The organism is Ketobacter sp. GenoA1 (genome assembly GCF_003671475.1).
In the GTDB taxonomy this organism is placed as follows: Bacteria; Pseudomonadota; Gammaproteobacteria; order Pseudomonadales; family Ketobacteraceae; genus Ketobacter.
This window is the reverse complement of the sequence record NZ_RCHM01000043.1, coordinates 57672-154134: the sequence shown is the minus strand read 5'-3', so window position 1 is coordinate 154134 and position 96463 is coordinate 57672. Positions and strand designations below refer to the sequence as shown.

Annotated in this window: 97 protein-coding genes and 1 tRNA gene (1 of these 98 running past the window's edge); 73 read left to right on the top strand and 25 right to left on the bottom strand. The window is 53.5% G+C overall.

Features of this window, described 5'->3' with window-relative positions:
* The 44 genes from tuf (D9N13_RS19305) to D9N13_RS19090 all read left to right on the top strand — a co-directional run.
* Positions 1 to 1190 (top strand): elongation factor Tu (gene tuf / locus D9N13_RS19305; RefSeq protein WP_290593383.1); only part of this gene is annotated, 1190 nt, incomplete at its 5' end.
* A gap of 68 nt (positions 1191 to 1258) precedes the next feature.
* Positions 1259 to 1334: transfer RNA gene (locus D9N13_RS19300), tRNA-Trp, on the top strand.
* Between the two features lie 62 nt (positions 1335 to 1396).
* Positions 1397 to 1768 carry a preprotein translocase subunit SecE gene (gene secE / locus D9N13_RS19295; RefSeq protein WP_290593381.1) on the top strand — a complete coding sequence of 124 codons (372 nt, stop codon included), beginning with the start codon at positions 1397 to 1399 and terminating at the stop codon, positions 1766 to 1768.
* A 16-nt stretch (positions 1769 to 1784) separates the two neighbouring features.
* Positions 1785 to 2318, top strand: a complete 534-nt coding sequence (gene nusG, locus D9N13_RS19290; protein WP_290593379.1) for a transcription termination/antitermination protein NusG — start codon at positions 1785 to 1787, stop codon at positions 2316 to 2318.
* A gap of 87 nt (positions 2319 to 2405) precedes the next feature.
* Positions 2406 to 2843, top strand: coding sequence for a 50S ribosomal protein L11 (rplK, locus tag D9N13_RS19285; protein WP_290593378.1), 438 nt, complete (start codon positions 2406 to 2408; stop codon positions 2841 to 2843).
* 1 nt (position 2844) lies between these two features.
* Positions 2845 to 3540, top strand: coding sequence for a 50S ribosomal protein L1 (gene rplA, locus D9N13_RS19280; RefSeq protein WP_290593391.1), 696 nt, complete (start codon positions 2845 to 2847; stop codon positions 3538 to 3540).
* A gap of 215 nt (positions 3541 to 3755) precedes the next feature.
* Positions 3756 to 4280 carry a 50S ribosomal protein L10 gene (gene rplJ / locus D9N13_RS19275; RefSeq protein ID WP_290593376.1) on the top strand — a complete coding sequence of 175 codons (525 nt, stop codon included), beginning with the start codon at positions 3756 to 3758 and terminating at the stop codon, positions 4278 to 4280.
* Between the two features lie 44 nt (positions 4281 to 4324).
* The gene (rplL, locus tag D9N13_RS19270) at positions 4325 to 4702 is read left to right on the top strand and encodes a 50S ribosomal protein L7/L12 (RefSeq protein WP_290593374.1); all 378 of its coding nucleotides are present in this window, start codon (positions 4325 to 4327) and stop codon (positions 4700 to 4702) included.
* 270 nt (positions 4703 to 4972) lie between these two features.
* On the top strand, positions 4973 to 9049 hold the full coding sequence (gene rpoB, locus D9N13_RS19265; protein WP_290593373.1) for a DNA-directed RNA polymerase subunit beta: 4077 nt from the start codon (positions 4973 to 4975) through the stop codon (positions 9047 to 9049).
* Between the two features lie 61 nt (positions 9050 to 9110).
* Positions 9111 to 13319 carry a DNA-directed RNA polymerase subunit beta' gene (gene rpoC, locus D9N13_RS19260; protein ID WP_290593371.1) on the top strand — a complete coding sequence of 1403 codons (4209 nt, stop codon included), beginning with the start codon at positions 9111 to 9113 and terminating at the stop codon, positions 13317 to 13319.
* A 170-nt stretch (positions 13320 to 13489) separates the two neighbouring features.
* The gene (rpsL, locus tag D9N13_RS19255; RefSeq protein WP_290576047.1) at positions 13490 to 13864 is read left to right on the top strand and encodes a 30S ribosomal protein S12; all 375 of its coding nucleotides are present in this window, start codon (positions 13490 to 13492) and stop codon (positions 13862 to 13864) included.
* 105 nt (positions 13865 to 13969) lie between these two features.
* Positions 13970 to 14440, top strand: coding sequence for a 30S ribosomal protein S7 (rpsG, locus tag D9N13_RS19250; protein WP_290593369.1), 471 nt, complete (start codon positions 13970 to 13972; stop codon positions 14438 to 14440).
* Between the two features lie 44 nt (positions 14441 to 14484).
* Positions 14485 to 16578 carry an elongation factor G gene (fusA, locus tag D9N13_RS19245; protein WP_290593367.1) on the top strand — a complete coding sequence of 698 codons (2094 nt, stop codon included), beginning with the start codon at positions 14485 to 14487 and terminating at the stop codon, positions 16576 to 16578.
* A gap of 36 nt (positions 16579 to 16614) precedes the next feature.
* Positions 16615 to 17805 (top strand): elongation factor Tu, encoded by a 1191-nt coding sequence (gene tuf / locus D9N13_RS19240; RefSeq protein WP_290593365.1) that lies wholly within the window; start codon positions 16615 to 16617, stop codon positions 17803 to 17805.
* A gap of 183 nt (positions 17806 to 17988) precedes the next feature.
* Positions 17989 to 18300, top strand: coding sequence for a 30S ribosomal protein S10 (rpsJ, locus tag D9N13_RS19235; protein WP_290593363.1), 312 nt, complete (start codon positions 17989 to 17991; stop codon positions 18298 to 18300).
* 38 nt (positions 18301 to 18338) lie between these two features.
* Positions 18339 to 18977 (top strand): 50S ribosomal protein L3, encoded by a 639-nt coding sequence (gene rplC, locus D9N13_RS19230; protein ID WP_290593361.1) that lies wholly within the window; start codon positions 18339 to 18341, stop codon positions 18975 to 18977.
* 18 nt (positions 18978 to 18995) lie between these two features.
* Positions 18996 to 19598 (top strand): 50S ribosomal protein L4, encoded by a 603-nt coding sequence (gene rplD, locus D9N13_RS19225; protein WP_290593359.1) that lies wholly within the window; start codon positions 18996 to 18998, stop codon positions 19596 to 19598.
* The gene (gene rplW, locus D9N13_RS19220; RefSeq protein ID WP_290593357.1) at positions 19595 to 19891 is read left to right on the top strand and encodes a 50S ribosomal protein L23; all 297 of its coding nucleotides are present in this window, start codon (positions 19595 to 19597) and stop codon (positions 19889 to 19891) included. Before rplD ends, rplW begins: the two co-directional genes overlap by 4 nt.
* 16 nt (positions 19892 to 19907) lie before the next feature.
* Complete coding sequence (gene rplB / locus D9N13_RS19215; protein ID WP_290593355.1) at positions 19908 to 20738, top strand: 50S ribosomal protein L2; 831 nt, start codon at positions 19908 to 19910, stop codon at positions 20736 to 20738.
* A 22-nt stretch (positions 20739 to 20760) separates the two neighbouring features.
* Positions 20761 to 21036, top strand: coding sequence for a 30S ribosomal protein S19 (gene rpsS, locus D9N13_RS19210; protein ID WP_290593353.1), 276 nt, complete (start codon positions 20761 to 20763; stop codon positions 21034 to 21036).
* An 11-nt stretch (positions 21037 to 21047) separates the two neighbouring features.
* Positions 21048 to 21380: a 50S ribosomal protein L22 gene (gene rplV / locus D9N13_RS19205; RefSeq protein WP_290593351.1), complete on the top strand. Its 333-nt coding sequence runs from the start codon at positions 21048 to 21050 to the stop codon at positions 21378 to 21380.
* 12 nt (positions 21381 to 21392) lie between these two features.
* A complete protein-coding gene (gene rpsC, locus D9N13_RS19200; protein ID WP_290593349.1) occupies positions 21393 to 22082 on the top strand; it encodes a 30S ribosomal protein S3 in 690 nt (229 codons plus the stop codon).
* An 11-nt stretch (positions 22083 to 22093) separates the two neighbouring features.
* A complete protein-coding gene (rplP, locus tag D9N13_RS19195) occupies positions 22094 to 22507 on the top strand; it encodes a 50S ribosomal protein L16 (protein WP_290593347.1) in 414 nt (137 codons plus the stop codon).
* Positions 22507 to 22704, top strand: coding sequence for a 50S ribosomal protein L29 (rpmC, locus tag D9N13_RS19190; protein ID WP_290593345.1), 198 nt, complete (start codon positions 22507 to 22509; stop codon positions 22702 to 22704). Before rplP ends, rpmC begins: the two co-directional genes overlap by 1 nt.
* Positions 22705 to 22706: 2 nt before the next feature.
* Positions 22707 to 22976, top strand: a complete 270-nt coding sequence (gene rpsQ / locus D9N13_RS19185; RefSeq protein WP_290593343.1) for a 30S ribosomal protein S17 — start codon at positions 22707 to 22709, stop codon at positions 22974 to 22976.
* 42 nt (positions 22977 to 23018) lie between these two features.
* Positions 23019 to 23387: a 50S ribosomal protein L14 gene (gene rplN, locus D9N13_RS19180; RefSeq protein WP_290593341.1), complete on the top strand. Its 369-nt coding sequence runs from the start codon at positions 23019 to 23021 to the stop codon at positions 23385 to 23387.
* Between the two features lie 18 nt (positions 23388 to 23405).
* Complete coding sequence (rplX, locus tag D9N13_RS19175; RefSeq protein ID WP_290593340.1) at positions 23406 to 23726, top strand: 50S ribosomal protein L24; 321 nt, start codon at positions 23406 to 23408, stop codon at positions 23724 to 23726.
* 24 nt (positions 23727 to 23750) lie between these two features.
* Positions 23751 to 24290 (top strand): 50S ribosomal protein L5, encoded by a 540-nt coding sequence (gene rplE / locus D9N13_RS19170; protein WP_290593338.1) that lies wholly within the window; start codon positions 23751 to 23753, stop codon positions 24288 to 24290.
* Positions 24291 to 24300: 10 nt separating this feature from the next.
* On the top strand, positions 24301 to 24606 hold the full coding sequence (gene rpsN / locus D9N13_RS19165; protein WP_290593336.1) for a 30S ribosomal protein S14: 306 nt from the start codon (positions 24301 to 24303) through the stop codon (positions 24604 to 24606).
* Between the two features lie 24 nt (positions 24607 to 24630).
* Positions 24631 to 25023, top strand: a complete 393-nt coding sequence (rpsH, locus tag D9N13_RS19160; protein ID WP_290593334.1) for a 30S ribosomal protein S8 — start codon at positions 24631 to 24633, stop codon at positions 25021 to 25023.
* 13 nt (positions 25024 to 25036) lie between these two features.
* A complete protein-coding gene (gene rplF, locus D9N13_RS19155) occupies positions 25037 to 25570 on the top strand; it encodes a 50S ribosomal protein L6 (RefSeq protein WP_290593332.1) in 534 nt (177 codons plus the stop codon).
* Positions 25571 to 25590: 20 nt separating this feature from the next.
* The gene (rplR, locus tag D9N13_RS19150; RefSeq protein ID WP_290593330.1) at positions 25591 to 25938 is read left to right on the top strand and encodes a 50S ribosomal protein L18; all 348 of its coding nucleotides are present in this window, start codon (positions 25591 to 25593) and stop codon (positions 25936 to 25938) included.
* Between the two features lie 11 nt (positions 25939 to 25949).
* Complete coding sequence (gene rpsE, locus D9N13_RS19145) at positions 25950 to 26450, top strand: 30S ribosomal protein S5 (protein WP_290593328.1); 501 nt, start codon at positions 25950 to 25952, stop codon at positions 26448 to 26450.
* A gap of 5 nt (positions 26451 to 26455) precedes the next feature.
* On the top strand, positions 26456 to 26641 hold the full coding sequence (rpmD, locus tag D9N13_RS19140) for a 50S ribosomal protein L30 (protein WP_290593326.1): 186 nt from the start codon (positions 26456 to 26458) through the stop codon (positions 26639 to 26641).
* Between the two features lies 1 nt (position 26642).
* A complete protein-coding gene (gene rplO, locus D9N13_RS19135) occupies positions 26643 to 27077 on the top strand; it encodes a 50S ribosomal protein L15 (RefSeq protein ID WP_290593324.1) in 435 nt (144 codons plus the stop codon).
* Position 27078: 1 nt separating this feature from the next.
* Positions 27079 to 28419: a preprotein translocase subunit SecY gene (gene secY, locus D9N13_RS19130; protein ID WP_290593322.1), complete on the top strand. Its 1341-nt coding sequence runs from the start codon at positions 27079 to 27081 to the stop codon at positions 28417 to 28419.
* A gap of 29 nt (positions 28420 to 28448) precedes the next feature.
* Positions 28449 to 28565 carry a 50S ribosomal protein L36 gene (gene rpmJ / locus D9N13_RS19125; protein WP_101893381.1) on the top strand — a complete coding sequence of 39 codons (117 nt, stop codon included), beginning with the start codon at positions 28449 to 28451 and terminating at the stop codon, positions 28563 to 28565.
* A 122-nt stretch (positions 28566 to 28687) separates the two neighbouring features.
* Positions 28688 to 29044, top strand: a complete 357-nt coding sequence (gene rpsM / locus D9N13_RS19120) for a 30S ribosomal protein S13 (protein ID WP_290593319.1) — start codon at positions 28688 to 28690, stop codon at positions 29042 to 29044.
* A 25-nt stretch (positions 29045 to 29069) separates the two neighbouring features.
* Positions 29070 to 29465, top strand: coding sequence for a 30S ribosomal protein S11 (gene rpsK, locus D9N13_RS19115; protein ID WP_290593317.1), 396 nt, complete (start codon positions 29070 to 29072; stop codon positions 29463 to 29465).
* Positions 29466 to 29479: 14 nt separating this feature from the next.
* Positions 29480 to 30100 (top strand): 30S ribosomal protein S4, encoded by a 621-nt coding sequence (gene rpsD, locus D9N13_RS19110; protein WP_290593315.1) that lies wholly within the window; start codon positions 29480 to 29482, stop codon positions 30098 to 30100.
* Positions 30101 to 30132: 32 nt separating this feature from the next.
* On the top strand, positions 30133 to 31137 hold the full coding sequence (locus D9N13_RS19105) for a DNA-directed RNA polymerase subunit alpha (RefSeq protein WP_290593313.1): 1005 nt from the start codon (positions 30133 to 30135) through the stop codon (positions 31135 to 31137).
* Between the two features lie 49 nt (positions 31138 to 31186).
* Entirely contained in the window at positions 31187 to 31579 is a 393-nt protein-coding gene (gene rplQ, locus D9N13_RS19100) for a 50S ribosomal protein L17 (protein WP_290593311.1), read from the top strand.
* 226 nt (positions 31580 to 31805) lie between these two features.
* A complete protein-coding gene (locus tag D9N13_RS19095; protein WP_290593309.1) occupies positions 31806 to 33503 on the top strand; it encodes an AAA family ATPase in 1698 nt (565 codons plus the stop codon).
* Entirely contained in the window at positions 33500 to 34129 is a 630-nt protein-coding gene (locus D9N13_RS19090; protein ID WP_290593307.1) for a glutathione S-transferase family protein, read from the top strand. Before D9N13_RS19095 ends, D9N13_RS19090 begins: the two co-directional genes overlap by 4 nt.
* Positions 34130 to 34201: 72 nt before the next feature.
* Here D9N13_RS19090 and D9N13_RS19085 read toward each other — a convergent pair whose 3' ends face one another.
* Positions 34202 to 35623: a DUF4397 domain-containing protein gene (locus D9N13_RS19085; RefSeq protein WP_290593305.1), complete on the bottom strand. Its 1422-nt coding sequence runs from the start codon at positions 35621 to 35623 to the stop codon at positions 34202 to 34204.
* 109 nt (positions 35624 to 35732) lie between these two features.
* The gene (gene uvrA / locus D9N13_RS19080; protein WP_290593303.1) at positions 35733 to 38561 is read right to left on the bottom strand and encodes an excinuclease ABC subunit UvrA; all 2829 of its coding nucleotides are present in this window, start codon (positions 38559 to 38561) and stop codon (positions 35733 to 35735) included.
* A gap of 199 nt (positions 38562 to 38760) precedes the next feature.
* Here uvrA and D9N13_RS19075 point away from each other — a divergent pair, with 199 nt between their 5' ends.
* The 5 genes from D9N13_RS19075 (at position 38761) to gspD (ending at position 44744) form a co-directional block, all read left to right on the top strand.
* A complete protein-coding gene (locus tag D9N13_RS19075) occupies positions 38761 to 40140 on the top strand; it encodes an MFS transporter (protein ID WP_290593301.1) in 1380 nt (459 codons plus the stop codon).
* 58 nt (positions 40141 to 40198) lie between these two features.
* Entirely contained in the window at positions 40199 to 40690 is a 492-nt protein-coding gene (ssb, locus tag D9N13_RS19070; RefSeq protein ID WP_290593299.1) for a single-stranded DNA-binding protein, read from the top strand.
* Between the two features lie 122 nt (positions 40691 to 40812).
* On the top strand, positions 40813 to 41562 hold the full coding sequence (gene gspN, locus D9N13_RS19065; protein WP_290593296.1) for a type II secretion system protein N: 750 nt from the start codon (positions 40813 to 40815) through the stop codon (positions 41560 to 41562).
* Positions 41563 to 41712: 150 nt separating this feature from the next.
* Positions 41713 to 42663, top strand: a complete 951-nt coding sequence (locus D9N13_RS19060; RefSeq protein ID WP_290593389.1) for a type II secretion system protein N — start codon at positions 41713 to 41715, stop codon at positions 42661 to 42663.
* An 83-nt stretch (positions 42664 to 42746) separates the two neighbouring features.
* The gene (gene gspD / locus D9N13_RS19055) at positions 42747 to 44744 is read left to right on the top strand and encodes a type II secretion system secretin GspD (protein WP_290593294.1); all 1998 of its coding nucleotides are present in this window, start codon (positions 42747 to 42749) and stop codon (positions 44742 to 44744) included.
* 48 nt (positions 44745 to 44792) lie between these two features.
* Here gspD and D9N13_RS19050 read toward each other — a convergent pair whose 3' ends face one another.
* Entirely contained in the window at positions 44793 to 45233 is a 441-nt protein-coding gene (locus tag D9N13_RS19050; RefSeq protein ID WP_290593292.1) for a YkgJ family cysteine cluster protein, read from the bottom strand.
* 194 nt (positions 45234 to 45427) lie between these two features.
* Here D9N13_RS19050 and D9N13_RS19045 point away from each other — a divergent pair, with 194 nt between their 5' ends.
* Positions 45428 to 46423 carry a ketopantoate reductase family protein gene (locus D9N13_RS19045; RefSeq protein ID WP_290593290.1) on the top strand — a complete coding sequence of 332 codons (996 nt, stop codon included), beginning with the start codon at positions 45428 to 45430 and terminating at the stop codon, positions 46421 to 46423.
* Between the two features lie 52 nt (positions 46424 to 46475).
* On the opposite strand, the gene D9N13_RS19040 is transcribed toward D9N13_RS19045, so the two are convergent.
* Both D9N13_RS19040 and D9N13_RS19035 read right to left on the bottom strand, forming a co-directional pair.
* Entirely contained in the window at positions 46476 to 47480 is a 1005-nt protein-coding gene (locus D9N13_RS19040; protein ID WP_290593288.1) for a serine/threonine protein kinase, read from the bottom strand.
* 36 nt (positions 47481 to 47516) lie between these two features.
* Positions 47517 to 48227 carry a ComF family protein gene (locus tag D9N13_RS19035; protein ID WP_290593286.1) on the bottom strand — a complete coding sequence of 237 codons (711 nt, stop codon included), beginning with the start codon at positions 48225 to 48227 and terminating at the stop codon, positions 47517 to 47519.
* Between the two features lie 179 nt (positions 48228 to 48406).
* On the opposite strand from D9N13_RS19035, the gene bioB reads away from it, so the two are divergent.
* The 8 genes from bioB to D9N13_RS18995 all read left to right on the top strand — a co-directional run bounded on the left by bioB (position 48407) and on the right by D9N13_RS18995 (position 56651).
* The gene (gene bioB, locus D9N13_RS19030; RefSeq protein ID WP_290593285.1) at positions 48407 to 49519 is read left to right on the top strand and encodes a biotin synthase BioB; all 1113 of its coding nucleotides are present in this window, start codon (positions 48407 to 48409) and stop codon (positions 49517 to 49519) included.
* A 22-nt stretch (positions 49520 to 49541) separates the two neighbouring features.
* Positions 49542 to 50720 (top strand): 8-amino-7-oxononanoate synthase, encoded by a 1179-nt coding sequence (bioF, locus tag D9N13_RS19025; RefSeq protein ID WP_290593283.1) that lies wholly within the window; start codon positions 49542 to 49544, stop codon positions 50718 to 50720.
* A gap of 1 nt (position 50721) precedes the next feature.
* Positions 50722 to 51525 (top strand): pimeloyl-ACP methyl ester esterase BioH, encoded by an 804-nt coding sequence (bioH, locus tag D9N13_RS19020; protein ID WP_290593281.1) that lies wholly within the window; start codon positions 50722 to 50724, stop codon positions 51523 to 51525.
* Positions 51522 to 52319: a malonyl-ACP O-methyltransferase BioC gene (gene bioC / locus D9N13_RS19015; protein ID WP_290593279.1), complete on the top strand. Its 798-nt coding sequence runs from the start codon at positions 51522 to 51524 to the stop codon at positions 52317 to 52319. The genes bioH and bioC overlap by 4 nt, the downstream gene beginning before the upstream one ends.
* A 46-nt stretch (positions 52320 to 52365) precedes the next feature.
* Positions 52366 to 53049, top strand: a complete 684-nt coding sequence (gene bioD / locus D9N13_RS19010; RefSeq protein WP_290593277.1) for a dethiobiotin synthase — start codon at positions 52366 to 52368, stop codon at positions 53047 to 53049.
* Positions 53050 to 53234: 185 nt separating this feature from the next.
* Positions 53235 to 53468: a hypothetical protein gene (locus D9N13_RS19005; protein ID WP_290593275.1), complete on the top strand. Its 234-nt coding sequence runs from the start codon at positions 53235 to 53237 to the stop codon at positions 53466 to 53468.
* Between the two features lie 11 nt (positions 53469 to 53479).
* Positions 53480 to 54442: a putative metalloprotease CJM1_0395 family protein gene (locus D9N13_RS19000; RefSeq protein WP_290593274.1), complete on the top strand. Its 963-nt coding sequence runs from the start codon at positions 53480 to 53482 to the stop codon at positions 54440 to 54442.
* 406 nt (positions 54443 to 54848) lie between these two features.
* Positions 54849 to 56651 (top strand): acyl-CoA dehydrogenase C-terminal domain-containing protein, encoded by a 1803-nt coding sequence (locus D9N13_RS18995; RefSeq protein ID WP_290593272.1) that lies wholly within the window; start codon positions 54849 to 54851, stop codon positions 56649 to 56651.
* 103 nt (positions 56652 to 56754) lie between these two features.
* On the opposite strand, the gene D9N13_RS18990 is transcribed toward D9N13_RS18995, so the two are convergent.
* Complete coding sequence (locus tag D9N13_RS18990) at positions 56755 to 58185, bottom strand: hypothetical protein (RefSeq protein WP_290593270.1); 1431 nt, start codon at positions 58183 to 58185, stop codon at positions 56755 to 56757.
* Between the two features lie 571 nt (positions 58186 to 58756).
* Here D9N13_RS18990 and D9N13_RS18985 point away from each other — a divergent pair.
* The 4 genes from D9N13_RS18985 (at position 58757) to D9N13_RS18970 (ending at position 61578) form a co-directional block, all read left to right on the top strand.
* Positions 58757 to 59686, top strand: a complete 930-nt coding sequence (locus tag D9N13_RS18985) for an acyltransferase (protein WP_290593268.1) — start codon at positions 58757 to 58759, stop codon at positions 59684 to 59686.
* Between the two features lie 3 nt (positions 59687 to 59689).
* Positions 59690 to 60142: a MarR family winged helix-turn-helix transcriptional regulator gene (locus D9N13_RS18980; protein WP_290593266.1), complete on the top strand. Its 453-nt coding sequence runs from the start codon at positions 59690 to 59692 to the stop codon at positions 60140 to 60142.
* A gap of 125 nt (positions 60143 to 60267) precedes the next feature.
* Complete coding sequence (locus tag D9N13_RS18975; protein WP_290593264.1) at positions 60268 to 60597, top strand: ArsR/SmtB family transcription factor; 330 nt, start codon at positions 60268 to 60270, stop codon at positions 60595 to 60597.
* 114 nt (positions 60598 to 60711) lie between these two features.
* Entirely contained in the window at positions 60712 to 61578 is an 867-nt protein-coding gene (locus tag D9N13_RS18970) for a methyltransferase domain-containing protein (protein ID WP_290593262.1), read from the top strand.
* Between the two features lie 26 nt (positions 61579 to 61604).
* Here D9N13_RS18970 and rhlB read toward each other — a convergent pair whose 3' ends face one another.
* From rhlB to D9N13_RS18955, 3 genes are all read right to left on the bottom strand, one after another.
* Positions 61605 to 62897: an ATP-dependent RNA helicase RhlB gene (gene rhlB / locus D9N13_RS18965; RefSeq protein ID WP_290593260.1), complete on the bottom strand. Its 1293-nt coding sequence runs from the start codon at positions 62895 to 62897 to the stop codon at positions 61605 to 61607.
* 114 nt (positions 62898 to 63011) lie between these two features.
* Positions 63012 to 63614, bottom strand: a complete 603-nt coding sequence (locus D9N13_RS18960) for a DUF938 domain-containing protein (protein ID WP_290593258.1) — start codon at positions 63612 to 63614, stop codon at positions 63012 to 63014.
* A 72-nt stretch (positions 63615 to 63686) separates the two neighbouring features.
* On the bottom strand, positions 63687 to 64004 hold the full coding sequence (locus D9N13_RS18955; protein WP_290593256.1) for a hypothetical protein: 318 nt from the start codon (positions 64002 to 64004) through the stop codon (positions 63687 to 63689).
* A gap of 188 nt (positions 64005 to 64192) precedes the next feature.
* On the opposite strand from D9N13_RS18955, the gene D9N13_RS18950 reads away from it, so the two are divergent.
* Entirely contained in the window at positions 64193 to 65329 is a 1137-nt protein-coding gene (locus D9N13_RS18950) for a GNAT family N-acetyltransferase (RefSeq protein WP_290593254.1), read from the top strand.
* 114 nt (positions 65330 to 65443) lie between these two features.
* Entirely contained in the window at positions 65444 to 66811 is a 1368-nt protein-coding gene (locus D9N13_RS18945) for a DEAD/DEAH box helicase (RefSeq protein ID WP_290593387.1), read from the top strand.
* A gap of 31 nt (positions 66812 to 66842) precedes the next feature.
* Here D9N13_RS18945 and dbpA read toward each other — a convergent pair whose 3' ends face one another.
* The 5 genes from dbpA to D9N13_RS18920 form a co-directional block, all read right to left on the bottom strand.
* Entirely contained in the window at positions 66843 to 68228 is a 1386-nt protein-coding gene (gene dbpA / locus D9N13_RS18940; RefSeq protein WP_290593253.1) for an ATP-dependent RNA helicase DbpA, read from the bottom strand.
* Positions 68229 to 68324: 96 nt separating this feature from the next.
* Complete coding sequence (locus D9N13_RS18935) at positions 68325 to 70232, bottom strand: M48 family metallopeptidase (RefSeq protein WP_290593251.1); 1908 nt, start codon at positions 70230 to 70232, stop codon at positions 68325 to 68327.
* Between the two features lie 5 nt (positions 70233 to 70237).
* Entirely contained in the window at positions 70238 to 70828 is a 591-nt protein-coding gene (locus tag D9N13_RS18930) for a LemA family protein (protein ID WP_290593249.1), read from the bottom strand.
* A gap of 106 nt (positions 70829 to 70934) precedes the next feature.
* The gene (locus D9N13_RS18925; RefSeq protein WP_290593247.1) at positions 70935 to 71576 is read right to left on the bottom strand and encodes a transglycosylase SLT domain-containing protein; all 642 of its coding nucleotides are present in this window, start codon (positions 71574 to 71576) and stop codon (positions 70935 to 70937) included.
* A gap of 89 nt (positions 71577 to 71665) precedes the next feature.
* Positions 71666 to 72415 (bottom strand): BPSS1780 family membrane protein, encoded by a 750-nt coding sequence (locus D9N13_RS18920; protein ID WP_290593245.1) that lies wholly within the window; start codon positions 72413 to 72415, stop codon positions 71666 to 71668.
* Positions 72416 to 72796: 381 nt separating this feature from the next.
* Here D9N13_RS18920 and folE2 point away from each other — a divergent pair, with 381 nt between their 5' ends.
* Positions 72797 to 73729 (top strand): GTP cyclohydrolase FolE2, encoded by a 933-nt coding sequence (folE2, locus tag D9N13_RS18915; RefSeq protein ID WP_317622536.1) that lies wholly within the window; start codon positions 72797 to 72799, stop codon positions 73727 to 73729.
* 71 nt (positions 73730 to 73800) lie between these two features.
* Here folE2 and D9N13_RS18910 read toward each other — a convergent pair whose 3' ends face one another.
* The 4 genes from D9N13_RS18910 to D9N13_RS18895 form a co-directional block, all read right to left on the bottom strand.
* The gene (locus tag D9N13_RS18910; RefSeq protein ID WP_290593241.1) at positions 73801 to 75534 is read right to left on the bottom strand and encodes a carboxylesterase/lipase family protein; all 1734 of its coding nucleotides are present in this window, start codon (positions 75532 to 75534) and stop codon (positions 73801 to 73803) included.
* Between the two features lie 94 nt (positions 75535 to 75628).
* A complete protein-coding gene (locus D9N13_RS18905) occupies positions 75629 to 77098 on the bottom strand; it encodes a diguanylate cyclase (protein ID WP_290593239.1) in 1470 nt (489 codons plus the stop codon).
* A complete protein-coding gene (locus D9N13_RS18900; protein ID WP_290593237.1) occupies positions 77095 to 77490 on the bottom strand; it encodes a response regulator in 396 nt (131 codons plus the stop codon). Before D9N13_RS18900 ends, D9N13_RS18905 begins: the two co-directional genes overlap by 4 nt.
* Before the next feature lie 120 nt (positions 77491 to 77610).
* Positions 77611 to 79533 (bottom strand): ATP-binding protein, encoded by a 1923-nt coding sequence (locus D9N13_RS18895; RefSeq protein WP_290593234.1) that lies wholly within the window; start codon positions 79531 to 79533, stop codon positions 77611 to 77613.
* Positions 79534 to 80008: 475 nt separating this feature from the next.
* Between D9N13_RS18895 and D9N13_RS18890 the strand changes: the two genes are divergently transcribed.
* Both D9N13_RS18890 and D9N13_RS18885 read left to right on the top strand, forming a co-directional pair.
* Positions 80009 to 81136 carry a DUF917 domain-containing protein gene (locus tag D9N13_RS18890; protein ID WP_290593232.1) on the top strand — a complete coding sequence of 376 codons (1128 nt, stop codon included), beginning with the start codon at positions 80009 to 80011 and terminating at the stop codon, positions 81134 to 81136.
* Positions 81137 to 81152: 16 nt separating this feature from the next.
* Complete coding sequence (locus D9N13_RS18885; RefSeq protein ID WP_290593230.1) at positions 81153 to 83132, top strand: TonB-dependent receptor plug domain-containing protein; 1980 nt, start codon at positions 81153 to 81155, stop codon at positions 83130 to 83132.
* 10 nt (positions 83133 to 83142) lie between these two features.
* Here the strand turns inward: D9N13_RS18885 and D9N13_RS18880 are convergent, their stop codons facing one another.
* From D9N13_RS18880 to D9N13_RS18855, 6 genes are all read right to left on the bottom strand, one after another.
* A complete protein-coding gene (locus D9N13_RS18880; protein WP_290593228.1) occupies positions 83143 to 84096 on the bottom strand; it encodes an ABC transporter substrate-binding protein in 954 nt (317 codons plus the stop codon).
* Positions 84093 to 84929: a PhnD/SsuA/transferrin family substrate-binding protein gene (locus D9N13_RS18875; protein WP_290593227.1), complete on the bottom strand. Its 837-nt coding sequence runs from the start codon at positions 84927 to 84929 to the stop codon at positions 84093 to 84095. Before D9N13_RS18875 ends, D9N13_RS18880 begins: the two co-directional genes overlap by 4 nt.
* 141 nt (positions 84930 to 85070) lie before the next feature.
* The gene (cysS, locus tag D9N13_RS18870) at positions 85071 to 86468 is read right to left on the bottom strand and encodes a cysteine--tRNA ligase (RefSeq protein WP_290593226.1); all 1398 of its coding nucleotides are present in this window, start codon (positions 86466 to 86468) and stop codon (positions 85071 to 85073) included.
* 3 nt (positions 86469 to 86471) lie between these two features.
* Positions 86472 to 88388: a threonine--tRNA ligase gene (gene thrS / locus D9N13_RS18865; protein WP_290593225.1), complete on the bottom strand. Its 1917-nt coding sequence runs from the start codon at positions 88386 to 88388 to the stop codon at positions 86472 to 86474.
* Between the two features lie 231 nt (positions 88389 to 88619).
* A complete protein-coding gene (locus tag D9N13_RS18860; protein ID WP_290593224.1) occupies positions 88620 to 89105 on the bottom strand; it encodes a globin family protein in 486 nt (161 codons plus the stop codon).
* Between the two features lie 213 nt (positions 89106 to 89318).
* On the bottom strand, positions 89319 to 90170 hold the full coding sequence (locus D9N13_RS18855; RefSeq protein ID WP_290593223.1) for a 6-pyruvoyl trahydropterin synthase family protein: 852 nt from the start codon (positions 90168 to 90170) through the stop codon (positions 89319 to 89321).
* A gap of 91 nt (positions 90171 to 90261) precedes the next feature.
* Here D9N13_RS18855 and D9N13_RS18850 point away from each other — a divergent pair, with 91 nt between their 5' ends.
* The 3 genes from D9N13_RS18850 to def all read left to right on the top strand — a co-directional run bounded on the left by D9N13_RS18850 (position 90262) and on the right by def (position 93463).
* Positions 90262 to 91596 carry a dihydroorotase gene (locus D9N13_RS18850; RefSeq protein WP_290593222.1) on the top strand — a complete coding sequence of 445 codons (1335 nt, stop codon included), beginning with the start codon at positions 90262 to 90264 and terminating at the stop codon, positions 91594 to 91596.
* A gap of 91 nt (positions 91597 to 91687) precedes the next feature.
* On the top strand, positions 91688 to 92917 hold the full coding sequence (locus D9N13_RS18845) for an NAD(P)/FAD-dependent oxidoreductase (RefSeq protein ID WP_290593220.1): 1230 nt from the start codon (positions 91688 to 91690) through the stop codon (positions 92915 to 92917).
* A gap of 3 nt (positions 92918 to 92920) precedes the next feature.
* Positions 92921 to 93463: a peptide deformylase gene (def, locus tag D9N13_RS18840; RefSeq protein WP_290593218.1), complete on the top strand. Its 543-nt coding sequence runs from the start codon at positions 92921 to 92923 to the stop codon at positions 93461 to 93463.
* Here def and D9N13_RS18835 read toward each other — a convergent pair.
* Positions 93441 to 93905, bottom strand: a complete 465-nt coding sequence (locus D9N13_RS18835; RefSeq protein WP_290593216.1) for an EVE domain-containing protein — start codon at positions 93903 to 93905, stop codon at positions 93441 to 93443. The genes def and D9N13_RS18835 overlap by 23 nt on opposite strands.
* Before the next feature lie 219 nt (positions 93906 to 94124).
* Here D9N13_RS18835 and D9N13_RS18830 point away from each other — a divergent pair, with 219 nt between their 5' ends.
* The 3 genes from D9N13_RS18830 to D9N13_RS18820 all read left to right on the top strand — a co-directional run.
* Positions 94125 to 94640: a hypothetical protein gene (locus D9N13_RS18830; RefSeq protein WP_290593214.1), complete on the top strand. Its 516-nt coding sequence runs from the start codon at positions 94125 to 94127 to the stop codon at positions 94638 to 94640.
* Positions 94641 to 94707: 67 nt separating this feature from the next.
* Complete coding sequence (locus D9N13_RS18825) at positions 94708 to 96183, top strand: helix-turn-helix transcriptional regulator (protein WP_290593213.1); 1476 nt, start codon at positions 94708 to 94710, stop codon at positions 96181 to 96183.
* Positions 96184 to 96370: 187 nt separating this feature from the next.
* Positions 96371 to 96463 carry the beginning of an electron transfer flavoprotein-ubiquinone oxidoreductase gene (locus D9N13_RS18820; protein WP_290593211.1) on the top strand. It continues 1557 nt past the right edge of the window, so the window shows 93 of its 1650 coding nt (coding positions 1-93); its start codon is at positions 96371 to 96373; its stop codon lies beyond the right edge, outside the window.

Sequence of the window (96463 nt, the reverse complement as noted above, 5' to 3'; positions counted from 1 at the left end):
TGTCAAAGGAAAAATTTGAACGAAGCAAACCGCACGTAAACGTAGGCACCATTGGTCACGTTGACCACGGTAAAACCACCTTGACGGCTGCGTTGACCCGCGTGTGTTCCGAGATCTGGGGTGGGGCAGCGGTGGCATTTGACGGCATCGACAAGGCGCCTGAAGAGAAAGCCCGTGGTATCACCATCTCCACCTCTCACGTAGAGTACGAGTCACCGACCCGCCACTACGCTCACGTAGACTGCCCGGGGCACGCTGACTATGTTAAGAACATGATCACCGGTGCGGCGCAGATGGACGGCGCGATTCTGGTGTGTTCAGCGGCTGATGGCCCGATGCCTCAGACCCGTGAGCACATCCTGCTGTCACGTCAGGTAGGCGTGCCCTACATCGTTGTGTTCCTGAACAAAGCGGACATGGTGGATGACGAAGAGCTTCTGGAGCTGGTTGAAATGGAAGTTCGTGAGCTGCTGGACCAGTATGAATTCCCGGGTGACGACACGCCGATCATCAAGGGTTCTGCGCTGAAGGCATTGGAAGGCGATACCTCTGATATCGGTATGCCGGCGGTGCAGAAGCTGGTGGAAACCCTGGACGAGTACATTCCAGAGCCCGTGCGCGCCATTGACCAGTCCTTCCTGATGCCCATCGAAGACGTATTCTCCATCTCTGGCCGTGGTACGGTAGTAACCGGTCGAGTAGAGCGTGGCATCATCAAGGTGGGTGAAGAAATCGAAATCGTTGGAATCAAAGACACCACCAAGACCACCTGTACTGGTGTGGAAATGTTCCGCAAGCTGCTGGACGAAGGCCGAGCAGGGGAGAACGTTGGTGTGCTGTTGCGTGGTACCAAGCGTGATGAAGTAGAGCGAGGCCAGGTGCTGTGTAAGCCGGGTGCCATCACTCCGCATACCCGTTTTGAAGCCGAAGTATACGTGCTGAGCAAGGATGAAGGTGGTCGTCACACGCCATTCTTCAAGGGCTATCGCCCACAGTTCTACTTTCGTACCACAGACATCACCGGTGCGGTAGAGCTGCCTGAAGGCGTGGAAATGGTTATGCCTGGCGACAACATCAAGATGGACGTGACCCTGATTGCGCCGATTGCGATGGAAGAAGGTCTGCGATTTGCGATCCGCGAAGGCGGTCGTACCGTGGGCGCAGGTGTTGTAGCCAAAATTATTGAATAAGCGCTAGTCAAACAGACTTGGGCCGAGTATCATGCTCGGCCCGGTTGTCTTTGTAAGAAAACAGAATTAGGCCAGTAGTTCAATTGGTAGAGCACCGGTCTCCAAAACCGGGTGTTGGGGGTTCGAGTCCCTCCTGGCCTGCCAAAATTTGAGCAATAACGTCTGCCCGGCTAATACGTTTAGGGTGGCGGTGCGGTTTAGCCCTTATGACTACTAGCACAGAACAATCCAAATCATCTCCAGTTGATGTATTCAAGTGGCTGGTTGTGATTGCCATCATCGCCGCTGCGGTGGTGGGGAACGCCTATTTTGATGATCAGCCGCTGCTTTATCGTGTGGTTGGTGTTGTTGTGGCGGGTATTTTGGCCGCCCTGTTGGCCTCCTTTACCGATAAGGGGCGGGCTTTTATCGCTTTGCTGCAGGATGCTCGCGCGGAAGTGCGTCGCGTTGTGTGGCCTACCAAGCAGGAGACGGCCCAGACCACGGGTGTTGTGGTATTGGTTGTGGCGATCATGGCCTTGTTGCTGTGGTTGCTGGATCTGGCTCTGGGCAAAATCATCTCCAGTATAATTGGATAAGAGCAAGAGGTTGCAGATGGCGAAGCGTTGGTACGTGGTTCATGCCTACTCAGGCTTTGAAAAGCATGTAAAGCGATCTCTGGGTGAGCGCGTCAAGCTGGCTGGAATGGAAGATCAGTTTGGTGAGATACTGGTCCCCACCGAAGAAGTGGTGGAAATGCGGGGTGGCCAGAAGCGTAAAAGTGAGCGTAAGTTCTTTCCAGGTTACGTGTTGGTGCAAATGGAAATGAATGACGCCACCTGGCATTTGGTTAAAGACTGCCCAAAGGTGATGGGCTTTATTGGTGGTACAGCTGATAAGCCGGCTCCAATCAGTGATCGCGAAGCGGAGGCTATTCTGCAGCGTGTAGAAGATGGGGTTGAAAAGCCGAAGCCCAAAACGCTGTTTGAGCCAGGTGAAGTGGTCCGGGTTGTGGACGGGCCTTTCGCAGACTTTAATGGTGTGGTAGAAGAAGTGAATTACGAAAAGAGTCGCCTGCATGTGGCGGTTCTTATATTTGGCCGTTCCACTCCGGTAGAGCTTGAGTTTGGTCAGGTAGAAAAAGGTTGATTTTCGACCCCTGCCGGGTTGCCCTGGGCGGGGATTTTTACTTTATACGGGGAGCCTAGCGGCGTTTGAACCCGAGGAGTAGGTGAAATGGCAAAGAAGATACAAGCTTATATTAAGCTTCAGGTTAAAGCCGGACAGGCAAATCCCAGTCCGCCGGTTGGCCCCGCACTGGGTCAGCACGGTGTTAATATCATGGAGTTCTGTAAAGCGTTCAACGCCCAGACTCAGCCACCTGCTTTTGAAGCGGGTATGCCCATTCCGGTTGTGATCACAGTATACAGCGACCGTTCTTTCACGTTTATTACCAAAACCCCTCCAGCTTCAATTTTGCTGAAGAAAAAAGCTGGCATCCAGAAGGGCAGTGGTGAACCGAACAAGAACAAGGTCGGCAAAGTGACTCGAGCCCAGCTTGAAGAGATCGCTACCATCAAAATGCCCGATCTGACAGCCGCCGATATGGATGCTGCAGTACGCACTATTGCCGGATCTGCCCGTGCAATGGGTCTTGAAGTGGAGGGTATGTAAGATGGCTAAATTGACCAAGCGACAAAAAGCAATTCGCGAAAAAGTGGATGCCAACAAGCAGTACGATGTGTTGGAAGCGGTGTCCCTGCTGGCGGATCTGTCTACGGTAAAGTTCAAAGAAAGCATCGATGTGGCGGTAAACCTGGGTGTTGATCCACGTAAATCCGATCAGGTGGTGCGTGGTGCCAGCGTTTTGCCGAATGGCACAGGTAAGACCGTGCGGGTAGCTGTGTTCACCCAAGGGGCGAATGCAGAAGCAGCCAAAGCAGCGGGCGCAGACTTGGTTGGAATGGATGACCTGGCTGAAGAAGTGCAGAAAGGCAATCTCGACTTTGATGTGGTTATTGCCTCGCCTGATGCCATGCGCGTTGTTGGCAAGCTGGGGCAGATTCTTGGCCCTCGTGGCTTAATGCCTAACCCCAAGACCGGAACCGTTACTCCAGATGTGGCGACCGCCGTGACCAATGCCAAGGCAGGTCAGGTGCGTTACCGTACAGATAAAGCCGGTATCATTCATTGCTCAGTTGGTCAGGTTGGTTTTGAGCCTGGTGCAATCAAGCAGAACCTTGAAGCATTGATGGTTGATTTGAAGAAAGCCAAACCAGCCAGCTCCAAGGGAACCTACATCAAGCGCATCACTTTATCCTCAACTATGGGGCCGGGTGTGGCGATTGATCAGGCTAGCCTGGAAATCTAAGGCAGCCGTACGGACTTTGAGCCCCCTTGTCTCAAGGGCAGGGGGCGCGTCAAAGACCGCAGGTGTGATCAGCTAATGAGTTTTTGATTGGTTGGTCACTTAAATACGCCTGCGCAGACGCGGTGGTTCAAGATTCAGTTGCTCTGAGTCGGGCACCGCGACCCCGGAAATGAAAGTGGAAGGGGAAACGTAACTTAGCGAAAGAGAGGTGTTCAGTGGCACTTAAGCTAGAAGACAAAAAGGCAATTGTTGCCGAAGTCAACGAAGCCGCTTCTGGTGCTCTGTCCGCTGTAATTGCTGACTATCGTGGTTTGACTGTTTCGCAAATGACTGAATTGCGTAAACAGGCTCGTGAGCAAGGCGTGTATCTGAAAGTAGTAAGAAACACGCTGGCGCGCATCGCGGTTGAAGGTACTGAGTTTGAGTGCCTGAAAGAAACCCTGGTTGGCCCGACTATCCTGGCATTGTCGATCGAAGATCCTGGTGCAGCTGCACGCATGATCAAAGATTACGCCAAGGAAAACGACAAGTTGGAAGTGAAAGCCCTCGCGGTCGGTGGCGTCATGTATGGCGCTAACGAAATCGATCGACTGGCCAAGCTCCCGACTCGCGATCAAGCCCTCGGCATGCTCGCGGGTGTACTGCAGGCTCCTGTTACCAAGTTTGCCCGTACACTCAACGACGTTCCCGGCAAGATTGCCCGTGTGGTCGCAGCGGTCAAAGACCAAAAAGCAGCTTAATTTTGATATTGAAATTCAATCTATACACATTGGAGTATTGAACCATGGCTCTGTCCAACGAAGAAATTTTGAACGCTATTGCTGAAATGAGCGTTATGGATCTGGTTGAACTGGTTTCAGCCATCGAAGAAAAATTTGGTGTTTCTGCTGCAGCGCCTGTTGCAGTAGCAGCGGTTGCTGGTGGTGACGCCGGTGCCGCAGTTGAAGAGAAAACTGAATTTGACGTTGTTCTCGAATCTTTCGGCGATAACAAAGTTGGTGTTATCAAAGCGGTTCGTGGCATCACCGGTCTGGGTCTGAAAGAAGCCAAAGAAATGGTTGAAGGCGCACCCAAGGCAGTGAAAGAAGGCGTTGCCAAAGACGAAGCTGAAAAGATCAAGAAAGAACTGGAAGAAGCTGGCGCTAAAGTCGAACTTAAGTAACAGCTTGGCAAATCGCGTAATATTTGCGCAATTTGCTGTCGGGCTGGTGGCTATATGCCACCGGCCTTTTGACGTTTTTATGCAAGCGAGCAAAAAAGTATTTCTGGCAGTGCTGTTGTACTTTCTAAAGCATTGCCGAAATTGAAAAACTGTCCAGTGTTGTAAGAGGCAGGTTTTCAGCTGTAACCCCGGTCGGGATAAAACGCGAAGTTATTACTTCGAAAGAGCGAAATTATTTAATTTTGCAGAGTGACAAGCTGAGGAACTCAGATGGCATATTCTTTCACCGAAAAGAAAAGAATCCGTAAGGACTTCGGTAAACTCACTGACGCGATGGAAGTGCCGTATTTATTGGCCATCCAATTGGATTCTTATCGAAAATTCCTTCAACTCGATAACAAGTCAGATGAGCGTATCGACGAAGGCCTGCAAGCGGCCTTCAAATCCGTATTTCCCATTGCAAGTTATTCAGGGAATGCGGCGCTTGAATACGTGGATTATGCATTGGGCACACCCGTGTTCGATGTTCAAGAGTGTCAAATGCGTGGCGCCACTTATTCTGCTCCACTGCGCGTAAAGATCCGTCTGATCATTTACGACAAGGAATCGTCTAACAAGGCCATCAAAGACATCAAGGAACAAGAAGTATACATGGGTGAGATTCCGTTGATGACGGAAAACGGCACCTTTGTTATCAATGGGACTGAGCGGGTAATCGTATCCCAGTTGCATCGCTCCCCTGGTGTATTCTTTGACCATGATCGTGGTAAAACCCACTCCTCAGGGAAACTGCTCTATTCCGCGCGTATTATTCCCTACCGTGGATCCTGGTTGGATTTCGAATTCGATCCCAAGGATCTGGTCTTTGTTCGTATAGACCGTCGCCGCAAGTTGCCGGCCACTATTTTGTTGCGGGCCCTTGGGTACGAAAATGAAGAAATGTTGGACATGTTCTTCGACACAAACACCGTTATTCTTGACGGCGGTGAGTTCAAGCTGCGCCTGATTCCGGAGCGTCTGCGTGGTGAAACCGCCATGTTCGACATCAAAGCCGGCGATGAAGTTGTCGTGGAAGAGGGGCGTCGTGTGACTGCCCGTCACATCCGCCAACTGGAAAAAGCCAATATTGAATGGATGGCGGTACCGAAGGAATACCTGGAAGGCCGTGTTATTGCCAAGAATGTGGTGGATAAATCCACCGGTGAGCTGATCTGTGATTGTAATGCTGAAATTACAGTGGCGTTGCTCGATTCGTTGGCTGAGGCGGGTGTCACCGAGTTTGAAACACTTTATATAAACGAATTGGATCGTGGCCCCTTCATTTCGGATACCCTGCGCAGCGATTCCACCACCAATCAGCTGGAAGCTTTGGTTGAAATTTATCGAATGATGCGCCCTGGCGAGCCACCCACCAAGGATGCTGCGGAAAGCCTGTTCAAGAATCTGTTCTTCACTGCGGAGCGCTACGATCTGTCGGCAGTAGGCCGTATGAAGTTCAATCGCCGGCTGGGACGTGAAGATATACTCGGCGAAGGTACTTTGTCCCGTGAAGACATTGTGGATGTGCTGAAATGCCTGGTGGAGATTCGCAACGGAAACGGTGTGGTGGACGACATTGATCACCTGGGTAACCGCCGTGTGCGGTGTGTTGGTGAGATGGCCGAAAATCAGTTCCGTGTTGGTCTGGTACGGGTGGAGCGTGCGGTTAAGGAACGTCTGTCCCTGGCCGAAAGCGAAGGCTTGATGCCGCAGGATCTTATTAATGCGAAACCGGTTGCGGCCGCCATCAAAGAGTTCTTTGGTTCCAGCCAGTTGTCACAGTTTATGGACCAGAATAACCCACTGTCCGAGATCACGCACAAGCGACGTGTTTCGGCTTTGGGCCCTGGTGGTCTGACCCGCGAGCGTGCCGGTTTTGAGGTGCGTGACGTACATCCAACTCACTATGGTCGGGTCTGCCCCATTGAGACTCCTGAAGGCCCTAACATCGGCTTGATAAACTCATTGGCAACGTTCTCCAGAGCCAACGATTACGGCTTTTTGGAAAGCCCTTACCGTAAAGTGGTGGATGGCAAGATTACCGATGACGTGATCTACCTGTCTGCTATCGAAGAGGGCGAGTACGTCATCGCCCAGGCCAACGCGGAAGTGGATGATGACGGTAATCTGGTGGAAGATCTGGTGCCGGTTCGTCACCGCAATGAATTTACGGTAACCACCGCAGACAATGTTAATCTGATGGATGTTTCGCCCCGTCAGGTGGTCTCTGTGGCAGCCTCCCTGATTCCGTTCCTGGAGCATGATGACGCCAATCGGGCTCTGATGGGTTCGAACATGCAACGTCAGGCGGTACCTACATTACGTGCTGAAAAGCCGCTGGTTGGAACCGGTATGGAAGGCATCGTTGCCCGTGACTCCGGTGTATGTCAGGTTGCCCGCCGCGGTGGTGTTGTCGATCGTGTTGATGCTGCTCGAATTGTGGTGCGCTCCCATGATGACGAGGTTGCCGAAGAAGGTGACGCCGGTGTTGATATCTATAATCTGACCAAGTATACCCGCTCCAATCAAAATACCTGTATCAATCAGCGGCCGCTGGTGAAAGTGGGTGATGTGATTGCGCGCGGAGATATTCTGGCGGATGGCCCCTCGGTTGACATGGGTGAGCTGGCGTTGGGTCAGAACATGCGCGTCGCCTTCATGCCCTGGAATGGATACAACTTTGAGGACTCGATTCTCATCTCTGAGCGGGTGGTGCAGGAAGATCGTTTCACCACCATCCATATCCAGGAGCTGACCTGTGTTGCCCGTGACACCAAGTTGGGGCCGGAAGAAATTACTTCCGATATCCCGAACGTGGGTGAAGCTGCGCTGGCCAAGTTGGATGAGTCCGGGATTGTGCACATAGGTGCCGAAGTGGGGCCTGGGGATATCCTGGTGGGTAAGGTTACGCCTAAGGGCGAAACCCAGCTCACCCCGGAAGAGAAGCTGCTGCGTGCCATCTTTGGTGAGAAAGCATCTGATGTTAAAGATACGTCCCTGCGGGTGCCATCCAGCACCAAGGGAACCGTCATTGATGTTCAGGTGTTCACCCGTGACGGTGTGGAGAAGGACCAGCGTGCCGTTGATATTGAGAACGCCGAGATCGACAAGTTCCGCAAGGACCTGAATGACGAGTTTCGTATTATTCAAGGCGCGACTCTGGGGCGTTTGCGCAAGTTGCTGGAAGGTGAAAAAGCGGTGGCAGCCGGTGCCGGCTTGAAGAAAGGCGACACCATAACAGGTGAAGTGCTTGATTCTCTGGAGCCTGCGCAGTGGTTTGACCTGCGACCCACTTCTGATCAGTTGGCTGAACAGCTTGAAAACAGTAAAAACTATCTGGATGAGGTGCGTTCTGAGCAGGAGCAGAAGCTGGCTGAGAAGAAACGTAAGATTTCCAGTGGTGATGACCTGGCTCATGGCGTGCTGAAGATCGTTAAGGTGCATCTAGCGGTTAAACGACGCATCCAGCCCGGTGATAAAATGGCAGGCCGACATGGTAACAAGGGGGTTATCTCCGTAATCATGCCGGTGGAAGACATGCCTTATGATGCCAATGGAGAGCCGGTGGATGTGGTGCTTAACCCTCTGGGCGTACCTTCCCGTATGAATGTCGGTCAGATTCTGGAAGCACACCTTGGTATGGCGGCGCATGGCCTAGGCAAGCGCATTGAAGCCATGTTGAGGGCGAAAGAGGAAGTCAGCAAATTGCGCGAGTTCCTGGGTAAGGTGTACAACGAAATCGGTGAGAAGGCTGAAGAGCTGGATAGCTTTTCGGACGAAGATATCATCGAGCTGTGTGGAAACCTGACCCGTGGTGTGCCGATGGCCACCCGCGTATTTGATGGTGCCAAAGAACCCGAGATCAAAGAGATGCTGAAGTTGGGTGGTATCCCTGACAGTGGTCAGATGATTCTGCACGATGGCCGTACCGGTCAGCAGTTTGATGGTGCTGTAACGGTGGGTTACATGTACATGCTGAAATTGAACCACCTGGTGGATGACAAGATGCATGCCCGTTCAACCGGCTCTTACAGTCTCGTTACTCAACAGCCGCTGGGTGGTAAAGCCCAGTTCGGTGGTCAGCGTTTCGGTGAGATGGAGGTATGGGCTCTGGAAGCTTATGGTGCCGCCTACACCCTGCAGGAAATGCTGACGGTGAAATCGGACGATGTAAACGGACGAACTCGTATCTACAAGAATATTGTGGATGGCGATCACCGAATGGATCCCGGCATGCCGGAGTCCTTCAATGTATTGGTGAAAGAGATTCGTTCGCTCGGTATCGACATCGAGCTCGAAAACGAGTAACACGACTAAGACGTGGCGGGTCTGATGGCCCGCCTTACTGGCTCCGAGTGGAGGAAATTCAGTGAAAGACTTACTGAACCTGCTAAAAGCACAGGGACAAGACGCAGAATTCGATCGAATCAGAATCGCATTGGCGTCACCCGAAATGATCCGCGCCTGGTCTTTTGGCGAAGTTAAAAAGCCTGAGACCATTAATTACCGTACCTTCAAGCCAGAGCGTGATGGCCTGTTCTGCGCCCGCATCTTTGGTCCCATTAAGGATTACGAATGTTTGTGCGGCAAGTATAAGCGCCTTAAGCATCGTGGCGTGATATGTGAGAAGTGTGGCGTTGAAGTCACCCTTTCAAAAGTGCGTCGAGATCGCATGGGGCACATTGAGTTGGCCAGTCCGGTAGCTCATATCTGGTTCTTGAAATCATTGCCCTCCCGTATCGGCTTGCTGCTTGATATGACGTTGCGTGATATTGAACGCGTCCTGTATTTCGAGTCATTTGTGGTGACCGATCCCGGCACGACGACGCTTGAGCGTGGCCAGATGCTGACCGATGAGCAATATTACGAAGCTTTGGAAGAGTTCGGTGACGAATTCGATGCCAGTATGGGGGCTGAAGCGGTTCAGAAGCTGTTGCTGGATATGGATCTGGAGCAGGAAATACGCGAACTGCGTGAAGAGCTTCCAAACGTCAACTCCGAAACCAAGATCAAGAAGATCACCAAGCGACTCAAGTTAATGGAAGCCTTTAACGAGTCCGGTAATGACCCCACCTGGATGATTCTCAGTGTTTTGCCGGTGTTGCCGCCCGATTTGCGCCCGCTGGTGCCCTTGGATGGTGGGCGATTCGCGACTTCCGATTTGAATGATCTGTATCGCCGGGTTATCAACAGAAACAACCGTCTTAAGCGCCTGCTGGATCTGAATGCACCGGACATCATTGTGCGCAACGAAAAACGTATGCTGCAGGAAGCTGTCGATGCCCTGTTGGATAACGGGCGTCGTGGCCGAGCCATCACCGGCTCCAACAAGCGGCCGCTGAAATCCCTGGCCGACATGATCAAGGGTAAGCAGGGTCGTTTCCGTCAGAATCTCTTGGGTAAGCGGGTCGACTACTCCGGCCGCTCGGTAATCGTGGTGGGGCCTACCCTTAAGCTGCATGAATGCGGTTTGCCGAAGAAAATGGCTTTGGAGCTGTTCAAGCCCTTTATCTTTGCCAAGCTGGAAGCCCGTGGTCTGGCGACCACCATTAAGGCAGCCAAGAAAATGGTCGAGCGGGAAACCGCCGAAGTGTGGGATATTCTGGCGGAAGTCATCCGTGAGCATCCGGTCATGTTGAACCGTGCTCCCACTCTTCACCGTTTGGGTATCCAGGCGTTTGAGCCACAGCTGATTGAAGGTAAGGCGATTCAACTGCATCCGTTGGTGTGTGTTGCTTACAACGCTGACTTTGACGGAGACCAAATGGCGGTGCACGTTCCGCTGACCCTGGAAGCACAGCTCGAAGCGCGCGCGCTGATGATGTCTACCAACAATATACTGTCACCTGCCAACGGTGAGCCTATTATTGTTCCTACCCAGGATGTGGTGCTGGGTTTGTACTACATCAGCCGTGAGCGCATCAATGCCCAGGGCGAAGGTATGGTGTTTACCGATACCAAAGAAGTTTCGCGGGCACTGGTGAACAAAGCAGTGACTGTTCATACCCGCATCAAGGTTCGGGTCACTGAAGTCGTCAAGCAGGAAAATGGTGATTTGATTGAGCGGACCTTCATCGCTGAGACCACCGCTGGTCGTTGTATGTTGTGGGACGTTTTGCCGAAGGGATTGCCCTTCGAGCTGATCAATCAGCCCATGACCAAAAAGACAGTGTCCAAGTTGATCAATGCCTGTTACCGCCGACTGGGGATCAAGTCCACAGTTATTTTTGCGGACAAGCTAATGTATCTCGGCTTCCATCAGGCTACCTTGTCAGGATCCTCCATCGGCATCAACGATATGGAGATTCCTGAAGAGAAGGCCCGGATTATTTCCGAAGCGGAAGATGAAGTGCGTGAGATCGAGGATCAGTTTGCTTCCGGTCTGGTGACTCAGGGCGAACGCTACAACAAGGTTATCGATATCTGGTCTCGTACCAACGACATGGTGGCGAAAGCCATGATGGAGCGTTTGTCCGTTGATAAAGTGGTGGACAAGGAAGGCAATGAGGTCGAGCAGAAGTCCTTCAACTCGATTTTCATCATGGCGGATTCTGGCGCGCGGGGTTCTCAGGCTCAGATTCGACAGCTGGCCGGTATGCGGGGCTTGATGGCGAAGCCCGATGGCTCGATCATCGAAACGCCCATTACAGCCAACTTCCGTGAAGGTCTGAACGTACTGCAGTACTTTATCTCTACACACGGTGCTCGAAAAGGTTTGGCCGATACGGCATTGAAAACGGCGAACTCCGGTTATCTGACACGGCGACTGGTTGACGTGGCGCAGGATCTGGTTGTGACCGAAGACGATTGCGGTACTGACCAGGGTATTACCATGACACCGCTGATTGAAGGTGGTGACGTTGTTGAGCCCCTGGGTGAGCGAGTACTGGGTCGGGTGGTTGCCCAGGATCTGTATAAGCCCGGCACAGAAGAGTTGCTGGCACCTGCCGGCACCCTGTTGGACGAACAGTGGGTTGAATTGCTGGAAACGGAGGCAGTGGACGAGGTTATCTGCCGGTCTCCCATCTCCTGCGATACCCGCTACGGTGTATGCCGGGCCTGCTACGGCCGGGATCTTGCCCGTGGCCATCTGGTTAACATCGGTGAAGCCGTGGGTGTTATTGCCGCCCAGTCCATCGGTGAGCCGGGTACACAGCTCACCATGCGTACCTTCCACATTGGTGGTGCGGCATCTCGAAGCTCGGCGGTAAGCAACGTTCAGGTGAAAAATCAGGGTACCGTTCGATTGCACAACATCAAATACGTTGAGCAGTCCAATGGCAACCTGGTGACGGTATCTCGCTCCGCTGAACTGGCCATTGCGGATGCCAAGGGTCGTGAGCGGGAACGCTACAAGATTCCCTACGGCTCCGTGGTGACCGTGAAGGATGCCGAGGCGGTGGAAGCCGGCCAGGTCGTGGCACAGTGGGATCCACATACGCACCCGGTTATCACCGAATTGGGTGGCCGTGTGAGCTTTGGCGACTTCGAGGAAGGCCTGTCGGTCAAGCAAACAACGGATGAGCTGACGGGTTTGACCAACTACGAAATCATGGATCCTAAAGATCGGCCTGCCTCCGGTAAAGACAAGCGCCCGGTAGTACGATTGGTGGGTGAGGATAACGAACTGGTCACCATGCCGGGTAGCGATATTCCGGTGCAGTACTACTTGCCTGCAGGTTCAATTGTGCAGTTGGAGAATGGAGCCAAGGTGGATGTGGGTGACGTTATTGCCCGTATCCCGCAAGAAAGCTCGAAAACACGGGATATCACCGGTGGTCTGCCGCGGGTTGCGGACTTGTTTGAAGCGCGTAAACCAAAAGAATCCTCTATTCTTGCTGAGAAAACCGGTGTGGTTTCCTTCGGCAAGGAAACCAAAGGCAAGGTTCGGTTGGTGATTACGCCCGATGACGGTGGCGATGTCTATGAAGAGCTGATTCCAAAATGGCGTCAGTTGAATATCTTTGAGGGTGAGCGTGTTGAGCAGGGTGAAGTAATCTCTGACGGCCCATCCAACCCCCATGATATTTTGCGCCTGAAGGGCGTGAATGCCGTTGCCAGTTACATCGTCAACGAAGTTCAGGACGTGTACCGTCTGCAAGGGGTTGGCATCAACGACAAGCACATTGAGGTTATCGTGCGCCAGATGCTGCGTAAGGTCATCATCTCCGACTCTGCGGATTCTTCCTTTATCAAGGGTGAGCAGGCAGAATTGGCCCGTGTTCTGGATGAAAATGAAACGCTGGTGAAAGAAGAGAAATTCGGTGCCAAATACGACCGTGAGTTGCTGGGTATTACCAAGGCATCCCTGTCCACCGAATCCTTCATTTCAGCGGCATCGTTCCAGGAAACCACGCGAGTGCTGACGGAAGCTGCAGTGACGGGCAAGATCGACGATCTGCGCGGTTTGAAAGAAAACGTGGTGGTGGGTCGTTTGATTCCGGCAGGTACAGGTTTTGCCTATCATGCCGAGCGACGTCGTCAGCGTGAGCAAGACAATACGCTTCAAGTGCCTGAATTTACAGCAGATGATGCTGAGCAGGCGCTGAGCGAAGCGTTGAACTCCCCTGAGGAATAAGGGCCTTGTGGCCGGTATCAGGACGCTAAGTCCTGGTGCCGGTCACTTGACTTGTTGGCAAACCGCTCTTAGAATCTCGCATCCCTGAAAAAGGGTTGACGGGATTTTTTGCATTTAAGACTGAGGCTCGCTCCGGCCGGCCTCAAAAAAATCATTGGAGAAACAGCTACATGGCAACCATTAACCAATTGGTGCGTAAGCCACGTCAGCGTAAGGTAGCAAAAAGCGACGTTCCCGCGTTGCAAGCCTGCCCACAACGTCGTGGTGTATGTACCCGTGTCTACACAACCACCCCCAAGAAGCCCAACTCGGCTCTGCGTAAGGTGGCTCGTGTACGTTTGACCAACGGTTACGAAGTGACATCTTACATCGGTGGTGAAGGCCACAACCTGCAAGAACACAGCGTAATCCTGATTCGCGGCGGCCGAGTAAAGGATCTGCCGGGTGTGCGTTATCACACAGTACGAGGCACACTGGATACAGCAGGTGTTGCAGATCGTAAACAGGGTCGTTCCAAGTACGGAGCCAAGCGACCTAAAGCTTAATAGCAGCCGAGTATTCATTCGGCTGCCACTTAACCTGTCTACCATTAAAGGCAGGAGTAAGGCCAAGCCAATGTCTTGGAATAACCTGAAATAGGAAAGTACATCATGCCAAGAAGACGAGTCGTCGCGAAACGCGAAATTCTTCCTGATCCCAAGTTTCAAAGCCAGGTTCTGGCTAAGTTCATCAACCATGTGATGGAAAGCGGCAAGAAATCTGTAGCGGAGCGTATTGTATACGGTGCTCTGGCTAAGGTTGCCGAAAAAACCAATGACAATCCCGTCGAAGCGTTTGAGAAAGCACTCGAAGCTTTGCGTCCCATGGTTGAGGTGAAATCCCGCCGCGTCGGTGGAGCCACCTATCAGGTGCCTGTTGAGGTGCGACCTAATCGTCGTACTGCCCTGGCTATGCGCTGGATGGTGGATGCCGCCCGCAAGCGTGGTGAGAAATCCATGCCTTTGCGTTTGGCAGGCGAGATTCTCGATGCCATCGAAGGCAAGGGGTCTGCGATCAAGAAGCGTGAAGATGTGCATCGTATGGCAGAAGCCAACAAAGCGTTTTCACATTATCGCTTCTAAGTTGTTCAACTGTTTAGTTAACCGGATAACCTAAGGACAAAGCTGTGGCGCGTCAAACCCCCATATCAAGGTATCGGAACATTGGTATCTGTGCGCACGTAGATGCTGGAAAAACTACCACCACTGAGCGTGTGCTGTTTTATACCGGAATCTCCCACAAGATTGGGGAAGTGCACGATGGTGCGGCCACCATGGACTGGATGGAGCAGGAGCAGGAGCGGGGAATCACCATCACCTCGGCTGCAACTACCTGTTTCTGGCAGGGTATGGATCAGCAGTTCGACAGGTATCGAATCAATATTATCGATACCCCGGGGCACGTTGATTTCACCATTGAGGTAGAGCGCTCGTTGCGGGTGTTGGATGGTGCTGTGGTGGTGTTCTGTGGTTCATCCGGTGTGCAGCCTCAGTCTGAGACTGTTTGGCGTCAGGCGGATCGTTATGAAGTGCCTCGCATTGTGTTTGTCAACAAGATGGACCGTGCGGGCGCTAATTTCCTGAGAGTGGTTGATCAGATCAAGAGCCGGTTGAATGCCCGGCCAGTTCCGATTCATATGAATATCGGGGCTGAGGAGGATTTCAAGGGCGTGGTTGATCTGCTCCGCATGAAAGCTATCTACTGGAATGAAGCAGATCAGGGAATGACCTATGAGCTGGCTGATATTCCAGCCGATCTGGTGGATACCTGCAACAAGCTGCGCGAGCAAATGGTGGAAACCGCCGCTGAAGCGTCAGAAGAGTTGATGGAGAAGTACCTGGAAGAGGGTGAGCTGAGTCTGGACGACATTAAGGCCGGTTTGCGCGCGCAGGTTCTGAATAACGAGATCGTGCTGGCGCTGTGCGGCTCTGCCTTTAAAAATAAAGGCGTTCAAGCCATGCTCGATGCGGTGATTGAGTTTCTTCCTGCGCCTGACGAAGTGCCCAATATCAAGGGGGTTACCGAGAGCGGTGAAGAGCAGGATCGACCATCTTCTGATGAAGCCCCGTTCTCGGCGTTGGCATTCAAGATTGCCACCGATCCGTTTGTGGGTAACCTGACCTTTTTCCGCGTCTATTCCGGAGTGTTGAACTCCGGCGATTCGGTCATGAACTCAGTGAAAGGCAAGAAAGAGCGGGTCGGTCGCATTCTCCAGATGCACGCCAACAGCCGGGAAGAGATCAAGGAAGTTAGAGCGGGTGACATTGCCGCTGCCGTGGGTCTCAAGGACATCACCACCGGTGATACCTTGTGTGATCTGAAGAGCGTAATCATCCTGGAGCGCATGGAATTCCCTGATCCTGTGATCTCTGTTGCGGTGGAACCAAGATCCAAGGCGGATCAGGAAAAGATGAGTCTGGCGCTCGGTCGCTTGGCTCAGGAAGATCCCTCGTTCCGTGTCAAAACCGATGAGGAAAGCGGGCAAACGATCATTTCCGGCATGGGTGAGCTGCATCTCGATATCATTGTTGATCGCATGCGCCGTGAATTTAAGGTGGAAGCCAATATCGGAAAGCCGCAGGTGGCCTATCGTGAGACCATTCGCAAAGCGGTCGATGTGGAAGGCAAGTACGTCAAGCAATCAGGTGGTCGCGGTCAGTATGGCCATGTGAAATTGAAAATTGAGCCTATTCCCGATATGGAAGAAGACTTTATCTTCGAGGAAACCATTCATGGCGGCACCGTACCGAAGGAATACTTCGCTGCGGTAGAGAAAGGCTGTAAGCAGCAGCTGGAGTCCGGTATCCTCGCAGGTTATCCAATGCTGGGCGTAAAAGTGAATCTGTATGACGGTTCCTACCATGAGGTAGACTCCAACGAAAACGCATTCAGGATGGCGGGCTCGATGGGAGTACGGAAAGGTTGCTTGGAAGCCAGTCCCGTATTGTTAGAGCCCATCATGAAGGTTGAAGTGGTTACGCCTGAGGATTACATGGGTGACGTGATGGGCGATTTGAATCGTCGTCGCGGCATACTGCAGGGTATGGATGATGCCAATGGTGTGCGTCTGGTTAATGCTGAGGTTCCCTTGGCTGAGATGTTCGGTTACGCAACGGATTTGCGTGGAATGTCCCAGGGGCGAGCGACGTTTACCATGGAGTTTCTGAAATACGCTGAAGCCCCAAACAACATTGCTGAAGCCATTATCAAGAAAGGTTAATTGTTTTAGAGATCAAATAGTTAGAGGTATATAAAAGTGTCAAAGGAAAAATTTGAACGAAGCAAACCGCACGTAAACGTAGGCACCATTGGTCACGTTGACCACGGTAAAACCACCTTGACGGCTGCGTTGACCCGCGTGTGTTCCGAGATCTGGGGTGGGGCAGCGGTGGCATTTGACGGCATCGACAAGGCGCCTGAAGAGAAAGCCCGTGGTATCACCATCTCCACCTCTCACGTAGAGTACGAGTCACCGACCCGCCACTACGCTCACGTAGACTGCCCGGGGCACGCTGACTATGTTAAGAACATGATCACCGGTGCGGCGCAGATGGACGGCGCGATTCTGGTGTGTTCAGCGGCTGATGGCCCGATGCCTCAGACCCGTGAGCACATCCTGCTGTCACGTCAGGTAGGCGTGCCCTACATCGTTGTGTTCCTGAACAAAGCGGACATGGTGGATGACGAAGAGCTTCTGGAGCTGGTTGAAATGGAAGTTCGTGAGCTGCTGGACCAGTATGAATTCCCGGGTGACGACACGCCGATCATCAAGGGTTCTGCGCTGAAGGCATTGGAAGGCGATACCTCTGATATCGGTATGCCGGCGGTGCAGAAGCTGGTGGAAACCCTGGACGAGTACATTCCAGAGCCCGTGCGCGCCATTGACCAGTCCTTCCTGATGCCCATCGAAGACGTATTCTCCATCTCTGGCCGTGGTACGGTAGTAACCGGTCGAGTAGAGCGTGGCATCATCAAGGTGGGTGAAGAAATCGAAATCGTTGGAATCAAAGACACCACCAAGACCACCTGTACTGGTGTGGAAATGTTCCGCAAGCTGCTGGACGAAGGCCGAGCAGGGGAGAACGTTGGTGTGCTGTTGCGTGGTACCAAGCGTGATGAAGTAGAGCGAGGCCAGGTGCTGTGTAAGCCGGGTGCCATCACTCCGCATACCCGTTTTGAAGCCGAAGTATACGTGCTGAGCAAGGATGAAGGTGGTCGTCACACGCCATTCTTCAAGGGCTATCGCCCACAGTTCTACTTTCGTACCACAGACATCACCGGTGCGGTAGAGCTGCCTGAAGGCGTGGAAATGGTTATGCCTGGCGACAACATCAAGATGGACGTGACCCTGATTGCGCCGATTGCGATGGAAGAAGGTCTGCGATTTGCGATCCGCGAAGGCGGTCGTACCGTGGGCGCAGGTGTTGTAGCCAAAATTATTGAATAAAGCTGTTGTAATTCGGCGCTAAGCCGGGTTATATTATCGCGCCCCGCTACGGTGGGGCGCGAGATTCACAGCCTAGGCAACGTTCTAGGCACGAAGCCAAAAAATCCGTTTCCTCAGGCAAGATGTTGAGGGGGCAGGGATTTTTTGCTGTTTATTTGTTGAGATTTCTGGAGTTCCCAGGCGATGCAAAACCAGAAGATTCGTATTCGCTTAAAGGCGTTTGATCATAAGCTGATTGATCAGTCGGCGCTTGAGATCGTTGAGACGGCGAAACGTACGGGCGCGCAAGTGCGCGGCCCTATCCCTCTGCCAACTCGCAAAGAGCGCTTTACCGTGCTCATTTCACCGCATGTAAATAAGGATGCGCGTGATCAGTATGAGATTCGTACTCATAAGCGAATGGTCGATATTGTAGAGCCCACTGATAAAACCGTGGACGCCCTGATGAAGCTGGATTTGGCTGCAGGCGTTGATGTTCAAATCTCACTGGGTTGATCGTGCTCGTAAGCAGCATGGCATAAGAGGTTAATGATATGGCAATCGGTCTAGTCGGACGTAAATGTGGCATGACCCGTATCTTCACAGAAGACGGTGTGTCCGTTCCAGTTACCGTTATTGAGGTAGAGCCTAACCGGATTACTCAGGTGAAGGCAGTTGAAACAGATGGTTACTCTGCAGTTCAGGTTACCACTGGCTCACGCAAGGCTTCCCGAGTGGGCAAGCCGGCCGCAGGTCACTTTGCTAAAGCTGAGGCTGAGGCGGGTCGCGGTTTATGGGAATTCCGCCTGACGGAAGAGGAAGTTGCTGGCTACAAGGTGGGTGATGCCATCGAGGTGAACGTGTTTGAAGCGGGCGCTATGGTCGATGTGACGGGTACTTCCAAGGGTAAAGGTTTTGCGGGAACCATCAAGCGTTGGAACTTTAAAGGTCAGGACGCTACACACGGTAACTCGTTGTCGCACCGTGTCCCGGGTTCTATCGGACAGAACCAAACTCCCGGTCGTGTTTTTAAAGGTAAAAAGATGGCTGGTCACATGGGTAATCGCAAGACAACCGTTCAATCCCTCGAGATTGTTCGTGTTGATGCCGAAAGAAATCTTCTTTTGGTTAAGGGCGCGGTTCCGGGTGCTGCTGGCAACGATGTTGTCGTCAAGCCAGCTGTTAAAGGTTAAGCCAAAGAGGATTAGCGGATGAATCTGAATATTGCCTCTGGCGGAACTGTGACTGTGTCTGAAGTGGCTTTTGCCAAAGAGTTTAACGAGCCGTTGGTTCACCAGGTGGTGACCGCTTATATGGCTGGTGCTCGTCAGGGCTCCAAAGCACAGAAAAATCGTTCCGAAGTGAGTGGTGGCGGCAAGAAGCCTTGGCGCCAAAAGGGTACTGGTCGAGCGCGAGCCGGTACTATCCGAAGCCCTATCTGGCGTAGTGGTGGTGTTACTTTTGCAGCGACACCACGTGATTACAGCCAAAAGGTTAATCGCAAGATGTACCGCGGCGCGATGCGTTGCATTCTTTCTGAGTTGGTTCGTCAGGATCGTTTGGTGGTGGTTGAAGGTTTCGATCTGGAATCTCCCAAGACCAAATTAATGGCGGCGCGACTGAAAGAACTGAATGCAGAAGGAGCGTTGGTGGTGGCTGGTGAAGTTAGCGAGAACGTCTACCTAGCTTCCCGCAATTTGCCCAAGGTTGCTGTGTGTGATGTGCAGGCCGTTGATCCGGTCAGCTTGATTGCTCACGAGAAAGTGGTGGTGACGGTTGACGCGCTGAAGAAACTTGAGGAGCTGCTGGCATGAACCAGGAACGAGTCTTTAAAGTATTGATGGCGCCCCATATTTCTGAAAAAGCCACGGTAGTGTCTGATCAGAATAATCAATTCGTGTTCAAAGTTGCCAAAGATGCCAGTAAGGCAGAAATCAAAGCAGCGGTAGAGCAGCTTTGGGAAGTTAAGGTTAAGTCTGTTCAGACACTGAACGTGAAGGGCAAAACCAAGCGCTTCGGTCGCGGCATGGGAAAACGTGCCGATTGGAAAAAAGCCTACGTGTCACTGCAGGAAGGCTTTGATATTGATTTTCTTGGCGCAGAGTGAGTGAGGAGAAGAGCTAATGGCATTGGTTAAAGCTAAACCTACGTCTCCCGGTCGCCGCTTTGTAGTTAAAGTTGTTAATCCGGATTTGCACAAGGGTGCACCTTACGCCCCGCTTTTGGATAAGAACTCCAAAAAAGGCGGTCGTAACAACACCGGACGCATCACCACTCGTCATAAGGGTGGTGGTCACAAGCAGCACTATCGAGTTGTTGACTTTAAGCGCAATAAAGACGGCGTACCGGGTGTAGTGGAGCGATTGGAGTATGATCCAAATCGTTCGGCGAATATCGCACTGGTGAAGTATGCGGATGGGGAGCGTCGCTATATTATCGCTGCCAAAGGTGTTGAGGCCGGAACAGCTGTGGTTTCCGGGCAGGACGCACCTATCAAAGTCGGTAATGCGTTACCACTGCGTAATATCCCGGTCGGTAGTGTGGTGCATTGCATCGAGCTGAAGCCTGGTAAAGGTGCGCAAATTGTGCGTAGTGCAGGTGGCTCAGCACAGTTGCTGGCGCGGGACGGTGCGTATGCCACCCTGCGCTTGCGCTCCGGTGAAATGCGTAAAGTATTGTCTGATTGCCGAGCCACCATTGGTGAGGTTGGTAACTCAGAGCACAGCTTGGCCTCTCTGGGTAAAGCCGGTGCAAAAAGATGGCGTGGTGTTAGACCTACCGTTCGCGGTGTGGCTATGAACCCTGTTGACCACCCTCATGGTGGTGGTGAAGGTAGAACTTCAGGTGGTCGTCATCCAGTTACACCCTGGGGTGTCTCTACTAAGGGTCACAAGACACGTAAGAACAAGCGCACGAACAAATTGATTGTTCGTCGTCGCGGTGCGAAATCGTAATACGGATTAAGAGGTATATACTGTGCCACGTTCATTGAAGAAAGGTCCGTTCATCGACGAACATCTTTTGAAGAAAGTTGAAGAAGCCGTTGAGAATAAAAGCCGTAAGCCAATCAAAACCTGGTCGCGTCGCTCAATGATTCTTCCTGAGATGGTGGGCTTAACTATTGCAGTCCACAACGGTCGCCAACATGTTCCAGTACTCGTTAGTGAGCATATGGTGGGTCACAAGTTAGGCGAGTTTGCAGCTACCCGAACGTATCGTGGTCACGCTGCAGACAAGAAAGCTAAACGCTAAGAGGTGCGGTGATGGAAACAGCAGCTAAATTGCGCGGCGCTATGGTGTCTGCACAAAAAGCACGGTTGGTTGCCGACCAGGTACGTGGGCAAAAGGTGGATCAAGCTTTGAACGCCTTGGGTTTCAGTACCAAGAAAGCAGCGCATCTTGTGAAAAAGGTTTTGGAATCCGCTATCGCAAACGCCGAGCACAACGATGGTGCTGACGTGGACGAGCTTCGGGTTTCCGAAATTTATGTTGACGAAGGTATGACCATGAAGCGCATTAAGCCTCGCGCTAAAGGGCGTGCAGATCGCATTTTGAAGCGAACCTGCCATATCACGGTCAAAGTATCTGACAACTAGGAGACAGGCCAGATGGGTCAGAAAGTACATCCGACCGGGATACGTTTAGGCATCGTTAAGAAGCACACTTCTACTTGGTATGCTGCGCCTAAACAGTACTCAGGTTATTTGCTAACAGATCTTAAAGTGCGTGAATATTTGTTCAACAAGCTGAAGTCCGCTTCGGTTAGTCGAATTGAGATTGAGCGACCAGCTGAGAATGCACGCATCACTATCAAGACAGCTCGTCCTGGTATTGTGATCGGAAAGAAAGGTGAGGACGTGGAGAAACTGCGTCGCGAGCTTTCTCAGATGATGGGCGTGCCTGTCCACGTGAACATCGAAGAAGTTCGTAAGCCAGAGTTGGATGCGCGCCTGGTGGCAGAAAGCATTGCATCGCAGTTGGAGCGCCGGGTAATGTTCCGTCGAGCCATGAAGCGCGCAGTGCAGAACGCCATTCGCCTGGGTGCCAAGGGCATTAAAGTTCAGGTTTCAGGCCGTCTGGGTGGTGCCGAAATTGCTCGTACAGAGTGGTACCGGGAAGGTCGAGTTCCTCTGCATACTTTGCGTGCGGATATTGATTACTCTACTGCGCGAGCCGAAACCACATACGGAACTATCGGTGTAAAGGTTTGGATCTTCAAAGGTGAGATTCTGGATGGCGATCTGGAGCAGCCCGAAGAGCAGAAAGCCAGCGCACCGAAACGTACACGTGCTAGCTAAGGGTAAGAAAGATGTTACAGCCTAAACGCACAAAATTTAGAAAGCAGCACAAAGGCCGCAACCGTGGTCTGGCTCAAGCTGGTAATAAGGTTTCGTTTGGAACCATCGGCTTGAAGGCAGTTAGCCGCGGTCGCCTGACTGCTCGCCAAATTGAAGCAGCCCGTCGAGCGATGACACGTCATGTTAAACGTGGCGGAAAGATCTGGATTCGGGTGTTTCCTGACAAACCAATCACTGAGAAGCCGTTGGAAGTACGTCAGGGTAAAGGTAAGGGTAACGTTGAGTATTGGGTAGCCGAAATCCGCCCAGGAAAGATGCTGTATGAGATGGAAGGGGTGAACGAGGATATTGCTCGTGAGGCCTTTATCCTGGCGGCAGCTAAGTTGCCCATCAAAACCACAGTTGTTACGCGGACGGTGATGTGATGAGTGCCAGTGATTTAAGACAGAAATCAGAATCAGAGCTCAATGAGCATTTGCTGGGTCTTCTGCGTGAGCAATTCGAGAACCGCATGAAATTGGCCACAGGCCAGCTGGGTCAAACCCACGTCATGAAAAAAACTCGTCGCGATATTGCTCGTACAAAGACGATATTGGCAGAGAAACAAAAGCAGGGTAACTGAGAATGACAGAGCAAGCTACTGCGAAAACAAAGCGCACTCATACTGGTAAAGTAGTGAGTAATAAAGGTGATAAGTCTGTCACCGTCATGGTTGAGCGCAAAGTGAAGCACCCTGTTTATGGCAAGTTCGTGCGTCGCTCCACCAAGTTTCATGCGCATGATGAAGCAAACGAGTGTAACGCTGGCGATATTGTGACCATTGAAGAGTGTCGCCCCTTGTCCAAAACCAAGTGCTGGCGCTTGGTGAGCATTGACGAAAGAGCGAAAATCTAAGCCCCGCTTAGTGCTCTTGATTATTTACTTTGGAGACTGGCAATGATTCAGACCCAAACCGTATTGCAGGTTGCAGATAACAGCGGTGCTCGCCGGGTACAGTGTATTAAGGTACTGGGCGGTTCACATCGCCGCTACGCGCGCATTGGCGACATCATTAAGGTGTCTGTGAAAGAAGCAATTCCGCGCGGCAAAGTGAAGAAAGGTGATGTGATGAACGCCGTAGTCGTTCGTACATGCCAGGGTGTTCGTCGTCAAGATGGATCCTTGATCCGCTTCGATGAGAATGCAGCAGTGTTGTTGAACAACAACCGACAGCCTATCGGTACTCGTATCTTTGGCCCTGTGACACGCGAACTCCGCGGAGATCAGTTCATGAAGATTATCTCCTTGGCTCCCGAAGTGCTGTAAGGCTAAGAGGTATTAGACATGCTGAAGATTAAAAGAAACGATGAAGTTGTAATAATCGCCGGCCGTGATAAAGGCAAGCGTGGTAAAGTATTGAAAGTACTGGAAGGCAAGTTGTTGATTAGCGGTGTTAACATCGTTAAGAAACATCAGAAGCCTAACCCGCAAAAGGGTGCTCCAGGCGGCATTGTTGAAAAGGAAGCTCCTATCCAGGCTTCCAACGTGGCAATCTTTAACCCGCAAACTCAAAAAGCGGACCGCGTAGGTTTCAAATTCCTGGAAGATGGCAAAAAGGTTCGTTGTTTCAAGTCTACGAGCGAAGTCATTGAGGACAAGGCATAAGCCTAAAGGTATCGGGTTATAGCAATGAGCAGATTGAAAGAAGTCTACAACAACGAAATAGTGTCTAAGTTGCAGCAGCAATTCGGATACAAGAGCGTTATGGAAGTGCCCAAAATCACCAAGATCACCCTCAACATGGGTGTTGGTGAGGCATCTCAGGATCGAAAAGCGATTGATGGCGCAGTAGCCGATTTGGCTTTGATTTCAGGTCAAAAGCCTTTAGTTACCAAGGCGCGCAAATCTGTAGCGGGCTTTAAAATTCGTGAAGGTTGGCCAATTGGTGCCAAGGTGACACTGCGTGGCGAGCGCATGTATGAATTTCTGGATCGTCTGGTTTCCATGGCTATACCACGTATCCGTGATTTTCGTGGACTGAATCCGAAGTCGTTTGATGGCCAGGGCAATTACAGCATGGGCGTCAAAGAACAGATTGTGTTCCCGGAGATCGATTACGACAAGATCGATAAAATCCGCGGAATGGATATCACTATTACTACTACCGCCAAGAACGATGATGAAGGCCGTGCTTTGTTGGAAGCCTTCCAGTTCCCGCTCAAGAAATAGGTGATCGAAAATGGCAAAAGTATCTATGATAGAGCGCGAGAAGAAGCGCCAGGCAGCGGTAGCGAAGTACGCTAAGAAACGCGCTGAACTGAAGGCAATTATCAACAACCCGGATAGCTCTGAGGAAGAGCGCTGGGAAGCGCAGTTGAAATTGCAGAAGCAACCGCGTAACGCGTCCAAGTCACGTTTGCGTAATCGTTGTGGTCTAACCGGGCGCCCTCATGGTTTTTACCGCAAGTTCGGCCTGTCACGTAACAAGTTGCGTGAGGCTGCCATGCGTGGTGACGTGCCAGGCTTGGTCAAGTCCAGCTGGTAATAACGGTTTACGGAGAAATTAGACATGAGTATGCAAGATCCATTAGCGGATATGTTGACCCGGATTCGCAACGGCCAGATGGCTAAGAAAGCGGACGTGGTTATGCCTTCTTCAAAGACCAAAATTGCCGTTGCCAAGGTGCTGTTGGACGAAGGTTATATTTCTGGTTATTCGGTGGATGGTGAGAAGATCCCTGAACTCAAAGTAGAGCTCAAGTACTTTGAAGGCAAGCCTGTAATTGAGGAGCTCAAAAGAGTGAGTCGACCAGGTCTGCGAATTTACAAGTCTAACGATAGCCTGCCCAAAGTAATGGCAGGCCTCGGTGTGGCCATCGTATCCACAGATCGAGGCGTTATGACTGATCGAGCTGCCCGCGCTGCTGGCGTTGGCGGTGAAGTATTGTGTTACGTATCTTAATAGGTGGTCGGCAATGTCTCGAGTAGCTAAGAGCCCTATTGATATCCCATCAGGTGTGGATATCAAACTTAATGGGCAGGAGCTGTTGGTAAAAGGCTCCAAGGGTGAATTGAAGCTTGACCTGAACCCGCTGGTTGCCTTTGAAGTTGATGGTGGCCAGGCTTTGGTTAAGCCCGTACAGGAAGATCAAAAGTCCTGGGCAATGGCAGGCACATTCCGCTCTCTCGTTAACAATATGGTTGTTGGTGTGAGCGCAGGCTTTGAGCGGAAACTGGAATTGATCGGTGTAGGTTACCGGGCCCAAGCCAAAGGCAACACACTAAGTTTGACGCTTGGCTTCTCTCATCCGGTTGATTATGAGTTGCCGGCGGGTGTAACAGCTGAAACTCCGAGCCAGACTGAAGTGGTTCTGAAGAGCGCTGACAAACAGCTGTTGGGTCAGGTAGCAGCAAATGTACGTGGTTTCCGACCACCTGAGCCCTACAAAGGCAAAGGTGTAAGATACTCCGACGAGCATGTGCTTCGTAAAGAAGCCAAGAAGAAATAATCGGTGAGATGACAGTAGCCATGAACGATAAAAAATTTGCGCGTTTGCGCCGGGCGAAACGCACCAGAATGAAGATACGTGAGCTGGGTGAAACCCGGTTGACCGTCAATCGTACCAGCCAGCATATCTATGCTCAGATCATCAGCAATGATGGCAGCAGCGTGATTGCCTGTGCTTCTACCAAAGAGAAGGGTTTTGACGGTGCCACCAGCAACAAAGACGCAGCCACTGCCGTTGGCAAGATGATTGCCGAACGCGCGAAGGCAAAGGGCGTCAGCAGAGTTGCCTTTGACCGCTCTGGATTCAAATATCACGGCCGAGTACAGGCATTGGCAGAAGCTGCACGTGAAGGCGGCCTTGAGTTTTAAAGGGTATTAAGATGGCAAAAGTTGAAGATAAAAACGAAGGTTTACAGGAAAAGCTTGTCCAGGTAAACCGAGTTGCAAAAGTGGTTAAAGGTGGGCGTATTTTCGGGTTCACGGCGCTTACTGTCGTTGGCGACGGAAATGGTAAGGTAGGCTTTGGCAGTGGCAAGGCACGTGAAGTACCTGTAGCTATTCAGAAAGCACTGGAAGCGGCTCGTCGCAATATGGTGACCGTGGAATTGAGCGGAACGACTTTGCAGCATCAGATCAAAGCACAGCACGGCTCTTCAAAGGTTTATCTTCAGCCTGCGTCAGACGGTACCGGTATCATAGCCGGTGGTGCAATGCGTGCAGTTCTCGAAGTTGCCGGTGTTCAAAACGTGTTGGCCAAGTGCTACGGCTCTACCAACCCGATGAACGTTGTCCGTGCGACAGTTAAAGGTTTGGCGTCCATGAAGTCTCCGGAAGACGTAGCGGCCAAGCGTGGTAAGAGCGTAGAAGAAATTCTGGGGTAAAGGCCATGAGCAATAGCACTATCAAAGTGACTCAAACCAAGAGCACAATCGGACGTCAAGAAAGTCACAAGGCATGTATCCGTGGCTTGGGGTTACGCCGCATCGGTCACACCGTTGAGGTTGAAGACACGCCAGCGGTACGTGGCATGGTGAACAAAGTTTACTACATGGTTCGTGTAGAGGGTGAGTGAGATGAAATTGAATAGTTTAGGTCCTGCAGCTGGGTCCAAGCCTGCCGCCAAGCGACGTGGTCGTGGTATTGGTAGCGGATTAGGCAAAACCGGTGGTCGCGGAGTAAAGGGCCAGACTTCACGCTCCGGTGGAAGTATCAAGCCCGGATTCGAAGGCGGTCAGATGCCAATCCAGCGCCGCTTGCCCAAGTTTGGCTTTACTTCGCAGAAAGCCTTGATCACTCAGGAAGTGCGACTGTCAGAGTTGGCGAAGATTGATGCTGACGTGATTGATCTTGATGCCCTGAAAGCCGCTGGTATCATTCGCCGTAGTACCAAGTTCGCCAAGGTAGTGTTGTCCGGCGATATTACTAAGGCTGTTACCCTGAAAGGCGTACCTGCCACCAAGGGTGCCAAAGCAGCAATTGAAGCCGCAGGCGGAAAAGTAGAGGAATAGTATGGCAGCCAAGCCCCAGCAGGCCGGTATGCCGAATATGAACAATGCAGGAATGGGCGAGCTATGGGCTCGCCTTAAGTTCCTGTTTTTTGCGATATTGGTTTATCGCATTGGTGCTCATATTCCGGTACCCGGTATTGACCCGATACAGTTACAGAATTTGTTCAAGCAGCAGCAGGACACCATCCTAAGCCTGTTCAATATGTTTTCGGGTGGGGCTCTGGAGCGCATGTCGATTCTGGCGCTTGGCATTATGCCCTATATATCAGCGTCCATTATTATGCAGCTGCTGTCAGCGGTAAGCCCGCAGTTGGAGCAGCTGAAGAAGGAAGGCGAAGCGGGTAGAAGGAAGATTTCCCAGTATACCCGTTATGGAACGCTCGGCTTGGCAACGTTGCAGTCACTTGGTATGGCGATGGCGCTCCAAACCCAGGGTGTCACCCTAACGGTTGGGTTTTCCTGGCTGTTCCCAGCCATCGTGACCCTGACCACAGGTACCATGTTTCTCATGTGGTTGGGTGAACAGGTTACTGAACGGGGAATAGGTAACGGGATTTCCATGATCATTTTCGCAGGGATCGTGGCAGGTTTACCCCAGGCCATAGGCCAGGCATTGGAGGCAACCCGGCAAGGTGAGTTAAATGTCGCGGTTCTGCTCATTTTGGCGATAGTCGCGGTAGTGGTGGTGTTCTTTGTGGTATTCATGGAGCGCGCTCAACGTCGTATTACGATAAACTACGCCCGTCGTCAGCAAGGTCGTAAGGTCTTTGCGGCGCAGCAGTCGCATTTGCCACTGAAGATCAATATGGCTGGTGTAATACCACCTATATTCGCCACCAGCATTCTGCTCTTCCCCGCAAGTATCGGGCAGTGGTTTGGTGAGAATGAAAATATGGCATGGTTACAGGAAGTGTCTTTGGCTTTGGGGCCAGGGCAGCCACTGTATTTATTGCTGTTTGCGTTGCTGATTGTGTTTTTCTGCTACTTCTATACGGCGATTATGTTTAATCCCAAGGATGTTGCGGATAATTTGAAGAAATCTGGCGCTTTTGTTCCGGGGATTCGTCCGGGAGAACAAACCGCCAAGTACATTGACGGGGTGCTGGGTCGGCTGACGTTAGTTGGTGCGCTCTACATCACGTTGGTGTGTTTGATGCCCCAGGGGCTGCAGGCGTTCGGTAATGTTCCATTTTATCTGGGCGGTACCTCCCTGCTGATCGTGGTGGTAGTGGTTATGGACTTTATGGCCCAGGTGCAAAGCCACCTGATGTCCAAGCAATACGAGTCCTTAATGAAGAAAGCAAACCTGAAAGGCTATGGCGGAACCGGCCTAGTTCGATAAGGTTAACCTAAGCTTGTTTGGAGTTTGACATGAAAGTTCAAGCATCAGTTAAAAAGATCTGTCGTAACTGCAAAATCGTCCGCCGTAAAGGCTCGGTGCGTGTAATTTGCAGTTCAGAGCCCCGTCATAAGCAGCGTCAGGGCTAAAATTTAACCTTCGCGATAATACAAAGATCTATTTAGTTGATTTTTGCGGGCTGTAAAGATATTCTTTGCGCCCTTTCGCGGCTGATAAACAGTTTTAAGCTCGAGTAAATGGAGTAAGTTGGATGGCCCGTATAGCAGGCGTCAATATTCCTGATAACAAACATGCGGTTATTTCACTGACCTATATCTTTGGTATCGGGAACACAAAGGCACAAGCCATTTGTGAATCAGTTGGTATAAACCCTACCACCAAGATAAGAGAGTTGTCGGAGGAGCAACTGGACGCAGTGCGTAACGAAGTTGCAAATCATCCTACCGAAGGTGATCTGCGCCGAGAAGTGTCCATGAACATCAAGCGATTGATGGATCTGGGTTGCTATCGCGGTCTTCGTCACCGTCGCAGCTTGCCCGTTCGTGGTCAGCGCACCAAGACTAATGCGCGCACCCGTAAGGGTCCACGTAAAGCAATTCGTAAGTAAAGCGTAACGTTCAGGAATCAGTTAAATGGCTAAGGCTAAAGCAACAGCGCGTACGCGTAAGAAAGTTAAAAAGTCAGTTGTTGATGGTGTAGCGCACATTCACGCTTCCTTCAACAACACCATCATTACCTTGTCCGACCGTCAGGGAAACGCTCTGTCTTGGGCGACTGCCGGTGGTTGCGGTTTTCGGGGATCTCGTAAGAGTACGCCGTTCGCAGCACAGGTGGCAGCCGAAAAGGCTGGTCTGGCGGCTCAGGAATATGGTTTGAAGAACCTCGAAGTGATGGTTAAGGGCCCTGGCCCTGGTCGCGAGTCCGCGGTACGTGCTCTGCATGCTTGTGGCTATAAAATTAACAGCATCACTGACGTGACACCCATTCCACATAATGGATGTCGTCCACCTAAGAAACGTCGAGTTTAACGGGAGTCCCATTAATGGCTAGGTATTTAGGCCCTAAATGCAAACTGTCTCGTCGCGAAGGCACAGACTTAGGTCTGAAAAGTGGTGTTCGTGCCTACGAGAACAAGTGTCGCTCTGAGAAGGCTCCCGGTATGCACGGTGAGCGTCGTGGTCGTTTGTCTGACTACGGTACTCAGTTGCGTGAGAAACAGAAAGTGCGCCGTATATATGGTGTGCTGGAGCGTCAGTTCCGCAACTACTACAAAGAAGCAGCGCGCCTGAAGGGTGCTACAGGTGAAAACCTGCTGCAGCTGCTTGAAGGTCGACTGGATAATGTTGTGTACCGTATGGGCTTTGGCTCAACTCGCGCGGAAGCTCGACAGCTGGTCAGTCACAAGGCAATTATGGTTAATGGTCAGACCGTTAACGTGGCTTCTTTCCAGGTTAACCCTGGTGATGTTGTAGCCGTACGTGAGAAGGCTAAGAACCAACTGCGTATCAATGCCGCGGTTGAATTGGCTGAACAGCGTGGTTTTGCGTCCTGGGTTGAAGTGGATACCAAGAAGAAAGAAGGTGTTTTCAAGGCTGTACCAGAGCGTACTGATCTTCCCTCAGAACTCAACGAAAACCTAATCGTAGAGCTTTATTCTAAGTAATAAATAAGCAAAAGGTTGAGGTGGTACTCTATATGCAACGCTCTGTTAATGAGTTTTTAACACCACGGACTATTGGTGTTCAGGAAATTAACGAAACCCATGCCAAGGTTACATTGGAGCCTTTGGAAAGGGGCTTCGGCCACACTCTGGGCAACGCGCTTCGTCGCATTCTACTGTCCAGTATGCCTGGGGCAGCAGTAACAGAAGTTGAGATTGATGGTGTAGTTCACGAGTACAGTACCCTGGAAGGGGTTCAGGAGGATGTCATAGATATTCTTTTGAATCTGAAGAACCTGGCGGTGCGACTGAACGACAAGAGTGAAGCGTTATTAAGTATCAACAAGGACGGCCCTGGTATCGTGACTGCGGGTGATATCTTGTTGGATCACGACGTGGAAATCATCAACAAAGATCTCGTCATTGCGAACTTGAGCGCTGGTACCAAGCTGAATATGAAATTGCGTATTCAGAAAGGGCGCGGCTATGAGCCGGCAGATGGTCGTGACGGTGATGAAGAAACCCGCGGTGTTGGTCGGCTGCAGCTCGATGCCACTTACTCGCCTATACGGCGCGTGGCCTATGTTGTTGAAAGCGCGCGTGTTGAGCAGCGAACGGATCTTGATAAGCTGGTTATTGACCTGGAAACCAATGGGACAATTGACGCTGAAGATGCCATCCGCCGTGCAGCTACCATTCTTCAACAGCAGCTGGCGGTGTTCGTGGATCTTGAGAAAGAGTCCGAGCCCCAGAAAGTAGAAGAACGTGATGAGATCGATCCGATTCTGTTGCGTCCTGTTGATGATCTTGAATTAACAGTGCGTTCTGCTAACTGCCTGAAAGCTGAGAATGTTTATTACATCGGTGACCTTGTCCAGCGTACCGAGGTTGAGCTTCTGAAAACGCCCAATCTGGGTAAGAAGTCTCTGACGGAAATTAAGGACGTCTTGGCGTCCAAAGGTCTTTCTTTGGGTATGCGTCTGGAAAACTGGCCTCCAGGTAGTCTGCGTGATGATGAGCGCGTACTGAAGAAACGTTAAATAATTGCTCCGCGCTTGTCGGGGCCGTAAGTTGTAAAGGAAAAGAGCGATGCGTCACCGTAAAAGTGGTCGTAAATTCAACCGAAACAGCAGCCATCGTAAAGCGATGTTCCGCAACATGGCGGTGTCCTTGGTTGAGCACGAGTTAATCAAAACGACTTTGCCAAAAGCGAAAGAGCTGCGTCGTCACGCAGAGCCTCTGATTACTTTGGCGAAAAACGATAGTGTAGCTAACCGCCGTTTGGCTTTTGCTCGTACCCGCAGCAAAGAAGCCGTCGGTAAGTTGTTCACTGATCTGGGCCCACGCTACAAAGACCGCCCTGGTGGTTATATCCGCATTCTTAAGTGCGGTTATAGAGCCGGAGACAAAGCGCCGATGGCGTATGTTGAGTTGGTTGATCGCCCGCTTGCAGCGGAAGCGGTGGAGATGGATGAGGAGTAGGTCCGGGGCGCCGTGTTAATGGCGCTTTCCTGGATACTCTAAAGGGCCGGCATTTTGCCGGCCTTTTTCATGTCCGGCGCTCGCTGTCAGTTAGCTCACATTTCTTACAGAATGTACCGTCCATTGTTCTCTGCAGTGGTTCTTCACTTCAATATAATCAGACACTTATCAGGCGGCATGGGGATTGCTATTCGTTCAGCAATGTCCAGATTATGGTTGTCTGCAGATGAAGCTTTATATTGAACGTCCTTATTTACTGTCCTTAGTTGACCGGTTTCCAGAGCTGGATGGGTTGCTCGACCAGCTTCGGTTCGGAGCTCGGGCGGAAGCGTCATTTCAACGCTTTACCCTAACGCAATTGGAGTTTCTGTCCTCTCTGTACAACAGGGCAGGCAGCGAAATGACCTTGCAGGCTGCCCAGATTAATACGTTGACCAAAGCCCTGAGCAAGGATAACAAACGTTATCGGGAGTCAGAATTGGAATCCCTGGTTCCTGATCTCATTGGTTATTTGTTGAATGAGGGAATAAGGGGTTGGCTGTTTAAAGGCAATGCTGAAGGCAAACCGCTGCCCTTTGTGGTTTCTCGAATCGACTTCTCCCCGCCCGGGGAGGAGGAGTCAGGCAGGGTGCTTCTTGATTTGAAAGCGAACGCCATGGGAAAACTGCAGTCGGTCTCGCTTATGATTCTGGAGCGGGATATCGTGGGTTATAGTTTGCCGGAGATTTTGGCGGCAAAAGGCTTTTTCAAAGAAACAATCGAATTGATGGCAGCCTACGATCGATCCAACCAGCGGTATTTCGAGTTGCGCGCCTGCACTGGCCATCAGTTTGTTGGTCAGGGAACGGGTATTTATGCTGATGATCCGACGGCGAGTCATCGCAATACTGACTGGTCCCGCAAAAGCCGCATTGTGCTTTCCAGCTCCGGTGAGCGGGCAAGAATGGTCAATGACGAAGAAATCATTAAAGACCGCTCACTAGAGTTCGAGACAAGTGGTGATGTGTTGGCGAAGTATCTGCGCAAGGCCGGTCGCAGTACTCATTACAATGACAGGATTGAAGCCCAGGTGGAGGCCGTCAGGGATGATATTCCACAGCTCATGTTTACCGAAGTTCCGGTTCATGGCTATATGCTGATGTTTCATCTTGAGTTGCATCACCATATTTGGGTGCATGTGGATGATGTTGAGCTTTATGAATATAAACCGCAACTAAAAGAGAAGTTGGTTCTTCCCCCTGAGCAGACGGATTTGATTGATATCCTCACCGCAGAAATGGATGTGTTGATGGACGATGTGGTGCAGGGTAAGTCAGGTGGTACCACTGTGCTGTGCGCTGGCCCCCCGGGTGTGGGTAAAACCTTGTCGGCAGAGGTCTACTCCGAAGTGATTCGGCGCCCGTTGTATCGGGTGCATTCAGGTCAGCTGGGCTTAAACGTGGTGGAAATGGAGCAGGCACTTAAAAGCACCCTGATTCGCGCACAGCGCTGGGGAGCGGTGATGCTAATCGACGAGGCGGATGTATATATCAAGCGCCGGGACGATAACATCGCCGCCAATGCTGTGGTGGGCGTTTTTTTACGGGTGCTGGAATATTTCAACGGCTTGTTGTTTATGACCACCAATCGCGTAGACGATATCGATGAAGCCATCGTTTCGCGTTGTATAGCGCTTATCAAGTATCGCCCACCCAATGCCGCAGATCGTCTTAAAATCTGGCAAGTAATGGTGCAGCAATTTCAATTGCAAGTACCTCACCAATTGGTTGAGGAGTTGGTTGAGGTTTTTCCCAGCGCCTGTGGGCGCGACATTAAAGGCCTGGTGAAGCTGGTGGCCAAGTTCTGCCAACACAAGTCAATTGAACCATCGCTCGATGTGTTCAGGCAGTGCAGTGTGTTTCGGGGTATGGAGGTGGGTCGATGAACATGCGCTTCTACATGACCCCAGGCTCCTGCAGCACTGGAATACACATTCTATTGGAAGAGTTGGAACTGGTGTTTGAAGCGCACTGGGTGGATTTGTTGAAGGGAGATAACCAGCATCCCGACTACCTGGCGCTCAACCCGAAAGGCACTATCCCAACCCTGGTGAGCAGGGATGGCAGCGTCTTCACCGACTATGTTTCCATCGCGTGGTGGTTGGGGCGAAATCATCCGGGTACCGGCTTGATCCCAGGGGATCTGAAGGGCGAGTTGCATGTGCTGGAGTTAATGAATTATGCCGTGCATGTCGTTCATGGGCAGGGTTTTACGCGGGTGTTTACTCCGGAACAATACCTTTCTGCTGGTGGTGAAAGAGAGCGGGTGATCAGTCGCGGTAAGGATCTGGTGGGTTCGGGATTCAGTTGGTTAAGCGCTAAGATGTTGGCTGGTGACGTTCCGACGGAATTTTCTCTGGCAGACCCCGCGCTGTTTTATATCGAGTTCTGGGCGGACCGAATTGGCTTGGCCTTGCCGCCTGTTTGCCGGGAGCACTATAACCGAATGCTGTTGAGACCTGCGGTGCGCCGGGTATTAATGGAAGAAGGATACGGCTCTCTGTTTCGATAAGCATGACCGTACTATGGGCGACACCAGTTAGTAGGGGGCTTACCAACTGCTGTCACCCATAGTCGGGCTGGCTCAGTTACTTAACAGAATGATGCCGAAGTCAGTGGGGGCACCTGTAGGTTCGCTGGGGCCACGGGCGATGGCATGGAGTACATCACCCCCGGTTACGGTGACGCCTTCGAGATTGATCGCCACTGTACCTGCCGCTACCACTCTGATGTCATAGTTGCCCGGTATGACCGCAACATAGTCAGTGATTGTTCCAAACGCGAAGTCATCCAGTAGTGGGGCGCCTGCCATGCCGGCTTCCACCTCTGCCACTGAATAGATGCCGGCGCCGGTTATGAATACATCCACGGCACCTGCTGCTGGTGCGGCGTGTGTCAGTTTAAGGCTGGCCTGGGTGGCAATAGCGCGGTTGTCATCGGCGCTTGCCAGAAGGTTGAATGCCGGAACTGAGGTGACCCGCCCAGCCGCGATCACGGTGTATTCCATGCCGGCATTCAGATTCAATGGCGGGGACGTAAAGACGCTGTCACCGATGGTGTCGGTATCAGGGGCTACATCCAGAGTGTAGGTGCCGTTGGGTATGCTCACATAGTTGTCTGCTGCCGGCACAACGCTGGTATAGTCAAAGGCGTCGATCAGCTCAACAGCGCTCAAACCCAGTGCGGGGCTGGATGCGAACACTTCCACGGGGCCACCGGCCGCCGACGCCGCATCGGGCGATGCGTGGACAACCTTGGCGCCGGTTAGCGTATCCGCATCCCTCAGTTCCACGGCATCAGAATCGGTCACGGCGAGGAGCTTTATGGGGGCGGCGGCATTCTCTGTCTGGTTTTCACTGTTGATGGCCAGAATCATCAGCTTTTCACCGGCGAACCCTGTCAGGTCCACTGGGCCGGAGTTGTAAACCAGAGCACCGCCGAGAGTGACCTGAATTTCCACCACGCCAGCGGCTACTGCACCCACATCAATATTGTCCTTGAAGTCAAAGGTAAAGGCCGGTGTCGCGCCTTGGATGCTGGCGCCGGGGGCGGTCAGGTACACATCCACGGGCCCGGCCACGGGGGCCGCATGGGTTACCTGCAGGGCCACTTCATCGCTGCCTGGTGTGGCGGTGGATTGTGGGACCACCAGAGGCTCTATGCTGCTCACCGAGTTCACCGCGACGAGGGTGGGAGTGTCGTTTTTGCTGATGCGAAAGCCGTCCACATCAATCACGGTGGCGTTACCGCCCGGAATAATGCCTTCAACCTGGACCCGATAGCTTCCGGCCAGCAGCTTGGTAAAGCCCGAGCTCGCAGCGTAATCCAGGCCTTCTATTTTGCTTTTGCCGTTAAGCAGGATATTGACAGGGGGAGCGTCTGGGGAGGCGTGGATTACCCTCAGTTCACCACTGGGGAAAATTGTGTAGAGTTTGTCTTCGTCGTCGCATCCGGTGAGGAACAGTGTACCGGCCAGTGCGGCGCTGAGTGCTGCTAGTTTGCGCATAGTCTTTCTCCTGTTGGTCCTCCAGCACCCTTGCTCGAGGTCAGCAGCGACTATGCCGCAGGCGGTGTCAACACAGCGTGAACCGGATGTGAACGCAGCGTGAACGCCGCTATTTTTTTGCCAACAGCGGTTTGAGAAAGCGGCCGGTATGCGAATGTTTCATTTTGGCCACCTCTTCCGGCGTGCCTTCGGCAATAATCTCGCCACCACCACTGCCACCTTCCGGGCCCAGATCGATGATCCAATCGGCGGTTTTGATGACATCCAGATTGTGCTCGATGATGATGACAGTATTGCCTTTGTCTCGCAATCGGTGCAGTACATTCAGCAGTTGTTGAATGTCATGAAAGTGCAGTCCGGTGGTGGGCTCATCCAGGATGTACAGTGTTTTCCCGGTATCCCGCTTCGACAGCTCTTTGGACAGTTTAACCCGTTGCGCTTCACCGCCGGACAGGGTTGTGGCGGATTGGCCGAGGCGTATATAGGAGAGGCCAACGTCCACCAGTGTTTGTAGTTTGCGGGCGATCACCGGCACGTTTTCAAAAAACTCCAGGCCATCTTCCACCGTCATTTCCAGTACTTCGCAAATATTCTTGGCTTTGTAACGGACCTCGAGGGTTTCCCTGTTATAACGCTTGCCTTTGCAGACATCGCAGGGCACGTACATGTCTGGTAGAAAGTGCATCTCTACTTTGATGACACCGTCACCCTGGCAGGCTTCACAGCGGCCGCCTTTCACATTGAAGCTGAAGCGGCCCGGTGTATAACCCCGGGAACGGGCTTCCTGTGTGCCTGCGAATAATTCCCTTATGGGAGTAAACAGACCGGTATAGGTGGCGGGGTTGGAGCGGGGTGTGCGTCCTATGGGGCTCTGGTCTATGTCCACCACTTTGTCGAAATGGTCGATGCCATGGAATTCGCTGTAAGGTGCCGGCTTATGGGTGGTTGCTCCGTTCAACAGAGTGGCCGCCAGCGGGAACAGGGTGCTGTTGATCAGTGTGGATTTGCCGGAACCGGATACACCGGTGACACAGGTCATCAATCCTACCGGCAGATTCAAATCCACCTGTTTAAGGTTGTTGCCATGTGCGCCTCTGATCTGCAGTTGCTTTTGTGCGTTGGGCTTTACCCGTTGGGGAGGGATCGCAATGCTTTTACTGCCTTTCAGGTATTGCCCGGTTAGGGATTTGCGGCAGGAGGTGATTTGTTGCAGGCTTCCGGCGCGCAGCACTTCTCCACCGTGAACGCCGGCACCGGGCCCGATGTCGATGATAAAGTCCGCCGCCCGAATCGCATCTTCATCGTGTTCCACCACGATCACGGTATTGCCCATATCGCGCAGTCGGGTGAGGGTTGCCAGCAAGCGCTCGTTATCCCGTTGATGCAGACCAATGGACGGTTCGTCCAGGATGTACAACACGCCCACCAGGCCGGCGCCTATCTGGCTGGCCAGGCGGATGCGCTGGGCTTCTCCGCCGGATAGGGTTTCGGCTTTGCGATTCAGCGACAGGTAGTCCAGGCCCACGTTCACCAGAAACTGCAGGCGTTCCCGGATCTCCTTGAGAATTTTCTCTGCGATCTCACCCTTTTTGCCATCCAGCCTGAGGGTTTTGAAATGATCCAGGGCGTCGCCCACCGGCAGTTTTACCACTTCCGGTAAGGTCACCGCTTCAATGTAAACATTGCGTGCAGCTCGATTCAGGCGGGACCCTTGACAGCTCTGGCAATCTGCAATGCTCAGGTATTTTGACAGCTCTTCCCGCACCGCATCGGACTCGGTTTCCCGGTAGCGGCGTTCCATGTTGGGGATGATGCCCTCAAAAGGATGGTTGCGGGTGATGACATCGCCCCGGTCATTGAGGTATCGGAAGGGAACCGGGTCGTCGCCGCTGCCGTGCAGAATGATACGGCGCGCTTTCTTGCTGAGTTTGCCGAAAGGTTTGTCGATATCAAAGCCCACATGGTCAGCCAGCGAATTCAGCATCTGAAAGTAGTAGACACTGCGCCGATCCCAGCCTTTGATGGCCCCTTCGGCCAGGCTCAGCTCCGCAGACACCACGATCGCATCTTCATCGAAAAACTGGTTAACACCCAGTCCGTCGCAGGTGCTGCAGGCCCCGGCTGGGTTGTTGAAGGAGAACAGGCGGGGTTCCAGTTCGCTGAGATTGTAGTTGCACACCGGGCAAGCGAACTTGGAGGAAAACAGCAGTGCTTCGCCGGGGTCGTCCATGTTGGTCACCAGGGCGGTACCTGCAGCCATATTCAAGGCGGTTTCGAAGGATTCTGCCAAGCGTAGCTCCATGCCTTCCTTAACCTTGAAGCGGTCGACCACCACCTCGATGGTGTGTTTGCGTTTCTTGTCGATTTTCGGCAGTTGATCCAGGTCCACCACAATGCCGTCGATGCGGGCGCGAATAAAGCCGTCGGCGCGCAGTTCCTCGAACAGGTGCAGGTGTTCTCCCTTTTTATCCTGAATCACCGGTGCCAGCAGCATGTAGCGTTTGTCGCCGGACAAGGCCATGACATCGTCCACCATTTCGCTGACGGTTTGTGCCTCCAGCGGCAGGTCGTGATCAGGACAGCGGGGCGTGCCCACGCGGGCATAGAGCAGGCGCAGGTAATCGTAGATCTCGGTAATGGTGCCAACCGTGGAGCGGGGGTTATGGGAAGTGCTCTTCTGTTCGATGGAGATGGCAGGTGAGAGCCCCTCAATGTGATCTACATCGGGCTTTTCCATCAGCGACAGGAACTGGCGGGCGTAGGTGGAAAGGGATTCCACGTAGCGGCGCTGGCCCTCTGCATACAGGGTGTCGAATGCCAGGGAAGACTTGCCGGACCCAGACAGCCCGGTGATGACAATGAACTTGTCTCTGGGAATGTCCAGGTTGATGTTTTTCAGGTTGTGCGTGCGTGCGCCGCGAACTTGAATGGTGTCCATCTTGATCCCCCGCAAAATAAACCCGCAAGTATAAAGACATTGCCGGATGGGAACTAGCGCTTAAGTGCTCTGTCCAGTTTGCAGAGGATGGGGAGGGTGGTGGCAAACCATTGGATGGACGGATAGTCGTCAGAGCCTCTACGAGATAGCGGGCATCGGTGGTAGAATTGGCGGCCTGTCTGGGATATTGAAGTTATCTATGAATTCGTTTGAAATTCGGGCCACGTGGTCTCTTGCCAGTCTGTTTGCGCTTAGAATGCTGGGATTGTTTATGATCCTGCCGGTATTTGCGCTCTATGGGCAGGATCTGGAAGGTGCGACCCCCGCCCTGATCGGTATTGCCATTGGCGCCTATGGGCTGACGCAGGCGTTGTTTCAGATTCCCTTTGGGCTACTGTCCGATCGCATCGGGCGTAAACCGGTGATTATTGCCGGTTTACTGATTTTTCTGCTGGGCAGCCTGGTGGCGGCGCAAGCCGAGACCATCTATGGGGTGATTGCCGGCCGGACCTTGCAGGGGGCTGGCGCCATCGCCAGTGCCATCATGGCCTTGTTGACAGACCTGACCCGTGACGATCAGCGAGCCAAGGCGATGGCCATGGTGGGGGCCAGTATCGGGATGTCTTTCGCCCTGGCATTGGTTGCCGGGCCTGTGCTGGCCGGTTGGTTTGAGTTACGGGGGCTGTTTCTGTTTACTGCGGTACTGGCCGGATTTGGTGTGGCGTTGACGGTGTGGGTGGTGCCGGCACCGGATGTTCGTAAGATCTTTCGGGATACCCGCCCTGTTGTGTCCCATTTCTCTGATGTGCTGCGGGATACCGGGTTGTTACGGCTCGATTTCGGGGTGTTCTGTCTGCATATGGTATTGACCGCCTCCTTTGTAGTGTTACCAGGGTGGCTGTTGACCAATGCCGATATGGACAAGAACCACCATTGGATGATTTACCTACCCATTCTTTTCCTGTCTTTTGTCTTAATGTTACCGCTGATGATCGTGGCGGAAAAAGCCCGCAAGATCAAACAGGTGTTTCTGCTGGCTGTGTTGTTGCTGGGGGGCTCTTTGTTTGCCCTGAGCCAGTGGCATGATAGCCTGTGGCCTATTGCCATTGGGTTGTTTGTGTTTTTCTGGGGCTTTAACCTGCTGGAAGCGCTGTTACCCTCACTGGTCAGCAAGCTGGCGGCACCCGGATTTAAGGGAACTTCCATGGGGGTGTATTCCACCTGCCAGTTTCTGGGGGCCTTCGCGGGCGGTGCCGGTGGTGGCTGGCTGCTGGGCCAGTATGGCGATAGTGCAGTCTACATGGTGGGGGCGGGAATGGTTGCGGTCTGGTTCCTGTTGGCCTGGAGTATGAAGCAGCCCGCTTACCTGCAAAGCGTCACGTTACCGTTGACGCAGACGGGTGAACTTGATGCGGGGGTGTGGGCGTCCCGATTGATGGGGGTCACCGGTGTTGAAGAAGCGGTGGTCATCGAAGAAGAAAGAGCAGCCTATTTAAAAGTGGACAACGCGCGTTTGGATAGAGAACAATTGAAGCAATTGTCTCAGTTGTCTATGCAGAGCCAGGCGGAGCCAGCCTGATCGTGGTTGGCAACGTCCTGAAAACTATCAGTTATGTATCATCAAACCGGAGAATCTCATGGCACAACGCGGAGTGAACAAAGTCATTTTGGTGGGCAATCTCGGCCAGGACCCCGAAACCCGTTACATGCCCAGCGGCGGGGCCGTGACCAATGTATCAATTGCTACCAGCGAAACCTGGAAGGATAAGAATTCCGGCCAGATGCAGGAGCGAACAGAGTGGCACCGTGTGGTGTTCTTCAATCGGTTGGCGGAAATTGCCGGCGAATATCTGAAGAAAGGCGGTAAGGTTTATATTGAGGGTTCCCTGCGCACACGCAAATGGCAGGATCAGAGTGGTAACGATCGATTTACCACGGAAATCGTAGCCAACGAGATGCAAATGCTGGATTCTCGTGGTGCTGCCGGTGGCGGTGGTTCTGATGATGGTTTCTCCGGTTACGACCAGATGCCCGAAGCGCAGGGTTCGATGTCCTCGCCGGCCAGCTCCGGTGGCAGCAATAGCCCGTCACCCGCCGGCTCGGATTTTGAAGACGACATCCCATTCTGAGTTCGAGCGTCCCCTCAGGCAATGGGGCCAGACTAACAAAGTATGTTAAGCTCGCCCCTTTGACGTAAACTGATAACAATAAATAGAAGTAAAAGGAGAGGGAACGCTTCCATTCCCGAGTCATGAAAGTACGCAATCTGATTCTCGTCGGCGTGTTGTCTTGTGTGGTGTTCGCCTTTGTCCTGTTTCCGGCCAGTTTGCTGTGGCGTTTGGTTTCCGGCTCCGTCACCGGGTTGCCCGTCCAGGTTGAGCGTGTGGGCGGCACCATTTGGGATGGTTTTGCCTATGGCCGCCTGCGCACCTCGTATGTGAACGGCCCGGTGGTAATTGGCTGGGATTTGCGGGGGCTGCGCCTGCTGCTGGGTGAAGTGGCGCTTGGATTGCGCGTGGAAGGCAGTGATTTCCGCATTCACGGCGCCGGGCACTGGGGTTTGTGGGGCAAAGGTGTTTCGCACCTGAACGGTGACGTGCAAGCCACCTTGTTGAATCAATCCCTAAGGCAATTCGGTGTTGCGGCCGCTGGTGTGGTCAACGTGGAAGACGTGACCGTGAATCTTTCCGGCAATACCATCACCGCAGCCAACGGCTGGATTCGCTGGTCCGGCGGACGTGTGACCGCACCGGGTGCCGGTTCCGGTAATCCACTTGACTTTCCGCCGGTGAATGGCGAGGTGCGCGAGGATGCCGGTAACCTCTACCTGACCGTCACCGAGGCCAAAGGCAACAAGTTGCTGGCGGAAGTGGGGGTGCTGCCGGAGAAGGGAATCGGCAGTGTAAAAGCACTGCAACGGGTGCTCTCTCTGGCAGGGATGAACCCCGGAGGGGACGACGACAAGGTACTGGTAAACATGCAGCAACCGCTTCCTTTTTAACGGCGCGCCTTGCTGGCAAAGCATTGTAAGCATTCACTGCTAATCTGTTATTAAAGAGTACGGTCTTATTCGCAACCGGTGAACCTTCAGGTAAAGTGAGGTTCTTACAACAAGAATAAGAACGCTGAACGTCAGGAGAAGACTTTGACAGTGGAAACCCAATTGAATCCTTGGGTGAAAAGAGCCAATTCGGCGGCTTGTTTGCTGCTGGTGATCATCACAGCCTATGTGTTGGTGAAGCTCGTGTACCTGTTTGTGGATGCTTCTGTCGGTTCCGCACCAACCCTGTACGGCCAGCAGTCTGATGTCAGTCGTCCTATGGGGCGTCAGGATCAGGTTGATACCTCGGTGATCCCCATGTGGTCCCTGTTTGGTAAAGAGGGGCAAAAAGTCGTTCAAGAGCAGCCTAAAGACGTTAACGCACCCAAGACCCGCCTCAGTCTGGAGCTGCAGGCCGTGTTTGTGGCGCCAGTGGAAGAGCGATCCACCGCCATGATAGCGGAGTCACGCAAGGACAGTGAGCTGTACCATATCGGCGATAAAGTACCAGGTAATGTTACGCTGGCGGCGGTGTACCCGGATCGGGTATTGCTGAACCGAAGCGGTCAGCTGGAGGCGCTGTATTTTCCAGAGAACGCCAAAGGCGGCCTGACCCGATCGGACAACCGAAGCGCCAATCCCCGCAGCCGTACCACCCGTAATCCCCGCACATCGTCCAGCAGCCGAATGCCCAATTCCCGTTCCGGGTTCGGCGGTAACTCGGGTATCGCTACGCAACAGGCGCAGGCGGCAATGGCACAGCAGATGGTAAGCACCCTGCGCGAGCAGATTCAGCAGGATGCCAGTGAAGTACTGGGCCAGTTCGGCCTGGCATCCAACAATGGCCGGGGTTACCGGGTGGCGGATAACCCTAATCCCATGCTGGCGGCAATCGGTGCCAAGCCAGGGGATGTGATTCTGTCGGTAAATGGTCGCAGCCTGGGGGATCCGAACCAGGACGTAGCATTGATAGAGCAGGTGATGCAGGATGGTACGGTGCGGGTTTCCATGGAGCGCAATGGTCGACAATTTGATTCGGAGTACGCCCTTCCGGGGCTGTAGGCAACAGCATGTTATTGGATAGAAAGAATATGAAGAATTGGTGGGTCGGAAGCGAGTTTAACATGCAGCTAACGCGGAAGCTGATGGCACTATGCTTAACGGTGATGATGCCGGTTCTGTGCTGGGCAGCTCCCAACGATGAGGGTGCCTGGAAGATCAACATGAAAAAGGCGGATATTCGCACTTTCATTGAACAGGTGTCTGACATTACCGGTTACAGCTTTATTGTCGACCCCCGGGTGAAAGGGGAGGTGACGGTGGTTTCCAATACGGAAATGTCATCCAGTGATATCTTCGACATGTTCCAGAGTGTCCTGCGTATCCATGGTTATGCTTCGGTGAAGACCGGCAATGTAGTTAAGATTGTGCCCACTCAGGGGGCCAAGCAGGAAGATCTTCCCCTTGGAGGCAATGGCCTCGGCAATGAAAAAATGGTCACCCGCGTGATACCCGTTGAGAACACCAACGCAACCGAACTGGTGCCGATTCTGCGGCCCATGGTGCCGCAATACGGCCATCTGGCTGCGGTGAGTTCTGCCAACGCTCTGATCATCAGTGATCACGCCAACAACATCGCCCGCATCATTGAGATCATTCGACGCATTGACAGTGCGGAGAGTGAAGAAGTGGAAGTGGTGCAGCTTAAATATGCCTGGGTGGGCGATGTGGTAAAAACACTGGAGCAGTTGACGCCGGTGGAAACCGGTGCCAAGAAAAGCAGCCGTAACAGTGGCAATGTGCGTGTTCGTGTGGTGGCGGAAGAGCGCACCAATCGGTTGATACTGCGGGGCGAAAAATCCGCGCGGGCGCGGGTAAAGGCATTATTGGTGGATTTGGATCGGCCGGTGGAAAACAGTGGTTCCACCCAGGTTATTTATTTGCGCCACGCGGAAGCGGAGAAAGTGGCGGAGATTCTGAGTGCATTGGTGTCGGGGCAGTCCGCCACGGCTTCCAGCCGTAGCACCAGCGCCCGAGGTACGGCGAAGACAGCGGCCACCCTGGCAACACCCACCGCCACTGCCGGGGACATCACCATACAGGCGGATGAAACATTGAATGCCCTGATTGTACGGGCGGCACCGGCAGATCTGGCGGAAATCCGCGATATTGTGGACCAGTTGGATGTGCGCCGCGCACAGGTGCTGATCGAGGCTGCGTTTGTGGAAGTATCCGGTAGTGCCAGTGAGGCGTTGGGTGTGCAATGGGGCTACGGTGATCCGGCCAATGGGCTAGCGGGGACCAGCCTGGCGACCTCCGGCCAGCTACCTTTATCAGCCATTGCCGGCTTGATTGAAGGCGGAGAAACCGGCTCCGATACCGGCAGCTTTTCCGGCCTGTTGGCCGGTGGTGCCAATGAAAGTGGTGACGTCAAAATGGGGGTGGTGATCCAGGCAGTGGAAACTAACCAGAACGCGAACCTGTTGTCTACGCCCAGTATCATGACCCTGGATAATGAAGAAGCTGAAATCATTGTTGGTGAAAATGTTCCCTTTATTACAGGTACCAGCTTAAGCAGTAATAATGATAATCCGTTCCAGACCATTGAGCGCCAGGATGTGGGCCTGACCCTGCGGGTGACGCCACAGATTAATGATGGCAATGTGGTGCGTTTGCAGTTGGTGCAGGAAGTCTCCAACGTCAGCAATGAAACCATTAGTGGTGCTGCGGATATCTCGACACAGAAACGGTCTGTAAAGTCGGTGATTCTGGCCAATGATCGAGAGATCATCGTTACTGGCGGGTTGGTGAGGGACGACCTGGAAGAGGTGGTCAGAAAGGTGCCGTTACTGGGGGATATTCCCTTGCTGGGTGTGTTGTTCAGAGCCACCGAGCAAAAAGTTACCAAGCGTAATCTGCTTTTATTCCTGCAGCCCACTATTATTCGTGACGATGCCTCCGCTAACGAGGTGAGCCAGGCCAAGTATGACCAGATGCGCAGCCTGAGCCTCAAGATAGATCAGTATGGGAACATTGAACGGGAGCCTAAATCGGTCTTCCCGGAAGATGGAAGAGAAGTGCTTCGCAAGGGCCTGCGCTTCGGAGTGCAGGGTGAAACCGACGAAGCGGTGGAAACCGAATAGAAAAGGGCCCGCTGGGGCCCTTCAATGTGTTTGGAGGGCGGCCCTTGTTCAGACCATCGGTGCTGCATTCTTCTTCCAGCTCTTCTTCTTAAAGCGCTTATCCCAGCTTTTAAAGCGCTTGCGGCAGTATTTGTTGAGGTCATCGTAGCCTGAAAAATACAGCTCGCTACCATCTTTGATACTGACATCGTATTCACAATAATCGTTCGTATGATCCCGGCAAATCAGGGGCCGTACTTCGTAGATGCCACAGCGGCCATCGTCCAATAGGTGGGTGCACTCGTTAAGCACCAGCAGAAACCAGCCCTCTTCATCCTTGAAAATATGAATGTTTTTATGGGAAATCTGCCATAGCAGTAGATCGAAATCCTTCATGGTGGTGGGTTTATCGATATTCTGCGTAACGTACTGGCAGCATTTGGATTCATAGCAGCGATCGCATTTGTTCTCTGCTTCTGATAGTTCTTTCAGTTTGATTTTTTTAGCCATAACAATAAGTTAGTGCTCTTTTTGGTTGGGTGGTGCGACCAGGGTAAGGTTGGATATATGTTTATGTTTTCAGCGTAACGCTATTAGAACAACATGATATAAAAATTACAGCATTAACCCAAATCAATAGCTTGTGACCCCACAAACCCTGTGTTTATATCCATAGGACTGTCACTAGCGGAGGGACTGACAACGTGGTAACAGCATTAATCGTAGGGGCGGGCGCAGTCGGGCAGGTATATGGTCATTTCCTGCAACGGGGCGGAGCTTCCGTGTCCTACTTGGTAAAAGAAAAATACAAAGAAGAATGCGAAAAAGGATTTACGCTTTATCGGTGTCGACGCAGCGGTCTTGGTGCTGCGGAAAAATTCGAGGCCGACGCTATTTTCACTCACTATGAGGATCTTAAACAGACCCATTGGGATCAGGTTTGGCTAACGGTTTCTTCGGCAGATTTGCGGGGTGGCTGGCTGGAACAGCTACGGGAGCAGATTGGTGATGCCACCGTGGTGATGCTGCAACCTGATCTGGATGATCGGGATTATGTGCTCAGTGTTTTTCCCGCTGAACAGGTGGTGTGCGGCATTGTTAATTTTATCAGTTATCAAACACCACTACCGGATCTGCCGAATTACCACCCGGATGCGGGCAAGGAAGGCGTTGCCTATCTGGTGTTGCCCATGATGCCCGCGGAGTTTTCCGGTAATGAGGAGCGTTTGCCCGGTGTGATGGGAGCAATGGCGGCGGGGCGCTTCAATGTCAAAGTCGAGCAGGATGCCTCCCGGATCTACGCGGATCGTTCTGCCATGATGATTCCACTGGTGGCCCTGCTGGAATTGGAAAACTGGTCGTTCAGGCGCTTACGCATCAGCAATTCGCTGGATCTTGCCGTGGGCGCGGCCCGTGAAGCCCTGGCCATTGTGGCGGCGAAATTCGGTCGGCGCATGAACTGGACCGAGCGCCTGTTCAGCCTGTTCTGGGTGAAACTGGCATTGCCCATGATGCGATTTCTGTCACCGATGGATGCGGAATCCTATGTCAAATTCCAATTTGTGAAGACAGCCCCACAAACCCGTTTGATGTTGAAGCATTTTATCGATGATGGGGAAAAACTGGGGCGGCCGGTGCAGTCTCTACGCACTTTATACGATCGTTTACCAGAAGAACCTGCCTTGAAACAGGTAGCCTGAACCACTCAAAAAGCCCGGTTTTTCACGCCGGGCTTTTTGCTGTGTGGGCTTTTCAGAACAGGCTAAAAGGTTCACTGTCCAGCAACAGCCGCTGCTCTTGCAGGCTGGATACGTGCTCCTGCCAATATCCACTGGTGTTGAACCAGGTGAAATTACTGGTGAAGGCGGGGTCATCCCAGCGTCTTGCCAACCAACCGGCGTAGTAGATCATGCGCATGGTGCGCAGGGGCTCAATCAGTTGCAGTTCGCGGCGGTTGAAGTCATTGAATTCTTCGTAGCCATCCAACAATTCGCTGAACTGTCCCACCTGCTCTTGTCGGCTGCCGGCCAGCAACATCCACAAATCCTGCACCGCCGGTGCATTTTGACAATCGTCAAAGTCCACAAACCAGGGCCCGGTTTCCCGATGCCACAGAATATTGCCGATATGGCAATCACCGTGGCAGCGTATCCATTGAGGGTTCACTTGCTGAAACAGATCCGCAAAGCGGCTGCTGAAATCCTCAATCAATTGGCGGTACTGCGGCTTCAGGTACTCCGGAAGAAAAGGATGCTCCAGCAGAAACTGAGCGGGCTCGGTGACCAAACGCTGGACGCTGAGGGTGGGGCGGGCATTAAACAGGGTGGTGCCACCCACCTTGTGCATGCGCCCCAGTAATCGGCCCAGCCACAGCAGTTGATCGAAATCGTCCTGCTCAGGAGCCTGCCCACCCTGGCGCCGAAAGGCAGCAAACCGGTAGCCCTGAAAATAATGCAGCGTTGTGCCGTTGAAAGCCATGGGTGCAACCGCCGGCAGTTCCAGATCGGCTAAATCCTGGGAATACCGGTGTTCCTCAAGGATGGCCTCATCGCTCCAGCGCAATGGCCGATAAAACTTGACGATCACCGGTTCCGCATCCTCGATGCCCACCTGATACACGCGGTTTTCATAACTATTGAGGGGAAAAATCCGGGCGTCTGACCAGAAGCCCAGGGACTCCACGGCGCTGATCACCAGATCCGGTGACAGCTCATCGTAGTTGGGGTGCAGCTCAGTCTGTAATGTGATTTCACTCATGGCACCTGTATCCGGTTTGGCGGAGAGCGCATCCTATCATATTGGGGAAGAGGGCATTGCAACGTTGCGCTTGGCGGCTCTGGCCAGCGCCCAACCATCCACTCGTTCCACACCGCTGCTGCGCAGTTGCTTTGCCAGTTGATTCAGGGTGCTGCCCGTGGTGATGACATCATCCAGCAGGGCAATGTGTTGCACCGGGTATGGCAATGACTGCAGCACTGTACGCTGAATGCGAAAAGCCCGGGTCATATTGTGTTGGCGCCCTGACCGGGACAGAGACTTCTGCTGTTTGGGTTCGCGCACCTTGATGATCAGGTTATGGCTAACCGGTATCCCCAATTTGCGCCCCACCAGCGTGGCGATTACCCCGGCTTGATTGAATCCCCGTTCCCGCTGTTTATTGGGGTGCAGCGGCACAGGCACGATAATGTCCGGCCGGGTAACCTGCTGCGCCTGCAACTGCGCGGCCAGCAGGCGGCCCAGGCTGAACAGCAGCTCCGCCCGTTTTCCGCCTTTGCCCTGCAGGATCAGTTGGTCTATGGGGAATTGATAGAGGAAGGGGGCAAAGCACTGGTCATAGTGAGGTTCCTCCTGGATGCACTGCTGGCAAAGCCCTTCAAATGGGTCAGGCCAGGGCTCGGCGCAGCGCTCACAGCAGTGCTGATTCCAGGGCATATCCTGCGCGCAGTGATGGCACAGATCCTGGAGCGGTGGGGTGAGTCCATGACACAGCAGGCAGAAAAACATAATGGGTTAAATAAATACACTTAGGTTATAAAATAGTCATTTGTAAACTTTTGAATCAATGTGCAAGTTGACAATGGTGGTTGAGCCGATAAGATGCTCAGTTATTACCCATGGGCAAGCGACAGGCCGTTATCAAAGAGACACCGTCGCCATAAAAAATCCAACCACGAGGCCACACCATGACCGCACCGCAGATTCCAGTGGAAACCGTCCGCCACGATTGGACCCTGAAGGAAATTCAGGCGCTGTTTGACCTGCCATTCAACGACCTGTTGTTTCAGGCGCAGACGGTTCACCGTCAATTCCATGATCCCAATGCGGTGCAGATCAGCACATTACTGAGTATCAAAACCGGTGCCTGCCCCGAAGACTGTAAATACTGTTCGCAAAGCGGCCACTACAATACCGGGCTGGAAAAAGAAAAACTGATGGAGATTCAGAATGTGCTGACCCAGGCGCGGGAAGCCAAAGCCTCCGGTGCAAGCCGCTTCTGCATGGGGGCCGCATGGCGTTCCCCCCGTGAGAAGGATATGCCCTATGTGCTGGACATGGTGAAGCAGGTGAAATCCCTGGGGATGGAGACCTGTATGACATTGGGCATGCTGGATCAGGATCAGGCCCAGCGTCTGGCCGATGCCGGTCTCGATTATTACAACCACAATCTGGATACTTCCCCCGAGCACTACAATTCCATCATCACCACCCGAACCTATCAGGATCGCCTGGATACACTGGCCAATGTCCGGGATGCCGGTATGAAGGTTTGCTGCGGCGGCATTCTGGGGATGGGTGAAACCGCCCGTGATCGTGCCGGACTGCTGATGCAACTGGCCAATCTGCCGGAACATCCCGAGAGCGTTCCCATCAACATGCTGGTGAAGATTGAAGGTACTCCGCTGGAAAACGTGGATGATCTTGATCCCTTCGACTTTGTGCGGAATATCGCTGTGGCGCGGATTCTGATGCCGAAATCCTCTGTGCGTTTGTCCGCAGGCCGTGAAGCCATGAATGAGCAAATGCAAGCGCTGTGTTTCATGGCCGGTGCCAACTCAATTTTCTACGGCGAGCGTCTGCTGACCACCAGCAACCCCGAAGCGTCTTCCGATATGCAGTTGTTTAAAAAGCTGGGGATCAAACCCATGGACCTCAAAGTGGAAGCCAGCGACGAAGCCAGTGAATCCGCTTTGTTGGATGCGGTTATACATCAGAAAAACGCGCACCTGTTCGTGGATGCTGGCCGCAGGGATGGTGCTTTGGAACCTCATAAAGACTGTCCCAAAATGAGCCACTGACCGGCGGGAGTTGGTCAAGGCGATGAGTGATCCGTTCCAGCTGGCGCGGCGACTGCAGGAGCGGCACCAGCAGCATTTATACCGTCAACGCCGGCTGCTGCAATCCCCGCAACAGGCGCGGGTGCAGTGCGATGGTCGCAGTGTGCTGAATTTTTGCAGCAACGATTATCTGGGCCTGGCCAATCACCCACAGGTGATCGCAGCCAGCCAGCGGGCCGCTGAGCGATATGGCTTTGGCAGTGGTGCATCCCATTTGGTGATCGGGCACAGCGCGGTTCACCATGAATTGGAAGAGCGGCTGGCGGACTGGGTCGGTTGCCCGCGTGCTTTATTGTTTTCCACCGGCTACATGGCCAATGTCGGTGTCATCAGTGCATTGCTGGAGCGGGGCGACACGGTACTGCAAGACAAGCTGAACCATGCATCCTTGTTGGATGGTGCCCAACTGAGCCGCGGTCGACTGCAACGTTATCATCACAACAACCCAGGGAGCTTGCAGCAGCGTTTGCAGCAAGCCACCGGCCGGGTGCTGGTGGCGACGGACTCGGTGTTCAGTATGGATGGTGACGTTGCCCCGTTGCCGGATATCGCCGATCTGTGTGTACAGCATGATGCCTGGTTGATGGTGGACGATGCCCATGGTCTGGGGGTGTTGGGCAAAGGCCATGGTTGTTTGGCTGAGTATGGGCTCGACAGTCGGCAGGTTCCGATCTACATGGGCACACTGGGAAAGGCGCTGGGGAGTTTTGGCGCCTTTGTGGCCGGCAGTGCGGATTTGATTGAGTTTCTGATTCAGGCAGCCCGTCCCTATATCTATACCACTGCCATGCCACCGTCGGTGGCAGCTGCATCGCTGGCGAGTGTGTCGCTATTGGAATCCGAATCCTGGCGGATGGAAAAACTCCAGGGCTTGATCTCTCGATTTACGCAGGGTGCGGCGCAGCTTGCATTACCCCTGATGCTCTCGCAAACGGCAATCCAGCCATTGTTGGTGGGCGATTCAGCGCGCGCATTACATATGAGTGATTGGCTTTTACAGCAAGGGGTTCTGGTGGGGGCCATTCGGCCACCGACGGTGCCGGCGGGCAGTGCCCGTTTACGCATTACGCTCACCGCTGATCACAGTGAACAGGAAATTGATTTATTGCTGGGTGTGCTGGGCCGCGCACTGCAAGCACATCCGGCAGGAGACGATGATTAATATGGGCTTAACGCTTTATCACGACCGCTACCGTTGCACCGGTAATATGGATAACCCACCGGAACTGATTGTGCTGCACGGCTGGGGCATGCACAGCCTGGTGTGGGACGAAGTTATGCCCGCGTTGCTGGAGCATTTTCAGGTGACGGTGGTGGATCTGCCCGGACTGGGACGCAGCCCCATGCCCGGGGGTGAGTATACCCTGGATTATCTGGTGGAGCATGTGCTGGCGGTTGCACCAGCCAAGGCAGTTTGGCTGGGGTGGTCTTTGGGCGGCATGGTAGCGATGCGCACCGCCAGCCAGTTTCCCGAGCGGGTGGCGGGCCTGATCACGGTGGCTTCCACACCGAAATTTGTGGCCGATGGCCAATGGCCATTGGCAATGAAGGAGGAGGTCCTGAAGGCCTTCCAGCGGGTGCTGTTGGAAGATGCAGAGGGCACGCTCATTCGCTTCCTGTCGTTGCAGTGTAAAGGCAGTGAACGCATCAAAGACGATATTCGTGCCTTGAAAGAACTGGTGTATTTTCATGGTATCCCCGCCCAGAAAGCGTTGCGCTGTGGATTGGAAATCCTGCAGGCGGTTGATCTGCGCCAGGATCTGCAGCGAATTCAATGCCCCACCCTGCACCTGTTTGGCGAGCGGGATCACCTGATTCCGGTGGGCGTGAGCGACGCTGTAGGTGATTTGCAACCGGCCGCTCATACCGCGGTTATTAAAGGGGTTGCCCATCTGCCTTTCCTGTCCGCACCGGATCTGTTTATTGCGGCCTGCACGGATTTCCTGCGGGAGCAACAGTTATTATGACGGTGGACAAGAAAGCCATTGCTTTGTCGTTCAGCCGGGCGGCGTCCCGCTATGACAGTGTGGCCCATGTGCAACGTCAGGTGGGACAGGCCATGTTGGCTGTGCTGGCCGCGCAGCCGGCAACGTTTAATGCGGCGCTGGATATTGGCTGCGGTACCGGTGCCTTGACCATGGCCTTGGCACCGTTTGCACAACACATTACGGCACTGGACCTGGCGCCCGGAATGCTGAACGTGGCCCGGCGCAATGACGGTGACGGAGTGATTCAGGATTTTGTGTGCGGTGATGCCGAGAACTTACCGTTCGAAGCGGAACAATTCGATTTGGTGTTCAGCAGTTTTGCGTTGCAATGGTGCGACGACCTGGGAAAGGTGTTGCAGGATGTTTATACCCTGCTGCGCCCGGGAGGTCGCTTTGTCTTTTCAATGCCAGTGGAAAATACGCTGCGCGAATTAAAGCTGAGTTGGGAAAAGGCGGAAAGCCGGTTCCATCATGTTAATGACTTTCTGGCGGTAAGTGCACTGAAAGACCTCATTCAGGCTTCGCCTTTTCAGTTGCAGGTATTGCAGGAAAAGCTGGATGTGGCGTTTTACGAAACCGTGCGTGAACTGACCCGGGAACTGAAAACGCTGGGTGCCCATCAGGTCACCAATAACCGCGCGCAGTCGCTTACCGGCAAGAAAACCGTTTTCCAGATGATGAGCAACTACGAACACTTTCGTAACCACCAGGGAATGTTGCCTGCCAGTTGGCACTATGTGGTGGTCGCGTTGCAGAAGCCTTCTCTTGCCTGAGCCGTTACGGAACGTCTAATCCACTATTGAGCAACAGGAGTATCCCGTGAAAAAGCGATTCTTTGTCACCGGTACCGACACCGATGCGGGCAAAACCTTTGTTACCGTGCTGATGCTGGAAGCACTGAAACAAAGAGGCCTCAGTACGTTAGCCTTGAAACCACTGGCTGCGGGATGTGAGCAGGTTGACGGGGAGTTGCGCAACGATGATGCTCTTAAATTGCAGGCGGCCATGACCGTGGCGTTGCCTTATCAGCAAATTAACCCCATTGCACTGAAGTCTGCCATTGCGCCGCACCTTGCGGCTGAAGAAGAAGGCCGAACGTTATCGGTGGATCGGCTGGCGGGGTTGATACGCGGAGCCCTTATGACGCCGGCAGACGTCACCCTGGTGGAAGGTGCCGGTGGATGGCTGGTACCGCTGAATCACCGGGAAACACTGGGTAATCTGGTAAAAGAGCTGGAGCTGCCGGTGATTCTGGTGGTGGGGGTGCGCCTGGGCTGTCTCAATCATGCCCTGCTCACGGCACAGGCCGTTGCGGCGGCGGGATTGCCCTTGGCAGGGTGGGTGGCCAACGGCATTGATCCGGAGGCAGCCAAAGTTCAGGAAAACATCAATACCCTGAAAAGCATGCTGCCAGCGCCCTGTCTTGGGGTGATTCCCCATGGGCCGCAGGCAGATAAAGAGGCGTTAGCGCAGCTAATTGATATCGATTTGCTATTACAGTGACCCTGTATATAGTTTTTTAATATTGCAGGCCCACTAAATCCTGCAGAATCAGTAGCTTGTAAACGCGGCGTTGATTGATTTGTGCACAATTTGAAAATCCACACTATACTTGTACATGAGCCGGAAGTGGGCCCGCAAACCGGGCCTTGGCCCGGTGGTATAATCGCCTTCAGAGGAATGCAGTTATGGTGATTGGATCAGTGTTAAACAACGGCGTCGCCGGCATCCAAAAGGGATTGTCGGAGATGAATAAAGCCAGTGCCCAGGTGGCGCAAGTGGCTACGTCTGAAGACCCTGCAACGGATTTGACCGAGTCTGCAGTGAGCTTACTGCAGAGCAAGTTGCAGGTGCAGGCATCAGCCAAGGTAGTGCAAACCGCCAGTGACACCATGGGCAGCATTATCGATATTGAGGTCTGAAGGGTAACGCCATGCAGATCCAGCCGGCACAACCCAATGTCACTAATGTGGCAGCCTATGCCAGCTCAGCCTCTCCCAATGGGCTGGAGCAGGATCGGGTGCGTGCCGACATTCCCCCGGTTGCAGAGGGCCAAAAGAATGCCCCCAGCCAAAATCAACAGTTCTTTGCCACTCCTGCACCGGTAAGCGCATCGATACCCGGCGATGAGAAGGCCCTGCAGAACTCCGATTCAAACAACGAGCGGGATGTGGATCGGCAGGACGCTCGCCCTGCTGAGAAATCCAGCGCGGAGGAGCGCCAGGGGCTATCGGAAGAAGACCAGGTGGTGATTGATCAGCTGAAAGCCCGGGATCGCGAAGTTCGGGTACACGAAGCCGCGCACGCTGCCATCGGCGGCCGTTATGCGGGCAGCCCCAGCTTCCAGTATTCCCGTGGCCCCGATGGGCGTAACTATGCGACAGGAGGTGAAGTCAGCATCAGCACTTCACCGGTTGCCGGAAACCCCCAGGCCACTATTGAAAAAGCCCGTATCATCCGGGCTGCTGCCCTGGCTCCCGCTGAGCCTTCAACCCAGGATCGCCGGGTGGCGGCAGAAGCCGCCCAGATGGAAATTAAGGCAGAGGCTGAATTGCGCGCGGTGCAGGCAGAACAGACTGCCCAGGAAGAGGCGCGTAAGGCAGAGGAACAAGAGAAATCCCGCAATGAACCTGAGGTGGAAGAGGGCGAATCGGCACAGCCGGTGCGTGAACCCAGGGAACCACCGTCACTGGTGCAGGCCACTGCAGCAGAAGATACGGAATCTGAATCAGAGGATGATACGGAGGCTCAGGAGGAACAACCCCGCAATGCCCGCGAGGAACTGGAGAAAATTTTACTTGGCTCTAGCGGGCTTATTCAGCAGGCCAACCAACTTGGCCTGGTAGACCCGCAAAACCCCTACGGTAAAAGCGGCTTTCTGGACGTGATTGCCTGACAGCGGGCGCGCCTGTCAGATCCCCCCACTATCTTACGAATTGAATGGTCGATTGATGGCCAATCTCCCCCTGCATTAGGGCAATTGTTGAGGATTTGTGTAAATCCACATTGACGAAATCAAACATATGTTTGAAACTATTGTTTAGCAATGCTGCACTGTGTGCTCAGAATTGGATTTTATCGCCCACCCGTCATTTTGTATGAGGGGCGCTTGACTGATTGGTCGCGAAAAATTCTAACGCTTGTTTGAATGGTTCAGGTACCATCCTGTACCCGACCAAGTGCTGATTCCAGCGCAGCAAGAGTGTTTTTCATTGCAATTTTATGCCTGGCCAAATCAGTGGCGGGCGGAACGTTGTCGATAATGAAGCCCATTTTGTACATGGGCACAAGAGGGTAAAGCAATGCCAGAATATAAAGCTCCCAGACGTGATATCCAGTTTGTCATGCATGAAGTCTTGAAGTTGGAAGACCACTATAAGGCCTTGCGTGGTGACGAAGAAGTCAACCGTGATCTGATCGATGCCATCCTGGAAGAGGGTGCCAAATTCTGTGAAAACGAGCTGGCGCCCATCAATCGCACCGGCGATGAAGAAGGCTGTGGTTTCGACAATGGTGTCGTCACTACGCCGAAAGGTTTTAAAGAAGCCTATCAGAAGTACGTGGAAGGTGGCTGGCCTGCCTTGAGCGCCCCCATTGATGAAGGTGGCCAGGGCCTGCCCAACTCTCTGGGCATTGTCATGAGCGAAATGGTGGGTACCGCCAACTGGTCATGGGGCATGTATCCCGGACTGAGTCACGGTGCCATCAAAACTTTGGAATCCCATGGAACCACCGAACAGAAAGAGCAGTATCTGACCCGACTGATCAGCGGTGAGTGGACCGGTACCATGTGCCTGACTGAGCCCCATTGCGGTACCGACCTGGGCATACTGCGCACAAAAGCCGAACCCAATGCTGATGGTTCCTATTCCATCAGTGGTACCAAGATTTTTATCTCCGCCGGTGATCATGACATGGTGGATAACATCATCCACATTGTGCTGGCTCGCCTGCCTGATGCCCCCAAAGGCACCAAAGGTATTTCTCTGTTTATCGTTCCCAAGGTTAACGTGAACGAAGACGGCAGCCTGGGTGAAGCCAACGGCGTCAGCTGCGGCTCTATTGAACACAAGATGGGGATCAAGGCCTCCGCCACCTGCGTCTTGAATTTTGAAGGTGCCAAAGGTTATTTGATCGGCCCGCCGAACCGCGGTTTGAACTGTATGTTCACGTTTATGAACACGGCGCGAATCGGTACCGCCCTGCAGGGCGTTGCGGCAGCGGAAGGTTCCTATCAGGGTGCATTGACCTATGCCAAAGAACGTTTGGCCATGCGTGCACTGAGCGGACCCAAAGCACCAGATAAAGAAGCGGATCCCATCATCGTGCATCCTGATGTGCGGCGCATGCTGTTGACTCAGAAAGCGTTCGCCGAAGGCGGTCGTGCCCTGTTGTACTATCTGTCCATGCAGGGTGATATCGTCGAGCATGGTGCAGACGAAGAAGCCAAGAAGCTGGCTGATGATTTGATGGCGTTCCTCACACCCATTGCCAAGGCATTCTGTACCGAAACCGGATTGGAAGCAGCCAACCACGGGGTTCAGGTGTTCGGTGGTCATGGCTTTATTCGTGAGTGGGGAATGGAGCAGATCGTTCGTGATACGCGTATTGCGACCCTTTATGAAGGCACAACCGGTATTCAGGCATTGGATTTGCTTGGTCGTAAGGTAATGCTGACACAAGGTGGTTTGCTGAAAAACTTCACCAAGATCGTGCATAAATTCTGTAAAGAGAACGATGATAACGCAGAGATTGCGGAGTTCATTGAACCGCTGGCCACATTGAACAAAGAGTGGGGCGATTTGACCACGCAGATCGGCATGCGTGCCATGGCTAACCAGGAAGAGATCGGTGCAGCTGCGGTAGACTATCTGATGTACAGTGGTTATATTACGCTGGCTTATTTCTGGGCGGTAATGGCAAAAGCGGCGAAGGAGCAACTTGCGGCCGGTACCTCTGAAGAAGGCTTCTACACAGCCAAGGTGCAGACTGCGAAATTCTACTTCAAACGTATATTGCCGCGCACCAAGTCCCTGGTGGACACAGTGAACGCTGGTTTGGATAGTTTGATGGATATGGAAGTGGATAATTTCGGATTTTATTAATTCCGGTTACCACCTAATAACGAAAAACAAAATTGGACAGTTTCCCTCTGTAGTCCTTTGCCCGCCAAGACGCGGGCTTTTTTTATTCAGGTCGGCGAGGATGCTATTTCACCAGTTCGGTCCAGCCTCCGCGGTCGTCGTCGTCATCGCCAAAGTCACCAAACTCATCGTCATTGAATTCAACATCATCAGGTACGTCGCTTAACGTTGCTGCGCGCCGGGCTTCGGCCTCTGCTTTGCGTCGTGCTTCTTCCTCTGCCTTTTTCTGGGCGGCTATTTTTTGGGCCTCTTCGGCTTCTTTGCGCGCTTTCTCCTCTGCCAGCCGTTGCCGCTCCTTTTCCAGCTCAGCCTGGCGGGCTGCGTTTTGCTTGTCTTGTCGCTGCTGCTGGGCAAACGCCGCTTTTTCTTTTTTGATGCTGGCAGCAGTGGATTTCTGACAGCTTTCCGTGCTGTTCATAAGCTTGGAAAACTGATTGCTTGAACTCCAGTTGGGATATTGTTTTACCGTTGCGATCAGTTTGGCATCGTTGGTCACTTTGCCCTTCAACGCTGCTGAATTGTTATAGCTGGCTTCTGCCTTACTGATGTCGGCCTCGGCAACAAAACGGTTGCTGAGTTTTTTGGCTGATTCACAAGCCTCTTGAGCCGCCCGTAGGGTGGCAACTCCGTCTTCGATATCTTTTTCAAGAGCCCGCCGGTTCTTGGTGGCGGTGCGAATGTATTCCGAAGTTTGACCTTCACACTGTGCAGAACTGTCCACCAGTTTTTGCAGTTCCTGGCTTTGCGGACGGGTGGGCTGTTCCTTCAGGATGGTGAAAGCCTCGGTATTTTGGCGGGCCGTTTTCTTGGCCTTGGCGGCTTCGTTCATCATGGCATTGACGTCATCGAGCTTGTCCAGGCTGAATTTGGGCGAGGAAATGGTGGTTTTGGCCTTTTCGCATTCGCTCAACACAGTTTGGTAACCCTGGATAGCCGCATTCATCTTCTCCACCAGGGCGTTCTCTTCTTTCATGGCTTCTGCCAGCTTTTCCTCCACTCGGGAGCAGGCCCTGACCTTGGAGGCGAGGGCGAATACTTCCATGATGCTATCGGTAATGATCATGGCATCGTCACGATAGCGTTTGTACTCATCCATATTGGTTTTAGCACTGGGTACATCGCCGTTTTTAAGGGATTCTTTGGCGGTATCACAATAGGTGAATCCTTTTTCCAGAATCGGCGTGGCCTCGGCGCGCTTGATATTGACTTCCACCCGCTCGCAGTAGCGCAGGTTGGAATCCATATCACGTTGGGTGGTACTTAGTATGGTGGAGTCGATGGATTTAGCGCGGTCCAGGTGCTTCAGATACACGTCAAACTTGCGCTTGGCGGCGGGCAGGTCGGAAGTACGCAGGGTGTTGGCCTCAGTACACTCTTTGTATCCCTTAATGTATTCGTTGACAGCGTCATCAAATTTGTCTGCAACCGCAATGCCGGGAGCCAGAAACATACAGGTGATCAGGATGGGAGAAAAGTGCTTGAAATCAACCTTCATGTAGTTACCTGCGTTGTGCCTGCGAATTATTTGGATTGGAAAAATGACACCCTAGCGAGTTGTTCGCATAAGGACATTACGTGATCCCTGTAAACCAATGAATTAACTCAAATTTGACTCCTTTCCCCATTAAATATAGTCGAAGATTCACCACAGATATAGGCAGTTAGGTTTATTTATGTGTCGGTCTTTTACGCAGATGGCCTCAGCATCCAGGGTTGGTGGTGGATTTTATCCAAACCGAGTCAGTTTAGCTAAAAGTCGTTTGTAAATAACGATAACAACGACCCGGTGACCGTTTCTATCGGTGCGCCTTATCGGGCCGTGATATCTGTGACTGTAGGGCCACTGGGGCTAGCCCAACTGGTTTTGGTAAATAGGTGTCCATTTTTGCAATTAGGTGTCCGAAAAGGACACAAATCCCGCCAAATTCGCAGTTCAGTTTTCGGTCGGTTGTGGCATAATGTGCGGCCTCTTTACTAAGGGGTGAGCGGCTGGTCGCGCCGCACAGCGGAGCCCTGGTGGCTTTGTCGTCAGAGAGCGGCAATTTTGTTTGGGAGTAAGAAAGGGCATGTTGTCTTTTTTGCCAGCCCCGCTTCGAGGTTTGCTGGCGTTTTTGTTTATGGCACTGAATACCCTGATTTCAATAGTGCCGTTGTTAGTCGTGACCCTTTTTAGGTTGTTGATCCCCATTAAACCATGGGGACGCGTTTGCGCGTGGGTGATGATCAAGATTGCGGAAAACTGGATGGCGGTAAACAGCCTCATCCTGTCTCTATCAGGCAGAATCCGCATTGATCTGCGTGGAGCGGAGGATCTGCATTATCACGGTTGGTATCTGGTGAGCTGTAATCACCAGAGCTGGAGTGACATTCTAATCCTGCAGAAGGTATTCAATCGCCGAATTCCCATGCTCAAATTTTTCCTCAAGCAGGAATTGATTTGGGTTCCCTTGATGGGGGTTGCCTGGTGGGCATTGGATTTTCCGTTCATGAAACGCTATAGCAAAGAGTTTTTGCTCAAGCATCCCGAGATGAAAGGCAAGGATCTGGAAACCACCCGCAAGGCCTGTGAAAAATTCAAGGAACTGCCGGTATCGGTGATGAACTTTCTGGAAGGCACTCGATTTACGACAGCGAAACACGATGCGCAGGGATCTCCCTACCAGCATTTATTAAAGCCGAAATCCGGAGGGATTGCGTTTGTGTTGTCCGCTATGGGGGGGCAGTTACGTTCCATGCTGGACGTAACGATTGTGTATCACGACAAAGCCATTGGTTTTTGGGATTTGCTCTGTGGTCGGGTCCATCGCCTGACGGTACACATTGTTGAACGGCCGATTCCCGCGCAGTTCAGTCGTGGAGATTACGAGAGTGATCCCGCTTTCCGCGCTGAATTCCAGGAATGGGTAAATCAATTATGGCTGGAAAAAGATGCCTTGATCACCTCGATCAAGCAAGAATCCGTTTTTAGTAATCAAGGTAGCAACGAAAGGGTTTGAAGTATGTCTGAATTTGGACAAAGCACTATTGAAACAAATCTGGCTCAACTGTTCATGCGAGCCTTTTACTGGGCCGATGAAGGCTTACAGAACGCTTTGAAGAAGCAGGGCTGGCCTGGCATCACCCGTGCTCAATCCCTGGTGTTTGTGAATATCAGCGAAGGTGTTACCCGTCCTTCCGAGATCGCATCGCGGGTTGGTGTAACCCGCCAGGCAATTCATCAGACGATCAATGAAATGGTTGAGTTGGGCTATCTCACTCTGCAGCCGGATCCGACAGATCGTCGCGCCAAAGTGGTGGTTTACACCGAACAGGGTAAAGAAGTGGGTGGGGCAACGGTGAGCGCATTGCGCGAAATCGAAAGCTCGTTGTCCAATCGAATCGGTAATGAGCGGGTGGTTGCGCTGCGCGAGGCTCTGGCGCAGGAATGGGGCGATCCCTTTCAGCCAGCCTGATTGTTGCCCGTTGCGTAGCCTGAGAAAGCCCGGTGTGCCGGGCTTTTTTTGTGGGTCGGCACAAAATGCTTGCATAATTGTGCAAGTGTATGCATGCTTGGATTGTTGTTATCGGAAGAGTACTTATGTCTGAGTTGAATGCCATCGTCGATGAATTGGGAACGGACTTTTTTAAAGCGCTGTCGGACCCTTCCCGTATTCAGGTCCTGTTGCGGTTGGCAAGCTCCCCGAACCCCTGCACGGTGTCCCAAGTGGCGGAAGATTGCACGGTGGACCTGTCAGTGGTATCCCGTCATCTCAGCCAACTGAAACGTGCTGGTATCCTGTCTGCCGAAAAACAGGGGCGGGAGGTATATTACCGGCTCAATACCGTCTCTGTAGTCAAGGCATTACGCCAGTGTGCCGATGCCCTGGAGCGGTGCTGTCCGGTAACCGGGGTGACATCCTGCTGTTAACGGCTTCTGTTGTTATTATATTTGCATAATTGCGCAATAAAACAATATTGGGCCGGGTTTGTTCACTGCAAGTTTATTTACTGCGAGTTCATCTACTGAAAGGAGATCAGCATTATGAAACAAACCGATGTGACGTTCGGCCACCGCGAGTCGGTGCGCCAGGAATATGAAGCCAAGTTGTCTCAGTCCGGCGGCTTTTGTGCCCACCAGCTTGAAACGGAATTTGGCTACGACCAGGAGGATCAGACGGCAATCCCGCAGGATGCCATAGACAGCAGCTTTGGTTGCGCAAACCCATTGGCGATGGGAACACTCAATGAGGGAGACTCGGTGCTGGACCTGGGGTGTGGCGCGGGCCTGGATGTGATTCTGGCGGCAAGGCGGGTCGGTGCAAACGGCAAGGTGATCGGAGTGGATATGACCGGGGCGATGATTGAAAAAGCACGCGCCAACGTGGCCGCGGCAGGGCTGGATCATATTGCGGAAATACGCAAGGGGTTGATTGAGTCACTGCCGGTGGAAAGCAGCTCTGTGGACTGGGTGATTTCCAATTGTGTGGTGAGTCTGTCCCCGGAAAAGGAGCAGGTCTTTGCAGAAGTACATAGGGTGCTGAAACCCGGTGGCAAGATGCTGTTGACGGATCTGGTGATGGCGCCGCTTCCCGGCTGGCTGCGCAGACTGGTGGCGCTGAAGAGCCCGGCAGCGGCGAAAGCACTGGATCGTGACCGCTATCTGCAGACTATCGCCGGCTCTGGTTTGATGAATGTGAGCGTACGTTCACAGCTGGATTACGATGCATCCATGTTGCGTGGTTTGGCACAGGATGAGTTGAATATTCGCATGGGGTTATGGCAGGCACTGTTGACCTTGAACCGGGGGCAGTTGACGAGCCACTTGTTGCGACCGATGGTTGAGCCGGGAATCCGGTTGGCCGCCAACAAGGTGTCGAGCATCAAGGTGTATGCGGAAAAGCCTGTTTGAGCGGGAGCCGTGGGGCTCCCCGTTGCTCAACCATTATTGGAGCGGCGTGGCGGCCGCCGGTTGCGGCGCTGATTGTGCTGATGGCTGCGGCGCTGGCGTTCCCGTTCCGGGGAGACCTCCGGTTCGGGTATGGCCTGCAACAATTCGGGTTCCGGTTGCCTGCAGTCCAGTTTGCAGCCCAGTAGCTCCTCGATGGCAGGCAACTGAAAGGCATCCTCTTCACAGGCGAAACTGACGCTGGTACCGGTTTTTCCCGCCCGTCCGGTGCGGCCAATTCGGTGTACGTAATCTTCAGGGTCTTCCGGCAGGGAGTAATTGACCACATGGCTGATGCCTTCGATGTGGATACCGCGCCCGGCCACGTCGGTGGCGACCATCACCCGAATATTGCCTTCACGGAAGCCTTCCAACACCTTAATGCGTTTATGTTGGGGCACGTCCCCGGACAGGGTGGCGCATTTGATGCCATAGTCCCGCAGCTTGTGCGTCAGGTCACGGGTTTCATCCCGCCGATTGGCAAAGATCATCACCCGCTCCAATTGATTCTGCATGATCAGGTTGTAGAGCAGCGCGAACTTCTCATCGGTGGTCACGATATAGACTTTTTGGTCGACCGTGTCGGCAGCGACGGTATCCGACTCCACTTCCAGCTGCTGAGCGTCGATGGTCCAGCTGGACGACAGGTTCATGATGTCCTGGGTAAAGGTTGCACTGAACATCAGGGTCTGCCGGTACTCCTTGAAAGGGGTTTCCCGAATCAGGCGTTTAACATCGGGAATGAAACCCATGTCCAACATGCGATCGGCTTCGTCGATCACCAGAATTTCCGTTTCGCTGAGAAAAAGATCCTTTTTGCGCACAAAGTCGATCAGTCGGCCCGGCGTCCCCACTACAATGTCGATGATTTCATTGTGCAGGCGCTTTTGTTGTTTCTGGTAGTCCATGCCGCCAACGATGCTCAGCAGGCTCAGGGGGGTGTGCTTCACCAGGGTCTGCGCGTCTTTTTCAATCTGCATGGCCAGCTCCCGGGTGGGCGCAAGGATCAGGGCGCGGGGTTCGCCGTTGTAGCGTTCTTCCTGTTCCGGTTCCTTCAGCAGGCGATTGATAACGGTGATCAGAAACGCCGCCGTTTTACCGGTACCGGTTTGGGCTTTACCGATGACGTCCTTGCCTTGCAGGCTGTGGGGAAGGGACAGGGCTTGAATGGGGGTGGCAAATTCGAAACCCAGATCATCAATGCCCTGCTGTAAGGTGGGTTCCAGCTTCAGTTCTTTAAAACGCAGTGTGGGCTGTACTTCTTTACTAACGGTTTCCGTCATGTTGCTTGTTGGTTCTGTCAATTGCTTGGCTCTGAATGGTTTTTGTTCGGATGAATAGTCAAGGTAGCATACCGGTATTAAGCGGGTCAGTATAGAGTTTTACGGGCGCCGCCGTCAGCTGTGCGTACGTTTTTTCCATACCAGAGTCTGGTTATTGGCAGGCATACTGACATCTTCCAGCAGATCCAGCTTTGCTTGGTCAGCCAGCTCGGCAATGGCTTCAAAATCGCGAATACCCTGATGGGGCGCACGCTGTTTTAGCCAGACATCGAAGTCGGCATTGCTGGGGCTGGTGTACTGGCCCCGATACTTGAACGGGCCATAAAAAAATACGTATCCGGATGGCTTAACCAGGTTTGGCAGCAGGTTGAAAAAAGATTCAACAGCTTCCCAGCTCATAATGTGCAGCGTGTTGGCGGAAAACAGGTGGTCGTGTGGGGCAGGGCAAGGCATTTTCTGGGTAACATCAAAGGCAATGGGCGCTGCCAGGTTCGGCTGATCCGCTTCCTGGCACCATTGTTGAATACCGGGCAGATGTTCTGCAACATCGGTGGGTTGCCAGTGAATATAGGGGAGCTGGGCCGATAGATAGGCAGCGTGCTGACCGGTGCCGCTGCCCACTTCCAGCAAGCTGCCGGGTGTGGTCAGGTACTGACGTAACACCGCCAGAATCGGTTGCTTGTTGTTTTCACAGGCTTGAGAAAAAGGCTTTTCCATGACGAACTCCTCGCTGGCGCAGCATAGCGCAGTGCGCGCCACGCAGGCAAGCTGCTGGCCCCCGGGGATCGCTCAGGCAGTACGGGGAGCGTCAAACCAGAACTCGATAATGGAGCAGTCGGATTCGTAGGAGATATCGTATTCAGTGTGACTGGGTATTTCGAACCAGTCGCCAGTGGTGTAGTAACAGTCTTGGTCGTGAAACCGCACTTTGAGTCGGCCCTGAATCACCAGGCATTTTGAATGATTGGGATTGGTGGCGGCGTTGACTTCGGTGCCCGCTTCATATCGGCTGAACATGACATCGCAGCCATGGGCCCCCAGGTGAAAGACATCCAACTGGTCCTCACCTTTCAGAAAGTAGTCCGATTTGTTCTGGAATAAGCTCATAACTCCATCCTCTCGATGCCACTGACACCGCTACTGGTTGTGCAATCCCTGCGTACATTGTGCTTATTACCTTTTTGTTTTTGGATGATTCTCTTCCTTCTGTAATTTAGTACCATGTTTGAGGGAAAGATCAACTAAATTGTTATGTCCGCTTTACAATGGGGGGCTAATTGATCAGGTGGTAATCAATGCGGGTACACATTGAGCAGCGTTTTGTGGATTTGCCGGCAGAAATACAGCAGGCGCTGAGCGTGCCGGATCAAAACCCGTTTTTTAATGCTGCTTTTCTGAGGGCATTGGAAGAGACCGCTTGTGTGAGCCCGTCTCAGGGTTGGCAGCCCACCCACCTGTGGATTGAATCCGCTGATCAGGCGGTGTTTTATCTGCCGTTATACAAGAAGTCCCACTCCTGGGGGGAATTCGTTTTCGACCAGAGCTGGGCCAATGCCTATCACCGACATGGGCTGCCCTACTATCCGAAATGGGTGTCTGCGATTCCGTTTACACCTAGCCTGGGGCCCCGTTGGTGGGTAAAGCCGGGTACAGATGCCGCCCTGGCCTGGCAATGTGCGGCAGATTATATTAAAGCGGCGTTGGCTGGGGGCATGGCATCCAGTTGGCATCTCTTGTTCGCTCAGGGGGAGGATCTGCCGCTGCAGGATGACGAGGCTCTGGTGCGGCGTGATACCCAGTTCCACTGGCTCAACCAGGGCTATCAGGGGTTTGACGATTTCCTCGGGCAGATGAAGTCCCGCAAGCGTAAGTCCATGCGTCGGGAGCGCGCCAAGGTGGCCGAGCAGGGGGTCAGTCTGGTGCGCAAGTTGGGGACTGAGCTGAGCGAGTCGGATTGGATTGAGTTTTATGCCTGTTATTGTAATACCTATCATGAGCGTGGTATGACCCCCTACCTGACCCTGGACTTTTTTCTGCGCATCGGCCGAGATCTTGGGCGGCAGATCATGATGGTACAGGCCATACGTGATCAGCGGCTGATAGCGGCGGCTATTTGTTTTTATGACAGAACCACCTTGTATGGCCGCCATTGGGGGGCGTTACAGGATGTGGACTGTTTGCATTTTGAGGCTTGTTTTTACCAGGGCATTGAGTTCTGTATCGAACAGGGGTTGCAGCGTTTCGACCCGGGTACCCAGGGGGAGCACAAACTGTTGCGCGGATTTGAACCGGTGGCGACCCAGTCCTGGCACTGGATTGCACATTCAGCGTTTCGCAATGCCATTGCCGACTTTCTGCAGGCCGAAGTCAGAGAGATCGAACGCTATCGGCAGCATGCAGCGGAATACCTTCCCTTTCGGTGCCCCGATTAACGGCGCGGGCAGCGTCATCGAAAGAAAGGGGCTATGCTCACTATGGTATATGGTGGACGGTTCCTGTACTCTGCCACACCGCCGTTCGGCACCCATCACTATATGGATCACCTAATGAGTTTTGCTTCACTGGGCCTGTCTGCCCCCATCCTGAGCGCTGTGGCCGATCAGGGCTATGAAACCCCGTCTCCCATTCAGTTGAAAGCCATTCCGCCGGTGCTGGAAGGCAAGGATGTGATGGCTGCCGCCCAGACCGGCACCGGCAAAACCGCGGGTTTCACCTTGCCTATTCTGCAACGCCTGTCCAGCGGTCAGCGGGCGCAGGCCAATCAGGTGCGTTGCCTGATACTGACCCCTACCCGTGAACTGGCGGCTCAGGTGGCGGAAAACGTGGCCCTCTATGGTGCCAATCTGCCGTTGCGTTCGGCGGTGGTGTTTGGCGGTGTGAAGATTAACCCGCAGATGATGAAATTGCGTAAAGGGGTGGATATCTTGGTGGCCACTCCGGGGCGCCTGCTGGACCTGTACAACCAGAACGCGGTGAGGTTCAAGCAACTGGAGGTGCTGGTGCTGGATGAAGCGGATCGCATGCTGGACATGGGCTTCATTCATGATATTCGCCGAATTATTGCCGTGCTGCCCAAGCAGCGGCAGACCATCCTGTTTTCCGCCACCTTTTCCGACGACATTCGTAAACTGGCAAAAACATTGGTACACAATCCGCTGGAGATCTCTGTCGCACCGGCGAATTCCACCGCCAGCCTGGTTGAGCAGCTGGTGTGTCCGGTGGACAAGAAAAAGAAGGCGGACTTGCTGGTTGCACTGATTCGAAAGCAGCAATGGCAGCAGGTGCTGGTGTTCACCAAGACCAAACGGGGCGCCAATCAGTTGAGCCGACATCTGGAAACAGAGGGGATCACCGCTGCGGCCATTCATGGCAATAAAACCCAGGCAGCCCGCACCAAGGCGCTGGCGGAGTTCAAGCGCGGGGGAGTGCGCGTTCTGGTGGCCACCGACATTGCTGCCAGGGGGTTGGACATCGATCAGTTACCCCAGGTGGTCAATTATGAGCTGCCCAATGTGCCTGAAGATTATGTGCATCGGATCGGGCGCACCGGTCGTGCCGGTGCCAGTGGCAAGGCGGTATCGTTGGTGTGCGCTGATGAAGCCAAGCTGCTGTTTGACATTGAGCGGGTGATCCGGCGTGTTGTTGATCGGGAAACGGTTCCTGGTTTTGAGCCGGTGCATGAATTGTCGGAATCCCGTTTGCCAAATAAAGCGAACAAGCCCAGGAAACCCAAGCAGTCCAGGCACAAATCCGAGCACAAGGATGGTCAGCGTTCGTCAGAGATTGCCACCGGGCACAAGCCTCCTGCAAAGAAGCCTTCCACCCGGCGAGTGCGAAGCAAACCGGCTGCTCAGGGCACAAGCCCGGGTGCAAAAAACGGCGCAGCCAGAGCTCGGGCTGCGTCGCGCAAGTAAACCGGTGATTGCGCTTAACGGGTGATGCCCGTTAGCGCAGGTGACGTACCTTGAAGGTGCGACCTTTCAGTTTACCCTGGGTGAGCTTTGTCAGCGCCTGGCGCAGCACTTTGCGTTGTACCGCCACATAAGAAGCGTTATCGAAGATCTGAATTTTGCCCACCTGGTTGCCGTTGATGCCGTTGTCTCCGGTCAGCGCGCCCAGGATGTCGCCCGGCCGGACCTTTTGCTTTTTACCACCATCAATTTGCAAGGTGGCCATGGGGGCGTCCGCAATGGCGTCGTTCAGCAGGTATTGCGGCGGCAGCGGTTCGGCCTCGATGTCCAGATTCAGAAAATGGCCCAGTTTTTCAATTTTATAGCGTTCTTTTTCATTGTAGAGCGTGCAGGCCAGTCCGTTGCTGCCGGCTCTTCCGGTTCGGCCTATGCGGTGAACGTGTACTTCGCTGTCCCTGGCCAGGTGGTAGTTGATGACCGCATCCAGCTCTTCTATATCCAGCCCCCGTGCTGCCACATCGGTTGCCACCAACACTCGGATGCTTCTGTTGGCGAAGCGCACCAGGGTTTGATCCCGTTCCTTTTGTTCCAGGTCTCCATGCAGCGCCAGGGCACTGAAGCCATAATCATGTAACGCGTCGGCCACCTCCTGGGTTTCCCGTTTGGTGTTGCAGAACACCACTGCCGTATCAGGCTTGATCTGCAACAGGATCAGGCGCAATGCCTGCAAACGCTGGGCTTCATCCTGCACACAGAAAAAACGTTGCTGGATGCTGGTGTCATCATGGGTGGACTCCACTTTCACCATGATGGGAGCTTGCATGATTTGCTGGGCGATGGTTTGTATCTGGGGCGGGTAGGTGGCGCTGAAGAGCAGGGTTTGTCGTTGTTGGGGCACATGCTCAACAATCGCATCCAACGCCGGCTGGAATCCCATATCCAGCATGCGGTCCGCCTCATCCAATACCAACGTGTTCAGGTGGGCCAGGTTCAGAGTGCCTTTACGCAGGTGTTCTTCTACTCGGCCGGGGGTGCCGACGATGATGTGCGCACCGTGTTCAAGTGAACCGATCTGGGGGCCCATGGGCATCCCGCCACACAGCGTGAGTACTTTGATATTGTGAATGGTGCGCGCCAGTCGGCGAATCTCTTTTGCCACCTGGTCGGCCAGCTCCCGGGTGGGACACAGGACCAGTGACTGTACCCGGAAACGTTTTACCTCCAGGTTGTGCAGCAACCCCAGACTGAAGGCTGCGGTTTTACCGCTGCCGGTTTTGCCCTGGGCGATCACATCCTTGCCGGCAAGGATGGGCGGCAGGCTCTGGGCCTGAATGGGGGTCATTGCTTCGTAACCCAGGGCCGCCAGGTTATGCAGTAAATCAGGTTTAAGGGACAGGGTGGAAAAGGCGTGTGTATTCAAGGCGGTGTCCCTCGTGGTTGCCGGTATGCTTGCCGGCTTGTGACCGGCCGGCGCCACTCTAACACCGAATGCCCGCAGGCCCAAGCGCCGGCTGCTTCAGCCTGTGTGCACCAGTATGGGTGGCAATGGACACTCCAGGGCCTCGCAGATGGCCCGCAACAGTTCCATTTCTTTCAGGGTGGCTTTGTTGTCATGCAGGATACAATCGACACAGGCATCCACCACCGGTTGTTTCAGCAGGGGAGCCAGACGTTTCAACTGCTGTAGTGCCTGATTCAATCCTTTGGGGCTGGGAGGTTGCCCTAACGCGCTGCTGTAATCCGTGGTGCTGTAGTACTGCATTATATTGCTGAAGTTCTCCCGCTGTCGGTCTTTGCCATCGCCGCTTACCTGCACTAAGGCGCTGAACAGCGTTGCCAGGGCCGGCTCCAGTGGCTGGTAGCGTTTAATGGTGCGGGCAGGCCTGCGTATCTCGCTCAGGTTTTGCTGCACCAGAAAGCAGTAGACGAATTCCGACAGGGTTACCTTGCGATCCAGCTTGATCAGGTCAATGGCGTGTTTGATGATGTGGTTGCGCTGAGCGGGCTCAGCCTGCTTCAGGGTAGCCAGGCAGATGTCCAGCAATGGCAAACGAATTTGCGGGCCTGCCTGCTGCAGTTGCTCCCGCAGTGCAAGAGCCGACTGCGGCAGGGCTACCGGAAGGGAAGTCAGGGTGGGCGATTCCAGTAACAGTAACGCGTAGAGAACCGCGTCGGCAGAATCCAGGCTGTGGGCCAGCTCGTTGATGGCGTGGGGAATCTGTTGGTGCAGTTGCTGGGCATAGTCGTAATGTTCCGGGCTGGGCGCCCCGATTGATTCCTTAACAGCCTTAGGGGTGGCATGAAGGGTCGGGTTACCCGCAAAATTCTGTGCCGCTGCCTGCGCGGTAGCGGGGGTGCCGGTGGCGGCGGTTGCATCCACGGCGGTGTGCGGCAGCTCTTCCCGTTTGCGAAAACGCGCCTTCAGGCGGGGCAGCAAGCCCCGGTCAATGGCACGAATTCGATCCTCGATGGGTGGGTGAGTCGCCAGCATGCTGCTGAGCTGCATCTTGACGGTTTCACCAAAACACATGTGGTTCATATCCTCGGCGTGGGCGCCCATCAACAGGCTGTTACCGGAATAATGTTGAATGGCGTAGAGCGCGCTGGCGATGCCGTCCGGGTTGCGGGTGAACTGAACCGAGGAGGCATCCGCCAAAAACTCCCGTTGCCGTGAAATGGCGGCCTTGATCAGGCGGCCGAAGAACAAGCCGACGTAGCCAATGAGCATCAGGGCCAGCCCAAGGGGAATCAACTGGTTGCCATCTTTGCCGGAGCGGCGCCCATAGTAATGACGGCGGGATTGCCCGCGCAGCAGAAACTCGCCGATCTGACCAATAAAAAGAATGCCGGCCAGAATCCCGATCAGGCGCACGTTGAGCTTCATATCACCGTTCAGGATGTGGGAAAACTCATGGCCAATCACCCCCTGGAGTTCGTCCCGGGTCAGTTTTTCCAGGCTGCCCTGGGTAACGGCCAATACAGTGTTGCTGGTATCGGTACCCGCAACGAACGCGTTGATACCCGGTTCATCCCGCATGATAAACAGGCGCGGAACCGACGTGCCCGAGGCAATGGACATTTCTTCCACCACATTGATCAGCATTCGCTCCCGGGGATCTTGTGTGGCGGAATCCAGGGGGGTGCCACCGGCCATCAGCGCCACCGAAACACCCCCCTTGCTCAGTTGCGCCAGCCGCATCAGGCTGCCCACTGCGATGGCCGCCAAAGTGGCAGCGGCGATTCCCCAGCAAAAGGGATGCTGCAGCCATTGCCAGAACGGCATGTTCATTTCGCTGGACAGGATCAACACCAGATACAGGCTCAGGTTGACTGCGGCGATGATCAGCAGTATTGCGCTGATGAAATAGAAAAGCAGCAGGCCGGTTTTACGGCGGGCGTTGTCTTGGTTCTGATAGAAACTCATGGTGCTCAGTTAAACGAAACCTTCACACCCTTGCGTGCTGCCTGATCCTCGATTTCCAACAGTTCAGCGGCTTGGAAACGGCCACCGGCAATCAGGCTGTTGGGAAATTGTTCCCGATAGGTGTTGTATTCCATGACGGCATCATTGAAGGCCTGGCGGGCGAACGCAATGCGATTCTCAGTGGAAGACAATTCTTCCATCAACTGACTCATGGTGGTGTTGGCTTTCAGGTCAGGGTAGTTTTCTGACAGCGCAAAAAACTTCCCCAGGGCGCCGCCGAGCAGGGATTCCGCACCCCCCAGCGAGCGCACTGCCTTACCGTCATCCGGATGACTGGCCGCGGCCTTGGCCGCCGCCGCCGCTTCATTGCGGGCTTCGATGACCGCAGTGAGGGTTTCCCTTTCGTGCTCCATGTATTTTCTGGCGGTTTCCACCAGATTGGGGATCAGGTCATAGCGCCGCTGCAGCTGTACATCGATTTGCGAGAACGCGTTCTTGAAGCGGTTCTTCAGTGCCACCAGTTTGTTGTAGATGGTAATGGCGTATACCACCACCAAAGCGATAATAACGAATGTGATAATTGTGCCTGTGGACATGCCGGTTCCCCTGGAGGTAAAGGTGCGGTGTCGCAGCCCGCAGGATGCGACCTCTTAAATATAGACAGTCAACCGGAACAAATTAAGTGAATAAGGCAGGAACCGGTCAGCGACGGGCCAGTAAAAGCCGTTTTTGATAAATGGGTCGAAATAATTTCAGGTATTTGGACTGATATTGCTGGGTGTTGCTGTGGTAGAAAGCAACCGCCTGCTCGGTGCTGCCGTGGCGATGCAACAGCGTCTTCAGGTATTTGGCAGCGTACATTACGTTGTTGTGGGGCTCGAACAGGGTGGCCAGGGAATCAAAATGGCGGCCATGGAACTTCCAGTTGATCTGCATCAGGCCCACATCCACGCTGCGGGTGTCCAGCAGGCGTATCTCCCAGTTTGAGGGCCGGTTGATGCCCAGCATGGCCGCGTTGCGTTTGGTCTGTTCCAGGGCCGCCTGGGCATCCCGTTGTGTGGAGAAGAAAAGGCGCTGGGATTCATCGGGATAATCCAGCCGTAACAGCCAGGGGTTGGCCTGGGCGGCTTCCACCAGCTGGATGGCATCGGCTTTGCTGCGGGGCTTGAAACCTTCCCAGTTGAGGTTCACCGCCCACGGGTGCATTTGGGATTCCATTTCGGCAATGGAATGCAGCAGCGCCGGCTTGATCCGGTAGCGCTCAGCGGCTTGCTGGAACAAGGGGTTGGCCACGGAGGTGGTGGCAACCCAGGTTAGTATGAGAAAAACGACTGCTTTGAACATGATCTCAAAATGATAAGTGGTTCACATTTAGGGTAGACAATGGAACCACAAAATCCGGAGCAGTTTTGTTGTGCCTGTGTAAACGAGCGTTACACCGGCCGGAAGATATCCTTGTAGCTTGTGTAAGCGCTCACTATTACCAGTGGGGCGACAACAAATATGCCTAATCCCACGGTCACCACCACCGCCAGGTACAGCAGGACCAGAATCAAGCTGTAGACCAGTAATGGCAAAAGGTTGTGAAAGATGGCGCCGATGGCGGTTTTCATGGCGGCAGCCGGGCGCAGCTCATTGAAGACCACCAGACAGGGTGCCCACCACATGGCAAATACCACCAGCAGGATAAAGGTGATGCCCAGAATCAGCAGTACCAGTGCCCCCAGGATGGCAACCACCGCGGAATCGCCACCCATGGCGGTGAGCGTCAGGGCAATCGCCACACCAAACACCACCGATACCAGCAGGACGGTGAGCACGAATATCACACCCAACACCAGCAAAGGCCCTGCGTGGGTTTTGAAGCCCTGGAACAGAGTCTCAATCCGCAATACACCCTTGTTTTCCAGTTGCGCCAAACCCAGCATGAATCCCGCCATCAGGGCCGGGGTGAGGATCTGGCCCACAAAGGGGATCATGTTAGCGGCGGTGAGCACGATCATCAGTACCAGCCATAAACCAATCATCATCCAGGGGGCCTGCTTGAACAGAGACCAGGCATCCGAGATCCAATTGAGCCCGTTTCCTGCCGGCAGGGACACCGCTGCCACGGGGCCTGTGGTGGTTTCGCCCACCAGAGAGTCGGGCACGTCATAGGGATTAGAGTTTGTTTCAGGTGGCATAGTGGGCTCCGGATGGGCGTGGTTTGGTTATTAATGTAGACAAACACGGTCAACTATTTTTGGCGTTTTTCGCACTAATTGATCAAAATTGTCTATCGTGGTATCGCTCGTTGCCTATCAATAACGCATTTTACGAATTTGTACAATATATTGAATTTTAAGGGTTTTATAAGCAAAGGCCTTATGCCTGACAGGGGAATGGTCAGGTAAATTTCAGAATGTCGCCAGTTTGTTATAAAATCCGGCGTCATTTTAGCCGCTTGTCATGAGCGAAACCGTATGGGTTAATTATCCAAGTGCAGCAAGCTGTTACAAGACGCGTATCTGGGCCTATGCTTGGAGGAGTCCTCTTACACCATGAAATTTTTGGATTTATCAGTAATGGGCAGTAAATCAATGCCTGACATCGCCACTGCGACTCAGCCAAAGGCCCCGGGCCTGCTGGATTGGGTAGGCATGAGCGAAATCGATGTACCTCTGTCCATTCCTACCCGCAATGGTGGGGTGGCCCATGCCGTGGCAAAAGCCCAGGCTTATGTGAACCTGATCAATCCAGAGGCCAAGGGCATTCACATGTCCCGTCTTTATTTGTTACTGGATGAGGCATGCAGCCAGACGCTCACGGCGGCCGGTTTGCGTGATGTCCTGGCGCGGTTTCTGGAATCCCATGAGGGGCTCAGCGATCAGGCTTTTGTGGACTTTCGCTTTGATTTCCTGGCCCGACGGCCGGCGCTGAAAAGCGAATTCAGTGGCTGGAAGGCGTATCCGGCCCGGGTTATCGCCACTGAGGATCCGGATGGATTCCACTTTGAATTGAAAGTGGAAATTCCGTATTCCTCCACTTGCCCGTGTTCAGCGGCCCTGGCCCGGCAACTGATCCAGAAGCAATTCCGAGAAGATTTTGGTAACGGCAAGCAGATCTCTGCCGACGAAGTGTATGGCTGGTTGGGAACGGAGCAGGGCATCGTGGCCACTCCCCATAGTCAGCGCAGCATTGCCGAGATTAAGGTCCGGCTGTCGGACGATACCAACAGCTTCCCGTTGGAGGAACTCATCGATGTGGTGGAAGACGGGTTAAAAACTCCGGTACAAACTGCGGTGAAGCGGGAAGACGAACAGGAGTTCGCCCTGCTTAATGGACAGAACCTGATGTTCTGTGAAGACGCCGCGCGCAGGATCCAGTCTGCGTTGAATGAACAATCCTCTTATCAGGATTTCTGGGTGCGGGTTAATCACCTGGAAAGCCTGCACGCCCACAACGCGGTGGCGGTTGTCACCAAGGGCATTGACGGTGGCTATCTGCCGCAGCCCTAATGTGGGTTTGCCGTCACCCGAAAAAGCCCGCTACGGCGGGCTTTTTTGTCTTTCTGGTTTAACACCAGCAACTATTCATACTGCATACTGATCTGTTTTTGCTGATCATCCGCATCGAACAGTATGCGCTTGGCGGCACCGGGTAAGGGTGACCAGGTTTGCCAGGTATCACCCAATCCATCATGGTTGGGGTTGCCGGTGCGGGCGAACTGAACCAGTGATGTGCGCATGGCAGAGGACAGATCCTCCCGCCCCGGTCGGTTTTGGCTGCTGTATCCGTTGTTAAACAGTGCAGCATCGAAACTACCCAGCAGAAACCCGATGTCACCACCATGAACGGCACCGTGAATGATATTCCAGGGGAATGGTTGCTGATTCCAGCGCCACTGGTAGGCGTAAAGCTGTTGTTGCTGTGAGGACAGCAGTGGCAGCAGCGCTGTATCCTGCAGGCGTTGAAACAGGTCAGTGGTAGCCAGGGCGCCGCACCGGTTGGCGAAATCGTTGTAGCCACCGACAATGAAGTCCTCTTCTCCACAGCTGCCCTGTTGCGGGCGATCTGGAGGAAGCAAGGTGGGCTGGACGATATCTTCCAGGGTGATGGGGGTGGCAGATGGATCCTCCGCATCGAAGGTCAGCATGAGCGTCCACAGGGCGGCGCTGTCCACCACCATGCCATTCTGGGTAAACAATTTACCTTCTTCGCTGGTAATACCCATCATCACGGGCATATTATTAAACTGGCCGCTGGCTACGGCAGCAAAGGGATCGCCGGGTTGAACCTCGCCATCCAGAAAGATGGCCGGTGCAATACGCAGTTCCGGTACCAATGCGGTGGCATTGAGCAGGGTACCGGCATCCTGACCATAGAGGAATTCACGAATCCAGGTGGCATCCTTATCCGCCAGAAAGGTGGCGGCGGTATCCGGATCCGGCGCCAACCCATTGAGGATCACCAGGGTTTGTAACAAGCCTGTGGCGTAGACCAACCCGGTGTCCAGCGACTGGTTCAGCAGCCCCGGGCTCAGCAGGATGGCGCGTTGGAACAAATTGTTGTTGAGGGGGGATACCATCATGCTGAATACATGGGAGGCGCCGGCAGATTGCCCCATCAATGTGATGTTGTCCGGGTCGCCACCGAAGGCGGCGATGTTGTTCTGTATAAAAGTCAGCGCCTGCAGCAGGTCGAGGCTACCGAAATTACCTGAATTGGCCGGATTGGGGCCGGCTGTCTTGAGAGCCGGATGGTGCAACCAGCCCAGTAGCCCCAGCCGGTAATTGACGCTGACAAAGATCACGTCATCCTGTACCAGCCTGCTGCCATCGTAAAGTGAGCCTGCACCGTAGATGTGACTGCCGCCATGCAGGTACACGATCACGGGCAGGTCTTGTTTGGCATTCAAAGGGCGCTGGATGTTGAGATAGAGACAGTCTTCGCTGCCAACCGGTTGATCAAAGGTGTCCTGCAGGGACAGATCCTGGCTGACCCCATCGGGCCCCGGGCCGTACATGCTGCCCAATTGCATGCAAGCCGGGCGGTAATCGGTGGCCTGCAGCGGGGTGTCCCACGGATCAGGCGCCAGGGGTGCCTGCCAGCGCAGTGCCCCCAGTGGTGGTTGGGCGTAGGGTATGCCCAGCCATTGTATGGTGCGTTGATCCAGATCCAGTGAGCCTTTTACTTTGCCGTATTCGGTTTGCACCATCTGCGGGGCTTTGCAACCAGCCAAGAGAAGGGTCGCTAAGAGTAAAGTGACGATCCCATGCGCTTTGAACACAAAGCGCATGGGCGTGTGTATCCGACGGTCCATGTTGTTTTCCTTCCCTGCGGTATCCTGATGTTAAGTCTGTGCTGGCGCAGCAGCACCTTAACAATACTCAGATTTGGGAAAAAAACAAATTGAGTTAGTTATCAAGCGTGGCGATGGAGACCAGATTGCGGCCAGTCCCTTTGGATTGATACAACGCTTTGTCTGCCCGGTTCATGGCCTGTTCAATCAGCTCATCGCTTTCCCGCACTTCGGAAATGCCGATGCTGATGGTGACCCTGATCTGGTGGCCGTCAAATTCAATGATTTCGTTCTTGACCCGGGCGCGGATTCGTTCTGCCAGCTGATTGGCCTGTTGCAATGTGCTTTCCGTGGACAGAATGGCAAACTCCTCTCCCCCCAGGCGCCCAATGATATCGGCTTCCCGCGATTCGGCTTCCAGCAGGCGGGCAACGCGCTCCAGTACGTGGTCACCAGTGAGGTGGCCATAGTCGTCGTTGATATTTTTGAAAAAATCCAGGTCCAGCATCATGAAGGTGGTGGGATGCGAGTAGCGTTTGGCGCGTTCCACCTCCGAGTTAGCCAGTTTGAGGAAAAAGCGGCGGTTATACAGCGACGTCAATCCGTCCATGGAGGCGTAGAAATCCAGTTTGCGATTGGCCTCCAGCAATATATTGTTCAACTTCGCCTGTTGTTCCAGGGCATCCCTCAGGTCCTGGGTACGGCGTTCAACGGTCTCTTCCAGCTCTGCATTATGGCGTTCCAGGGTGTCGTGGTATTGCTTGAGCTGGATCACGCCCGCCAGGGCTTCGGCGAACGAGGTCAATAATTCCGATAGCTCGTTGCATTTGGATAGATCATCGGAATGCCTGAACTCCAGTGCGCCCATGGTTTGCCCCTGATAGGTCAGTGGCTGAAAGAAATGGCATACATCATCGACGTGCTCAAGAATGGAGGTGGCGTTGTCCGCCACGGAGATGGTGGTGTCGAAATCCCCGTGAGGCCCTTGCGCTATCTCCAGATCGAGGTGTGCTCCGGACGGGTCCAGCAGATACACTGCGGCGCTGCCGTGGTCCAGATCCGGGATCCCCAGTAAAGAGGTCAGTGCGGCCTCAAGCTGTTGTTTCAGAGTGCCGGTTTGCAACGCCAGGGAAATCACATTGGCCAGTACCTGGCGAAAGCGGCCGCGGCGCTGGATTTCCTGTTTTTGCGCGTAGCTGTCCAGCGCACCGCGTACTGTGAGTAAGAAATCGCTTTCGTGCCAGGGTTTGGATATGTACCGAAACAGCCCCGCCCGGTTAACGGCTTCCCCCACCGCATCAGCGGTGGCCTGTCCGGTCAGCATGATGCTCAGTGTCTCCGGCAAACGCTCCTTCACTTTCACCAGCAGTTCATCACCGTACATGCCGGGCATGACGTAGTCTGCAATGATAAGGGGAATGTCGTGCCCGTCGTGAACCAGTTCGTCGATCAGTTCCAGAGTTTCTTCGGCGCTTTCCGCCAGCTCGATCTGATATTGGGTGGATAAATGATGCTGCAACTGACTCTTCAGGCTGGTCAGCACCATTTTCTCATCGTCGACACAGATGATGACGGGCTTAGTCATGCACAGCCCTCGTCGGGCGGAAGGGCTTCATAGAAATCTTCCTGGGTCCAGGGTTTGTTGATACAGCAGGTCAGGTGCGCCTCCTGTTCAGTACGGCGGATGGCGTCCGGGTCCGCGTGACCGGTGAGCATGATTTTGGTCAGCTCCGGAAAGTGTTGATGGACCCGGATCAGAAACTCATCGCCCTTCATTCCGGGCATCAGCCAGTCTGAGATCACCGCGCGAATCCGTTTGCCGTCTTCGATCAATTCTTCAATCAGCTCCAGCCCTTCCTCGGCGCTTTCTGCTATTTCGATGATGTACTTTTCCCGATACCAATGGCGCAACTGAGCCCTCAAGCTCATGAGTATGGTTCGATCATCGTCAACACATATAATATAGGGCTTATTCAACGCCAACGTTCCCGCATCCGGTAGGTAAATATAGCGTCTGGCGATTCTTCATAATCAGTCATTAATATAGCAGAACCAGCTTTTGGTTGTGGCTTCATATTACCCGTTCCATGCTTCATGTCAGGTTTGCAGGGGCAGAACCACCGTAAACACGGTGCGGCCGGGCTCACTTTCGAAAAACAGGCGCCCGGAGTGCTTTTCGATTATCCGTTTACAGATACCCAGGCCCAGTCCGCTGCCCTCACCCGATTCCTTGGTGGTGAAAAAGGATTCCCACACCCGGTGTTGCAGGTCTGCCGGTATGCCATGCCCTGTGTCCTCGATTTGCACAACGATCTGCGGGCAGGTTCCGGCGGGATCCAGGCGGCTGCGCAGGGTGAGGGTGCCTTTATAATCCATGGCCTGCAGAGCATTATGAATAAGATTTGTCCAAACTTGGTTAAGTTCATCCGCATGGCAGGGGATTAACGGCAGGTCGTCAAACTCCTTCACCACTTCACAACCCTGCTTGAGCAAGCCACTGTACAGCACCAGCACAGTGTTGATGCCTTCGTTGATGTCACTTTCCTGCTTTTCCCCGAACTGATCCTGGCGGGCAAAATTCTTCAGGGCAAACACGATCTTTGAGGCGCGGGCTGTGGCACTGTAGATGGTTTGGTTGCTGCGCATAATGCCGGTGAGCTGATGGGCGCTTTTGATCACATCGATGTAATTGTCTCCCTGTATAAACGGCAGTAGCTGCTCCACCTCGTGCGACAGCCCCATATCAATAAGCATCTCGGCGATGTCGGCGGAGCGCTGGATGTTGTGTTCATCAAGCACCTGGATGGCTTTGCGCTTGGCGACGCGTTCCTCCCGGGTAGTGAGGGATTCCATTGGGCGGGCATTGTGCAGCAGCCACAGGAACAACGCCTGATCATGCTGCTGGCTTGTGTGGAGAAGCATGTCCAGGCTATTGGCGTAGGCAGTGTAATATTTGGTGGCGTTGCCGGCGGAGGCCTGGATGGCGCCCAGTGGTGTATTGATTTCGTGGGCGATACTGGCTACCAGTTGACCCAGTGCTGCCATTTTCTCCGAGTGCACCAGCTGTTGCTGGCTTTCCTCCAGGTCATTGATGGCCTTTACCAGCTCTTCATTGCGGAGGTTCAGTTGCTGGGTGCGTTCGTTGACCTTGCGTTCCAGCAGCAGATTGTATTCCTCCAGGTCATGGTAGGCTTTCTCCAGATTAATGGCCATTTCCGAAAACTGCCGCGACAGTACGCCGACCTCGTCATCATCGTTCACCTGTACCTGCGTCGCGACGGAGAAATCCCCTTTGGAAAGGCGATGCGTCATTTCAGTGAGCCGAATAATGGGGGCTGAAAGGCGTTTTGACAGGCTCGAAATGATCAAAAAGGTGATCAGCAGGATGGAGGAGGCTGTAATCAGTGAGCGGATGGTGTGGCCTTTGATGACGGCTGCGTTTTCCTGTTCTGACCGATTGACTTCTGTCTGCAGTTTGCTCAGGGAGTAAGACAGAATCAGCTGCCCCCAGCGCCGGTTACCCACTTCCACAGGCATCTTGTACTGTATAGCCTTGGCGTTCTGCAGGGCTTGGCCAACCTTTGTATCGGACCAATCCTGTCGCATGGGTGTGCTTTTATCGACCTCAAGGATCAGGCGGTCTGGATAATCCCCATCGTGATACTCAGTTTGCTGGCGGGAGGCATCGGCGGTGTGGACCACGATATTGTTATCGTGATCGGTGAGGATAATAAACTCCAGCTCTTCGTTCTGGCGGGTGATCTCGGTCAGGGAGCTGGTCAGTTCAAACAGTCGAAACGACGCAATTTCCTCTTCCACCTTGCGTTTCATCTGATCCGCTTGAAACAACGCACGGCTATGGAGATTTTCCAGTAACAGGTTGGTCTGCTTGTGCAGCTCCACCTGAAGCAACTCTTTTTGAGCGGTTATTTGCCAATAGGAGAGCAGGACCAATACTGAAAGCACCAGCAACAACATGACGGTTACCAACTTTTTCCGTATTCCGCCACGGGATGTCATAGGCAATGCCTCACATGAACGTTGTTATGTGACCGTTGCGGGTCGCCATCCATGTGGAGCACCACAGTGTAACTGTGAGGGCGAATACGCCTCATCGCAAATCCTTTTGTATACTGGTGGCCTTCAAATGCGGGTGATCCTGTATGTAATGATAGTCATTAAGTCGCGTTTTGCTGCAAATTATGCGCTGTGGAGAGGCCATGGGCTGCGAAAGCTTTGGCCGCGGAGCCTTGCCTAAGTTCCTGATCAGCTAAAGATTAAATGATATGCATTAAATGTTTTCAAGCTTCGTGACGGATAGCCATGATTGTCTACACTTATTGATGAAGGATATGCAGCACCCATCTCTACGCAGGGACGTGACACCGAGATTTCGCCCACACAGTACTGTTATGCCTGTTCCTGAAGCGTTGATGCGTATTGCCGGTCCCCCAAGGCCCTTGGTGGCTCAATAATCAATAAGAATGAGGTTGACATGGCTACAATTAATAAGTCGGATATGGAATTGATCGTCAATGGTGCCAGTTTTCTTGCCAGTGGCGGTGGTGGTGGGGTTGCTTCGGCCAATGCGGTTATTGAAAACGTAATGACCTTTGCTTCGGAGGTGGAGATTATCTCCTGCAGTGAGGTTGACGATACCGATAATCTGCTGGTTGTCTGCGGGGTGGGGGCGCCTGATGCCCCTAATCTGGATTTTAAAAACTCGCCCGGTTATGCTCTCGAAGGGTTGCAGTCGATGACTGGAGATCAGTTTAAATGTGTGCTGCCGATCGAAGTGGGAGCCATGAACTCCATGATTCCGCTGCTGGCCTGCGCCCAGTATGGTATTCCCATGCTGGATGGGGACGGTGCGGGGCGCTCAGTGCCACAAATGAGCATGTGCACCTATGCCTTGCAGAATTTCCCGGTCAATGAAACGCTGGTGGTGAGTGAGGAGGATCAGCAATTTCCCCTGCACCCCTCCAATGCCACCGAGCTGGAAGCACAGGTTCGCCAGGTTGTGAGTACGAAATTGCAGGATGCAGGTACGGTAGGGACCTGGCCGGTTAGCGGAGCACAGATCAAGAGTCCGGACGCTTTTGTACCGGGTTCACTCAGCCTGGCCCAATCGATCGGCACGGCAATGGCAACGGCTCAGCCGTTGAGTGCTGTACAGTCGATCATAGCGCAATACTATTCTGATAATGCCATTATTATGTCTGTTGGCACGGTCACCGCTGCCACCAACAAGGTGGAAGATGGCTTTGATGTAGGCACCATCACGGTCAGCGATGGTCAGGGCATGAGCGTGAAACTTTACTTTGTAAACGAGAGCCTGTTGGCAACCATTGATGTGGATGGGCAACCCGCAGCTTTTATTCTGGGCCCCGATATGATCTGCTCCATGGGGGTTGATGGATCACCAATGACCAACTCTGAAATTTGCAGTCAATTTGACAAGGGTGACACAGTGCAGATTTCCTTGATGTGGGTGAAAGCAGTGGATGCGATTCGAACTCCCCAGATGTTTTTTAAGTATCTTGAATTGCTGCTGCAAAAATTTGGCCAGCCGGAGTTGAGCGGCTATCGCTTCATTGAGGATGCCAGGGAATTGTTCAGCTAGATTCAAAGGACCTAACATGACTTCAGCAAAAAGGATGACAGGCAGTTTTTTGCTGCTCTCGGTATCAATGGCAGAGGGGGCGCAGTTGCCCGCTCTGCAAGAGGAAATTCAGTGGTTGCAGGCGGAGCAGTATGTCACCGTCGCCACTAAAACCCGGGAAAGAGTCGATAAAAGTGGTTCCACGGTAACGGTGATCACCAGGCAGCAGTTGCAACAAATGGGTGCGCGCTCATTGATGGATGCGCTGAAACATGTGCCCGGTTTGGGTGTAAATCAGATCAATGTCGGTGTTACCTCACTGGAAGTCAGGGGCGTGAAAACCGATTTTTCCGAGAAAGTTCTTTTTCTGATTAACGGGCACCCTGTCAATAATAACCTGGTCAATGGGGGCGCGTTGCTGAGCCGGCATGATGTTCCGGTTAAGGATATCCAGGCGATTGAGGTGGTGCGCGGCCCGGGGTCGGCCCTGTATGGCGCCAATGCTTTCGTGGCTGTCATTAACATCGTGACCCAATCGGCAGAAGATCTGTCGGGGTCTCAGGTGAGTGTGGCCGGAGGCAGTTTTGGTACCGGTGAACTGAATGTTGCCCACGGTGAAGCGGCAGAGGGTTGGAACTATGCAGTAAACCTGAACCTGTATCAGACCGATGGCTGGAAATCAGAGGTGGAGCAGGATTCACTGGGCAATAGTGGTAAGACAGACTATTGGCAGCAGCGTCATGAAATAGGGGTTCAGGGAAGCTACGGGGACTTTAGTTTTCAAGGGCGTTACCTGGAGCGGGAGGCGGGCGATTACCTGGGGGCCTTCAGCGTATTGAACGAGGGATCTTTGCAGAATTACCAGGAGTACTTTTTGGAAGCCAGCTATAAAAGTGACTTCTCTTCCCAGTCGTATCTCATAAGCAAAGTGTATTTTGATCATTTTGAATTTGATAATACTTGGGAATACACGCCCGGATTTTTTTTGCGTAGCCCCATTAAACACGATCGCAGTGGTGCGGAAGCGCAATGGAACACGTTGATATCCGGTAATCATAAAGTTCTGTTTGGCGTGGCAGTAGAGCATCAAACACAATATGACGTGGAATTATGGACCAATTCCGGTGCGGGGCGGTTGGTGAATGTGTCCGATTCAATGAACTGGAATGGTCAGCATCGGCGGGATATCGCAGCAGGGTATGTGCAGGACATATGGGATGCTACAGAGCGGGTGAGAGTGATTGCCGGAGCGCGTTATGACCGCTACAGTGATTTCGGTAGCACGTTCAATCCTCGGGCCAGTGTCAGTTGGGAAATGAACGAACGCTATCAGTGGGTGGCTTCTTACGGTTCTGCATTTCGGGCGCCAACCTTTGGTGAGCTGTATAACACCAACAATAATTCGGTGGTGGGTAATCCCAATCTGGAACCAGAAGAGATCGATACTTTTGAATTGAGCTTGAGAACCGTTTTAGGCCCTTCCAGTTCCCTCAAATTAACGGGCTTCTACAACAGTATTGAAGATGCCATTATTCCCACGGCGGGAGCCGGCGCTGTAAATTATTCGGAAAACGCGGGGGAGTTGAAAGTCACTGGATTGGAAGTGGAGTATCTGCTGCGTTTTGTTTCCGGTTCCAGTCTGAACCTGAATTACACCTATCAGGATCCGGAAAACGTGGCGGCCGATGCGCGCGCTGCTGAAGTGCCGCTGCATCGCGCCAATGCCATGCTGAATCACCGATTTTCACGCAACTGGAAGGGGTATGCAGCTGTTTTATATGAAAGCTCCCTGGAGCGGGAGGCCGGTGATATTCGCAGTGCCATGCCTGAGCAGACGTCTGTTGATGTAGCGCTTACCTGGCTGAATTCAGAGCACAACACCTCAGTAACGGTGTCGGTCTATAACGCGTTGGATGAGGATCTTGAAAATCCTTCACGGGATGTTAACGGCAATGCAATGTCAGACTATCCAGCTTCCGGTCGGAGTGTGATGTTGGCAGTGGAGCTGTTGCTCTAATGGTTTCTGTTCAGTGGTTCAGTAAATCACTCACCGAATTGAGTGCTTCCGGGTTGAGATACAGCTGATAATCCCGAACCCTGCGTAAGTTCAGTGATATATTGCTCCCTGCTGGAAATTGAATGGCAGATGCTTGTGATTGTTGTTCCAATATTGACTGAACAATCAGAGCCGCCTGGCGCCCGGTCGTGGCCAAGTCGGCATTGATACTCATGGTTGCACCAAATTCCATGAACACCGGGTGGTAGCCAAATACGGCTACTTTTGCCTGCTGAGCAAGTTCGAACAGCTCCGTGGTATGTGGCTGTGAGTCCAGTACAACCGGGTCGGGTAGTATCCATAACGCGTCCACCTTGCCCAGTAATTGCGTTGCTTCTTGTGCGCGGGCGGAATCAATCTCCACTTCCGCATCAATCAGAGTTAAGGCCAGTTGTTCGGCAGTATGATGGGCTTCCCGTATCAAGTCGCTGTTAGTGTGGCTGTATAGAACACCAATGCGTTTTATTTCCGGGAAGAAATGTTTGAACCAGGCCAGCTGTGCCGCCGGTGCAATTTCGCTGGTAACGCCATAATAGCCGGGCTGATTCAGAAACTGGCGCCAACTCAACACAGAGCTGTACACAACTGGCGTTTTTGGGGTAATGGATTGAACGGTTCCCAGGGCTTTGGCGCCGATGCAATAGATGATGTCCGGTTTGGTTACTTGCAGTTCATCCAATACGGTTTCTATGGGCAGGTTGTCATCCTGCAGGTTTATCCGCAGAACGGTTGAGTGCTGCAATGTCTTAATAAAAGCAGATTCCGCAACTTCATAACGCGGTACACTGTGGTCGCTGTTAATAATCAGTACCCTGGCCGGAGTATTACCGGTTAATTGCGGGGGATGGACAGACTGACAACCTGCCATCCAGCTTCCGATCCAGAGTGCGATAATCAGGCTTATCATGGGGTTGTTGACGGTCATCGTTGTCGCCCCCCTTGTGCCTGGGTGGAGTTGATCTGCGTCCATTCGTCCAGTCCTAACAGATTCAGGCCCAGCTTGCCTTCGATCGACTGGTCCATGGTTTCCAGCGCTTCCAGCGCAGTTTGTAATTGTTGCTGGTGTTCATTGCGCACCACAACCACCAACCTTTGCTGTGGCTGGCTTGTGCCCAGGATTTCTAGCTGCTGAAACTCGTTACGATACAGCAGGGAGAGTTTTTCAAAGCTGCTGTCAGCCGCCAGAGCGGTATCAGCCATGCCGAAACTGACTGCCAGCAATGCGTCAATGTCTTTTGGTACCTTCAGTAAGCGAAACGGTTTGGAACCCAGCGTGGAATCATTGAACGACATTTGCTGGAGCAGAGTCTGAACATATCGTTCTGTCCCGGAGACTGCGATGGTCATGCGCCCCTTCGGTAGGGGTTGTTTTCCAATTAACAACTTACGAAAGGTGTTCTTTCCATCTTTGATGCCCTGTAATCTGGGGGTCAGGTCCGGGTGGGCTTTGACGAGCTGATGATAACGCCAGTGCGACATTATGAACAGGTTATGGCCGCCACTGGTGATGAGCTGTTCAAATGAACCCTGGTCTTCCACGGGTTGCAGTTGGATGTTGTATCGGGCCTGGAAGTAAAGATCAAAGGTGTTTTTAAGAATCAGATTGCGGTCGCTGTGGGATTCAGGATTGAAATGATAGATAGTGATCGTGTCCCCCATGGCAGCGTTGCAAAGCAACAGCACAAGGACACAGAACACCTGCAGTAGTCTGGCTGCCGTGATGGTCGGGATCCCTGGGTTGTCAATTTGCTGTTGCACGTAATCAACCGCTTCCGTTTGGTGAGTGTCTGCTTTCCTTTGCCGTTTCGCAACGAGTGTGATGCGCCGGTGTGAGGTGGTTGCGCCGATCACTGCTGCAAGTATAGCGGAATAACAGGAAAGCAGTGGTGCCGGCCCGGGTCAATCCCGGGTCCAGCGGGTGCCTTCGCGGGAGTCCTCCAGCGTGATGCCCTGATTTTTCAGTTCTACGCGAATCTCGTCAGCACGGGCATAGTTTTTGTCTTTTTTAGCTTGGGCTCGTTCAGCAATCAGGGCATCGATGTCTGCATCGCTCAACCCGGATTCCTGCTTGCCGGATTGCCATTTGAACCAGGCATCTGAATCCTGATCCAGCAGGCCCACGTAACCACCTGCGCTGCGCAGAACCGCCTGCAGTGCCCGCTTTTCTTTGCCATTAGCTTTGTTGATGTCTCCGGCCAGCGTGTGTAATACCGCCAGCACCTGAGGTGTTGCCAGATCATCCTGTAAATGGGATTCAAGCTCCGTCAGGGCAGGGTGCGTCAGGTTTGGCTCGATTTCCACTGGCGCATCCCGCAGCGCCCCATAAAGGCGATCCAGGCTGGATTTGGCGCTGGACAGCAGGTCTTTGGTCCAGTCCAGTGGCTTGCGGTAGTGCGCTGTCAGCAGGGCATAGCGAATCACTTCGCCGGGCCACAATTCCAAGAGCTCCCGTACGGTAAAAAAATTACCAAGGGATTTCGACATCTTCTCACCGTCGATATTCAGGTAGCCATTGTGCATCCAGTAGCGCACGAACTGTTCTGTACCGCTTTCATGGCAGCAAGTGCCCTGGGCGATCTCATTTTCATGGTGGGGGAAGATCAGGTCCTGGCCGCCACCGTGTATGTCGATGGTATTCGCCAGATGCTTGTTGATCATGGCGGAACATTCAATATGCCAGCCGGGGCGGCCGCGGCCCCAGGGGCTGTCCCAGCCCGGCAGATCATCGGTGGAGGGTTTCCACAAAACGAAATCAGCGGGCTCCCGTTTGTAGGAGGCCTCTTCCACCCGCTCGCTGGCGCCGGCAATCATCTCGTCCAGTTTACGGTGAGACAGCTTGCCGTATTCTTGATCCGTGCTCACCTGAAACAGCACATGGCCTTCCGATTCGTACGCATGGCCACGTTCAATCAAAGCCTGGATCTGCTGGATCATGGCGTCAATGTTGTCGGTGGCGCGGGGGGCCAGGGTCGGTGGCTGCGTGTTCAGCTGCGCCATATCCTGGTTGTAGGCCTGGACATAGCGTTCACTCAGTTCTGCGATGGTTTCGCCATTGGCCTTGGCTGCTGCGTTGATCTTGTCATCCACATCGGTAATGTTGCGGGCGTATTTCACGCTGGGATAGTGCCGTTGCAGCAACCGGAACAGGATATCGAAGATCACCACCGGGCGGGCATTACCGATGTGCACAAAGTTGTACACGGTGGGGCCGCACACGTACATGGTCACCTCATCGGGGTTAATGGGGGTGAACACTTCTTTGCGCTGGGTCAGCGTATTGTACAGTTGAATGGTCATGGTTTATTGCGGCACCCGTGTTGCGCTGGTGATGGCTTCCAGGGCAGCGCTGATGTCCATCACCTCATTGTTTTTGCTGCCCAGTTGACGCACGGCCACCTGTTGGGCTTCAGCTTCGTTTTTACCCACCACCCAGATCTGGGGTACCTTGGCTTTGCTGTGCTCACGGACCTTGTAGCCGATCTTTTCATTACGCAGGTCCAGCTCACAATACACACCGGCGGCCTTCAGTTTGTCCGCCACTTCGATGGCCCAATCGCGGGCATCATCGGTAATGGTGGCGATCACCACCGGCAGGGGTGACAACCACAGCGGCAGGTGGCCGGCGGTGGATTCAATCAGGATGCCCAGGAAGCGCTCCAGAGATCCCAGAATGGCACGGTGCAGCATCACCGGGCGGTGACGGTTGCCGTCTTCACCCACATATTCGGCGTCCAGGCGCTCCGGCAGGACGAAATCCACCTGCAGGGTACCGCATTGCCAGTCGCGGCCGATGGCATCCTTCAACACGAACTCCAGTTTTGGTCCGTAGAATGCCCCTTCACCGGGGTTCAGTTCGCATTCGAGGCCCAGGCTTTCCACTGCCGACTGCAGGGCGGCTTCGGCCTTGTCCCAGGTTTCTTCGGTACCGGCCTTGTTATCCGGGCGGGTGGAGAATTTGATGCGGATATCTTCGTAGCCAAAATCCCGATACACCTGATTGAGCATGGTGATGAAGGCGGCGGTTTCCTCATTGATTTGATGTTCAGTACAAAAGATATGGGCGTCATCCTGGCTGAAGGAACGCGCCCGCATCAAACCATGCAGTGCGCCGTGGGCTTCATTGCGGAACAGGGTGGTGAATTCCCCCAGGCGGATGGGCAGGTCCCGGTAGCTTTTCAGCCCTTGATTAAAGATTTGCACATGGCCCGGGCAGTTCATGGGTTTGATGGCCATGTCCCGGTGATCATGGGTGCAGATGGTGAACATGTCTTCGGCGTATTTGTCCCAGTGGCCGGATTGCTCCCACAGTTTCCGGTCCATGATCTGGGGGGTGGCGATCTCCTGATAGCCGTTACGCTCCATCTTGCCGCGGATGTAATTCTCCAGGGCTTTGCGGGTGCGCCAGCCTTTCGGGTGCCAGAACATGCTGCCCACGGCTTCTTCCTGCTGGTGAAACAGGCCCATCTCTTTACCCAGTTTGCGGTGATCGCGCTTCTCCGCCTCTTCCAGCATGTGCAGGTATTTTTTCAGCTCCTTGGGGTCACGCCAGCAGGTACCGTAAATCCGCTGCAGCTGCGGACGCTCGGAATCGCCGCGCCAATAGGCACCGGCCACTTTCATGATTTTGAAGGCTTTGCCCAGTTTGCCGGTGCTGGGCAGGTGCGGGCCGCGGCACAGATCCAGGAAGTCGCCCTGGCGGTACACAGAGATGACCTCGTCTTCCGGAAGATCAGCAATCAGCTCGGCCTTGAATTCCTCACCTTCTTTTTTAAAAAACTCGATGGCCTCGTTGCGATCCCACACTTCGCGGGTCAGGGGCAGATCCTGATCGACGATTTCGGCCATGCGGGTTTCGATCTTGTGCAGATCCTCCTGGGTGAAGGATTCTTCACGAAAAAAATCGTAGTAGTAACCGTTCTCGATGGCCGGCCCGATGGTGACCTGGGTTTGCGGGAACAGCTCTTTGACCGCTTGTGCCATGACATGGGCTGCATCGTGCCGCAGCAATTCCAGGGCGGCGTCTTTGTCGCGGGTTAAAAATGCTACGCGGCAGGATTCGGTCAGCGGGGTGGTCAAATCCACCAGTTCATCATTCAGGTACATGGCCAGACTGGCCTTGGCCAGCCCCGGGCCGATGTCAGTGGCCACATCCAGGCCAGTTACGGGGGCATCGTAATCCCGGACACTGCCGTCCGGCAAAGTAATCTGAATTGACATTGGGTGTTCGATTCCTACTGTAAACGACGGGGATGACCCGATGAGCGCTTTTGGCGCGTGAACCGGGCATTGTATAAAAGAATGGGCTCTGTCTAAAGCCGCAAAGGGGCAGTTTTTCACGCGGACGTGAAATAAGCGGGGGGCGGTGAAGTTAAGCGCCGGGGCCGGCAGGGTGCACCGGCTACGGTGGCCGGCCGGAGTGTTGATTCCGGTCGGCGCAGGTGCGAGAAATCAGGCAGGCGAGGGAGCGAAGAAGTGTTTCAGCTTGGCCCAGAAGCCTGTGGGTTTGACAGGTTCGGCCTTGGCTTGCGCGGCTTTCATGGCATCGATCATGGTGGTGGAGAGGATGACATAGGCCTCGGTCCAGGCCACCTTGGCTTCTTCATCCCAGGCATCCCCCAGGCCTTGTTCCAGGGTCCACAGCAGCGCTTCCGCCACCGGCTGGAAGTGTTCTTCCTTCACCCCGTAATCCAGGTGTTTAACCCCCAGGTTCTGCACCGCCGGCACGATGGACTCCAGATTGGACAGGCCGCGCACCGCGATCCCCAGCATGCGCATCAGTTTGGCACCTTGTTCGCTGATGTCGGCTTTGAACATGGGGCGCACTTCCGGTGCGATTTCAAACAGGCGTCCATAAAACAGTCCTGCGGCCTGGTCGGCGATGGGTTCAACCATGCCAAAGGTGGTTTGTACTTTCTCAATTTGTTCCGGTGTCATGGTCATTACCCTTCTCTTGAGTGGCTCTTGTATGGCTAAGGCTAGAAAGCGCTGCTGGGGGCAACGCAAGGGTTATGCCAAGGCTGCTTTTGCATGCAAGTCTATGAAAACAAGGTAGAAAAGCCGCTTGATTGAAAGAGTACACTCATAATACGCCCATTAATGGGGCCGTTACTTAAGGTGGGTGCGCCAAAAAGTGATTTTTTTGCTGTCTCAGCGGTGGGCGATTGCCCCTTTCATGACCCCTTCGTAGGCTTTCACTTCAAATTGGTGATCAGGGTGATCCTGTTTGAGGGTTGCCGCGATGTGATCAGCCAGATACTCCACCGTGGAATCAGTGGGTATCAGGTACACCTGGGCGGCCGGAAGCGTCAGCTCAAATCGGCCCTGGGGCGCATCATAGCCAAAGTGGCAGTATTCGACGCCGTTATCCTCAAAGCGTTTGATCATATCCGCCTCGGTTCCGATGTAGATATCCCGCCATTTGAGCGCCCAGGCTTTTTCCAGCAACGGGTCACGCTTGCCGTTGCGCAGTATTTTGATACGCGAGCGGTGGCCGTGGGCGATGCGCTGGCAGTTCCCATCGTGCTTTTTCAGGCCGTGACTGTAGTGATAGAACGGGCCGGCGATTTCTTCCGGGCGCAATTCAATCACCACCCGGGATACGTTATCCGGTACCGCGGCCATGGCCACATCCTCCAGCAGGGGAATCAGTGCGTCAGTGTTGATGACGTCAGCGTTCACCGGTTGAACCGCTTCCTCCGGGGAAAGGTGAGAGAACGTTCGCCCCTGGTCATCCTGCCAGCTCAGCGCCAGGCCCTGTGCCGTGGTGTTGGTTTGCCATTGGGGTAGCCCGGAGGGCACCACCAGTTTGTGGTCAAACAGGGATTCCACCGCATCCCGCACCTGCTTTTTCACATGGCCAAAATCAAACACCATGCCCTGGTTGTCCAGCTCACCGTACAGCTCCACATCCACAATCCAGCTTTCCCCCAAAATGCCTCGGGTTATATGCACATAAGAAAAGTCGATAACGGTGAGGTGTTTTACAAACAATGCTGACATGAAGAAGTCCCGGTGTCATGTGGAGGGGTGAATCCGTTATAATACGCTGCCAGATTCTGCTAAACAAAGCCATAGAGTATAGGATTGCCTTATGACCAGCCTGTTAATCACCAACGCCAACGTTGTCAACGAAGGAAAGATTCAAGCGCTGGATGTGCTGGTACAGGATGGGCGCATCGCCAGAGTCGGTGCGGATCTGTCCGCTCAGGCGGCCGACCGGGTGCTGGATGCAGGCGGTAAGCACCTGTTACCGGGGATGATTGATGATCAGGTGCATTTCCGTGAGCCCGGCCTTACCCATAAAGGCGAGATTGCCACGGAATCCGCCGCTGCCGTGGCCGGCGGCATTACCAGTTACTTCGAAATGCCCAATGTGAACCCTCTCACCATCAACCGTGCGGCACTGGAAGACAAGTACCAGCGGGCGACACAAAAGTCACTGGCCAATTTCTCCTTTTACATGGGGGCCAGCAACGATAATCTTGAGGAAATCAAACACCTCGATCCCAAAGCCGCCTGTGGCATCAAGGTGTTTATGGGCGCCTCCACCGGCAATATGTTGGTGGACAAACCGGAAATTCTGGAAGGCATCTTTGCCAATGCCCCCACCATCGTGGTGACCCATTGCGAAGATACACCCATGATCAAGGCCAACGAAGACAAGTATCGCGAGCAATACGGTGAGGATGTCCCCATGTCCTGCCATCCGCTGATTCGCTCTGAGGAGGCCTGCTACAAATCCTCCAGCTATGCGGTATCCCTGGCCCGGCGGTTTGGAACCCGTTTGCACGTTTTACACTTGACCACCGAAAAAGAACTGTCCTTGCTGCAGGCCGGTAAACTGGCTGATAAACAGATAACCGGTGAGGCCTGTGTTCATCACCTGTTTTTCAGTGAAGAGGATTATGAAGTCAAAGGCGCTCTCATCAAGTGCAATCCAGCCATCAAGAAAGCAACCGATCGCCAGGCGCTGCTGCAGGCGGTGCGGGATGACGTGATCGATGTGGTGGCCACCGACCACGCACCCCACACCTGGGATGAAAAGCAAAACAGCTATTTCAAGGCGCCGGCCGGCTTGCCGCTGGTACAACATGCACTGATTTCCATGTTGGAACACCATCATCGTGGCCTCCTGTCCCTGGAGCAGATCGTGCAGAAGACCAGCCATAATGTGGCAGAACTGTTCCAGATCGCCGAGCGGGGGTATATTCGGGAAGGCTATTGGGCGGATCTGGTGCTGGTGGACCTTGATGCGCCCACTGTGGTGGATGAGCAGAAACTGTATTCCAAGTGCGGTTGGTCGCCATTTTCCGGGTACATCTTCAAATCGTCCATTGTGGCGACACTGGTCAATGGAGAGATGGCATTTGAAAACGGTGAGGTGAACCCCAATATTCGTGGCAAGAGGATTGCATTTAATCGTTGATTGCGCGGGTTTGCTTTTACGATAGAATGCGCAACCGCAGACTAAGGATGGGTGCCGGTGTCTGAAACACGGGTACTAGCGGAGCCAAAACATGTTTGGAAAACAGATTAAGCCAAAAATCGTCATTGTCGGTGGTGGATTTGCCGGGTTGAACGCGGCCCAGCAGCTCAAATCCACTCGTTATGACGTGACCGTCATCGATCCCAGCCCTCACATTGAGTGGCTTCCCAATATTCATGAAATCATCTCCGGTGTAAAAAAAGGGGACGAGCTACGGCTCAACCGCAACATTCTGGTGCGTAGACTGGGGCACCGCTTTTTGATGAACCGTGCCATGGAGATGACGTCCTCCACGGTATTGCTGGATAACGGTATGAAAGTGCCGTTTGATGTCTGCATCGTTGCCACGGGTAGCGTCAACAACACCTTTGGTGTCGATGGGGCCGATCAGTTTGCCCTGCCCATGAAAAGTGTTGAGCAGTGCCAGGTGATTGCGCGCAAACTGCACCGCGCCTCCCTGTCCCACCGGACTACACGGGTGACGGTGGTGGGTGCCGGCATTGAAGGGGTTGAGGCGTTTGGAGAAGTGATGCGGGCTTACCGCCACCGGCCTCAATTCGAGTTCAATATCGTAGACGGATCGGAGCATTTGCTGTCCCGCTCCCCGGGGCACCTGGATGGCAAGATTCGCAGCCATACGGATGGTTACCGGGTTGAATATCATCTGGGTAAGAAAGTGGAATCGGTGGATCACGAAGGCATATGCCTCGCCGATGGTGGAGCCATTGAAAGCGATATCACCATTTGGTCAACCGGTGCCGCCCCCAATGGATTCCTGCAACGCAGTTACCTGACCCAGGCAAACCATGAATGGGCGTCGGTGAATCCCTACTTCCAGAGCGAAGCCCGTGAAAACGTGTTCATCATCGGCGATGCCGCCAACCCGGAGGGCATGCCCCTGGCCAAGCAGGCCTTTCACGCCATTGATATGGGTAAGGCTGCTGCCCAGAATGTCGAACGCCTTTTGACCGGCAAAGCCATGCGGGCATTCCAGCCTTCCAACAAACCCCAGGTGGTTACCTTTGGTGACCTGGATACGTTCATGCTGTTCAAGGATTTTGCCGTTTCCTCCTCCGTTCTGGGGGCGGCCAAGGAAGCCATCTACACCCTGGGTCTGTTGCAGATGGCCCCACCTCGATCCGCCAAGGATCTGTTGCACTCGCTGGACCTGTTGCAACGCAGCGCACGCCGCGTGTATTTGCCTACGCTCAACCCCCTGAGCCTGGTCAACAAGCTGCCCAAGAGCAAAGTGTTTTCCTAGTTTATGAAGCCGGATGATTTTGAGATCGTAGAACTGGGTGATCCCCGTCTGCGGCAAGTGGCCCGCGCAGTGGATGTGGCTGACCTGACTTCGGCGCTGGCCTATGCCGATATTTTGCAGTATTGGATGGATCAGCGAGGTGGTGTGGGAATTGCTGCTCCGCAAATCGGTGTGCCGTTGCAGATGATGATCATTGCCTCGCGCCCCAATGCCCGCTATCCGGACGCGCCCGCTATGGCACCGTTGTTGATGATCAACCCTGAACCCCAAAATCTTTCGGAAACCCACACAGCCCTGTGGGAAGGCTGCCTGAGTGTGCCGGGATTGCGGGGCAAGGTAACCAGGCCGGAAGGATTGGATGTCCGGTTTTATGATAGAACCGGACAGTCTCGCTTGCTTGAACTGACCGGTTTCCCGGCCAGAATCTTTTTACATGAATACGATCACTTGATCGGTAAGACCTTTGTGGATCGTGTTGCCTCGCCACAGGATCTGGTAAGCGAAAAGGTGTATCTGCAACAGATTATTGCTGCGCCAAGCCCATAATAAAATTCCATTGCGCTTCGGTAACCGGCATTACCGACAGCCGATTACCTTTTCTTACCAGTGCCATATCCTGCAATGCCGGAATCTTTTTCAGTTCGTCCAGGCTGATGGTGTCCTTGAATTTTGATTTAAAGCGCACCTGGGGACAGTACCAGCGTGGGTTGTCGGGTGTGGATTTCGGGTCGTAATATTTTGCTTCGGGATCAAATTGGGTAGGGTCGGGGAAGCCGTCCTTAATCACTTCAGCAACGCCGACAATACCCGGAACTTTGGTGTTGGAATGGTAAAAAAAGATCAGGTCACCTTTTTTAACCTCATCTCTCAACATGTTACGGGCCTGGTAGTTACGTACCCCGTCCCAGGGTTCCCCTTTTTTTCCCCGCGCTTTTAAATCATCGATGCCGAACGTATCCGGTTCGGACTTGAACAACCAATAAGACATCACACTGATTCCCAGAATATTATTAGGCAAAATGTGGAGGAGATTGTACCTCCCTCTTCAAAAAAGAGCCAAATCACAGTAAAGTGGCTATTGGTGATATTTTTGTTTACTTTTTTTCCTACTTTGGAAAGTTTAGAACGTCTCGCATAACCTGAAGCTTCGCTCGCGCATGGGCCTCAGGTAAATTAAATCGTTGTATTACATAGACTCGCGGATAATATGAACGACACGAACGAAAACCCGATTTACGAGTTAAAGCCGGAGATAAACTTCTGTACCTGTGGGTGTGAAGCCCGTTTGGTAAAAGAGCGCAGTGCCGAGTCGGAGAAAGGAAAGCTCCGCTACGTGGTGCGCTGTCTGGATGAAATCTGTGGCCATCAAGGCCGTTACACTCAGTATCCCTGGCAGGCGATTCTGGAATGGAATAAGTCCCCCATGTCAGAGTTTCCGGAAGATTTCCAGATCCCGTTTATGAACCTGGCAGGCCTGTCCGGTGAGGAAATTCGCCAACGGCTCAATGAGCACCGCATGGCACTGGAACAGAAAATCAAGCAGCTGCGGGCGGAGAAGGTAAGTGGCAACACTGAGGAAATGAAAATTGCGCGCCTGCAATTAATGTGGGTGATTTACGCGCAGAGTTGGGCCAAGCTTAAATTCCCCCGGGAGGATGAGTTGAATCCACCGGAGCGCAATGCTGAAACGCCGGCACCCACCGGTCAGACGCAGGAAGCATAGTTAAATCTTTTGCTAATTGACTTCAGGTTTTGCAACAATGGGGCAATGTGAATAACGTTGCCCCATTATGCTGTTAAGAACCCGATTTTACCTGCCACCGTTACGTGCCAATGCCGTGGTGCGTGCCCATCTGATTCAGCGCCTGGAGGCCAGTGCCGGTGGCTCGCTGCTGCTGGTGTCGGCACCTGCGGGGTACGGTAAAACCACCCTGGTCAGCCAATGGTTGCATCACAAGCCGCAGCAGTTTGCCTGGCTTAGCCTGGGGCCCGAGCACGATGTGATGACAGTGTTCTGGCAATATGCGATTCAATCGCTGCAGCAAATACAACCTCGCCTGGGTCAGGAGGCACAAGCGGTGTGGTTGGAATCACCGCGACGCAACTACGCCAGTGTGGTGATCTCGTTGCTGAACGATCTGGATGCGCTGGGTGAGCGCAACCAGTCCGATGACCCCATCACCCTGGTGTTGGATGATTTTCACCATATAAAGAATGCGCAACTGCTTTCCCTGATCAACACCTTTCTGGATCATTTGCCTTCATCCCTGCGCGTGGTGATGACTTCACGGGATCAACCGGATTTGAATTTGCCTCGCCGCCGGGCCAGCGGTCAATTACTGCAACTGGGCGCCGAAGACTTGCGCTTTGATCCCGGAGAAAGCGTGGCATTCTTTCACCACACCATGCTCCTGAACCACGCCGATGACCTGTTGGCCAGGTTCAGCAAGCAGACCGAAGGCTGGGTGGCCGGATTACAACTGGTGGCCTTATCGTTGAAAAACCACACTCTGGCTGCGGAAGATCTGTTACAACAGCAACCGCTGGATCGACACGTGTCGGATTACCTGTTGGATGAAGTTTTTCGCAAGCAGCCTGAGCCGTTAAAACAATTTCTGATGCAGACGGCACTGGCACCCCGGTTTTGCGCCGGGTTGTGTAACGCGGTGGGGCAGCGCCATGACAGTCTGCAACTGATTACAGAACTGGAAAGCAGTGATTTGTTCCTGGTGGCCCTGGATAATCATCGTACCTGGTATCGTTACCACGATCTTTTTCGGCAGTTCCTGCTGCAGATAGCACAACAATGGCCCCAGCAGGAACGCCGACAGTATGGCCGGCGTGCGCTGGCCTGGTTGCGGGAAAACGGCTATTACGCCGATGCCATGGAGTTGTGCATACAGCAGGAAGACTGGTCAGAGGCCAGGGCGTTGCTTGCCGATGAGTGGCTGTTGATGGAGGAGGGAGCCCGACAGAAAAAGGCCTATTGGCTTTCCCGTTTGCCACAGGAAGTGACGGCAACGCCGGCGCCGGCTGGCATTGCCGGCGCAACGCAAAGTGATAGCAAAGAACCCGCCTCCGTGGAGCCGCTCACCCGGCGGGAACAGGCGGTGCTGGCGTTGATCAGTGACGGCCTCACCAATAAGGAAATAGCAGACCGGTTATTTATATCACCCAATACCCTCAAAGTTCATATCCGCAACCTGTATGGAAAAATGGGGGTGGAAAACCGAACCCAGGTATTGCTGAAAGTAAAATCCACTTAGATCAGCGGTACTCAATTCCACTTCTGTTTCTCACTTTCCCACTCTTGATATCAACCCTCCGTATCACCCCTCCATATCACCCCTTGATTTCACCTGCAGGGGTGATTTGTTCTGCCATGCCGTGCAGTACTCTGGATTCTGGTAAACGGGCATCAGCCCAAAGCACAAGAAACGGAAGGAGAGCGTGATGGAACGGGATCAATTGGAATACGATGTGGTGATCGTGGGAGCAGGCCCGGCAGGATTGTCTGCCGCCTGCCGCTTAAAGCAGATTGCACAC

Bases quoted from the DNA above. Each gene is read 5' to 3' on its own strand.
- secE (WP_290593381.1), top strand. From the start codon at position 1,397: ATGACTACTAGCACAGAACAATCCAAATCATCTCCAGTTGATGTATTC.
- nusG (WP_290593379.1), top strand. From the start codon at position 1,785: ATGGCGAAGCGTTGGTACGTGGTTCATGCCTACTCAGGCTTTGAAAAG.
- rplK (WP_290593378.1), top strand. From the start codon at position 2,406: ATGGCAAAGAAGATACAAGCTTATATTAAGCTTCAGGTTAAAGCCGGA.
- rplA (WP_290593391.1), top strand. From the start codon at position 2,845: ATGGCTAAATTGACCAAGCGACAAAAAGCAATTCGCGAAAAAGTGGAT.
- rplL (WP_290593374.1), top strand. From the start codon at position 4,325: ATGGCTCTGTCCAACGAAGAAATTTTGAACGCTATTGCTGAAATGAGC.
- rpoB (WP_290593373.1), top strand. From the start codon at position 4,973: ATGGCATATTCTTTCACCGAAAAGAAAAGAATCCGTAAGGACTTCGGT.
- rpsL (WP_290576047.1), top strand. From the start codon at position 13,490: ATGGCAACCATTAACCAATTGGTGCGTAAGCCACGTCAGCGTAAGGTA.
- rpsG (WP_290593369.1), top strand. From the start codon at position 13,970: ATGCCAAGAAGACGAGTCGTCGCGAAACGCGAAATTCTTCCTGATCCC.
- rpsJ (WP_290593363.1), top strand. From the start codon at position 17,989: ATGCAAAACCAGAAGATTCGTATTCGCTTAAAGGCGTTTGATCATAAG.
- rplC (WP_290593361.1), top strand. From the start codon at position 18,339: ATGGCAATCGGTCTAGTCGGACGTAAATGTGGCATGACCCGTATCTTC.
- rplD (WP_290593359.1), top strand. From the start codon at position 18,996: ATGAATCTGAATATTGCCTCTGGCGGAACTGTGACTGTGTCTGAAGTG.
- rplW (WP_290593357.1), top strand. From the start codon at position 19,595: ATGAACCAGGAACGAGTCTTTAAAGTATTGATGGCGCCCCATATTTCT.
- rplB (WP_290593355.1), top strand. From the start codon at position 19,908: ATGGCATTGGTTAAAGCTAAACCTACGTCTCCCGGTCGCCGCTTTGTA.
- rplV (WP_290593351.1), top strand. From the start codon at position 21,048: ATGGAAACAGCAGCTAAATTGCGCGGCGCTATGGTGTCTGCACAAAAA.
- rpsC (WP_290593349.1), top strand. From the start codon at position 21,393: ATGGGTCAGAAAGTACATCCGACCGGGATACGTTTAGGCATCGTTAAG.
- rplP (WP_290593347.1), top strand. From the start codon at position 22,094: ATGTTACAGCCTAAACGCACAAAATTTAGAAAGCAGCACAAAGGCCGC.
- rpmC (WP_290593345.1), top strand. From the start codon at position 22,507: ATGAGTGCCAGTGATTTAAGACAGAAATCAGAATCAGAGCTCAATGAG.
- rpsQ (WP_290593343.1), top strand. From the start codon at position 22,707: ATGACAGAGCAAGCTACTGCGAAAACAAAGCGCACTCATACTGGTAAA.
- rplN (WP_290593341.1), top strand. From the start codon at position 23,019: ATGATTCAGACCCAAACCGTATTGCAGGTTGCAGATAACAGCGGTGCT.
- rplX (WP_290593340.1), top strand. From the start codon at position 23,406: ATGCTGAAGATTAAAAGAAACGATGAAGTTGTAATAATCGCCGGCCGT.
- rplE (WP_290593338.1), top strand. From the start codon at position 23,751: ATGAGCAGATTGAAAGAAGTCTACAACAACGAAATAGTGTCTAAGTTG.
- rpsN (WP_290593336.1), top strand. From the start codon at position 24,301: ATGGCAAAAGTATCTATGATAGAGCGCGAGAAGAAGCGCCAGGCAGCG.
- rpsH (WP_290593334.1), top strand. From the start codon at position 24,631: ATGAGTATGCAAGATCCATTAGCGGATATGTTGACCCGGATTCGCAAC.
- rplF (WP_290593332.1), top strand. From the start codon at position 25,037: ATGTCTCGAGTAGCTAAGAGCCCTATTGATATCCCATCAGGTGTGGAT.
- rplR (WP_290593330.1), top strand. From the start codon at position 25,591: ATGAACGATAAAAAATTTGCGCGTTTGCGCCGGGCGAAACGCACCAGA.
- rpsE (WP_290593328.1), top strand. From the start codon at position 25,950: ATGGCAAAAGTTGAAGATAAAAACGAAGGTTTACAGGAAAAGCTTGTC.
- rpmD (WP_290593326.1), top strand. From the start codon at position 26,456: ATGAGCAATAGCACTATCAAAGTGACTCAAACCAAGAGCACAATCGGA.
- rplO (WP_290593324.1), top strand. From the start codon at position 26,643: ATGAAATTGAATAGTTTAGGTCCTGCAGCTGGGTCCAAGCCTGCCGCC.
- secY (WP_290593322.1), top strand. From the start codon at position 27,079: ATGGCAGCCAAGCCCCAGCAGGCCGGTATGCCGAATATGAACAATGCA.
- rpmJ (WP_101893381.1), top strand. From the start codon at position 28,449: ATGAAAGTTCAAGCATCAGTTAAAAAGATCTGTCGTAACTGCAAAATC.
- rpsM (WP_290593319.1), top strand. From the start codon at position 28,688: ATGGCCCGTATAGCAGGCGTCAATATTCCTGATAACAAACATGCGGTT.
- rpsK (WP_290593317.1), top strand. From the start codon at position 29,070: ATGGCTAAGGCTAAAGCAACAGCGCGTACGCGTAAGAAAGTTAAAAAG.
- rpsD (WP_290593315.1), top strand. From the start codon at position 29,480: ATGGCTAGGTATTTAGGCCCTAAATGCAAACTGTCTCGTCGCGAAGGC.
- D9N13_RS19105 (WP_290593313.1), top strand. From the start codon at position 30,133: ATGCAACGCTCTGTTAATGAGTTTTTAACACCACGGACTATTGGTGTT.
- rplQ (WP_290593311.1), top strand. From the start codon at position 31,187: ATGCGTCACCGTAAAAGTGGTCGTAAATTCAACCGAAACAGCAGCCAT.
- D9N13_RS19095 (WP_290593309.1), top strand. From the start codon at position 31,806: ATGAAGCTTTATATTGAACGTCCTTATTTACTGTCCTTAGTTGACCGG.
- D9N13_RS19090 (WP_290593307.1), top strand. From the start codon at position 33,500: ATGAACATGCGCTTCTACATGACCCCAGGCTCCTGCAGCACTGGAATA.
- D9N13_RS19085 (WP_290593305.1), bottom strand. From the start codon at position 35,623: ATGCGCAAACTAGCAGCACTCAGCGCCGCACTGGCCGGTACACTGTTC.
- uvrA (WP_290593303.1), bottom strand. From the start codon at position 38,561: ATGGACACCATTCAAGTTCGCGGCGCACGCACGCACAACCTGAAAAAC.
- D9N13_RS19075 (WP_290593301.1), top strand. From the start codon at position 38,761: ATGAATTCGTTTGAAATTCGGGCCACGTGGTCTCTTGCCAGTCTGTTT.
- ssb (WP_290593299.1), top strand. From the start codon at position 40,199: ATGGCACAACGCGGAGTGAACAAAGTCATTTTGGTGGGCAATCTCGGC.
- gspN (WP_290593296.1), top strand. From the start codon at position 40,813: ATGAAAGTACGCAATCTGATTCTCGTCGGCGTGTTGTCTTGTGTGGTG.
- gspD (WP_290593294.1), top strand. From the start codon at position 42,747: ATGGCACTATGCTTAACGGTGATGATGCCGGTTCTGTGCTGGGCAGCT.
- D9N13_RS19050 (WP_290593292.1), bottom strand. From the start codon at position 45,233: ATGGCTAAAAAAATCAAACTGAAAGAACTATCAGAAGCAGAGAACAAA.
- D9N13_RS19040 (WP_290593288.1), bottom strand. From the start codon at position 47,480: ATGAGTGAAATCACATTACAGACTGAGCTGCACCCCAACTACGATGAG.
- D9N13_RS19035 (WP_290593286.1), bottom strand. From the start codon at position 48,227: ATGTTTTTCTGCCTGCTGTGTCATGGACTCACCCCACCGCTCCAGGAT.
- bioB (WP_290593285.1), top strand. From the start codon at position 48,407: ATGACCGCACCGCAGATTCCAGTGGAAACCGTCCGCCACGATTGGACC.
- bioF (WP_290593283.1), top strand. From the start codon at position 49,542: ATGAGTGATCCGTTCCAGCTGGCGCGGCGACTGCAGGAGCGGCACCAG.
- bioH (WP_290593281.1), top strand. From the start codon at position 50,722: ATGGGCTTAACGCTTTATCACGACCGCTACCGTTGCACCGGTAATATG.
- bioC (WP_290593279.1), top strand. From the start codon at position 51,522: ATGACGGTGGACAAGAAAGCCATTGCTTTGTCGTTCAGCCGGGCGGCG.
- D9N13_RS19005 (WP_290593275.1), top strand. From the start codon at position 53,235: ATGGTGATTGGATCAGTGTTAAACAACGGCGTCGCCGGCATCCAAAAG.
- D9N13_RS19000 (WP_290593274.1), top strand. From the start codon at position 53,480: ATGCAGATCCAGCCGGCACAACCCAATGTCACTAATGTGGCAGCCTAT.
- D9N13_RS18995 (WP_290593272.1), top strand. From the start codon at position 54,849: ATGCCAGAATATAAAGCTCCCAGACGTGATATCCAGTTTGTCATGCAT.
- D9N13_RS18990 (WP_290593270.1), bottom strand. From the start codon at position 58,185: ATGAAGGTTGATTTCAAGCACTTTTCTCCCATCCTGATCACCTGTATG.
- D9N13_RS18985 (WP_290593268.1), top strand. From the start codon at position 58,757: ATGTTGTCTTTTTTGCCAGCCCCGCTTCGAGGTTTGCTGGCGTTTTTG.
- D9N13_RS18980 (WP_290593266.1), top strand. From the start codon at position 59,690: ATGTCTGAATTTGGACAAAGCACTATTGAAACAAATCTGGCTCAACTG.
- D9N13_RS18975 (WP_290593264.1), top strand. From the start codon at position 60,268: ATGTCTGAGTTGAATGCCATCGTCGATGAATTGGGAACGGACTTTTTT.
- D9N13_RS18970 (WP_290593262.1), top strand. From the start codon at position 60,712: ATGAAACAAACCGATGTGACGTTCGGCCACCGCGAGTCGGTGCGCCAG.
- rhlB (WP_290593260.1), bottom strand. From the start codon at position 62,897: ATGACGGAAACCGTTAGTAAAGAAGTACAGCCCACACTGCGTTTTAAA.
- D9N13_RS18960 (WP_290593258.1), bottom strand. From the start codon at position 63,614: ATGGAAAAGCCTTTTTCTCAAGCCTGTGAAAACAACAAGCAACCGATT.
- D9N13_RS18955 (WP_290593256.1), bottom strand. From the start codon at position 64,004: ATGAGCTTATTCCAGAACAAATCGGACTACTTTCTGAAAGGTGAGGAC.
- D9N13_RS18950 (WP_290593254.1), top strand. From the start codon at position 64,193: ATGCGGGTACACATTGAGCAGCGTTTTGTGGATTTGCCGGCAGAAATA.
- D9N13_RS18945 (WP_290593387.1), top strand. From the start codon at position 65,444: ATGAGTTTTGCTTCACTGGGCCTGTCTGCCCCCATCCTGAGCGCTGTG.
- D9N13_RS18935 (WP_290593251.1), bottom strand. From the start codon at position 70,232: ATGAGTTTCTATCAGAACCAAGACAACGCCCGCCGTAAAACCGGCCTG.
- D9N13_RS18930 (WP_290593249.1), bottom strand. From the start codon at position 70,828: ATGTCCACAGGCACAATTATCACATTCGTTATTATCGCTTTGGTGGTG.
- D9N13_RS18925 (WP_290593247.1), bottom strand. From the start codon at position 71,576: ATGTTCAAAGCAGTCGTTTTTCTCATACTAACCTGGGTTGCCACCACC.
- D9N13_RS18920 (WP_290593245.1), bottom strand. From the start codon at position 72,415: ATGCCACCTGAAACAAACTCTAATCCCTATGACGTGCCCGACTCTCTG.
- folE2 (WP_317622536.1), top strand. From the start codon at position 72,797: ATGGGCAGTAAATCAATGCCTGACATCGCCACTGCGACTCAGCCAAAG.
- D9N13_RS18910 (WP_290593241.1), bottom strand. From the start codon at position 75,534: ATGGACCGTCGGATACACACGCCCATGCGCTTTGTGTTCAAAGCGCAT.
- D9N13_RS18905 (WP_290593239.1), bottom strand. From the start codon at position 77,098: ATGACTAAGCCCGTCATCATCTGTGTCGACGATGAGAAAATGGTGCTG.
- D9N13_RS18895 (WP_290593234.1), bottom strand. From the start codon at position 79,533: ATGACATCCCGTGGCGGAATACGGAAAAAGTTGGTAACCGTCATGTTG.
- D9N13_RS18890 (WP_290593232.1), top strand. From the start codon at position 80,009: ATGGCTACAATTAATAAGTCGGATATGGAATTGATCGTCAATGGTGCC.
- D9N13_RS18885 (WP_290593230.1), top strand. From the start codon at position 81,153: ATGACTTCAGCAAAAAGGATGACAGGCAGTTTTTTGCTGCTCTCGGTA.
- D9N13_RS18880 (WP_290593228.1), bottom strand. From the start codon at position 84,096: ATGACCGTCAACAACCCCATGATAAGCCTGATTATCGCACTCTGGATC.
- cysS (WP_290593226.1), bottom strand. From the start codon at position 86,468: ATGACCATTCAACTGTACAATACGCTGACCCAGCGCAAAGAAGTGTTC.
- thrS (WP_290593225.1), bottom strand. From the start codon at position 88,388: ATGTCAATTCAGATTACTTTGCCGGACGGCAGTGTCCGGGATTACGAT.
- D9N13_RS18860 (WP_290593224.1), bottom strand. From the start codon at position 89,105: ATGACACCGGAACAAATTGAGAAAGTACAAACCACCTTTGGCATGGTT.
- D9N13_RS18855 (WP_290593223.1), bottom strand. From the start codon at position 90,170: ATGTCAGCATTGTTTGTAAAACACCTCACCGTTATCGACTTTTCTTAT.
- D9N13_RS18850 (WP_290593222.1), top strand. From the start codon at position 90,262: ATGACCAGCCTGTTAATCACCAACGCCAACGTTGTCAACGAAGGAAAG.
- D9N13_RS18845 (WP_290593220.1), top strand. From the start codon at position 91,688: ATGTTTGGAAAACAGATTAAGCCAAAAATCGTCATTGTCGGTGGTGGA.
- def (WP_290593218.1), top strand. From the start codon at position 92,921: ATGAAGCCGGATGATTTTGAGATCGTAGAACTGGGTGATCCCCGTCTG.
- D9N13_RS18835 (WP_290593216.1), bottom strand. From the start codon at position 93,905: ATGTCTTATTGGTTGTTCAAGTCCGAACCGGATACGTTCGGCATCGAT.
- D9N13_RS18830 (WP_290593214.1), top strand. From the start codon at position 94,125: ATGAACGACACGAACGAAAACCCGATTTACGAGTTAAAGCCGGAGATA.
- D9N13_RS18825 (WP_290593213.1), top strand. From the start codon at position 94,708: ATGCTGTTAAGAACCCGATTTTACCTGCCACCGTTACGTGCCAATGCC.